The sequence below is a fragment of the Oceanidesulfovibrio marinus genome, from assembly GCF_013085545.1.
GTDB classification, from domain to species: domain Bacteria; phylum Desulfobacterota; class Desulfovibrionia; order Desulfovibrionales; family Desulfovibrionaceae; genus Oceanidesulfovibrio; species Oceanidesulfovibrio marinus.
Genome location: NZ_CP039543.1, coordinates 919,015 through 1,033,512, shown reverse-complemented (window position 1 = coordinate 1,033,512; position 114,498 = coordinate 919,015). Strand labels below are relative to the sequence as shown.

The following is a 114,498-nucleotide window of genomic DNA, read 5'->3' as shown; positions in this document are numbered from 1 at the left end:
GGCGAGACCATCACCAGGTCGCCTTCCACCTTCCGGAGGTACTCCAGAAATACCGGCAGGGCGTAGAGGTTGTCCACGGGCAGGTCGAAGAAGCCCTGGATCTGGCCGGCGTGCAGGTCGATGGTGATGAGCCGGCTCATGCCCGCGACAGTGAGGAAGTCCGCCACAAGCTTGGCGCTGATAGGCGCGCGGGGCACGACCTTGCGGTCCTGCCGGGCGTAGCCGTAGTAGGGCACCACCGCCGTCACGCGGCCTGCGCTGGCGCGCTTGAGCGCGTCAAGGATGAGGCAGAGCTGCATGAGGTGGTAGTTGACCGGCGCGCAGGTGGGCTGAACGATAAACACATCGTCGCCGCGAACGTTGTCGCGGATTTCGATGCGAATCTCACCGTCGGAAAAGGTTTCGGTAACAGTGGGCGTCAACCGGCAGCCCAGGTGGTCGCAGATGGCTTGGGCCAGCATGGGGTTGGCCGAGCCTGTGATTATCTTGAGGTCGCGAGTCATGGCATTTGGACCGCATGTGCGGGTTTGCCGGTTGTTAGCGCTGCGTGTCCGGCGTCAGGGGGAATTCAACTGTGATTACCAAAAAAAAGTGGCTGGGGCGGAAGGACTCGAACCCTCGAATGACGGGACCAAAACCCGTTGCCTTACCGACTTGGCGACGCCCCAGCAGGCTCATGCTTCCAACATGCAGAGGATGTCCAGGCGTTCTATTCCCGGCGGCGGTGTCGCCGAGATGCGCTGGCCGGCCTTCTTCGCCTGTTCCGGACTGCGGAACAAACCAAAAAGACAGGCGCCGCTGCCGCTCAGAAGCGCGACGGACGCGCCCTCTGCCAAAAGCGACTCCTTGAGTCGCCGGAGCGCGGGAAAACCTGAAAAGACAACACGTTCGAAATCGTTGCCCAGGACCGTCCCCGCTGGAAAGAGTGTCTTCTTATGCTCCGCCGCTTTGCTTGTCAAGGGGATACGCTGTGCTGGATTCTCCATCACGTACCCGTCCCACGCGCCGTACGCCCACCCGGTGGACACATGGACGTGCGGATCGAGCAGCAGCAGAGTCATGGAGCCCCAGTCCATCTGCGCCGGGGTGAGCTCGTCGCCCACGCCGCCGGCCCAGGCCGGCTCGCCGAGCAGGAAGAAGGGCACGTCCGCGCCCAGCCCCACGGCAATGCGCGCCAGGTGCGTCTCGCCCAGGGCCTTGTCCCCGGCCGCATACTCCAGCCAGCGGAGCATGGCCGCTGCGTCCGAGCTGCCGCCGCCCAGGCCGGCTCCAGCTGGAATGCGTTTTTCCAGATGCACGGCGATGTCCGGGGCAAAGCCAGAGGCTTTCGCATATTCGGCATAGGCCCGCTCCACCAGGTTGGGGCCGTCACCCGGCAGCAGGGGATCGCATGAAAAAACGCAGCCTCCGCCAGCCGTTCCCGTCCGGATGGTCAGCACGTCGTGCGGCTCGGGCAGCGGGTAGAAGAACGTCTCCAGCTCGTGGTAGCCGTCCTCTCGCTTCGGCCCGATGCGCAGGTGGAGGTTCACCTTGCAGCCCGGGGTGAGAACGGCCAGAGGCTGGTCGGAGGCGGTGTCCATTCGGGTATTTATTTGGTGATGGTTTCGAGAACCACGTTGTTGTTGGTGAAGACGCAGAGCTCCGCCGCGATCTCCATGGACTTGCGCGCGATGGTCTCGGCGTCCAGGTCCGTGTTGCGCACCAGGGCGCGGGCTGCGGCCAGGGCATAGGCGCTGCCAGAGCCGATGGAGGCGATGCCGTCGTCCGGCTCAATGACGTCGCCTGTGCCGGAAAGGAGCAGGATGGAGTCCGCGTCCGCCACCAGAAGCATGGCCTCCAGCCGGCGCAGGTACTTGTCCTTGCGCCAGTCCTTGGCCAGCTCCACGGCGGAGCGCACCAGGTTGCCCCGGAACTCCTCCAGCTTGCCCTCGAACCGCTCGAAGAGGGTGAAGGCGTCGGCAGTGGCGCCGGCGAATCCGGCCAGCACCCTGTCGTTGTATATGCGCCGCACCTTGCGCGCGGAATGCTTCACGGCGATGGACTGGCCCAGGGTCACCTGGCCGTCGCCGGCCATGGCCATGCCCGTCGCTGTCTTGACCGCCAGAATGGTGGTGCCGCGCAGGTTCGTCTGTATCTCGTTGGAATTCATTATTGCTCCGTCTCGTGTGGTTCACCCAGCAGGTCGCGGGCCGCAACGGACCACGCCTGCCAGGACGATTCGCCATGGAGGTAGACATGCACCGCCTCCACGCGCATGGACGCCAGCGATTCCGCCGCCGTCTTCAGGGCCAGGGGCGCAGCCAGCTCCACCGGGTAGCCGTACACGCCGGTGCTGATGGCCGGGAAGGCCACAACGGCCGCGCCGTTGGCCTCGGCCTCCCGCAGACTTTCCAGCCAGGCGGAGCGCAGAGTCTCCGGCTCGCCGGCGTTGCCACCGCGCCAGATAGGCCCCACGGTGTGGATCACGTACTTTGCCGGCATGTTGAATCCGGGGGTGGTCACGGCCTGGCCGGCCGGGAGCCTGCCCTGTTCGGCCACGATCCGCATGCACGCTTCCAGAAGCTGGGGACCGGCCGCGCGGTGGATGGCGCCGTCCACGCCGCCGCCTCCGGCCAGAGAGGAGTTCGCGGCGTTGACCACGGCGTCCACGCGGGCGGCGGTGATGTCGCCCTGCAGAAGGCACAACGCGCCGCCTTCGAGGTTCCAGCAGAATTTCTTCATGGCTGTCTCCGGAGCGGCAGGCACGAGGCCTGGTCCGGCTCAATCAATGGTTGGACTACTGCCAATACTCGCTACGTTCATCAAAGATCTTTTGCATCTCTTCCAGCTCGGCTTTTTCCTCCGGCGTGCGCTGGTAGCCGGACGCCTTCTGCTTGTACATCTCGTACTGGCGGCGTTTTTCCTTATACAGCGCGCTGTATGCCAGGTGCAGGTGGGCTTTGAAGAGGTGCCCGGCGGAGCCCAGCATGCGACCATAGTAGAAGTGGACCTCCGGGTCCTCCGGAATGGCGCGCAGAATACGCTCGTAGAGTCTGGCCGAGGTGTCGGCGTGGCCTTGCTCGCCCTGCAGGCGCGCCAGGAAGAAGAGCGCCATGAGGTCGTCGGGGTCCATGGCGGCGGCGCGGTCCAGAAGGTAGCCGGCCGTCTTGAAATCGCCCTTGGCAAAGTAGAAACGGCCCGCCTCACGGCAGACCAGGCTGTCGTCGCTGCCGCACTGGAGCGCCTCGCGGAACGCCACCTCCGCCTCCTTGAAGCGGTTCATGCGCGAGAGGGCGACGCCCCGGCCCATGGCGTCCAGGCAGGGGAACTCGGACTTCTGCTGGGAGAAGTATTGCAGCGCGCTCTTGGGGTCGGTGTACTCCGCCCGTAGCAGCGCCTGCACGCGCAAGAACTCCGTGTTGTCCTGCTTCTCCGGCGTTTGCCTGTTCATTCGGTGCAGCAGGGAGTCGATGTAGCCGATGCGCACGTCAATGCCCGGGTGGGTGGAAAGGTAGGTGGGGATGGTGTTGCCCCCGCCCAGCCAGGAGAGCTTCTGGATCTTCTTGAAGGAATCGAGCAACCCCTGCGCCGGGTAGCCGGCGCTGATCAGATAGTTCATGCCGATGCGGTCGGCTTCGGTTTCGTCTTCGCGGCTGTACTTGAGCTGCGCGCTGGCCGATGCGGCCTGGGAGCCCATGATCATGCCCTCGCCCACTTCGCCGCCCACGAACATACCGGCCAGGGCGCCCAGCAGCGAGAGGATGGAGAGCGTCTGCGTACGCTCGACCTTGTGGGCGATGTGCCGTTGTGAGACGTGGGCCAGCTCGTGCGCCAGAACGCCGGCCACCTCGGACTCGCTGTCAAAGTTGAGGAGGAGGCCCGTGTGGATGAAGACGTGGCCGGCCGGTGCGGCAAAGGCGTTTACCGCGCTGTGCCGGATGACGTTGACGTCGATGTCGAACGGCTGTGGCGGCATGACAGCCACCAACCGCTTTACCACCTTGCGGCAGTAATTGACGATGTAGGGGTCCTCCACCAGGGGGACGCGCGTTCTGATGAGCACGGCCAGCTTACGGCCAAGCTCCTTCTCGTCCTTGAGGGTGAAGTCAAAATTGAACTGCGCAAAAGCCGCGCCGGCCGTGAGCTGGATGAACATCAACACGGCCAGCGTCAGCGTAAGGATGCGCCGCCAGGATACGAATGGTCTCGGGTACGGCATGTATTTCTCGACCTTTGCGGACGCTGGATCGATCAGAGCATGTCCCAGACCGGTCCCTGCGGGGTGTCGCGAACCTCCACGCCCATCTGGGTGAGGGAGTCGCGAATGGAGTCCGCGGTTTCGAAGTCCTTGGACTTCTTGGCTTCGGTGCGCTGGGCCACGAGCTTTTCCACCTCGGCCACGTCTACGTTGCGGCGCGTCAGCCGCTTGGCCTTGAGGTCTTCCAGGAAGGTGCGGGGGTTCTGGCCGAAGAGGCCGAGCACGCCGCCCATCTCCTGCATGATCTGGCTGAACCGCTCGAACACCGCTTTGGCGTCCTCGGTCTTGCGCAGCTTGGCGTCGTCCAGCAGGCGTCCCACCACCTTGACCGCGCCGAACACGTGGCCGATGGCGCCGGCCGTGTTGCAGTCGTCCTCCATGGACTCGGCAAAGCCGGTCACGGCTTCTTCCAGCTCGCGGGAGAAGTCCTCGGGCAGGGGGGATTTCTTGCGCTTCTCGCGGGTCAGCTCCTCCTCCACGTCGGCCAGCACGGTGTACACGCGGCGCAGGTTCTTCTCGGCCTCGTCCATGGAGTCGAAGGTGAAGTCAATGGGGCTGCGGTAGTGCTTGGTAAGCAGGAAGTAGCGCAGGGTCTCCGGCAGGTAGCTTTCGTAGATGTCGCGGATGGTCTTGAAGTTGCCCAGCGACTTGGACATCTTCTCGGAGTCGATCTGCACGAAGCCGTTGTGGACCCAGAAGTGGACGAAATCCTTGCCCGTGGCCGCCTCGGACTGGGCGATCTCGTTCTCGTGGTGGGGGAAGATGAGGTCCTGTCCGCCGCCGTGGATGTCCAGGGGCAGCTCCAGCAGGTTCTCGCTCATGGCCGAGCACTCGGTGTGCCAGCCGGGCCGGCCCTTGCCCCATGGGCTGTCCCAGGAGGGCTCGCCGGGCTTGGCCGCCTTCCACAGGGCGAAATCCAGGGGATCTTCCTTGCCCTCGTCCGGGGCGATGCGCGCTCCGGCGCGCAGGTCGTCCAGATTGCGGTTGGAGAGCTTGCCGTAGTCGGCGAAGGCGCGCACGCGGTAGTACACGTCGCCGGACAGGGTGGTGTAGGCAAAGCCCTTGTTCATAAGGTTCTGAGTCAGCTCGATCATGTCGCCGATGTGGTCGGTGGCCTTGGGCTCCAGATCGGCGCGCAGCACGCCCAGCGCGTCCATATCCTCGTGGAACGCGGCCATGAACTTCTCGGCGATGTCGTGGCTGGAAGCGCCGACCTCGTTGGCCCGGTTGATGATCTTGTCGTCCACGTCCGTGAAGTTGCGCGCAAAGACCACCTCGTAGCCGCGGGCGCGCAGGTAGCGCACGATGACGTCGAAGACCACGGCCGAGCGGGCGTGGCCGATGTGGCAGTAATCATAGGCCGTGATGCCGCAGACGTACATGTTCACACGGTTTTCGTGAATGGGCTTGAACTCTTCCTTGGTCCGGGTCAGGGAGTTGTAGAATCGCATATAGTGTTCGTTGGTTGAGGACAATGAAGGAGAGCGCGCTCGTGGCGCGCTCGGATCACAATACGGGAAAACGGACGACGTGTCGCCCCATGGGGCGCATATACGTCAGTCGTTCTCTTTGTCCACCGCTTTAAGAATTTCTTCCAGGGCGGTGTTGGCCTCTTCGTTGGGCACCTGGCAGGTTCCCACGGCGCGGTGGCCGCCGCCGCCAAAGCGCAGCATCAGCCGGCCCACGTCCAGGGTGGCGGTTCTGTTAAGGATAGACCGGCCCATGGTGAAGACCGTGTTCATCTTGCGCAGGCCCCAGATGATACGCAGGGAGAGGTTGCACTCGGGATACAGGGCATAGACCATGAAGCGGTTGCCGACAAATATCTCCTCCTGCTCGCGCAGGTCGATGGTCACCAGCGATCCGCGCACCAGGGCGTTGTCGCGCAGCATCTTCTTGTACGGCTCCTGGTGGGCGAAGTAGCGCTCCAGCCGCTCCTTCACGTCCATCAGGCTCAGAATCTCATCGATGTCCATGGTGCGGCAGTGCTCGATGAGCCGCTCCATGAGCTGGTAGTTGGAGATGGTGTAGTCGCGGTAGCGGCCCAGACCGGTGCGGGGGTCCATCACAAAGCTGAGCAGCACCCAGCCGGTGGGGTCCAGGATGTCTTTCTCGTCCAGCTGCCCGGAATCGCACTTGTCCACCGCGGCGAGCATGTCGTTGAAACGCTTGGGAAAGGTCTCCTCCCCGCCGTAGTAGTTCCAGATCACGCGGGCGCAGGAGGGCAGCGGCTCGGCCATGCCTTCGAAGGTGATGTTCTTGTCCAGGCGTTCCTGCTCGCTGGTGTGGTGGTCGAACCACAGACCGCAGCCTGGCACGTACGGCACGTTGGCCAGCACGTCGTTGGGGCCGACCTCGATGACGCCGTCCTGAAGGTCCTTTGGGTGGACGAACTTCCATTCCGTCATAATGCCTGCTTCCTTAAGAAGCACGGCGCAGATCAGGCCGTCGAAGTCTGAGCGGGTCAGCAGTCGCATGGTTTCCCCCATGTGCGAGGCGCCGTTTGCCCCGTTTCGCACTTTTCTTTCCTGCGTTTTTCCTCTAGCAGCGTACACGGAACAGTTACAGACAAGGACCCTATCTCATGTACAGGCCCCCAGCCGCTCCGAACTCGGAACGGAGTTGCATCCTAGGGATTTTTTTGCGGCTTGTGAATACTTTTGGCCCGGAAGGCGACCTCCCGGAATGAAGCGTCGCGCCATTCAAATGCCCATGCAGATACTTCTCGCACTCATCGGACTGTACGCCGCTGTCTGCGTGCTCGTCCATTTCATGCAGCCGCGGCTCGTGTTCCATCCCCATGCCGAGCTCGAAGCCGATCCCACGGACGCTGGCTTACCCTTCGAGGATCTGACCCTGACCGCCGAGGATGGCACGTCCATCCACGCCTGGTTCATTCCCGGAGAAGGCGAGGGCGGCGGCGCCGGCCTTTCCGGGGTGTTCTGCCACGGCAACGCCGGCAACCTCTCCCATCGGTTGGACACCATGAAGATCCTGCGCGGTCTGGGCATCGACATGCTTTACTTCGACTACCGCGGCTACGGCAGAAGCGGCGGCAAGCCCACGGAGGAGGGCACGGCCATGGACGCCCGCGCCGCCTACCGCTGGCTGACGCTGGAGAAGGGCGCGAAGCCGGATCGGGTGGTAGCCTGGGGCCGCTCCCTGGGCGGAGCCGTGGCCGCGCGCCTGGCCGACGAGCAGACCGTGGCCGCCCTCGTGCTGGAGACCGCCTTCACCTCCATCCCGGACATGGGTCAGCGGATGTACCCCTTCCTGCCGGTGCGGCTGCTGGCATCGACCAGGATGGCCACCCTGGAGCACCTGCGCCGGGTGCGCGTGCCCGTGCTCATCGCCCATGGCACGGCCGACGAAACCGTGCCCTATGACATGGGGCGGACCCTGTTCGAGGCGGCCCACGAGCCCAAGACGTTCCTGGAGCTGGCCGGCGGCCACAACGATTTCTTTCTGGTCATGGGCGATGACTACGCCGTGGCAGTGGAGCGGTTTCTGGAAAGCATACCGCGGTAGGGAAAATTCTGGCCGGGCTCGTTGATTTATTGCCTGGTGTGCTTATTTTCAGAGGGACGAGTCCGACTCCGCCAGCGCCTGGCAGCGCAGGCTCCGCAGCTTTTCTCCGCTCTCCGGGCCCTTACCCTGATCTTCCGACGGCAGATGCACCGCAAGCATTCGCGAAAGGTCCTGGCGGACGGCGGTGAACAGCGCGGCGTCCGGCGGAATGTCGCCGTCGGCCGCGGCGGTGACGAGCATCTCCTCCACGAGGCGGTCCCTGTGCAGCGCGTCGAGCATGTCTACGCGGGTTCCGGGCCGCAGGGAGGCGTAGCGGGCCATGGTCATGTGCCTGGCCGAGGCCACGGTTCCGGCCTTGCGCAGCCGGTTGGAGAGGCGCAGACGGTCGGCCAGAGCCGCTGCCGACTCCTCGCCGCGGCCTTCGTGGCCGTAGTGTTTGGGCCAGAGCTCCGGATCGGTGGACGCCTTGCCCAGATCGTGGCAGAGCGACATCCACACCGCGGTGGGGACCTCGGCCTGCGGGAAAAAGGCGCAGAGCGACGCGGCGCGGTCCATGCACTGGGCCGTGTGCTCCAGCACCGACTCGTCATGGAAGGGCAGGGGGCCTGCCGGGATGTCGTCCGTGCCGGCAAGCTCCGGGAACCATGGTTCCAGGCAATGCGCCTTTGCCAGCAGCCGCAGGAAGTTGCCGGGTCTGGGTGCGTTCAGGGTCTTGATGACCTCGGCGCCCACGCGCTCGGCGTCCAGGCCGTCCAGCAGGCCGTCCTCCGCCGCCTGGCGCATGGCCGATACGAGCTCCGGATGGGCCGAGAAGTCCGGATGCTTGGCCAGAAAACGTGGGCCGCGGAACACGCGCAGGGGATCGTCGGTGAAGGAGCGGTCCGAAGCCGGCCGGAGCACTTGGTTCGCGAGGTCCTCGGCGGCGCGGGGATGCAGGTAGAGCCTGCCGTCTTCGTCCATGGCCAGGGCGTTCACGGTAAGGTCGCGGCGCAGAAGATCCTCGTGTATGGTGGCGCCGCGCGGCGGGGCGAACTCCATGCCGCGGTGGATGAAGATGGAAAAGGATTTGCCGGCGCGCTTGGCGTCGGGGAAGCGTTGGAGCAGCTCGGCCTCCTCGCCGAAGTAGACGAAATCGCGGTCGGCTGCCGGTCTGCCCAGGAGCATGTCGCGGACGGCGCCGCCTGCAAGATAGAGTCGCATGCGCTCCCCTAGCATGCGCGCGGCGGTCCCGGAAGGGCCAAATTCCTCCTTTGGGAGGCCAGGACAACATTCAAGGTAAAGCGACGAGACAATGCCCGTATACATTTGGCAGGCAGAAACGCCCGAGGCGGCCGGACCGATCAAGGATATTGCGAAGCCCCTGGACTGGACCGCTCCGCCGGACGGCTGGGGCCACGATCTGGTGGAGCTGGCCATGTGGGACGACGCGCCGTGCCCTCCCGGCGTTCCGGGTAGCTGCATGGTCAGCGAGGTGAACAAGGACGACGGCGGTCCGGCGATTCTTTTCTTTTCCGCCGCCTCCTCCGCCCTGGATATCGGCCGGGAGCTGGGCGCGTCCGGCGGCCTGCAGGAGTGGGACTCCGTCATCGTAGGCAGCCAGTGGGCGGGCCGTGGGCAGCTTCGCCGCGGCTGGCATTCGCCGGAGGGCAACATGTACGTGGGGTGGCGGATTCCCTCGCCTGCAGGGCCGGGGGATGAGCTGGCATCCATCGTCACGGGCGTGGCCCTGGCCGAGGCGTTTTCCGAGCTGGGCATCGAGCTGGAGCTCAAGTGGCCCAATGACCTGGTGCTCATGCAGTGCGAGGGCCGGCCGGTGGGCGAAAGGGGCTGGGGCCTCAAGGTGGGCGGCATCTTACTGGAAGAGCGCGGTGGCGTGCTCATCGCTGGTATCGGCGTGAATCTGAACGAGACACCCCCGGCCGAGACGCTGCGGGACGGCCACGCCGTGCCTGCTGGATGTCTGGTGCAGGACCCGGACCCCACCAAGCGCCGCGCCGGACCGCTGGCGCTGTGGCAGGCCGTGGCTCCGGCGGCGCGCAGGCATTACGAGGAGCTCGCGAAATGGAGCGCTGCCGAGGTGGTGGAGCGCGCCGAGGCGCGTCTGGCCTGGAAAGGGCGGCCAGTTTCCGTATGGCACGAATCATCGCCAAAAGAGCACTTGGATTTTGACAAACGTGCAGGAACAATAGTAGGGCTCACTGTTCACGGGGCTATCCGCATCGCATTTGATGACGGTGAGAAGACTTTCTCATCGGCGCAGCTGACCCCCCTCGAATCCTGACGCACCCCTGTGCAGCGCGCCCCTGACGAGAACCCCAACAGACCGGCTCCACGGGAAGGAGCCGTCGTATGGTGCGCACCGCGCCGCCCGACAGGTGCGCCAATTGAGCGCTATGTCATACCCCGCCAAGGAGACAGAAGACAGTGTCAATCAAGTCTTTCCAGAAAGTCCAGGAAGAGATCAAGGGCAAGCCCATTCTGGTTGCCAACCGGGGCATCCCGGCACGCCGCATCCTGCGCTCTATTTACGAGCGATTCGACGCCATCCCGATTATGACCGCCACCCAGGTGGACAAAACCTCGCCCTCCACTTCCGGCGCTCAGGAGCTTTTGCTGCTGGGCAAAGATCCCCGCGCCTATCTGGATATCGAGCTCATCATTCGCAAAGCCAAGGCGCGCGGCGTGGTGGCCATCCACCCCGGCTGGGGCTTCGCCTCCGAGGATGAGGCCTTTCCAAAGCTCTGCGACGAGGCGGGCATCCGCTTTATCGGTGCATGGGCCGAGCCCATGCGCAAGCTGGGCAACAAAGTCGCCCTGCGGCAGCTTGCCCAGGAGCTCGGCGTTCCTGTGGTGCCCGGCTCCAACGGCGCCGTGGACATTCCCGAGGCGCGCCGCCTTGCCCAGGAGATCGGCTTCCCCATCATGCTCAAGGCGGAAGGCGGCGGCGGAGGCCGCGGCATCTTTGCCGTGCACAGCGAGAAAGAGCTTGAGAGCGCCTTCGAGAAAGCCTCGGTCATGGCCAAGGCCTCCTTTGGCAACCCCCGGCTGTTCGTGGAAAAGATGCTCACGGACATCCGGCATATCGAGATTCAGGTCATTGCCGACAAGTACGGCAATGTCTTCGCCTTTGACGAACGCGACTGCTCCGTGCAGCGCAATCACCAGAAGCTCATCGAGATCACGCCTTCGCCCTGGCCGGGAATGACCCAGGAGCTGCGCGAACGGCTCAAGGAGTACTCCATCCGGCTGGTCAAGGCCGTGGACTACTACTCCCTGGCCACGGTGGAGTTCCTGGTGGACTCCACGGGCGAGCCGTACCTCATCGAGGCCAACACCCGCCTGCAGGTGGAGCACGGTATTACCGAAAGCCGCTACGGCATCGACCTGGTGGAAGAGCAGATCGCCATCGCCTTTGACGGCGAGCTGCGCTTCAACGAGGAGGAGACCAAACCGCTGCTGCACGCTATGCAGGTGCGCATCAACTGCGAGGACCCCAAGCAGAACTTCGCGCCCAACTCCGGGTTGATCACCCGGTATATCTCGGCGGGCGGTCCCGGCGTGCGCCTCGATTCGTGCATCGCCGCCGGCTACGAGTTCCCCTCGCAGTACGACTCGGCAGGATCGCTGCTCATCAGTATGGGCTCCTCGTGGGAGAAGACCCTGGCCGTGATGAACCGCGCCCTGCGCGAGTACACCATCGGCGGCATCAAGACCACGATCCCGTTCCATCGCCAGGTCATCAAGCATCCCGTGTTCCGCGCCGGCGAGTACAACACCGCCTTCATCGCGGAGCATCCGGAGATTTACAACTATCTGGACGTGGAGACCGAATCCACGCGCCTCTCGCGCCTCATCGCCGAGATCACGGCCAAGGGCTACAACCCGCACATCAAGTACGGGGAGTACCGCTCGCGCGATACGCCGCGCATGCCCAAGTACGAGATCGTGCAGCCCAAATTCGACGTGAAGGATCATCCCACGCCGTATCCCCGCGGCGACCGCAAGGCGATCCTCGATTTCGTGCGCGACTCCGGCTACACCCACTTTACGGACACCACGGCGCGCGACATCACGCAGTCCAACAGCGGCAACCGCTTCCGCTTGGCCGAAGACGAGGTCATGGGCCCGTACCTGGACAACTGCCGCTTCTTCTCTCTGGAGAATGGCGGCGGCGCCCACTTCCACGTGGCCATGCTCGCGAATATGACCTACCCCTTCACGGAGGGGAAGAAGTGGAACGAGTTCGCGCCCAAGACGCTGAAGCAGATCCTGATTCGCTCCACCAACGTGCTCGGCTACAAGCCACAGCCCAAGAACATCATGCGGCTGACCGGCGAGATGGTGAACGAGCACTACGACATCATCCGCTGCTTCGACTTCCTCAACCACATCGAGAACATGCGCTCATTCGCCGAGGTCGTGCTGGACTCCAAGGCAAACATCTTCGAGCCGGCGCTCTCCATGTCCTGGTCGCGCGGCTTCGATGTGGACCACTACCTCGGCGTGACCGAGGAGATCCTGCGCATGGTGGGCGACGTGGCCGGCGTGAACACCACCGAGGCGTCCAAGCGCATCATCCTGGGCCTCAAAGACATGGCCGGGATGTGCCCGCCGCGGTTCATCCGCGCCCTGGTGGAGGCTCTGCGCAAGAGGTGGCCCGACCTGGTGCTGCACTACCATCGCCACTACACGGACGGCCTGTTCGTGCCGGCGGTGGGCGCCGCGGCAGAGGCCGGCGCGCATATCGTGGACACGGCCATCGGCTCCACGGTGCGCTGGTACGGCCAGGGTGACGTGCTCTCTACGGCCGCATATATAGAGGATGAGCTCGGCCTGAAGACCAATCTGGACAAGGGCATGATTCGCCAGGCCAACTTCGTGCTCAAGCAGATCATGCCGTACTACGATCGCTACTGCACCCCGTTCTTCCAGGGCATCGACTACGATGTGGTGGAGCACGCCATGCCCGGCGGCGCTACGTCCTCGTCCCAGGAAGGGGCCATGAAGCAGGGCTACATCCACCTGCTGCCGTACATGCTGCGCTTTTTGGCCGGTACGCGGAAGATCGTGCGCTACCACGACGTAACGCCCGGCTCCCAGGTCACCTGGAACACGGCCTTCCTGGCCGTGACATCCGCATACCAGCGCGGCGGCGAGGAAGAGGTGCTGACCCTGCTGGACGTGCTGGACGGCGTGGTGAACAATCCGACCCAGGAGATCGACCCTGACGGCAAGGCGCCTGCGCTGATGATCTACCAGGACGCCAACGACGCCTTCCGCGATCTGCTTCTGGGCAAGTACGGCCGGCTGCCCCTGGGGTTCCCGCCGGATTGGGTCTACCGCAGCGCCTTTGGCCGCGACTACAAGAAGGCCCTGGCCAAGCGTACCGAGGTTTCGCCCCTGGAGTTCCTCAAGGACATGGACCTCACGGAGGAGCGCGAGGCATTGCGCGGCCATCTGCAGCGCGAGCCCAGCGAAGAAGAGTTCGTCATGTACCTGAACCATCCGGGCGATGCGCTGAACACCATTCGTTTCCACAACGAGTTCGGCAACCCGAACTGTCTGCCTCTGGACGTGTGGTTCGAGGGCGCCGAGATCAGCAAGGAAGTGCAGTTCAACGACTCGGCCGGCAAGCCGCACAGCATGACTGTCCTGCGCATCACGCGCCCGGACGATCGCGGCATGAGCATCGTGCGCTACATCCTGGACAGCGAGATCCTGGACTACGAGGTCAAGGTGTGCGAGGTGGAGTCCCACGTCGAGGGCGGCCTGGAGATGGCCGATCCCAACAACCCGTACCACATGGGCTCTCCGGGCACCGGTGATCTCTGGGTGATGTACGTGAGCCCCGGCGACATGGTGAAGAAGGGCGAAGAGATATTCAATATCTCCATCATGAAGCAGGAGAAGGCCGTGTTGGCGCCCGTGGACGGGCACGTGAAACGGGTGCTCAAGACAGCAAAGTACTCGGAGGACAGGCAGATGGTGCCGGTGAAGGGCGGCGAGCTCATCGTGGAGCTGGAAGCCGCACCGGTGACGTGTCCCACCTGCGAGAAGCCGTTGATGGATGTGGCCTGCAGATACTGCCCACATTGTGGCGAGAGACTGGGCGAGGAAGCGGCTCTGTGATACGATTCGATTTCGACGGAGAATTGACGAACCCGAGTCGAAAAAGCTACATGAATATATCATGAACTCAAGCGGCCGGTCCGGACTTTCCGGATCGGCCTTCCGTATCCCGTTCGATCACTTTGCAATGCTCGGCGGCGGGAAAGGGCAGTTTCCCGTTTCCGATGAGCGCGCCCAAGGAGGAGGACGCCCATGGCAAAAAGCAAGGACGACAAGTCCAAAGCTTCTAATAAATCTGAGAGTAAACAGACCGCCGGAAAAGACGAGGCAAAGCTGGAGGCAATCCGGAACCAACTCGTATTGAACGGTGCTGATATCGTAGCCCTTGGGGAAGAGGGCGAGCTTCTTGTCGGTGGCAAGAACTACAACACGGCGATCATCAGCCAGGTCAAGGGCATTCGCGCTCCGCAGTTCCGGGCGATTTCCTCCAAGGCTTTCCATAAGCTCCTGGACGAAACCAAGGTCAACGCCACGCTCATACGCCAGGTGGTGAACAAGGAATACAACCGCATCAACTGGGCGGACCCCGAGATCAACAAGGATCCGGAGTTCCTGCAAAAGTTCGTGCGCCGTCTGGGCGCCGAAGTGAACTCCACCACCAGCTCTTCGGCCGGGGAGTCCACCCAGGTCAAGATGCGCACCTTCATCAACAATGTGGTGGAAGGCTTCGCCACTTCGCCGGAAGGCATAGACCAGCTCCGCAAGCGTAGCGTCCTTGTGCAGGTGGCCATCCTTTCCGTTGATGTGCCGAAGGACGTGGACACGGCCGTGCGCTCCGCCTACGCCTCCATCTGCAAGGAGGCCGGCCTGGAGGACGAGCCCGTGGCCGTGCGTTCCTCCGCCGCAGGCGAAGACAGCCGCAAGAAGGCCTTTGCCGGCTTGCAGGACACCTACCTGAACATCGTGGGCGAGCAGCACTGCGTGGAAGCCTACCACTGGGACTGCGCCTCGGCCTACAACCTGCGCTCCATGACCTACCGCCGCGAGGCCATTCTCGACGCCATCGCCACGGCGGAGTCCACCGGCGAGGAGGACATCGCCGAGAAGGCCAAGCGCGAGTGGGCCATCGAGAACACCTCGCTCTCGGTCTGCATCATGCGCATGATCAACCCGCTGATCTCGGGCACGGCATTCAGCGCCGACACTGCCACGGGATGCCGCGGCACCGCGCGCAAGGAGCTCGTGTCCATGGATGCGAGCTACGGCCTGGGCGAGGCTGTGGTCGGCGGCATGGTTACGCCGGACAAGTTTTACGTGTTCCAGCGCGATGACAGCTCCGAGGTCGTCATCCGCCAGATGGGCCACAAGGACAAGAAGATCGTCTACGACGCCAAGGGCGGCACCAAGGTCGTGGCCGTGGCGGACAACGAGATGTTCCGCTGGTCCCTCTCCCTGGCTCAGGCCGAGGACGTTGCCAAGGGCGTGCGCGCCATCTCCAAGGCCTATGGCGGCATGATCATGGACACCGAGTTCTGCATCGACGCGGCCGACAGGCTGTGGTTCGTGCAGGCCCGGCCCGAGACCCGCTGGAACGAGGAGTTCGAGCTCCATCCGGACACCATCTTCATGCGTCGTCTGGAAGTGGAGGCAAAGGCCACCAAGACGGCCGAGTCGCTGCTGGAAGGCAACGGTGCCTCCCGCGGCGCCGGCCAGGGCCAAGTCAAGTTCCTGCGCTCTGCCCTGGAGCTGAACAAGATCAACAAGGGCGACATCCTTGCCGCGGACCGCACCGATCCGGACATGGTCCCCGGCATGCGCATCGCTTCCGCCATTCTGGCCAACGTGGGCGGCGACACCTCCCACGCAGCCATCACCTCCCGCGAGCTGGGCATCCCCGCCGTCATCGGCATCGGCCGGCTGGAGCTTCTGCGCTCCCTGGACGGCCAGGAGGTCACGGTGGACGGCTCCAGCGGCAAGGTCTATCGCGGCCTGCTGCCCCTGGCCGAGGTCGGCGGCGAGATCAACGTGGCCGAGCTGCCCAAGACCAAGACCAAGGTCGGCCTCATCCTGGCCGACGTGGGCCAGTCCATGTTCCTTTCGCGTCTGCGCGAGGTGCCGGACTTCGAGGTGGGCCTGCTGCGCGCCGAGTTCATGCTCGGCAACATCGCCGTGCACCCGCTGGCCCTGGAAGCCTACGACAACGGCCGCCTGGAAGAGGCCGTGGAGGCGCGGCTGGACGATCTGGAGCAGCAGCTCACAAAGATCATCCGCGAGCAGATGGCCGCCGGCGTGGTGACCCTGGACATGAAGCTGCGCCACTACGTGGGGCTGGTCACGGGTCTGACCCGCGAGCTGGAGGCGCTCACCGAGCGTGAGATTTCCCGCTCCACGGACGAGGTGCTGGCCATCCATCGCGAGCTGCGCGAGCTGGACCGCAAGCTGGACGACTACGTCTCCCTGGCCACGCGGCGCATCGATGAGCTCAAGACCTCCGTGGACCTGGCCGAGCACGTCTCCCTGATCATGGGCTACAAGGATGAGCTGGTCGTTCTGACCGGTAAGGACCCCGACACCCTCAAGCGGCGTCAGGAGATCGAGTCCGCCATTCGCGAGCAGGTGGACAAGATCAAGGACGTGCCCGAGGTCCAGGAGACCATCCAGAAGATTAAGAACCTGCGCCGCGAAGTGGCGCAGAAGGTGGGCCTGCTCAGCGCCATGGACGAGCTGCGCAGCGTGCCGCAGAAGATCCGCGAGATCATCATGACCCGCGGTTACCGCACCGGCCGCGAGCACTACACCCAGACCCTGGCCCAGGGACTGGCGCTCTTCGCCATGGCCTTCTACGGCAAGCCCATCGTCTACCGCACCACGGACTTCAAATCGAACGAGTACCGCAACCTTATCGGCGGCGCGCTCTTCGAGGAGATCGAGGACAACCCGATGCTGGGCTACCGCGGCGTCTCCCGCAACATCCACGACTGGGAGCTCGAAGCGTTCAAGCTCGCTCGCGGCGTGTTCGGCGGCACCAACCTCCAGCTCATGTTCCCCTTCGTGCGTACGCTGGAAGAGGCGCGCTCCATGAAGCGCTACGTGGAGCAGGTGCACAACCTCAAGAGCGGCAAGGACGGGCTCAAGATCATCCTCATGAGCGAGATCCCCTCCAACGCCATCCTGGCCAAGCAGTTCATCGAGGAGTTCGACGGCTTCTCCATCGGCTCCAACGACATGACCCAGATGGTGCTGGCCACGGACCGCGACAACGCGCGTCTCAGCCACATCTACGACGAGGAGGACCCGGGCGTGATCTGGGCCATCCTGGTCACCATCTTCACCGGCCAGAAGTACGGCAAGAAGGTGGGCTTCTGCGGCCAGGGCGTCTCCAACTCCGTCATCCTGCGCGGCCTGGTGGGCATCGCCGGCATCGTCTCCGCATCCGTGGTGCCGGACACCTACGAGCAGACCAAGCACGACATGGCCGAGGTGGAGCAGGAGAACATCGCCGTGTCCGGGTTGGGCAAGTGGCTCGGCGAGCGCTTCCTGGACCGTCTGACCCACGTGCTCAAGGCGCACAACTACGAGCACATCCTCAAGAAGTACAAGACGCCGACCGACTTCATGGAGTGGTACGAGGGCGAGCTGGCGCGGCTCCACGAGCAGCTTCGCGAGCACCTGGACACCAGCAAGGAGTCCTTCTACCGTTCCGAGATGGAAACCTTCCGCAAGCACTTCCACAAGGTCGTGATCTACGCCAACTGGGATTGGGGACGGACCGTGGAGGACGCGCTCCATCAGGCCGGTTTCGCATCCTTCGAGGAGCAGACCGAGGCCCTGGAGGCCCAGCGCAAGAAGAGCTGGTAAGCCTCGCGGTCAGTCAATACGACGCAATGAGCGCCTTCCGGTCATGCCGGGAGGCGCTTTTCTTTTGCGCAAGCCAGCCGCTGTCGCTCGATTCCATGCCGGAATCTATTTCCTTCAAAGCCGTCTTCCCTTTCATTGCCAATTCTGTACAATATGCGCTTGGGGCAATCCGTGCGCCATGCGCATCCGTATGGGCAAAGCAAGAGGTCAGGGGGACAATGGAACAGAAAGAAGACGAGCCCAGGACGCCGCTGTTGACGGGACCAGACTCCGCGCCGCGTGAGCAGCCATCACCGGAAAGACGGCGCACGTTGCGCAACCAGCTCTGGGCCGCCTGGATATTCATGCAGGTGGTGATGAACCTCGGTTGGATCTTTTCCAGGCTCGATCATTTCCGGCATCCGTCATGGGAGCACGTCTTCGGCGACTTCGCCAACCTCTGCGCCTTCAACGGTGTGGTCTTTTTCGTAATCATGCTCCTGCTCGGCTCGCGCAACCCCACAGTGCAGCGCGCCTTCGGTCTGGACAGGATGCTGCTTCTGCACCGCCGCCTGGGCGTGTACACCCTGGGCTGCTTCATCGGCCACGCCATCTTCCGCACCTGGTCCATCTCCCTCCGCCGCGGCGTGAGCTACGACTTTTCCATTCTCTACTCCATGGATCTGGCAGAGTGGGACCTGGTGCTGGGGCGGCTCGCGCTGCTCATCATGATCGGCGGCACGGTGCTGGCGCTGTTGGGGCAAAAGTACCTGGTGCTGCAGTACCATGTGTGGAAGCGGCCGCACTTCTTGCTTTATCCGGCCCTGTTCATGGGGCTGGTGCACGCTTATGCGCACGGCAACGACATGCCGCATACTCCGTTCCGGGAAGCGGGCGTTGTGCTCGGCATTATCGCCGCCGCGGACCTGGCCAGACGGGCGCACTACCGACTCAAACGGGGCAGGGGCCATGTCTGGTTCGTCAGCGAACGCGTGCAGGAAACCAGCGACACGGCCACATTCACGCTGCAGCATCCGGAGGCCTCGGCCGAGTTCGCGCGCCGGCTTCCCGGCCAGTTCGCCGTAATCCGCGCGCCGTATGTGCCCCATCTCAACGAGCCGCATCCGTTCACATTTTCCGGCGAGCCGCTGGGGGACAAACACCATGCGGACGATCGCCTGCGCTTCACGGTCAAGGTGTCCGGAGACTTCACGGCAACCTTCGTCAAAATGCCTCTGGGCGCGCCCATTCTGGTGGAAGGGCCGTACGGCGTGTTCCTCTCCGACATTGGCCGCTGGGACCGAGTGGGGCTCATTGCCGGCGGCGTAGGCATCACGCCGTTCCTCAGCCTTGTCCGGGCTTTTGCGCAGCGGGGCGACTGCCCGCCCACCACGCTGGTCTGGTCCAACAGGACGCTGGCCGACACCTTCGCTCTGGAGGAGCTGGTGGGCTACACCAGGGAGCTGCCGCTCTCGCTGGTGTTCGCCTTCACGCGGGAGCAGCCCGAGGGCCTGCCGGCGGAGTCGCCGTCCACGCGGTTCGTCTACGGCCGGCTGGGGCCGGGGCTGCTGCAGGAGCTGTTCAGCGGCAAGGAGGGCTTCTACCTCTGCGGGCCGGAGCCGTTCCAGCAGGCCGTGGCTTATGCGTTGCGCCACGATCTGAAGGCGCCGGCGGAGAACATCCAGCGCGAGCATTTCTTCTGGTAAGATGCGGCCGCTGCCTGTCCAAGAAGTTGGACAGAAGCAGGGCGGGTGGCAGGAGTGCGATCCACAACCGGCATTGCTGGGAAGTGACTTCCGCTACGCACAACGAAGCGCTTTCGAAAAGAAGAGGGACCCTACGCTGCTCAGGCTTTGGGCAGGTCCATGCTGGCTGAAATATGCTCCAGCATGGACAGCCTCGATTGCGGTCCATCTTCGTTGTAGTGGACAGCAATGCCTATGATGCCGCGGTTCTGCAGGTTCCATTTCCGTATATCCGCCTGCGCCACGGCGTTGCGGATATTCTCGGATTCCCCAACTTCGATAAACGACCAGCCCAGACCGTTCACCGCCGTCAAAACAAGAAAGACGCCAGGAGCGTTTTTGAGCTGGCCCATATCTGTGTAGGGCCCCTCGAATTCATAGCCACTGCAGTTCATCATAGTGTTTCCGGGGTACATGGGTGCATAACATAACTTTATTCATACGATGTTTCCCAGTCCGCACGCAGTGGGAGAAATTGGTTAATAGCTTCTTGGGATGGGTGTAGGAGACGGGGGCGGCCGCATTGGTTGTTCATTTAATTGACGAAAAAAGCCGGCCTCCGCAAAGGGGAGACCGGCTTTTTTTGTCCGTCCAATTATCTGGATAACAAAGCTCAGGAGCCGTTGGCCGTGGCGCTCATGACGTCGGGAATCTTCTCGCTGAGGTTGTCCTGAATCCAGTGAGCGTCCCACCACTCCACAGGCATGACAGGCAGGCCCGACACAAGCACGCCGAAGTGGAGGTGGTCGCCGCCGGCCATGCCGGTGGAACCGGTCTTGCCTAGGGACTGGCCCTTGGTCACTTCATCGCCGGTGGATACGGCTATCTCTGACATGTGCGCATACAGGGTCATCAGGCCCATGCCGTGGTCGATGACCACGCAGTTGCCGTAGATGCCCATGTTGCCGGTGTATGCCACCACGCCGTCGTTGGCGGCCGGAACATCGGCGCGCTGGGTTGAGGCGAGGTCAAAGCCCAGGTGGGTCTGTTCATCCACCTTTTCGCCATTGTAGATGTAGCTGCGGTGGTCGGCGAACTGCGCCATGGTCGCGCCGGGCATGCGCAGGAAGGCGCCGTGCCACAGGGGCGTGGGGCGGCTGTGCTGCCCCATCTCCAGCAGGGCCTGACGGTTGTTTTTGCGCATGATGCTGTTGACCGCGAGGAAGATGTCCAGGTTGTTCTTTTTGTCCGGGAAGGCCTGGGCGAACTCGGGCATTTTCCGGTCCAGGAAGGACTGCGGCAGGTTGATGGTGTCCTCGCGGAACTCGCGGGGCCGGGCGTTGACGCTGAGGTTGACGGCGGCCTCGTTGCCGGCGGCGTCCGTGGCCATGAGCACCGGCTGGTAGTCCTGGACGTCCATGGTGTACGGGAAGGCGAAGAGCGCGCTCCAGTTGCCGTTGGCTTGCTTGTAGGCCGGGAAGAAGTAGTCGCCTGCGCGCACGCCTGTCATGGCCAGCTCCTCGTCGACGGAGTAGCTCACGGCTCCGGCGCCGCCGCGAGTGATGTTGATGACGCCGCTTGTGATGGCGATGCGCGGGGGTTGCGTATCCAGAGTGTGGGTGCGGGAAAGATGGGCCATGTTGCCGCCGCCGAACTTGGCGTAGGAGCCGTCCACGGCAAAGACGTCGATGACGATGTCGCCGTCCTTGAGGGGTAGATCCTTGAGCGAGAAGGCGAGATTGGCGGAGGCGGGCTTGTCCGGGAACTGCGCGCTGGCGATGTCCCACGTCTTGTCGCCGGCTGTCACCTGGACGGCCATGGAGCGGATGCCGGACTTGGCGTCCTCGGCATGCGCGGTGAGCTGCATGTTCTTGGAGACGTAGACAGTCAGAGGGGAGAGCTCCGTAACAGGGGCGGTGCGGTCCCGGAAGAGCATGAACACGCCGCCGCCGATAGCGATGAGAATAATGAGCAACAAGAGCGGGAACGCTCTGATGCGACCGGAAGATGCCATGGAAACGACCTCGGCTATGGGTTTACTCCGGCTGGGTTGCCTGGGGCGCATCGGAGTCCTGCGCCTCCAGGGAGTCCAGGAGCCGGATGGTGAGTTTGAGGAAGTCGGCTTCCGTGATAATGCCCTTGAGGATGCCGTCCTGAACGACGGGCAGGCAGCCGTACTTGTGGTTCAACAACATTTCCGCTGTCTCGCGGATGGAGGTTTCCGGTGTGACGGTGGTCACGTCGCGGCGCATGATCTCGTGGATGGGAATGCCGGAGTCGATTTCGTCCTGTACGGACTTGTCCACCTCGGCGAACCGGGAGATGGTCGCAGCCAGAAGGTCGCGGTGCGTGATCAGACCGAGAAAGTGCCGGTGATCATTGACAATGGGGATATGCCGGATCCGTGCAAGGGACATCATGGAGCGGGCTGCGCGTAGGGAATCCGTGCGTTTCAGCGTAAACACTTCGCGAGTCATGAAATCCTTGACGAGGTACATGGAACTCCCCCTGGCTATTTAGAAATTGTTTAGAAGATAATCGTTCACCAGGGCGCGGCTGTCAAGGATTTCCCGGAACTCCACGGCGGCTTCCGGCATGCTGCATGTTGACTCAGCATGGGAAACATGGTTTGCAACAGCCGCAGCAGACGAGTCGTCCAGGCGGCGTACCAAACGCAATGATGGCGGCGCGTCATGCGCCGCACAAGACCCCGGATTGCAGATATGGCAGGATCAGACCTCAAACGCCTGCGCGAACGCATGGTTCGCGAGCAGATAGAAGCGCGCGGCGTGCAGGACCAACGCGTGCTCGCCGCCATGCGCAAGGTGCCGCGCCACCTCTTCGTACAGGAGGCGATGACCTCCCACGCCTACAGTGACGATGCCTTGCCCATCGGCAGCGGCCAGACCATTTCTCAGCCGTACATCGTCGCGCTCATGTCCGAGCTTCTGGAGGTGGAGCCGGGCATGACGGTCCTGGAGATCGGCACGGGCTCCGGCTACCAGGCGGCGGTGCTCGCCGAGATGGGCTGCGAGGTCTTCACGGTGGAGCGCCAGCGTACGCTGTACTCCAAGGCGCGGGAGCGGCTGCTGGAGATGCGTTACTTCAAGGTCCGCTGCAAGCTGGACGACGGCACCATGGGCTGGCCCGAGGAAGCGCCTTTCGACAGGATCATTGTTACGGCCGGCGGCCCCAGCGTGCCCGAGCCTCTGGTGGATCAGCTCGCCGACTCGGGCATCCTGATCATGCCCGTGGGCAGGTCCAGGCGCAGCCAGGAGCTCGTCATGCTTCGCCAGAAGGACGGCGTCGTCACCGAGGAGCGTTTCGGCGGCGTCGCATTTGTCGATCTCGTGGGCGAGCACGGCTGGTAAGACGCCGGCATCCTCCACCAGTTCTCCCCATCACTTTTCAGACACACCCCGAACCGGACCAATCTTTATGAAATTCATGCAATCGTGGATCGAGAAGATGTGGCGCATTTCCGATACGAAAGGCGCGCACAGGGTTCTGGCCCTGGTGGCCTTCTCGGAGTCCATCTTCTTCCCGATCCCGCCGGACGTGCTGCTCATGCCCATGTGCCTGGGCAACCGCGAAAAATCCTTCCGCTACGCGCTCACCTGTCTCATCTTCTCCCTGCTGGGCGGTGTGGTGGGGTATTTCGTGGGCTACTACTTCATGCAGGTCATCGGCGAGCCCATCGTGCGCTTCTACGGCTTCCAGGACCAAGTGCAGCAGATAGCGATGTGGTACGAAAAGTACAACGCCTGGGCCGTGGCCGTGGCCGGGCTCACGCCCATTCCGTACAAGGTGTGCACGCTTACGGCGGGCATGTTCAAGATCGACTTCACGACCTTCATCATCGCCTCCACCCTGGCGCGCGGCTTCCGCTTCTTCTGCATCGCCACGCTGCTGTATTTCTTTGGCGAGAAGGTCCGCGACTTCATCGAACGCCGTTTCAACATCGTGGTCACGGCGCTCATGGTGCTTGTGGTGCTGGGGTTTGTCGCGATAAAATTCTTCAAGTAACGCGGATCAGAGGGCGGATGTCCGGGCTTGACTGGACCAGCCGGCTCGATATTCTGGTTTCCGCAATGGATAAGTGTCTCCCGGCTCGCGGCGCTGCCTGCGGCGTGGGCCGGATGTGCCGTGCATGACCATACAAACGTATCCGGGGGAAAGTGCGATGAGTACCTCGTGCAGCAGTTGCGGCGGCCAGGAGCAAGGCTCCCAGGACGCCACCGTTTCCATGCAGGACGAGCTTATCAGGAGCACGCTGGCGAAAATTCGCTACAAGCTCTTCGTGATGAGCGGCAAAGGCGGCGTGGGCAAGAGCTCCGTGGCCGTGAACCTGGCTGCGGCCCTGGCCGCTTCCGGCAAGAAGGTGGGCCTCATGGACGTGGACATCCACGGCCCCAGCGTGGCCAATCTGCTGAGTCTGGAGGGCGGTCTGGACGTCCACAAGGGCGAGCTCTTCCTGCCCAAGAAGTTCAACGACAACCTCTCGGCCGTGTCCATGGACACGCTCCTGAAGGACCGCGACCAGGCTGTGCTCTGGCGCGGCCCCATGAAGCACTCGGCTATCCGCCAGTTCATCGCCGACGTCATGTGGGGCGAGCTCGACTACCTGGTCATCGATTCCCCTCCCGGAACCGGCGACGAGCACATGACCGTGCTCAAGACCATCCCGGAAGCGCTGTGCGTCATCGTGACCACCCCGCAGGAGGTCTCCCTGGCCGACGTACGCAAGGCCATCAACTTCCTGCAGTACGCCCAGGCCAACGTGCTCGGCGTGGTGGAGAACATGAGCGGCCTTATCTGTCCCCACTGCAAGGAAGAGATCTCCCTGTTCAAGAAGGGCGGCGGTAAGGATCTGGCCCGGAAGTACGGCCTGAACTTCCTGGGCGCCGTGCCGCTGGACCCGGCCACAGTGGTGGCCGGCGACCTGGGCAAGCCCGTGGTGCTGATGGATGAGGACTTCCCGGCCAAGGAAGCGTTTCTGGAGATTGCGCGCAAGACGGCGCAGGCCGCCGAGAGCAGCCTGGAGATCGCCTCCACCATCCACACCTAGACGCATGGTCCCAAGCCGCTTGCGGCGGCTCAATGCTTGCAGAGGGGCAGGGCAGGCACGTGCGGATGGTCATTCCATCCCGTGCCGGGCGTTGCCCCTTTCGTGCGTCTGGGGCTCAAACCTCCGGAAAAAGCTGCGCCGGGAGCGTGTTAGGATATGTTATCAAAGGCTGGAACGGTCAGCAGGGGCGGCGCGTCACCAAACCGGCGCAACGGCAGGGCGGCATGCTTCCGCGCAGACCGCCAGGCTTTCTTTTTGGGAAAAATTTCTGTATGATAGATATGCAATTGCGCGTGCTGAATCGGCATCATCCTCTCGGTCAACACCACAATACGCAATTCTGACGGAAGACCCCATGCAAACTCCTGCTGCCTGCTCCCGCACTCTCCTGCCCGCCGCGGTCGTTTCCGTGCTCCTTGCCTGCTTTGTGTTTATCGGTGGGACGCCTCCAGCGGCCGCCTCGTCGGATGAGGTCATCTACTCCAAGACCGACGACGAAGGCGTGCTCTGCCTGACGGACCGCAAGACCGTCGGATTCCGAGTGTACCTGGTATTCAGGGACATCATGCGGCGTTTCCCCAACGTGAAGAAGGCCCAGGTGGAGGCCATTGCCCGGCGCTACTCCAAGATATACGGGCTGGACCCCAAGCTCGTCACCGCGGTCATCGAGGTGGAGTCCGGCTTCTGCAACGAGGTGACCTCCAACAAGGGCGCCGAAGGGCTCATGCAGATCATGCCCGAGACCCAGCGCGAGCTCGGCGTCACCAAGCCGTACGATCCAGAGGACAACATCGCCGGCGGCGTGCGCTATCTGCGCATGATGCTCGACCGGTACAACCGCGTGGACCTTGCCCTGGCCGCATACAACGCCGGCCCCGGCAACGTGGACAAGTACGGCGGCATCCCGCCGTTCAAGGAAACCCGCAACTACGTGCGCAAGGTCCTTTCGCTCTACAAGCGCTCCTGAGTACCCCATGCTCAATCTCGCAAACCGCATCACTCTGACTCGCCTCGCCGCCGTGCCGGTGTGCGTCATCCTGCTCAACTTCCCCAACAAGCTGAGCTGCATGCTGGCCATGTGCTTTTTCCTGGCCGGCGCGCTCACGGACTTCCTGGATGGCTACATCGCCCGCTCGCGGAACATGATCACCTCGCTGGGCAAGTTCCTGGACCCGCTGGCGGACAAGCTGCTGGTCATCTCGCTTTTGGTCATGCTGGTTCAGTTGCAGACCATCAACGGCGCGTCCTGGGCTCCGGCCTGGATCGTGATCATCATCATCGCCCGGGAGATGGCCGTGACAGGCCTGCGCGCCGTGGCCATGGAACAGGGCGTGGTGATGGCGGCGGATCGCTGGGGCAAGTTCAAGACGGTCTCGCAGATCATCGCCATCAGCCTGCTCACGCTGCACTACCCGTGGTTCGGGCTGGACCCGCAACCGCTGGGCAAGTTTTTCCTTTACATAGCTCTGGTGCTGACGATAATTTCCGGTGCGAACTATTTTCGTAGCTTTTTCAAGGCGCAACGCAACTCCGATGGGTCTCCCTCCCAATGATGTCCGGAGGTGTGCGGCGACGGTTGTCGACTCGTTCCATGAGGAGGCATCGACGTTGTCTTGCGCAGTGTGCGTGCGCCACTGCAGAATGGATAGACGGACGTGACTGAACAGAACGACACGACGCTGCATGAACGGCTGAAGAACTGCATTCAGACCATTCTCGAGCTGGAGCCGGATGTGGAGCGCCTCGAACTGGGGCATATCCTTCGCGACGAGTACTCCACCTTGCGTGATTTTCTGGAGCGGGTGGATTCGGTGCATCTCGAAGAAGGCGAGGTGCGGCGCATCGAGGAAGCCACATCGAGCTTTCTCGAAGAGCTGGAGAGCCCTCTTGGCAACGCACGCGACCCCCGTCCCCGGGGCCGCATCATGCAGTGACACAGGATCACATGCTCTATAACCGCATCCTGCTTGTCGTCCTTTTGCTCCTGAACAGCTTCCTCGTGTATCGCCTCCTGGTCAGCGACCAGGGGGTTTTCGCCTACCTGGAGCTCAAGGGGCGCTACGAGTCGCTCGAAGAGCGAATCACCGAGCTCGATCAACGCAACCTGGAGCTCAGCCAGGAGATCCGGCTGCTCAAGTCGGACCGCTTCAGCGTGGAAAATATCCTCCGGCAGCAAATGAATTTTGTCAAAGACGATGAAATCCTGTATGTTTTCCCGGAAGAATCAACGCCCGAAGCCCCGGCTGACGCAGCCGAACAGCCACCAGGAGCCGGCAATGCCAGCCAAAATTGAGTCCCTGCGCGAAATCCTCGAGCTGGACCCGACCTCCAAGATATTCTTCCCGCTCGCCAAGCTGCTGCATCGGGCGGGCAGGGATACGGAAGCCCGCACTGTGCTGGAGCAGGGCATCCTGCACCATCCCGAGCATTTCGAGGCGCGGCTTTTTCTCATCGAGGTGCTGGACGAGCTGGGCGAAGACGAGACTGCCATGGAGTACGCCGAGGCTATCGCCCGGGTGCTCTCGGACGCCTCGGCCTTCTGGCGCTGCTGGTCGCGCCGGCTGGAGGACGATCCGGAGCAGATGGAGCTCTCCTTTGCCGTGCAGTTCGTCGCTTCCCGCCTGGCCGAGGAGCCTGTGAGCTGGGTCGAGGTGCTGTCCCGCGGTCTGAAGGCGCTCAGGGCCGAGGCCGAAACCGCTCCGGCCGCTGGGGCCAAAAAGCGTCAGCCCATGCCGCAGCGTCGCCCGCGCCGCGGCGTCCAGGCCCCGGAGCCGGCCCGCTGCCCATCTCCGGAACCGGCGGAGGAGCAGGAGTACGACTATATCGAGGAGAGCGAGCGCTCCGAGGTCTTCTCCCTGCGCACGCGGACCATGGCGGACCTCCTGTCCCGGCAGGGCGACTTTGACGGCGCCATCGAAATTTACAGGGAGCTTCTGTCCTCCACGCCGTCTGGCCCCATGCGCGACGAGCTGGAAGGACTTATTGAATCCACCCAGCGTAAAAAAGGCGAAAAGAGCGCGAAGCCGCAGGCTCCGGAGAAGAGCAAGGAAGCGGCTGTGGCCAAGAAGAGCCGCACCAAGCTGCTCAGCACTCTGGAAAGCCTTGCCGAGCGGCTGGAAGCGCGTGCTGTGGAATAAACCGGTTCGGTGACGCCATAGGCAATTACCCTGGCGGCATCGGAAAAAATGGTGTAGGTCGGGATGTCGTTCCCGCGGATGTTTCGCCGTACAGGTTTTTCCGGCTCGGGCGGCTACGCCCGGTCATTGCAGGCGCGCGTCCCTCTGCATGGTCCCATGGGCCGGGAAGGGCGCTTGCGTTTGCCAGAAATCGAATTTCATGGAGTGTGACTTGAATAGCTTCTCTCGCATAATCTGGACCTTTTTCCTGGGAGCCGCCGTTCTGCTCACCGGCTGCTCTGAAGGAACCTTCGGCTCCACCAGCCTGGACGCCACCCTCGACTCGACCGGCAAGGCGATCAAGGGTCTGTATAAGGAGTATATGGAGCCGCAGCCCCAGGTGGTTCTCGACCCCAAGGAGTTCGGCGAAACCGAGGAGCGCAAGCTCGCCTACCTGCTCATGCCCGTGGACGAGAAGGTCTGGGAGATCATCAAGTTCGTGGACGGCGAGGACAAGCTGCCGACCGAGGACTGGTTCCGCCGACTCTTCGAACGCTTCTCGTGGATCAGCGGCGTGATGGTCGTTGACGAAGATGGCAACACGCGCTTCCAGCATCCCCTGGACTACAACAAGTCGGTGGATGTGGACGCCCTGCTGGCGCTCGGCGATCCCATTGTAACGGATGACGCGGACAATGCGAAGGACGAGAAAAAAGAAGACGTAGTGGCGGAAGACCAGCAGGAAGGGGTGATCGAGGAAGTCGTTCCCCCGGTGGAAGAGAAGTTCGAAGTGGACGACTGGAAAAGCAAGCGCTGGGCCGACCACTCCCTGCGCGGCTATGCCGGCAACTCCACCCTCGGACCGGAGATTTACCTGGTGCAGCCGTACTACGAGGACAACAACTTCCGCGGCATCACCACAATCTACTTTGATCCTCGGAATCTGCTGGAGTACTGCCCGGAGCCGGATCAGCTCATGATCCTTACGGCCCAGGGCGTGATCTGGTCCGCCGGATACGGCCAGGCCGCCCAGGACCTTGCCTCGCTGCCCTGGAACGACATCCTCAAGGACCGGGTGTACGGCGTGGCCACGGCCGCAGGACAGGAGTTCTACTGGCTGGGACGGAACATGGGTGAGTTCTACATGCTCTACGCCACGGCCGTGCCTACCGAGGAAATGGACGATGTCTTGACCACGTCGGAAAAGCCGGAGGCGTTGAACGCAACGGAGCCGGAAGCGCCCAGAAGTGAATAACGACAAGAACGGAGCAGCACGCAACAATAGCGCACCAAGCGGATGGCGCAGAGACGTCCGCCTTGAATATACTCGATGAGGAGGCGCACATGCCTACGACTGGCCAGGTAACGGTCACAGAACATTTACTGTATCATCAAAAACAATCTCCCGAAGCCACGGGCAGATTCACCTCGCTGCTCAACGATCTGATTCTGGCCGCCAAGATCGTCTCCCGCGAAGTGAACAAGGCCGGGCTTGTCGATATCCTGGGGTTCACCGGCGACATCAATGTCCAGGGCGAGGCCGTCAAAAAGCTTGACGAGTACGCCAACGACATCATCATCCATCGCATGGAGCGCTCCGGCGCGATCTGCGCCATGGTCTCGGAAGAAAACGCCGATGTGGTCATTGTTTCCGACAAGTTCCAGCGCGGCGACTACATTCTGATTTTCGATCCCCTTGACGGTTCCTCGAACATCGACGCCAACGTCAACGTGGGCACCATTTTTTCGATTCACAAACGCATCTCCCCGCCCATCGCAGAGCCCACCGAATCCGATGTGCTCCAGCCCGGCTACAAACAGATCGCGGCCGGCTACTTCCTTTACGGCACGTCCACCATGCTGGTGTACACCTCGGGCCGTGGCGTCCACGGCTTTACGCTCGACCCCAGCGTGGGCGAGTTCCTGCTCTCCCATCCTGACATACGCATTCCGGAGCAGGGCAAGATCTACTCCGTGAACGAGAGCTACTACGCTTACTGGGACGCCCCTACGCGCGACGTGATCGGGTACTTCAAGTCTTTCGACAACCCCCGCGGCAAACCGCACAGCCTGCGCTACATCGGTTCCCTTGTGGCGGACTTCCACCGCACCCTGCTGTACGGCGGCATCTTCATGTACCCCATGGATTACCGCGACCCCAAGGCGCCCAGGGGCAAGCTGCGGCTGATGTGCGAGGCCAGCCCGCTGGCTTTCGTGGCGGAGCAGGCCGGCGGCCTGGCAACGGACGGCCGCAACCGCATTCTGGACATCGAGCCCACGGCGATCCACCAGCGCGTGCCGCTGTTCATGGGCTCGGAGTACGACGTGCGCAAGGTGACCGAGCTCTATCTTCAGCACGACGGCGCCTAACCGTTTTTTCGCAGTCGTAGGCGTTCCATGCTCTGTCTGGGTATAGAGACCTCTTGTGACGATACCGGCGTGGCGCTTGTGGACGGCCGGCGGCTGCTGGCCAACCGCGCCGCCTCGCAGGCCGACCTGCACGCCGTGTTCGGCGGCGTTGTGCCGGAAATCGCCTCGCGGGAGCATTACCGACTTCTCGCGCCGTTGTACCAGGCGTGCCTGACCGACGCCGGCGTTTCCCCATCCGATGTGGACGTGGTGGCTGTGGCCCGCGGTCCGGGCCTTTTGGGCAGCCTGCTCACCGGCGTCTCCTTTGCCAAGGGCCTGGCCTTGGGCACGGGCGCGCGCCTGGTCGGGGTGGATCATCTGCACGCCCATGTCCTGGCCGCCGCGCTGGAGACGGAGATTTCGTATCCGGCCGTAGCCGTGCTCATTTCCGGCGGCCATACCAACCTCTACATTATGCGCTCCGAGCTGGAGCTGGAGCTGGTGGGCAGAACGCTGGACGACGCTGCAGGCGAGGCTTTTGACAAGGCCGCCAAGGCGCTGAATCTGCCGTATCCGGGAGGCGCGGTCATGGACCGCCTCGCCGCCTACGGGCAGGTGGATACGGCGATGTTCCCCCGCCCGTATCTGGACAACCAGAACCTCGACTTCAGCTTCAGCGGATTGAAGACCGCCTTTGCCCTGCACATAGCCGCGCGCGAAGGGCTGGCCACGGAACGGCTGGTGGAGGCGACCGAGCTGCAGAGCGAGGAGGGCGCCCGTCGCGTTCTGGGCGAGAGCTTTCAGGAGATTGCGGACATCTGCGCCTCCTACGGCTGGAGCATAGCCGACACGCTGCGGATCAAGACGTCGCGCGCTCTGGAGCGTATGGGCGAGAGGCCGCAGGCCATCATTCTCGCAGGCGGCGTGGCCTCCAACACCACGGTGCGCCGGCTGCTCAAGGAAGAGGCGAATGCGCGAGGTCTTGCTTTCATCGCGCCGTCGCCTATGTTATGTACGGACAATGCTGCGATGGTGGCGTATGCTGGAAGCCGTCTTGCGGAAGCCGGCCTGTGCCACGATCTGACGTTGGAGGCCGTGCCTCGTGGACGCAAGGTTCCCCGTGATTATGTCGCATGCGCGTGATGCGTTGCGACTGCCTCCCGGCGGATAATCCTTGACACGGTTTGCGGGCCTCAATAAGTGTAATAGTTGTCGTACGTGCGGTATTCACCTAGAATTTCACCCTGATTTGCATTGGTGTTTTTCGGGTGATTCCGATACGACGTTTCAACGCCTAATCACAAAACAAGGAGATCCCGAATGGCTCTTCAAGTAACCGATGGTACTTTTGACGAAGAAGTCCTGAAAAGTGACGTTCCAGTCCTCGTGGATTTCTGGGCCCCCTGGTGCGGTCCCTGCCGCGCAATGGGTCCGGTTATCGACGAAATGGCGAGCGAGTATGAGGGCAAGGTAAAGATCTCCAAGATGAATGTGGACGAGAATCCCTCTACGCCCAGCAAGTACGGCATCCGCGCCATCCCCACGCTGATCCTCTTCAAGGACGGCGAGGTGGTGGAGCAGATCACCGGAGCGGTGTCCAAGTCCTCGATCAAGGAAATGATCACCTCCAAAGCTCTGTAAGCCATGAAGCGTTATGATTGCGTTATCATAGGGGGCGGCCCGGCGGGAATGACGGCCGCCCTCTATCTTTTACGCGCAGGCGCACGGATTGCGTGGGTGGAAAAGCTGTCTCCCGGCGGACAGACTCTGCTCACGGAAACCATTGACAACTACCCGGGCCACCCCAAGGGCATCCAAGGGTACGAGCTTGCCGACCTCTTCGCCTCCCACCTGGAAGGCTACGAGTTCGACAGGTACATGGACGAGGTCAGGGTTTTCGAACCCGAACCCGGCAAGCATCGCGTCAGGGTGGGCGAGGACTGGCTGGAAGCCACTACGGTCATCGTCGCCACCGGCTCCGAGTACCGCCATCTCGGCCTGCCGCGTGAAGAGGAACTGACCGGACGGGGCGTGTCCTACTGCGCGCTGTGCGACGGCAACTTCTACCGCGACAAGGTCGTGGCCGTTGTAGGCGGTGGCAACTCCGCCCTGGAAGAGTCCTTGTACCTGGCGAAGATTGTCAAGAAGCTCTACCTCATTCATCGGCGCAAGGAGTTCCGGGGCATGATGTGCTACCAGGACAAGTGCTTCGCCGCTCCCAAGATATCCATGATGCTCGAATCGACTGTGGATGAGATCCTGGGTGAGAACGAGGTCACCGGCTTGCGCGTGCGCAACGTGCGTACCAACGAATCGCAGGACATCGCGGTGGACGGCCTGTTCGTCTTTGTCGGGTTCAAGCCGCAGGCGACCTTCCTGCCTGATGCACTGCGCACGGACGAGGCCGGCTACATCATCACCGACACGGAGATGCACACCAACATCGAGGGCGTGTATGCAGCGGGCGACGCTCGCTCCAAGCTGTGCCGGCAGGTGGTTACGGCTGTTGGAGACGGCGCCACCGCGGCTCATGCAGCATCCGTCTATCTGGACAAGTTATGAACCACGTTAGAGCGCGACTCTGTATTCTTTTGCTTCTCGTCACGATGCTCGGCGGATGCGGCATCATCGACTACCTGTACCTGCCCGTTCCGGAAGACACCGCCCAGGAGCTGTGGGAAGCCGGCGTGGACAACATGAACGCCACCAACTACTACAAGGCGGCGCGCTACTTCACCCAGCTCAGGGACCGGTACCCCTTCAGCCCTTACACGGCGCAGGCCGAGCTCGCCCTTGGCGACGCCCTGTACCTCAACGGGGACTACGAGCAGGCAATGGACGCCTACCTCGAGTTCGAGATGCTCCATCCACGGCACGAGGAAATGCCGTACGTTCTCTACCAGATCGGCGTCTCGGGGTATAAATCGTTCACAACCATCGACAGGCCGCAGCCCCTGGTGGCCCAGGGCATCGAGTATCTGCGCCGCCTGCAGGAAACCTATCCCCAGTCCGTGTACGCGCAGCAGGCCGGCGAGTACATCAAACTCTCGCGTGAGATTCTTGCCAAGCGCGAGCTCTTCGTGGCCGACTTCTACTGGAAGCGGGAACGATACAGCGGCGCCTGGAATCGCTATACGTACGTTGCGGAGAATTTCGGGGATCTCCCTGAGTATCAGGAGTATGCAAAACGCCAGGCAGAGCTCTCCTATCTGCGATTCCAGCAGCAGGCCTCAGAGATGGCCATGCGGCAGATGGAAGGCTCCTGGCGCGACTACTTCTACTGGCTCTAACCGTGAACGCGATTTCGCCGGACCGCCTTGTATCGAGCGGTCCGGCGTTCTTTCTTCACGGCGGGCCTATTTTCAGAACACAATGAGCAGCGCCCCTTCAGATCCTGAAGACCGCTCCAAAGGCGGGTGCGACGCGAACCAGAGCGCTCTTCCGTCGTGGTTTCTGGACGCCGCGCTTTCGGACACGCCCTTTGCCGAAGCCTTCGACGCCGTGGGCGACAGCCGCCGGGCGCTCCTGAAAACCGCCATCGCCAGACTCACCACCGTGTACGGGACGAGCGCCATCGCCTTCAGCAGCGAGAGCCAGGGCTACAGCAACGGCTTCACGCTGAGCCGGCATGTTCGCCCGGCCCACTGCGCGTTCATCGTTATCGATGAGCATTTCGCATCGCCGTCCGCCTTGCTCGCCGCGCTCATGCCGGCCTTGCTCGCCGGAGTTCCGGACGTTGCGGTGGTGCGCATCGCGGGCAAGAAGGCCAAACAGTGGCCGGACTCCCTGTTGTGCGCCATGGAGCTGGCCGGGCAGGAACTGGCCGTGGATGTGACCATGGAGAGCTTCCACACATTGCTCGCAGACATGAGCGGCTCCGGCGTTACCTGCCGGCTGGTGCTGCTCGGACGGCGGTCGCAGAAGCTCATTGCGGCCCTGGCTGCGCAATGCAACCACGACATGGAGTTCCGCTTCCTGTCCGAGCCGTCCTCCCTGGCCGCCTGGTTCGACCACTCCTTTGACTACGAGGCCGCGGCCTGGGCGCATCCCAACGCGGTGCGGACGTGTTGGGTCACGGACGACGACGTGGAGGCTCCCGGCTGGGACTGCGTGCACGGCTCCTGGGACGAGTTCGTGGTGCAGCGCAACGACGCCTGGCTGGTGCCGGTCGATCACCTGGCCGGTCTGCACGGCGCGGTGGACGTCATCCTGGGACCCGGAGAGGAGGGCAGCTGGCTTTACCCGGAGCTGAACCTCAGCTATTTTCTCCATCACGTTGTGGCCCTGGGGCCCGAGGGCGTGGGCGGCTGCTGATCCGCGTACGTCCGACCACCGGGAGGTCAGGCAGAACACTGGGCCGGACGTGGCGCCGGATGTTGCGGACCATCTTTCTCATACGCCGACTGGACACCTGCTCGGAAAGGAAACCGTTCCATGGCAACGACCGTCTCCAAACGCCGTCTCGACAAGCTTCGCAATATCGGCATCATCGCGCACATCGATGCCGGCAAGACCACCCTTACGGAACGATTTCTCTTCTACTCCCACAAGATACATCGCATGGGCGAAGTGCATGAAGGCACCGCGACCATGGACTTCATGCCCGAGGAGCAGGAGCGGGGCATCACCATCAGCTCCGCCTGCACCACGAGCTTCTGGAACGACCACACCCTGAACCTCATCGACACGCCCGGCCACGTGGATTTCACCATCGAGGTGGAGCGATCCCTGCGCGTGCTGGACGGCGCCGTGGGCGTGTTCTGCGGCGTGGGCGGGGTGGAGCCCCAGTCGGAAACCGTGTGGCGCCAGTCGGAGCGGTTCCACGTGCCCAAGCTCGCCTTTGTGAACAAGATGGACCGGTTGGGCGCTGATTTCGAGGCCGTGCTCGACGCCATCCACACCAAGCTCGGCGCGACCGTCCTGCCCATCACCATCCCCATCGGCTCCGGCCAGGACTTCGAAGGCGTCATCGACGTGATGACCATGGAGCGCCTGGCGTTCGACACGGAGTCCATGGGCGAGCAGGTGGGGCGCTATCCCCTGACCGACGAAGAGCGCGAGCTGGCCGAGCCGTGGCGGGAGCGCTTCTTTGAGACGCTCTCCGACGTGGACGAGGCCGTCATGGAGGCGTACCTCTCCGGGGACCCCGTCCCCTTGGAGACCCTCAAGCACGCCGTGCGGCGGGCGACCCTCGGCCTCAAGCTGGTGCCCGTGTATAGTGGCTCGGCCCTCAAGAACATCGGCGTGCAGCCCGTGTTCGACGGGGTGTGCGACTTTCTGCCGAGCCCGATGGAGGCTGTGCCGCCGGTGGGCCGCGATCCCAACACCGGCAGGGAGTGGGTCATCGAGCCAAACTTCGACGATCCCATGGTGGCCCTCGTGTTCAAGGTCTCCATGGTGGGCGGCCGGCGCCAGACCTTTTTGCGCATCTACGCCGGCACTCTGTCCGTGGGCGAGATCGTGCGCAACGTGACCCAGGGTCAGGACGAGCGCGTGGCGCGATTGTTCCGCGTGCACGCCGACCACCGCGAGAAGATCGAGAAAGCCGCGGCAGGAGACATCGTGGTGCTGGCCGGCATGAAACTGGCGCGCACCGGCGATACGCTCACCGCCGCGGGCAGGCAGATCGTGCTCGAATCCATCGAGGCGTATCAGCCGGTCATCTCCGTGGCTATCGAGCCGCGCAACTCTTCGGAGGCGGACAAGCTGGACGAGGTCCTGCAGAAATCCCTGGCCGAGGACCCGACTCTTACCCTGGTGCAGGACGAGGACACGGGCCAGCGCATCCTCTCCGGCATGGGCGAGCTTCACTTGGAGGTGGTGCTGGACCGGTTGCGCCGCGAGTACGGCGTGGAGCCGCGGGTGGGCAAGCCGCAGGTCGTGCATCAGGAGACCGTAACCCGGACGGCCGAAGCCTGGGGCGAGTTCCACCGTGAGCTCGGCGAGATCATGCACTTCGGACGCGTGCAGGTGCGTGTGGAACCGCTGGAGCGCGGGGCCGGCCGCCAGGTGCGCCTGGGCGTGAGTAGCGAGGACTGGCCGGAACAATGGCTTGCCGCGGCCGAGGACGGCGTCTCCGACGCCCTGCAGAGTGGTGTGATCAAAGGGTACGCCGTGCACGACGTGCGTGTGACCATCATCGGCATGGAGCGCAAGGAAGGGGAGTCCACCCCGGCCGGTTACCACATGGCCGCAGCGCAAGCCGTGCGAGAAGGGCTGACCAGCGCCGGCCCCACCTTGCTTGAGCCCATCATGCGCGTGGAGATATCCGTGCCGGAAGAGTACGTGGGCGAGGCCGTGGGCCTGTTGGGCAGCCTGAACGCCCGGGTAGAGGACATAGACGACGCCGGCAAAGGCATGAAGGTCGTGCGCGGCCTGGCAGCCATGCGCGCGCTTTTCGGTTTCTCCACCACGCTGCGTTCCGCAACCCAGGGGCGCGCCGGATTGTCCATCTCCTTCGCACGCTTCGACACGCTTGCTACGTGAGGACAGGGGCTATGATCAATCTGTCCCGCCTGTCTACGATTCTGGACATCAGCATGGATTTCTTACATGCCCGAACCCGGCTGCGACCATGCCTTGCGCCGTTGCTCTCCACGCTGCCTGGAAGAGACTGCAACGGTGTTTCTGTCGTCCAATAAATGAGACATGACAGTCGCTTTGCCATGAAATTGTTCAAAAAACGCCCGGACTTCCTGAAAGCGCTGGTCCAACAGGACTGGACGCCGCGCGGTCTGTGGACCAGCTTCTCCCGCCTGCTTCGGCTCAACTACCTGCGCATTCTGCGACTCAAGGCCTCGGCCCATTCCATCGCCTTGGGGGCGGCGCTTGGCATCTTCGTAGGCTTTCTGCCAATCATCCCCTTTCAGAGTGTCACGGTCATCGCCCTGGCGCTGCTCTTTCGCGCCAATAAGATCGCGGCCTTCAGTTGCACCTGGATTTCGAACGCATTCAATGTCATACCATTTTACTATATGCTTTATGTGGTGGGCAGCCACGTGCTGCCGTTCCAGGTGGAGTTTGATCCGCATCATTTGGAGCTCAAGGAGTTGATCGCCGAGGGCTGGCGACTGACGGTGCTGATGTCCACGGGGGGGCTTGTGATGGGCATTCCCAGCGCCGTCGCCATGTACTTCCTGACGCTACGGGCGGTGCTTACGTATCGCCGCCGTCGGGCCATGCGCCTGCTCAAGAAACGGCAGCATCATCTTCTTTAGGAAGCAACCTACAGCAGGGGGGATGCAATGGGGGGGACAGGCGTATTCGTTCCCGTTCGGGTCCGGCCCGACAGGTTGGGCGCGGGACCTGTCAAACGATCGCTCCTGGACAAAGTCCTGGGCCGCACGCCGACGAGCGGACTCACGAAGGTCAGGAACGGCTCCGAAATCGTCTACGAGTTGCACGGTATCGACGCCGAACCGGTCGAGCAGGCGTTCATCCATGCGCTTGAGAAAAGGTTTCCCGAACCCTGGGCCGCCACCCGCGCTCTGATCAGCTATCTGGACAGTGGCGTCATGGACGTGAAGCTGCGCGGATATGAGCGAGACGGGAACCCCGAGCCAACCTGGCGCGCCGAGGTTCTTTTCTCCAGCCGCGGCGGCCAGACCAGGGTCGCGGCCATGGCCGCAGCGCACTGGTTTTCCATGTGGTGCCGCCGGGGCAGGGACGGCGCGATCTTTTGCGAGAGCGCCATCACCTTTGATGCGCACGGGCCCATGAACGTATACGACGAGTTCTTCGTGCCTCTGGGGCGGTTCGGATACGGCCGTTTGATGACGGCCGAGTGCGCGGCCATTGAAGACGAAAATGAGGACACCCCCTGGTCCTGGTGCCAGTCCGTGGAGATCGATCCGTCCATGGAAGAGGCCATGACCATAGCCCACCTGGACCACCATGCCGTGCGGGACGCCATCGAATCGCTGCCGTACGGCGTCTGCCTGTGCCAGTGGTGCTCGCCGAAGTTCGATACTTCTTCGGTGGAGTGGCTGTTCGGAAAATGACGCGCAACCGTCATACGGCCGCTTTTGAGCTGGAGTCCTTTGCCAAGGCGGCGTCAATCAGGTAGTGTTTTGAGATATTCAGCACACCGTTACGTCCGGCGCAGCCGGCCGTGTGCGATTGCAAACGCTTTGGAAGTGAGGGATTTTCATGGATTTGACTCGTCTCGTCGTCGTCTCCAACCGGCTGCCGGCCGCCCTGAAAAAGGATGAGCAGGGCGACTGGAAGGTCGTGCCGGGCGCAGGCGGCCTGGTTACGGCCATGGCGCCGGTGCTTCGGGACCGCGGCGGCACCTGGATAGGCTGGTCTGGCACGGCCGGCGGCGCGGAGGTCATGGATCTGCTGGCCTCCTTTTCCAAGGAGGCCGGTTACGAGCTGAAGCCGGTGGGCCTGACCGCGGAGGAGGTCAACGACTTCTACTTCGGCTTTTCTAACGAGGTGGTCTGGCCGCTGTTTCACGATTTCCAGTCGCGCTGCAACTTCAAACCCCGCTACTGGCACCGCTATGTGGACGTGAATCGCAAGTTCGCCGAAGCCGTGGCCAAGTGGAGCGGCGAGAACGACTATGTCTGGATTCACGACTACCACCTCATGCACGTGGGCTGGTGGCTCAAGGAGATGGGCGTTACGCGGCGCACCGGCTTCTATCTGCACATCCCTTTCCCGCCCGTGGACATCTTCCTCAAGATGCCGTGGCGCACCAAGATTCTCCAGGCGCTCATGGAGTACGACCTCGTGGGGTTCCAGACCTACCGCGACCGCCGGAACTTCATCCAGTGCCTCAAGCTCTTTTTCCCGGACGTGAAGGCCAAGGGCCGCGGCCCCGTCGTGCGGATCACCCACGACGGCGGCACCTTCAACGCCGGCTACTTCTCCATCGGCATCGACTACAAGCAGTTCAACGACATGGCCCGGCGGCCGTCCGTAAAGAAGCTGGCCCAGACCATCAAGGAGGCGGACGACGACCGGATGATCATTCTCGGTGTGGACCGCCTGGACTACACCAAAGGCGTGCCTCAACGGCTGGAGGCGGTACGCACGGCGATCGAGAACTATCCGGAGCTGCACGGCAAGATCATCTTCACCCAGGTGCTGGTTCCCAGCCGCGAGAAGGTGCCGGAGTACGTGGCGCTCAAGGAGGAGATCGAGCGCCTTGTGGGCGAGATCAACGGCAAGTTCTCCCAGCCCGGCTACACACCCGTCCAGTACATGTACCGCAGCCTCTCCCGGGAGGAGCTTGTGGCCTACTACCGCGCCGCGGACATGGCCCTGGTCACGCCGCTGCGCGACGGCATGAACCTAGTGGCCAAGGAGTACTGCGCCTGCAACATCAACAGGAAGGGCGTGCTTTTTCTCTCGGAGTTCGCCGGGGCAGCGGCGCAGCTGCAGAATGGCGCGCTGCTTGTGAACCCGTACGACGTGGAGGGCGTGGCCAAGGCCATCCACCACGCCTACTACATGGACGACAAGGACAAGCGCCTCCGCATGCGCAAAATGCAGGATATCATCCGCAAGTACGATATCTTCTGGTGGCTGGACTCCTTCCTCCAGGCCGGATTCTCGCGCGGGTTGGGCGATTTCCCGCCGCAGGAGAGCGTGGATTACGCCGCGTTCTTCGAGATGGGCGAGGTCGAGGAGTCCGAAGACGACTCGTCCAGGATGTGACGGATGAGCGCATCGAGCGTCGCAAATGGGCCCGGACCGGCAAAGCGCAGCCTGGGCCAGAACTTTCTTGTGGATCCAAACACCTCGCGCCGTATTGTGCAGGCCCTGGATATCGGGCCGGATGACCATGTGGTGGAGATCGGCCCGGGCCGCGGCGCGTTGACGGATATTCTGACGGCGTCGGATGCGGCGGCCGTCTACGCCGTGGAAAAGGACCGGGAGCTGGCGCCCGTGCTCAAGGCGCGGCATCCCGGCCTGCGCGTGGCGCTCATCGACGCCATGGACGTGGCCTGGGAGCGGCTGGCCCCGGCGCTGTCGTGGAAGATCATCGGCAACCTGCCGTACAACGTGGCCTCGCCGATCATGTGGGAAATCGCACACAGGGCGCTTGCCGCCTCGCGTTGCGTTTTCATGGTGCAAAAGGAGGTGGCGCAGCGTCTGGCCGCACCTCCCGGTTCCAAAACCTATGGGGCACTGGGCGTTTTCGTACAGTCGTACATGGACGTGAAGCTCGCATTCACCGTAGGCCCGCAAGTTTTTCGACCCCGCCCGAAAATTGATTCGGCAGTGGTCGTGTTCAGCAGGAAGAACGCTCCCGGCGTGGATGCTCGGGCCCTGGGAAGTGTGCTGGCCACATGCTTTCAGAAGAGGCGCAAGCAGTTAGGATCAATATTGAAACAGTACTGGAGCGAGGAATTGGACAGGCTTTTCGAGGAGCGTGGACTGAGCCCCACCATGCGGCCCGAGAATCTGCGCCCCGAGGACTTCCAAGCCCTTGCCAATGCACTGATCATCTGTTTTCGGCCTTGACTTCGGCCGGAAAATTCTGTTCATGGAGTCATTGCTTCCGGGTTGAGAACCAGACAACTCCCCGGACTATAGGAAATAGGACCTTCCGGCGAACAGTGCGTTCGTACGGAAGACAATTCGATGTATGAAGAACGAAGAGGAGGAGACGGCGGATGACCAAGGCTGACCTCGTAGTGAAGGTGGCGGAGAAAGCGAACTTGACCAAGGCCGACGCAGAGCGCGCCCTGAACGCTTTTCTCGAGGCTGTGGAGTCCACCCTGGTGAAGGAAGGTAAACTGACCCTGACCGGTTTCGGGACGTTTGTTGTCGAGACTCGTCAGGAGCGCAAGGGCCGCAACCCGCGCACCGGTCAAGAAATCACGATCCCCGCTTCCAAGGTCGTCAAGTTCCGGCCCGGCAAGCTCCTCAAGGACGCCGTCAAGTAAACCCAAAGGATCATAACCATGTTTCAAATGGTTCAGCACGGAGAATCGATCCATAGCGCGCTTCCCTGGGATATCCCGTGGTGGATGCCCGATCATTTCGTGTTCTTCGGCGTCCTGTACCTCGCACTGTTCTTTATCGGAACCGGCGTGGGCATCGTGGTGCTGAAGTCCGTTTGGGAAACGTACTGCAAGAAGGGCGGCGCACACCATTAGAGTGAGCGCGATTCCGGTTCTGCCGGATCGAAATTTTAGGGTCCGTACCCGCACATGGCTGCAGCGGGTACGGACAAAGTTAGAAGCGGCAAAAAACCCCTTGCCAGTCATGGCGAGTTCGGGTATTTTTGTCGCTTTCTATGATTGCGACATTTCGCGACTGAGGAGGTGATTTCCTTGCCCGGAGTCTTTCTGGACGATTCCGACCATTTTGATGTAGCTCTGCGCCGCTTCAAGAAGCAGGTAGAGAAGGCCGGCGTGCTTTCCGAGCTCAAGAAGCGTCAGCATTACGAGAAGCCCAGCGTCATGCGGAAGAAGAAAAAGGCCGCTGCGCGCAAACGGCTGCTCAAGAAGATGCGGAAGATGAACCTCCTCTAGCATCCGACTGTACCTATGGGCGTTCCGCCGGGGCGCATTTCGGCTCTCCGGCGGGGCGCATTGCCCTGCCTCGCACACCTTTCCACCAGTTCCACAGCGGGGTGGATCATGAGTCTTCTTTCTCGTATCGAGCAGGACTTTCTGACGGCCTACAAGGCCAAGGAAGAAGTCCGTGTTCGGGTTTTGCGCGCCCTCAAAACGGCCGCAAAGAACAAGCACGTCGAGCTCGGCCGTGAGCCGAACGACGACGAGGTCATCGCTATCCTGGGCAAGGAAGCCAAGCAGCGCCACGAATCGGTGGATCAGTTCACCAAGGGCGACCGCGAGGATCTTGCCGACAAGGAGCGCGAGGAGCTCGAAATCCTGAGCGAGTACCTTCCGCAACAGCTTTCCCCGGAAGAGACCGAAGCCGCCGTGGATGAAGCCATCCAGAAGACCGGCGCCTCTTCCATGAAGGATATGGGCGGCGTGATGCAGGAAGTGATGGCCTCCCACAAGGGTCGCATCGACGGCAAGGTCGTCAGCGAAATCGTTCGCCGCCGTCTGGCCGGCTGAATATCTCCAGGCGCTCAAAATCCCGGGAGTAGCGCCCCGGTTGATCGTTCATGAACGAACGCACCCTGAAGCTGCTCGAATTCCCCAGCGTCCTGAGCCTGCTTGCAAAGCACGCCATGTCCGAACCGGGTCGCGAAGCGTGTCTTGCCCTGGGGCCATACCCCGATGTGCAGACCGTCTCGCGCGAGAACCGTGTGTTGGCCGAGGCCTTTGCCTGGTTCGGCGAGAGCGAGCACAAGCCCACCGACTTTCCGCCGCTGGAGGGCCTCTTCGATGTTATCGAGGAAGGCCGCTCGCACCTTGATCTGGACGACCTCAGCGGGCTCAAGGCTACGCTGGCCGAGGCGCGCAGGAGCCTGGACGTGTTCGGCACGCCCGAGGCCGCCGCACAGACCGGCCGCGATCTCCGCTGGCCGTTGCTCGCCGGCGAGGCCTGGGCCGTGCGCTTCCCCGAGAAAACCTGGTCCGGCCTCAGACGCTGCCTGAGCGAGCAGGGCCATCTCAAGGACGAGAGCTCCCCGGAGCTGATGGCCGCCCGCGCCGGTATCCGCGAGGTGCACAAGCAGTGCATCAAGAGGGTCAAGGCGTACGTCCTGGACAACAACCTGACCAACTATCTCCAGGACGACTACGTGACGATCTCCTCGGACCGTTACGTGCTGCCGCTCAAGGCGAGCTACAAGACCAAACTGCCCGGCATCATCCACGACTACTCGCAGACCGGCGAAACGTGCTACTTCGAGCCGCTGTTCCTGGTGGAGATCAACAACCAGGCCCAGGAAATTCGCCAAGAGGAGCGCGCCGCCGAGCGTGAGGTCCTGCGGCTGCTTACGTCCTTTGCCCGCGACGAGTACGACCAGCTCAAGGCCTGCTACGAGCTGCTCATCCGGCTGGACGTGCTCCATTCCAAGGTGGGACTGGGCGCGCAGCTTGACGCGTTGCCTCTGGAGGTTGCGCCCGGCGCGCCCATCGTGCTCAACGAGGTGCGCCATCCGCTGCTCGCAGCAGATCCCAGGGCCAAGGCCACGTCCCTCGACATCGTGATGGAGCAGCAGCACCACGGCCTTGTGGTCTCCGGCGGCAACGCCGGCGGCAAGACCGTGTGCCTCAAGACGCTGGGCCTCTCCGCGCTCATGGCCATGAGCGGCCTGCCTGTACCGGCGGCCGAGGGCTCCACGCTGCCCCTGTGGGAGCGGCTCTATGTCTTCATGGGCGATGAGCAGAGCCTGGCCGACCACGTTTCCACATTTACTGCGCAGATCGAGCGCCTTTCCGGATTGCTGCCGTCGGTCACGGAGACGACCCTGGTGCTGCTGGACGAGTTTGGCGCCGGCACCGACCCGGCCCAGGGCGCCGCTCTGGCCCAGGCGGTCATCGAAGACCTGTTGGAGCGCGGCGCTACAGTTGCCGCGGCCACACACTTTCCGGCGCTCAAGGTCTTTGCGCTCACGGACGATCGTGTGCGCGCCGCTTCGGTGCTGTTCGATCCCGCCACCAAAAAGCCGCTGTACAAGCTGGCATTCGATCAGGTGGGGCAGTCCCAGGCGCTGGAGGCCGCACGCGAGCACGGCCTGCCCGAGAGCGTACTGGCTCGGGCCGAGTCCATTCTCAACCCCAACCTGCCCGAAGGCGTGGACCCCTCGCGCATCATGGACCGGCTCAACGCCCTGGCCGTGAACCGTGAGGCCGAGGTTTCCGGACTCAGGCAGGAGCGCAAGAAGCTCAAGGACCGCGAGGCCCGGCTGCGGGAGCGCTTCGAGAAGGACAAGGACAAGCTTTTCGAGGAGGTCCGCGCGGCCTCCCGCCGCATTTTGCGCGAGTGGCAGGAGCGCAAGGTGAGCCACAAGCAGGCCATGCGCGAGCTTGCCGAGGCGCGGGACAAGGTCCGCACCACGAGCAAGGAAGGCGCGGCCGAGCAGGCCGGTCCCGAGAGAGCAGTGGCCTTCGAGGATTTCGAAAAAGGCCAGGCCATCCGCTACCTCCCCTGGGCCAAGAAGGCCGTGGTGGAAGAGCTGGACTCCAAGCGCAAGCTGCTCAAGGTGGACATCAGCGGCGTCTCCCTGTGGGCCAAGCCCGAGGACGCCGTGCCCATGGAGCAGGGCGGCCAACCCGCGCCCCAACCGATTCAGCAATCCGCAAAGCAATCTGCGAAACAGCAGGGCAAGGCGGCGTCCGGAGCCGGCTCCATGCGCCTGGACCTTCGCGGCAAGCGCGGCGATGAAGCCGTGGCTGAGCTGGGCAAGGTGATGGACAACGCCCTGATGCGCAACGTGGCCCAGATCGAGGTGGTGCACGGCAAGGGCACCGGCGCATTGCGGCGTGAGGTGCACAGCTTTCTGGAACACTCGCCGGCCGTGGCATCCTTTGACCTGGCCGATGAGGAGCACGGCGGCGATGGTATGACGCTGGTGGAGCTCAAATAGCATGAGCAAGGACGACGTTGCCGAAGTCAAGGCGCGGACAAGCCTGCTCGAACTGGTCAAACGGTTTACCAACGTGCGCCGCGTGGGCAACCGCTGGATGGCGCCGTGCCCGTTTCATCAGGAGACCAAACCGTCCTTCTCCATCAACGAGGAGGAGGGCTTCTACTACTGCTTCGGCTGCCAGGCCGCCGGCGACGTGATCGACTTCTACTGCCGGGTGCACGGGCTGGAGTTCCGGGAAGGGCTGGAGCAGCTCGCCCTGGAAGCCGGCGTGGAGCTCTCGCGCGGACCCCAGACTGCCGATCCCAAGGCCAAGGAGAAACGGCAGTTCCGCCGCCGGGCGCTGGACGTCTACGAGCTGGCCGCCGGGTTCTACCGCCAGACGCTGTTCGGCCCCAACGGTGAGGAAGGCCGGGAGTACCTCAAGGGTCGGGGCCTGACCAAGGAGACGGTGACTGCCTACGGCCTGGGCTACGCCCCGGAGGGATGGCAGCATCTGCACGACTTTCTGCGGTCCAGAAAAGTGGACATCAACGACGCCGTAGAGTGCGGCCTGCTTGTAAAGAACGACCGCGGCCGGGTGTACGACCGCTTCCGCGGCCGGCTGATGTTCCCGATTCAAGATTTATCAGGAAAAGTCATTGCCTTTGGCGGCAGAATACTTATCTCTTCTGATCGTGAGCCGAAGTACATCAATTCAAGCGATTCGGCCATCTACAAGAAGGGCGAGCACCTCTTTGGCCTCAGCGTCGCGCGGCGGGCGATTTCAGTCTCGCGCACGGCGCTGCTTACGGAAGGGTACATGGATGTGCTGACCCTGCACCAGTATGGCTACGAGAATGCGTGCGGCGTGCTGGGTACGGCGCTCACGGCGGATCAGGTCCGCCGGCTCACCGGTTTTTGCTCCGAGGTGGAGTGTATTTTCGACGGCGATCGCGCCGGCCAGCAGGCCGCGTTGCGTAGCGCCGAAATGCTGCTTTCGGCAGGGCTGAAGTGCCGCGTGCTTATCCTTCCGGTGAAAGAGGACGTGGACAGCCTGCTGCAAACGCAGGGTACAGAGGCCTTCGAGGCGGTGCGTCAAGGCGCCCCTGACGGCCTTGAATTTTGTATGGAGACCATTCAGCGCGATCGATCCCCTAAGGAAATCGTGCAATGGGCGATACAGTTTGTGAATAATCTGAGCGATCCTGAGCTCGCGGCGTTTTATGCGCCCCGGATCATGAACGGCCTCGGACTCTCCGAGGAGGCACTGCGGCCTGCCCTCGCCTCGCACAGCGAGAAGCGGGGAGGCAAGAAAAATCGCCTCACGAAAGGAGAACCCGCCGCCATATCCGGTCAGGCCATGCGTGAACGGCACCTGCTCCGTTTCGCGCTCTGCTTTCCCCAGCACGTGCCATTGCTGTGCGAACGGGGAGCGGACCGCGCCTTTGCCACCAGCAGAGGGCGCGCCCTTTGGGAAAAGGTGATCGACTATGGTCCCGAGGGCGCCACTGCGTACATGGACGAAGGGGAGAAGCGCTTTTTCACGGAATGCCGCATGGCTCGGGAACACCTGGCGGAGAGGGAAGAGGCACTCCTTGAGGATGTGCTTGAAAGCCTCAAAGAGATGGCCGAGCAGGCCAAACGCCAGGAAATCCAAAAGCGGCTGCGCGGGCAGGCCGCACACGGCGCGTACGATCCCATGGACGATTTGCGCGCCCTGCAACAGACGTTAGGTACAGGGAGGAATGATGGCCAATAATCTGAGGGAGATCCAACAGATCAAAACCTTGATCACCAAGGGTAAGGAGCACGGCTTCCTCACCTTTGATGAGGTGAGCAAGGCTTTGCCTTCGGAGATCAACACCCCTGAGCAGATCGAAGAGATCATGGGGATTTTCGAGCAGATGGACATCGCCATCGTGGACTCGGAAAAGGACGGCAAGAAGCTGGGGCTCACGCGCGACAGCGACGATGACGGCGGCTCCAACGAGCTGGACCTGACCGAGGACGATGATGCCGTAGACTACTCGTCGCGCTCGACCGATCCGGTGCGGATGTATCTGCGTGAGATGGGCGCGGTGCCGCTGCTGGATCGCGAGGGCGAGGTCCACATTGCCAAGAAGATCGAGAATGGCGAGCTGGAGGTTCTGTACGCCCTGGTGGAGGTTCCGGTCGCCATCGAAGAACTCATCGCTGTGGGCGAGGACCTCAAGAACAACCGAATCAAGCTTAAAGACGTGGTCAAGACCATCGAGGAGGACGACCCCAGCGAGGACGAGATGAACCAGCGTTCCCGCGTCATCTTCCTGCTTGACGAGATCAAGACCTTCTACAAGAAAAAGAAGAAGATATACCTCAAGCTGGATGACTGCGCCCGGCTGGACCGCCGCGTGTACGGCGTGCAGAAGGAAGTCCTCACCTTCAAGGAAGAGGTGGTTACCCGGCTGCGCGACATCAAGTTGGAAAAGACGCTCATCGACCGCATCATCGAGACGGTGGATGACTACGTGCGCCAGATGCACAACTGCCAGCGCGACCTGTCCGCGTATATCCTCTCCGTGGGCAAGACCCAGGCCGAGATCCGCGAGCTGTTCAAGGCCCTGGACGAGCGCGAGATAAACCCCGTGGCCGCGGCCGACGAGATGGGCATGACCGTGGAAGAGATCTTCTCCTTCAAGGAAATGATCTCCGGCAAGATGGAGATTCTGACGCGTCTGCAGGACAAGTGCTGCCATAACGTGCACGACCTGGAAGAGGTGCTGTGGCGCATCCGCCGCGGCTCCCTGGCGGCGTCCCGCGCCAAGCAGGAGCTCATCCGCTCCAACCTCCGGCTCGTGGTCTCCATTGCCAAGAAGTACACGAACCGTGGCCTGCAGTTTCTGGATCTGATCCAGGAGGGCAATATCGGCCTGATGAAGGCCGTGGACAAGTTCGAGTATCAGCGCGGCTACAAGTTCTCCACCTACGCCACGTGGTGGATTCGCCAGGCCATCACCCGCGCTATCGCCGACCAGGCGCGCACCATCCGCATTCCGGTGCACATGATAGAGACCATCAACAAGCTCATCCGCACCTCGCGCTATCTGGTGCAGGAGCTGGGCCGCGATCCAACGCCGGAGGAGATCGCCGAGCGCATGGACTACCCGCTGGAGAAGGTCAAGAAGGTCCTCAAGATCGCTAAGGAGCCGATCTCCCTGGAAACGCCCATCGGCGACGAGGAAGACTCCAGCCTGGGCGATTTTATCGAGGACAAGAAGGCCGTGGCTCCGGCCGAGGAAGTGGTCAACACCAAGCTGGGCGAGCAGATTGCCAGCGTGCTGGCCGACCTGACCCCCCGCGAGGAGCAGGTGCTGCGCAAGCGCTTCGGCATCGGCGAAAAGAGCGACCACACCCTGGAAGAGGTGGGCAAGCTCTTCAACGTCACCCGCGAGCGTATTCGGCAGATCGAGGCCAAGGCGCTTCGCAAGCTGCGCCATCCGGTCCGTAGCCAGACCTTGCGTTCCTATTACGAAAGCTGATCCTCCACGTAGTGGAGTCTGTTGCCGACGCGGCGCCTGCGTATAGTACAGGCGCCGCGTTTTTTATTTAGTTGACTACAATATAGTAATACATGTATTGTATAGGCCGATGCGACAATCCTCGGCCGTGCTTCCCCCCATGGCGCAGATCGTCGAACGCATGAACCCCGGAACGGGACATCATGAGACATGATACGCCTCCCAGCCGTACCCATTGCGACTTCTCCTGCAATGGCGAGAAAATCTGTGAGACGATGGACAAGGCCGGTGTGCCTGCACGCGGGAGATGGCGCACGCTTGTGCTCTATATGCGTGGCATGCAGGAGTACGAGCAGCTTGCCGAAGATCAGAAAGCCAGAATTCAAAATCTGCTGATCAATACGCTTCGGAGTAAGGATTACTCCGATGAAAGCTATGAAAGCCTGATACAGCAGAAGAATGACATTCTGAACCAATCGAACCGGATGTATCTCCAGGCGGCATTGCAGAAAACAGAGCGCCTCGTGCAGGAGTTCGGCGACCTGATGATTCAACGCAGAAAGGACGTCAAACGCTTGGGGGATGAGACCGTCACGCTTATCGAGACGGAAGGGGGAGACTCCGCCTCTATCATCGAAAAGATCAGGGACTCGTTCAGCGAAGTGGTCGAGGCCATGGACCAGGATGCGCGGCTGCTGCAGGAGATGACGCGCACCGACCCGCTGACCAACATCGCCAACCGCCGTGCCTTCGACGAGGTGCTTGCCGAGGCCGCCCGCGCCTGGACCGAGCAGGGCACGCCGTTCTCGCTGATCATGCTCGACATCGACCACTTCAAGCGCTTCAACGATACATACGGCCACCGCATCGGCGACCAGGCCCTGATCACCGTGGCTGCGCTGCTCAGGGAGGCCGGCAAGAGCTTCGCCAAGGAGAACGATTGCACCTTCATCCCGGCGCGCTACGGCGGCGAGGAGTTTGCGGTCATCCTGCCCGGCGTGGTGCAGAACGACGCCATGGACGCCGCTGAGGATGTTCTGGCAAAGGTCCGGGCCTACAACTTCGTTATCCGAGACGCCGACGGCGGGGTCATCGAGCGCGGCATCCGGTTGACGCTCAGCGCCGGCGTGGCCGAAGTGCTGCCGGAGTGGAACGGCAACTTCACGGATCGCATTGTCGACGCAGCGGACAAGGCCATGTATAGCGCCAAGCGGCAGGGACGCAACCGCGTCCGGCTCTACGTCGAAGGCGGCTTCTGATTCCACATTCGCCGTCCCCCATGAAGAGCTCAAACGCCGCATCCCTGGCTATCCTGTCAGGCATGCGGCGTTTTGCATGAAAAAACGCCCGGGGCGGCCGGCTACAGCTCGATGACCGCGCCCACGTGCAGCAGTTCGACAGGGCCGGGGAAGCGCTCTGCCAGGACCCGTCCCGCAAGGGAGCCCGTGCAGTGGCCGGGCCGCAGGGAGCGCACGCCGTAGCGTTTCAGCGCGTCCAGCGCCTGAAGGATGGCCGGGTCGTCCGCATCCGTGACGCCCATGAGGTGCAGGCCGCCCAACACGCACTCGAAGCCCGGTGTGGCCGTGCTGTCCGCGTTATCAGCGGATGCTTCAGCCGGACCGCCAGCAGAGCCCGGATGTGTTGCATAGGCGGTTGCCGCGTCTACGGCCGCCAGGGTGTTGGCCAGCCCGCTGTGGCAGCAGCCCAGCACGAGCACGCGGCCCCTGGGCGTGTGCAGCACCAGGCAGGCATCGTCTAGCACGCAGTCCGGCCGCTCGCCTATCGAGTCGTGGAAGAAATTGTCCACATGCTCGGCATTGCCCGGCAGCCTGGGGATGTCCGTGACCATGGTGAGCACGGGGTTGCCCTGTCCGTCGGTGGCAAGAACCGTGGTTCCTTCAACAGGGCGAATCCTCCCGCGGACCGGTTCCGGCTTCTCCCAGCCAATGGGGCGGGTCGCGCTTCCCGGTTTGACGGCCCAGCGCGGCGTCGTGCTGCCCTGATGTGCGAAGATCGGGCCGTCGAAGCCGGCCTCCAGAAAGGCGGCAATGCCGCCGGTGTGGTCGTAGTGCCCGTGGCTCAGAGCCAGGCCCACTGCCTGCGCAAGATCCACATGGAGGGCGGCGGCGTTTTGCGCGGCCAGGCCGCTGGCGCCGGCATCCCACAACCACATGGAGCCGTCATCCAGGTAGACGGCGAGGGACAGGCCGTGCTCGCCGGCAAGGCCCTCAGGCGACGGCGTATTTTCAGAAAGGATAACCAGTCTCATATTGCTGCCTCCTAAATTAATTTTCCGGAGGATCAATCGCTTTGTCTCGCGCCCCCTTTATGATAGGGGACCAGGAACAAATCGCGGTCGAGACACCAGTAACACAGGGGCGAATCAGACGAGTCTTTTCGCACCATGGCTGAAGAACCACAAGAAAGCCAGACCGAAGAGGGCGTGGGCGTGCAGCGCACCGTAGGCACGGAATCACATGACACGGCGAGCGCCGCGGAGAGCGAAGCCGTACCTCCCGACGCATCGCCGGACGTGCCCGGTTTCCCTGTCGTAGGGTTGGGCGCATCGGCTGGCGGCTTCGAGGCGTTGGAGCTGTTCTTCAGGAACGTGCCCAAAGACAGCGGCATGGCCTATGTCGTTGTCCAGCATCTTTCGAGCGACAATCGCAGCCTGATGGCGGAGCTGCTATCCAAAAAATCAGCCATCCCCGTGGTCCAGGCAGAGGACGGCCTCCAGGTCCAGCAGGACACGGCCTATCTGATTCCGCCGCGTAAGCTGTTAACCATATTCAATGGCCGGCTTTCGTTGAGCGACAAGGACCCGGGACGTCCCCCCAGCTACCCCATAGACATCTTCTTCCACTCCCTGGCCCAGAGCGTGGGACACAAGGCCGTTGCCGTCGTGCTTTCCGGCACGGGCAGCGATGGTGTCCGCGGCATTCGCACCATCAAGGAGCATGGCGGCCTGGTCATGGTCCAGGCTGTCCAAAGCGCCGACTTCGAGGCCATGCCGGCCAACGCCCTGGGCACCGGCCTTGCGGACTACGTGCTGCCGCCGGAGGAAATGCCTGCTCAGCTCGCCAGGTACGCCGCCCATCCCCACTCGCTGAAACAGTCTGAGTCCGCCGCGCCGCGCGAGGCTGACCGCAACCTGCTCGACAAGATTTTTCAGCTGCTCCTGACGCGAAGCGGCGTGGACTTCTCGCAGTACAAGCCGAACACCATAATGCGGCGCATCGAACGGCGTCTCGCCGTGATGCAGATCGAGAAGCTTGCGGATTACGTGGACTACGTCAGCCAGAACACGGGGGAGCAGGACCAGCTCAGCAAGGATTTCCTCATCGGCGTCACCCGTTTTTTCCGTGATCCCGAGGCGTATGAGATCATCCGGAAGCGTGTCATTCCCGAGATTTTCGACGCCAAGGGACCGGAGGAGCCGGTGCGCGTGTGGGTTGCCGGCTGCGCCACGGGCGAGGAGGCGTACTCCCTGGCCATGCTTTTCCAGGAGTACAAGACCACGCACAGCAGGCATAACGAGGTGAAGATATTCGCCACCGATGTGGATGCCGACTCCCTGGATTTCGCCGGCGCGGCTCTGTACCCGGAAAGCGTGCTGGAGGACGTCGCCCGCGACCAGCTCCAAGGCTACTTCATCCGCAAGGGCGACCGCTGCCAGGTGGTCAACGACCTCCGAGAGATGGTCATCTTTGCGCAGCACAACGTGTTCCGCGATCCGCCCTTCAACAGGATCGACCTCATCACGTGCCGCAACCTGCTCATCTACCTGCAGGAGCCCTTGCAGAAGCGGGTGTTCCAGCACTTCAACTTCGGCCTGAACGCAAACGGTTTTCTCTTTCTCGGCGCCAGCGAGTCCATTGGCTCGTTCACCAATCTTTTCAATACGTACGATTCGCGCTGGAAGATCTTCCGCTCGCGAGGCAAGCAGGTGTCGTTGCCATCCGAGACCTTTGCCGCGTCCACGATGCGGCGCAAGGTTCCAAAACCGGTGTCCGCGTGCGAGGCTTTTGTGGCCGATGCGCCGGAGAGCCAGCGGGAAAGCCTGGCCAGCATCCACAGCTATCTCTTTGAGCAGTATGTTCCGGCAAGCTGTGTGGTGGATGCGAACCTGGAGGTGGTGCACCTTTCGGGCGATGTGAGTGACTATCTTCAGCTCAAGGCGGGCGACATCAACCTGAAGCTGACGACGCTGGTGCGCCAGGAGCTGGCTGTTCCGCTGGAGACCGGGCTCAACAAGGCGCTGCGTGAGCGCAGGATGGTGCGTTACGACCGAATCCCCCTGGGCGAAGGGGAGGAGCAATTCCGGGTCACTGTGAGTATGAAGCCGTTTGCGGACGAGAGGACCGGCACCTTGTTGTTCCTGGTCGTTTTCCAGCGCCTTGAATCCAAGGGCGGAAGCGTACAGGCGACCGACGATGAGGAGGATTGCTCGTCGAGCCGGATGCAGGACCTTGAGCACGAGCTGAACTTCACCAAGGAGAACCTGCAGGCCGTGATCGAGGAGCTGGAGACGACCAACGAGGAGCTCCAGGCCACCAACGAGGAGCTTCTGTCCTCCAACGAGGAGCTGCAGAGCTCCAACGAGGAGCTGCAATCGGTCAACGAGGAGCTCGTCACCGTCAACTCCGAGTACCAGTCCAAGATCCACGAGCTCACCGTGCTCAACAACGACATGGACAACCTGCTCGCCTCCACGGACATCGGCACCGTGTTTCTCGACGGGGATCTCACCATCCGCAGGTTCACTCCGGCCGCCAGCGGCGTCATGAATCTGCTCGAAAGCGATCTGGGCCGTCCGTTGTCCCATCTGGCGCACAACTTTTCCTACGACGTCCTCATGGACGACTGCCGACGCGTGCTCTCCACCAGCCAGCCCATGGACAAGGAGCTGCAGCTCAAGGACGGGACCTGGCACCTCTTGCGCATCCAGCTGTATCGCGACGAGACCGAGGCTGTTTCCGGCGTTGTCCTGAGCTTTGTGGACATCACGGCGCTCAAGCAGAACTCCATGGAGCTGACCAAGCTTTCCAAGGCTGTGGAACTCAGCCCGTCTATCATCTCCATTACCGACGGCAAGGGCGTCATCGAGTACGTGAACCGCCGCTTCCAGGAGGTCACGGGCTACCCGGCCGACGAGGTGATCGGCAGGACGCATACGCTGCTCCGGTCCGGCGAGATGGACGACGAGGACTACGCCGGCCTGTGGCAAACGCTGGCAGCCGGGAGGAAGTGGGAGGGCCTGTTCCTCAACGTGCGCAAGGACGGCCGCCGCTACTACGAGCACGCCACGATCATCCCGGTGCAGGATGATGACGGCAACGAGGTCCACTACCTCAAGATTGCCGAGGATGTGACCGAGCGCAAGAAGTCCCACGACATGCTGGAGTACTCCAGGCGGCGTCTGCTCGAAATCCTGGAGAACACCACGGACAGCTTTTTCGAGGTGGACCGGCTGTGGCGCTTCACCTTTGTCAACGAAAAGGCCGTGCAGAAGCTGGGCAAGAGCCGGCGCGATCTTCTGGGCAGGGAGCTTTGGAGCGTGTTCCCGGAGCTTCTGGGCACCGAGGCGCGGACCAGGATGGAGCATGTGCTGGAATCCCGGGGCGAGGACAGCTTCGAGGTCTTCATACCGGAGTGGAACCGCTGGCTGGAGCTCCACGTGTTTTTCCACTCCCACTCGTATCTCCAGAATGCGGGCGACGACGGCGCCTTGTCCAAAGGGCTGTCCGTCTTTTTCCGCGACATCACCGGCTCCAAGGACTCCCGGCAGGTTCTGGAACTCAGCGAGAAACGATATCGCGATACGGTCCGCCATGCGCCGGTCGGCATCGTCCAGATTGATTCCGGCGGCCGCTTCCTCCTGGTCAACGAAAGCTTCTGCGAGTTGACCGGGTTTACACGCGAAGAGCTGGGCAGGGCCACGTTCCATGATCTCACCGTGCCCGAGGACATCGGCCAGAACATACGCCTCTTCCGCGAGTTGGTGGCAGGCAAGCTGGAGCGGTACTCCATGCAAAAACATTATGAGCGAAAGGACGGCGATGTGATTGTTGTTCAGATTTCCGTATCTGCGGTTCGAGACGATGAAGGCGTATTCCAGTACGCTGTCGGTGTTGTGGATCGGTGTGGGGACGTGGTCGCGGGGAGGGACGGGGCATGAAGCAGGATCGCTGCAGGCAGAAGGAAACCGGCGACAAGGAACGCCGTTTCGAGAAGCTGCGCCGGAAGGCCGAAGCCCTGGTGGACGAAAAGAGTACCGAGGAGTTGTCCGCCTCCCTGGACGACGTCAAGGAGCTCATCCACCAGCTCACCGTGTTCCAGATCGAGCTGGAGCTGCAGAACGATGAGCTCGTCTCGGCCCAGTCGCGCCTGGAAGCCTCGCGCAACAAGTACATCCGGCTCTATGACTTCGCGCCCATCGCCTACTTCACCTTTGACGAAGACGGTCTCATCAGCGAATCGAACCTTGCCGGCGCCGGGCTGCTGGCCATGGACCGTTGCAGCCTGACGAACAAGCCGTTCATCACCTATCTGCACAGCGACTCGCAGAAGACGTTTTATTCGCACCGCCAGAGCGTGTTCCGCGACGGCGTCCAGCAGACCTGCCTACTCACGCTCAGGCTGCGCAACGGCGAGGAGCGCATCGTTCGCATGAACTCCGTGCTGGTGGACGATCCCTACTGCGCGGAGCGTCTGGATTCGGTCACGGGACCATCGCAGGCGCGGCTCGCGAGCAGCTCCTGCCGCTTCATGCTTTCCGCGGTGGAGGACATCACCGACCTCAAGCGCACCGAAGAGCTGCTGAACCAGGCCAAGCTCGCCTCGGAAAAAGCCAACGAGGCCAAGAGCGAGTTCATGGCGCGCATGAGCCACGAGCTGCGTACCCCCCTCAACGGAATCCTGGGCCTCACCCAGGTGGTCATCGACTCCGAGCTGGAATCGGAGCAGGAGACCAACCTGCGTATGGTCAAGGACTCTGCCGTGGAACTCCTGAGCATCGTCAATGACATCCTGGACGTTTCCAAGGTGGAGATGGGCGTGCTGACGCTGAAAAAGCAGGAGTTCTCTCTGCGCGCACTCGTGGAGGACAGCTTCTTCACATTCGAGAATGCGACGCAGGCCAAAGGGTTGGATTACAACCTGAGCATTGCACCGGATATGGACGACGAGTTCGTGGGCGATCCGTTACGCATCAAGCAGGTGCTGACCAACCTCATTTCCAATGCCGTCAAGTTCACGCCGCAAGGAAGCGTCTCCATATCCGTCAGCCGTGATGAGCGGCTCAACAAGTGCGCGCGCGAGCTCGTGCATTTTACGGTCAGTGACACCGGCATCGGCATTCCGGATGACCTTGTCGCCAATATTTTCGAACGCTTCTATCAGGTGGACGGCTCGTTCACCCGCTCCTTCGAGGGAACCGGCCTCGGCCTGGCCATCGCCAAGAGCCTTGTGGAGATGATGGACGGCGTCATCGAAGTGCGCAGCACCCAGGACGAGGGCAGCGTCTTTACGGTCACGCTGCCGCTGTCCACCGCCGCGGACGCGGCGGCGAAGAAGGCGCTCGCTGCCGAGCGCGAGAAGCCTGCCCCGGAAAATGAGGAGCCGGCCGCCGAGGAAGCGGAGGCGAAGGAGGAGCCCACGGCTCCGTCGCTGCCGCCGTTGACGGTGCTGCTGGCCGAGGACAATGCCGTGAACCAGGCCTTTGCCCAGCTCATTCTGAGGCGGGAAGGGCACGAGGTCGTCACGGTGGGCAACGGCAAGGACGCCCTGGAGGTCCTGTCGCGCCAGACCTTCGACGTAGTGCTCATGGACGTGCGCATGCCGGGCATGGACGGCGTGGAGGCCACAAAGCGCATCCGCTCCGGCGAGGCATGCGTGCTGGACTCGGAGATACCTATTGTGGCCATGACGGCGCACACCAGCATCGAGGACCGGGAGCTCTTTCTCAGCGTGGGGATGGACTGCTACGTCTCCAAGCCCATGAACTGGGAGCAGATTCTGGAGGCTATGGCAGAAGCGATGCAGGTCCGAGGGCGATGCCCCCGGACCTGATGTTCGGATATGTCGATGCGGCCGGGGCTAGTCCTCGGCCGACTGCTTGTCCAGCTCGAAGGCGTCGTGCAGTGTGCGCACGGCCAGCTCCAGGTACTTCTCCTCGATCACGCACGAAATCTTGATCTCGGAGGTGGAGATCATCATGATGTTGATGTTCTCCGCCGTGAGCGCGCGGAACGCCGTGCCGGCCACGCCGGAGTGGTTGCGCATGCCCACGCCGATGACCGATACCTTGCACACGCCCAGATCGTGGATCAGGTCGTTGGCCTCGATCTCCTTGGCTACGGACTGGAGAATCTCCAGCGCCCGCTCCAGGTCGCTGCGGCTCACCGTGAAGGTCATGTCCGTCCTGCCTTCGCGGCTCACGTTCTGGATGATCATGTCCACGAGAATGCCCGCATCGGCCAGAGGTCCGAAAATCGCGGCGGCAACGCCGGGACGGTCCGGCACCTCGCGCAGGGTCACCCGCGCCTGATCCTTGTCGTAAGCGATACCGGAAACCTTGACCTCTTCCATGGACGGATCCTCCTTGGTCACGAGAGTTCCCGAGGCGTCCGAGAACGTGGACCGCACCAGAACGGGAACGTTGTATTTCTTGGCGAATTCGACGGAACGGATCTGCAGCACCTTTGCGCCCATGCTCGCCATCTCCAGCATCTCATCATAGGCGACGCGGTCCAGCTTGCGCGCGCGGGAACAGAGGTTGGGGTCCGTGGTGTACACGCCTTCCACATCCGTATAAATTTCGCAGCGCTCCGCCTCCAGTGCGGCGGCCAGAGCCACGGCGGAGGTGTCGGAGCCGCCGCGTCCCAGCGTGGTGATGCGCTGGCATTCGTCGCAGCCCTGGAAACCTGCCGCCACGAGCACCTCGTGCTCATCCAGCATCTGTTTCAGCCGATCGGAATCGATATTCATGATGCGCGCTTTGCCGTAATCGTTGTCCGTATGCATGGGCATCTGAAAGCCCAGGACGGAGCGCGCTTTCCAGCCGGCGTCCCTGAGCAGCATGGTAAAAAGCGCCACGGAAACTTGTTCGCCTGTGGCGATGAGCACGTCCTGCTCGCTCGGGTCCGGCCGCGAGGACCATTCCCGGGCAAGCGTAAGCAGGCGGTTGGTCTCGCCAGCCATGGCGGAGAGCACGCACACGACCTTGTAGCCGTCTGCAAGGGCCTTCTCCACCTTTGCCTGCACTTGCCGCATGCACGTGAGATCGGCGACGGACGTGCCGCCGAACTTCTGCACGAGGATTCGCATTGCTGCGCCTTCCTTCATTATTCTTCGCGCGGATTACTGTTGCATGTCCGCGCCATGTGAGAACGCCGATACGGCCTCTTTGCATGCCTCGCAGAGCGGCGCGCATGCCGGCGTCGATGCGGTGATACGGGCGACGCGTCCCGTATCGCCGGACCCGTCCACACGTTCAAGCGACACGAGCAGGCGATGCTCGGGCAGCTCGGACTCGGGAACGAGCTCGCTCCATTCCACAACAACTATACCGGGGTGTTCGTCCAGAAGGTCGAGTATCTCCCAGTCTGCGGCGGTTCCCGCCAGCCGGTAGAGATCCGCATGGGCTACCTCCGGCGTGGTTGGGTAGTGGTTCGCCAGGGTGAAGCTCGGGCTGGAGACTTCCGCCTCGTCGCCGCCCGGCAACGCCTGGATGAGTCCCCTGACCAGAGTGGTCTTGCCTGCTCCCAGGGGGCCGGTCAAGAGGAGGGTGCGGCATTTCGGCGCGCCGCGCTCCCACAGCTTGACCCAGGCCCGCCCCAGAGCAAGGCCGAGCGCCATCGTGGCCTCGCTGTCAACAAGGCGCAACGATGACGCGGGGGATGATGGTTCGGAGTCCATGAATATCCGGTGGATTGGCGCGTCCTAGGACGCCGGATCGATACGGTCCATGAGCGTGCGCAGCACGTCTTCCTTGCCGATTACGCCAACCAGTTTGCCGGCGTCCACCACCGGGATAGTGTGCAGCTTCTTGTCCACCATGAGGTTGGCGACCTGGTCGAGAGGCGTGTCCGGCGTCACTGTGACCACCTTCCTGGTCATCACGCCGTCCACCGTACTCGACGCCACCTTCTGCAGCTCGCGCTCCAGGGAGGAGGGGTCGGAGAGGGGGATCATGGAATCGAGGATCGTAAAAAACGAAGGCAGGCGGACCTGCTTCTGCTTGGCCACGAGGTCGCTTTGGCAGATGATGCCTTCGAGGCGGCCCTCTGAATCAATCACGGGCAGGCCGTTGTAATGGTTGTCGAGCATGAGCCGGACCGCCTCGGCGGTATCGGACGACGGCTCAACCGAGACCACGTCCGTGGTCATGATGTCCTTGGCTGTGAGCATGTATCAACTCCTTGAGTGCCTGGGGCAGGGCGTGTGCGATTTCACGGGCCATGGCTCCGCGTCCGGGAACCGACCGGCCCAGTATGCGACCGGTCGAAGCGTGCCAATACACCCCGAGGCATGCCGCAGGCAAGGGGGGCGAGTTCCGGTCGTTGCGGCCCAAAAGCGCGGCGATCAGACCGGCCAGCACGTCGCCGGAGCCGCCGATGGCGAGCTCCGGACAGGCGATGGGGCACAAAAAGCTCGTGGGGTCGTCGTTTCCCGCCAGTTTCTGGGCCACGACCGTGCCCGCGCCCTTGAGCACGAGGCACGGCGCGAAGCGCTCGGCAAAGCCTTCGGCCAGTGCGATGCGGTTCTCGGTGTAGCGTTCCATGGCCGACGATTCGTCCATGGTGTCCACGGCCGCGACGAGCCGGGCCATCTCCACGGGATGGGGCGTCAGCACGTCGCGGTCGGTCAGCATGCCCAGCAGGGAAGGGCGCTGGGAAAGATGAAAGAGGCCGTCGGCGTCCACTACGGCCGGGGGCCTGTTCTCCTGGGCCAGCACGCGCTTGAGCAGCCGGGCACTTTCCGGGTCGCGGCCCATGCCCGGGCCCAGCAGCAGGGCGTCGAAGCCGGGAATTCGCTCTTCCAGCTCGCTGTACATCTCCGGGACGAGCACGGTGCCCTCGCCCAGGGGTAGGGTCATGCACTCGGGCTGGCCGTTCTTCACCTCCGAGGCGATGCCGCCGGGGCAGGCGATGGTCACGAGCCCGGCGCCGGCGCGCAGGGCCGCGATGGCCGAGAGCACGGGCGCGCCTGTGAGCCCGTGGGAGCCGCCGATGATGCAGACACGGCCGGCCGTGCCCTTGTGCATGGCCGGGTCCGGCGTATCCACAAGGGAAGCCACGGCGTCCGTGAGCAGGGCGCGCTGTACGGGCTGTGCAAAACGAACGGCGCGGGGAATGGCGATGCGGCGTACTTCCAGCCGGCCCACCCAAGGCTCGGCCTCGGGCAGGGCGATGCCGGTCTTGGCCGCCTCCATGGTCACGGTGGCGTGGGCGCGCACGGCCACGGGGCTTGGCTTGCCAGTGGTGCCGTCCAGGCCGGAGGGCACGTCGATGGCCAGGACAAAGGCGCGGTCGCGTATTTTATTGATGGCCTGCACCCACGTCTTGTAGTCGTCGCGCAGCTCGCCGGAAAAGCCGGTGCCCAGCAGGCCGTCTACTATAATGTCGCAGAAGCCCTCGCGGTCGGCGGCGCCGTACTCCTCGGGAAGCTGATCCATGGGCCGCAGCCAGTCCGCTATCTGGATGAAACCGAAGGGGACCCCGGCCTTCTGCGCGTACTCCAGATGCTTTTGGGCTGTGCCCTTGTACGCCTCGGGCGATTTGGTTGTGAGCACCAGAACCACGGCACCGTTGTCCAGCAGGTGCCGGGCCAGGGCCACGGCGTCGCCGCCATTGTTGCCCGGACCGGCCAGCAGCAGCACGCGCTTGCCTTCCAGGCAGTCCGGAGCGCCGGGCGCGCCCACGCGGGGAAAACGCTCGCGCAGCACATCCAGGGCCACGCGGCTGGCGTTCTCCATGAGTAACTCTTCGGGCAGGCCGAACTCATCGATGGTCCAGCGGTCCCAGGCGGCCATCTGCTGCGGCGTGAGCAGCGGATTATCGAGGCGTAGCTGTTCCAGCGTGCGCATCAGGTCGAGCTTCGTGTCCATCACGTTTCCCTTGTCTGCTTGGCGTTCCGGATATCCGGCGCCTATCCTTCCAGCACCACCACGGCGGCCGCCACATCGCGGCCGTGGGTAAGGCTGACATACGCCTTTTTTACGCCCATGGCGTTGGCGAGATCAAGGGCGGGGCCAAGAAAGGCGAGCTCCGGCTTGCCGGAAGGCATGGGCTGCACCTCGATGGTGCGCAGGGAAACGCCGCGGCGGAAGCCTGTGCCCAGCGCCTTGGAGCCGGCTTCTTTGGCGGCGAACCGCGCAGAAAGGTAGAGGATCTGCGGATTTAACTTCTCAGGCAGATGCTCCAGCTCGTACGGGGTGAGCATCTTTTCCGCAAAGCGCCGGCCGTGGCGCGAGATCGCACGCTCGATGCGGTCCAGCTCCACGACGTCGATGCCTAGTCCAAGAATCACGCGTTGTCCGGACGGTTATGCGGAGAAATCCGCCACGAGCGCAGCCATGCGGGCCACTGCCGGCTTCAGGCCGGTGAATACCGCCTCGGCGATGATGCTGAAGCCGATGGAGTACTCGTTGATCGCGGGAATCTTGGAGAAGCTCAGGATGTTGTCGTAATCCAGACCGTGGCCCACGTTGACCTTGAGCCCCAGATCCTGGGCGTAGCCGATGCCCACGAATATCTTCTCCAGCTCGCGTTTGCGGCTTTCGTAGTCCTCGGCGTCGGCGTAATGGCCGGTATGGATCTCCACATACTCCACGCCGATCTCGGCCGCGGCGTCGATCTGCTCGCTGGATGCCTCTATGAACAGGCTGATCTTGATGCCGTCGTCCTGCAGGGGGCCGACGTAGTCCTTGAAATGCTTGACGCGGCCGGCCACGGCCAGGCCGCCTTCGGTGGTCAGCTCCTTGCGCTTTTCGGGCACCAGGCATACGGAGTAGGGCTTCACCCGGCGGGCGATCTTGCGCATCTCGTCGGTAGCGGCCATCTCCAGGTGAAACAGAGTGCTGGTTTCCTTGGCGATTCTCTCCACATCATTGTCGTTGATGTGGCGACGGTCTTCACGCAGATGGGCGATGATGCCGTGGGCGCCGGCTTCCTCGGCGACGAGGGCGGCCTTCAAGGGATCGGGGAAAGTTGCCAGCCTTGCTTGGCGAATTGTGGCGACATGGTCTATGTTGACTGCGAGGGTAGGCATGTCAGAGATGCTCCTTGGTTATGCAATGTATCCGTTTTTTTAGTGTCTTCGCCGCGGCTGCAGAGAATGTCAAGGTCCGTTCCATTCCTCCGGACCGCATGCTTGCCCTGCGCAAATTTTCAGGGCATAGACTCGGAGTTTAGGTTGGGATGCATACTCCTCAGCGTATCCCCAAAGCAATAAGTGAGACTGGAGAAAGAGCTCATGAATGTTTGTATTGTAGGTACCGGATACGTCGGCCTGGTAAGCGCGGCCTGTTTTGCCGAAATGGGCAATAACGTAAGCTGCGTCGACGTTAATCCTGATGTTATCGAGACCTTGAAGCAGGGCAAGGTCCATATCTACGAGCCCGGACTCGAGGATCTGGTGAAGCGCAACTACGCCGAAGGCCGGTTGACCTTCACCACCGATCTTGCCGAGGGGCTCAAGGATTCCCTGTTCGTCTTCATCACCGTGGGCACGCCGTCCCGACCGGACGGCTCCTGCGATCTGAGCTACGTGCACCAGGTGGCCCGCGAAGTGGGCCAGTACATGCAGGAGTTCAAGGTTGTGGTGGACAAGTCCACCGTGCCGGTGGGCACTGCGGACCAGGTCCGCGCCATTGTTGCCGAAGAGCTGAAAAAGCGCGGCGTGGAGATCGAGTTCGACGTGGTCTCCAACCCCGAGTTCCTCAAGGAAGGCGACGCGGTGAACGACCTGATGAAGCCGGACCGCGTGGTGGTGGGCACGGACAACGTGCGCACGGCCGAGCTGCTCAAGGTGCTTTATGCGCCTTTTGCCCGCAGCCGCGAGAAGCTCATCGTCATGGGTGTGCGCAGCGCCGAGATGACCAAGTACGCCGCCAACTGCATGCTCGCCACCAAGATCTCGTTCATCAACGAAGTGGCCAACATCTGCGAGCGCGTGGGCGCTGACGTGCGCGACGTGCGCATGGGCATCGGCTCCGACCACCGCATCGGCTACAACTTCATCTACCCCGGCGTGGGCTACGGCGGCTCCTGCTTCCCCAAGGACGTCAAGGCGCTGATCAACACCGCGCGGGAGTATGAGTATATGCCCCAGCTCCTCACTGCCGTGGACGAGGTGAACGACCGCCAGAAGCAGGTGCTTGCGCAGAAGATCATCGACTACTTCGAGCCTCAGGGCGGCGTACAGGGCAAGACCCTGGCCCTGTGGGGGCTGGCCTTCAAGGCCAACACCGACGACATCCGCGAGGCTGCCTCCCTGAAGATCATCGAGACCTTGCTGGAGCAGGGCATGCGCATCCGCGCTTTCGACCCCGTGGCCGGCGAGAACGTTCAGAAGGTTTTCGAGGGCGACGACCGCGTGACCATCGTGGACGAGCAGTATTCCGCCCTGGAAGGCGCTGACGCCCTAGCCGTGGTCACGGAGTGGAACCAGTTCCGCAACCCGGACTTCAGCCGCATCAAGAAGATGCTCAAGGCGCCGCTGCTCTTCGACGGCCGCAACCTGTACTCCCCCATGATCATGGGCGAGCTCGGGTTCGCCTACTTCTGCATCGGCCGTCGCGACGGCAAGTAACGTGCACGGCGCAGCCAACCACGTTGCTCTCAGACAAATGAGAAAGCCCCCGTCGCCGGGGGCTTTTTTGCGTCCGGCGTAAAGGGCCGGAAAAAGGAAACAGGAACTACTTTCCCGAAGGGGGGGACGAGTTGAGCGTGCGCATGCACATGCGTACATGCAGCTCAAGGAGGATGATGCGCTCGTAGTCCACAGAGTTGACGGACTCCGGGCTCAGCTCCTCGTCGAGAAAACGCTCCAGGTACTGTGTCTCCTCCCAGAAATCGAGAAGCTCGTCGTCGGACAGGGACTTTATCTGATCTGCTATGGATAAGTCCTCGGAATCGAGGTGGAATGTGCCCATGCTGCTGTTACTCCTTTGCGTGGGTATTGGATCAGGGTACCCGATGGCCGCGCGCATGACAACAGAAGAGCCGAGCATTTTTACGGCGTATGTGTGACCATTTGAATTTGTGAATGAATCCCGACTACGAGATTGCCAGTGCCGAAGAGAAAGGCTATGTTGAGCGCGATCGGACCGGATGTCGCGCAAGGGACATCCCCGTTGGGTTTGGAGCGATCACTCGAAACCGCCCTTATGGAGGCGATTGTTTCGTTGTGACCGTGGCGCTCCTGAATACGAAGAACATGGCTCCAAGGGGGTGCATGCATGGCGGAAGAAACACAGAAGCGGCAAGACGCGGAGCTGATGCAGCTCGTCACCTTTTCCATCGGCGAAGAGGAGTTTGGCGTCGATATTCTCAAGGTCCAGGAGATCATCCGGACCATGGAGATCACCAAGGTTCCGCGCGCGCCCCACTTCGTGGAGGGTGTCATCAACCTGCGCGGCAAGGTCATCCCGATTATCGACCTGCGCAAGCGCTTCGGCCTCTCCTCGCGCGATCACGACAAGCATACGCGCATCATCGTTATCGAGATCAACAACATGATCGTCGGATTCGTGGTCGATTCCGTTTCCGAGGTCCTGCGTATTCCCTCCAGCACCGTGGAGCCGCCGCCGCCTGTCGTTGCCGGGCTCGAGTCCGAGTACATCAGCGGCGTGGGCAAGCTCGAAGACCGCCTGCTGATTCTGCTCGACCTCGATCGGCTTCTCTCCGGCGAGGAGCGCGATATGCTCGTCTCCATGTAGACGGGCGCAGTACTTTCAGAGCCGTTCCATTTGTCTCGTAAGGTTACCGGGCCGCCGCCGTCAGTTGCGACGGTTGGCGGCCCGTGTTCGTGGCAGTACTCTCAGCATTGACCCCCATGCTACCAGCAGAACTCAAGGAATTCGCCCGCACCAGGCGCGGCGTGATCCGCGTAATGAAAAGCGGCGCGGCCGGTCGTGCGTTCGTGGCCCAGCACCTGCTGGAGTCCGGCGCCAGCCCTGTTGTTGTGGTGCGCGGCACCGAGCAGCTCGCCCAGGTGCGCGCCGTGCTCTCCCTGGCAGGGCAGAGCGGCGGCCGGCAGGATGCGTGGATCGAGCTGCCCGGATACGCGGCCATTTCGCCCTTTGCCGACGACAGCCGCGGCGGACGCGAGCGCGCCCTGTGGGCTCGGCGCATGGCCGCGCTCTACGCCATGGCGCAGTCGGACAAGCCGCGCGGCATTCTGCTTACCGTGGACAACCTGCTGCCCAAGTGGCCGCCGCGGTCCGTGCTGGAGGCCAACACCCTGGATCTGATCAAGGGCGAGGACCTTTCCACCGATATCATGCTGGAGCAGGCCATTGCCTGGGGCTACGAGCGCGTGGGCATGGTCACCCGGCCGGGCGAGCTCTCCCGCCGCGGCGACATCCTCGACGTCTTCTGTCCGTCCTACGCCTTTCCCCTGCGGCTGGAGTTCTTCGGCGACACCCTGGAGGACATGCGGCTCTTCGATCCCGCCACCCAGCGCGCCAAAGAGAGTCTGCACGAGGCCACGCTTATCCCGGTGACGCCCTCCGTGGCCGACCCGGAGATGGTCCGCGCCGCCAGAAAGCGCGTGGAACGGCTGGAAAAGGACGGGGTCCTGGATGCAGCAACGGCAAAGGCCGCTGCCATCGCCCTGGAGGATGACCCCGGCGCCGTCCACCCCGGACTGTTCTACGAGGACGCCTGCTTTCTGGAGGAGTGGCTGCCCAGGGACCGCGTCTTCCTGCTCGGAGCCACCGAGGTGCTGGACACCGTGCTGGAGGAGGCGCTCTGGAGCTGGGAGCTCACCATCCGCGAGCGCCTGGGCGGAGCCGACGCCTTTGCCGAAGAAGAGGACGAGGAAGGCGAGACCGTGTCCGCCGGTGGATTGCGGCCTGTGGTTGCACGCAGCCGCAACGAGGCGCGCGCCGTGCTGGAGGCTGCCGGCAGCGTGGTCTTTGAAGAGCTCGTCATGGGCATCGACCGCAAAGGTGTGGATCTGCCCGAGCGGCGCGTGGAGAACTTCAACGAGCTCATGGCCGTGCTCGCCGGGGAGGAAGCGCGCGACAACGCCGAGCGCGATCGGCCCTGGCAGGCGCTTCTGGCGCTCATCAATCAGCTTCGCGCCAGCCATGCCCAGACTATCCTGACGTTTTCCAGGGAGCAGGCCCGCAAAAAGTTTCTCTCCCTGGCCGAGGCGGACGGGCTGCGGCCGCGCACCGCGTACTCCCAGGACGAGCGCGGGCTCTACGCCCTGGTCTCGGACTTCCGCGGCGGCGCCGACCTGCCGTGGCGTCAGACCGTTATCCTTGGCGAAGACGTCATCCAGCCGCGGGCCGTGGGCCGGCCGGCTCCCTCGCGGCGAGACTTCGTAGGTCTCAAGAGCTTCGACGATCTCAAGGCCGGCGACCTCCTGGTGCATCGCGAGTACGGCCTGGCGCGGTTCCAGGGGCTCATCCGGCTCGACCTGGGTGATGTGGGCAACGATTACCTGTTGCTCCACTACCAGGGCGACGACAAACTCTACCTGCCGGTGGATCGGCTCAACCTGGTGCAGCGCTACAAAGGGCCGGAAGGCATCGACCCCTCGCTGGACCGCCTGGGCGGCATCGGCTGGGTGCGCACGCGTGAGAAAGCGCGCAAGGCCGTGGAGAAGATCGCCCAGGATCTGGTGGAGATGTACGCCTACCGCAAGATCGCCAAGGGCTACAGCTACGATCCGCCCAACGAGATGTACCGGGAGTTCGAGGCATCCTTCGGTTTCGAGGAGACGCCGGACCAGGAGCGCGCCATCAACGACGTGCTCGCGGACATGGAGAAGCCCGAGCCCATGGACCGGCTGGTCTGCGGCGATGTGGGCTTCGGCAAGACCGAGGTGGCCATGCGCGCAGCCTTCCGCGCCGCCCTGGACGGCCGCCAGGTGGCCGTGCTCTGCCCCACAACGGTGCTGGCCGAGCAGCATTACCAGAATTTCCGCTCCCGCATGAAGGAGTTCCCGGTCAACGTGGCCATGCTCAGCCGCTTTGTCACCAAGGAGTCCCAGCGCACCATCGTGGAGGCAGCCAAGCGTGGACAGGTGGACATCCTCATCGGCACGCACAGGATGCTCTCCAAGGACGTGCAGATTCCCGGCCTGGGCCTGCTGGTCCTGGACGAGGAGCAGCGCTTCGGCGTGAAGCACAAGGAGCGGCTCAAGTCGCTCAAGAAGCAGGTGGACGTGCTGACCCTGACAGCCACTCCCATTCCGCGCACGCTGCAGCTTTCCCTTTCCGGCGTACGCTCGCTCTCGGTTATCGAGACGCCGCCGCGCGATCGCAAACCGGTGGAGACGGCGATTCTCAACCGCGACCCCATGATGCTCAAGGCCATCCTCAAGACCGAGCTGGAGCGCAAGGGGCAGGTGTTCTGGGTGCACAACCGCGTGCAGGGGCTGGAGCAGGTGCGCGACTTCGTGGTCAAGCTCGTGCCGGACGCGCGTGTGGGCATGGCCCACGGCCAGATGGCCGAGCGCACTTTGGAGGAGACCATGCACGCCTTCTGGCACGGCGAGCTGGATGTGCTGGTCTGCACCTCCATCATCGAGTCCGGCCTGGATTTCCCCCGCGCCAACACCCTGGTGGTGGACCAGGCGCACATGTTCGGCCTGGGGCAGCTCTACCAGCTCCGGGGACGGGTGGGCCGCTCGGACCGGCAGGCCTACGCCTACTTCGTCACGCCGGATCAGGACCGGCTCTCGGACACAGTGCGCAAGCGGCTGCGGGTGATCATGGACCTGGACTACCTGGGCGCGGGCTTCCAGGTGGCCATGGAGGATCTACGCCTGCGCGGCGCTGGCAACATCCTGGGCGAGTCGCAGTCCGGCCACATCGCCAAGATCGGCCTGGACCTCTTCCTGGAGATGCTGGAGATGGAGGTGGCCCGGCTCAAGGGCGGCCCCATCCAACAGGAAGTGGAGACAGAGCTCGTTATCGGGTTCGAGGCCAATATTCCCGAAGAATACATTGCCGACGCCGGCGAGCGGCTGACATATTACAAGAGTCTGTCCTCGGCGCGGGACCCGGAGGTGCGGCGCGATTTGCAGGCCGAGATCCGCGACCGCTACGGGCCGCTGCCCACGCCGCTCATCAACTTCCTTTCCGTGCTGGAGATCAAGGCGCTGTGCGGCTCCCTGGGCGTGGAAAAGGCCGAGCTGTTCGAGTCCATGGTGCGGCTTACGTTTCTTACAGAAGGTTCACCTGTGGCTCCGGAGGAGCTTGTGGCCTGGACTGTGCGGCACGAAGGCCGCGCCAAGCTTTCGCCCCCGGCCACCTTGGAGTTGCGCCTGGAAGAAAAGGGAGATATCAAGGCCCGGTTAGAGGAAGCCGGCACGCAGCTGGCCGCTCTCCAACCGGGTGAAGCAGCCGCCCGAACCTCCTGATCGGCGCGTCGTCCGTTCTTCGGTCAAACCGCGCCAAGCGACACGCTATTCGGACTCCATATTCCATGAAACATACATTGCTCCGCATTGTCCTCGTCTTCGTCCTTCTAGCCGCGTTCGGTTGCGACTTCGAAGAACCGCGCGAAGAGGGCGTTGTGGCGCGCGTGAACGGCGCCCCCATCTACCTGCACGAGTTGGAAGACGCCTATGACATCCAGCATCTTGGCTGGACCGCCGACAGCGACCTCACCGTGGGCCGGCTCAAGGGCCAGTACGCCAAGGTGCTCACCACCCTTGTGGTCCAGAAGCTCGTGGAGCAGGCTCTGGCCGCCCGCGACATCACTGTGCCCGAGGACCGCGTCAACGAGGCCGAGGCCAAGGTGCGCGTGGACTACCCCAAGGGCGAGTTCGAGAAGATCCTGGTGGAGGAGTACATCGACCTTGCGGCATGGCGGGAGCATCTGCGCGCCAACATAGCCCGGCAGGTCTTCATGGAGCAGGTGCTGCGCCCTCGCATCTCGCTGGACTATGAAGAAATCGAAGCGTATTACAAGGCCCACATGAAGGACTTTGACAAGCCGGCCCGCATCCGCTTTGCCCTTGTCTCCGGACCGGGCAGACGTATGGTGCGGGACGCCGCCTCGCTCTTTTTGAAGGGAAGCGACGAACGGCAGCTCGAAGAGGCGTTTCCCCGGGTCACGCTGCAGGAGATGACCGTACGCGAGGACCGGCTTCCGGCCAACTGGCGGGAGGCACTGGACGAACTGCAACCTTCCGAGGCGAGCCCTGTGTCGGCCAGCGCTACCGGCTTTGAGACCGTGATCCTGGAGGAGCGCATCCCAGCAAAATCCCTGGATGCCGCCCAGGCTTTTCCCATTGTGGAGCGCATGCTGCTGGAGAAAAAAGAGCAGACCGCCTTTGAGGAATGGCTGCAGGAGTCGCTGGGCAACGCCACTGTGCTTGTCAGCCGGCTGCTGCTGCCAGGCGAGTCGGACGAGGAGGGGCTGGCCAAGCTCGATCTCAACGCCACGGTGGAAGCTCCGTACTGGGAAGAGAACGCAACATCCCTCGAAACTGAGGACGGGCAGGCCGTTCCCGAAGAGGAGCTGGTTCCCGACGAGCTCGACGTCAACGCCACTCCCGACGGGATTGACGCCAACATGACAGACAACCAGACCGAGGCTGCCGGGCAGGAGTAAATCTCCCGGAACCAACGGCCCGTGGAACGGAATTCGGAGGAGTCAGGTGAGAGAGATTCTCATTTCCGCTATCGTTACGGCGCTTGTGTTTATTGCGGCGGCGCCGGATCACGTCCAGGCCGCCCAGATTGTTGACGGTATCGCCGCCGTCGTTAATGGCGAGGTCATCACCATAGGCGATCTGGACGCTCAGATAGATGAGCGTTTGAAACAAACAGGAATACCCGAAGGCTACACGGAGGAGCAGGTCCACGAGCAGGGACGTCGGCTCATGCTGGAGTCTATGATCAACGACATCCTCATCCAGCAGGAGGCGGAACGGCTGGGCCTGGAGGTTTCCCAGGCGGACCTGGAAAACGCCATCCGCAAGATCCGCGAGGGAAACGGCCTTACGGTGGAGCAGTTCCGCAGCCAGATTGCTCTTAAGAACATGACTCGCGAGGAGTACGCGGAAAGCGTTCGCAAGCAGCTCCTCAAGCAGCGTTTGATCGGCTACATGGTGCAGCACCGCGTGGTGGTGACGGACAAGGAGCTGGCCGAGTACGCCAGTATGATGAAGCAGCACTCCATGCCCATGGGCATGGGGCCGATGGATATGATGATGGAGGCGCCGGCCCCGGATGCGTCGGCTGCCAGCGAGCCGTCCTCCATGGTCGAGCTTTCCATCATTATCGTGGGCACGCAGGACGAGGCCGAAGATCTGCACAACGCGGTAAGCTCCGGCAAGCTGAGCTTTGCCGATGCGGCCAAGCAGCACTCCCAGGGGCCGGGCGCTTCCGAGGGCGGCTCCCTCGGCACAATCGCTCTTTCGGAGCTCGGCGCTCCCATCCAGCAGGCCGTGTCCAAGACATCGCCTGGAAAGGTGTCCGATGTGTTCGGGCTGGCCGACCAGTACGCCTTCATTCAACTGAAGAGCAAGCAGGGCCCGGCGCAGGCCGCACCCCAGAAGGAGCCCGAGCCTGAGCCCGAGGACAATGAGACCGCCACGGCGAGTGCGGGGCCGTCGCCCGAGTCCGTTCTTTCCTCGCTTTCCCAGGACGAGATCGACCAGCTTCGCAACCGCCTGATGCAGCAAAAGCTTGAGGAGCGCTTCAGCGATTACATGAAGCAGCTCCGCGACAAGGCCGTCATCCGCGTCAACCTTTAATCGCGTTGCGATAACGACGGAACTTTGATGTCTCTAAAGGAAATTGGGAACAAGCTGCGTGAAGAACGCCAACGGCAGGGCCTCTCGCTGGAGGCCATGCAGCAGCGTAGCAAGATAGCGCCGAACATTCTCGAATCCATCGAGGAAGGTCGTCTGGAAACCTTGCCTCATCCTGTATACGTCAAAGGCTTTCTCAAGACGTACGCCAAGGTGCTCGGCTTGAATCCCGAGGACCCGGAGCTGGGCCTGGAGAGCGCCATGGAAGGGGTGGAGCCGCCGCGAAGCAAGGTCCGACGGCACAAGCCGCTGACCGAGGTGACTCCATACCCCATGCAGCGCGAGCAACGCCGCAGCAACAAGGCCATTATCCTGCTCGTGCTGCTCCTGCTGGCAGCAGGCGGCGGGTACTTCATCTGGCGGTCGCTGGAAAGCGCTGTGCCGCCCGAGGCGGATAACGCCACCAGTGCATCCAACGCGACGGAGGCCCCGGCCGCTGAGCAGGCCGCTCCTGCCGCCGGCGCGGCTCTGCCCGCCCCGAAGACGGCGCAGCAGGCGCCGCAGCTTCCGGCAGGCATCAACGCCACGTCTGGAACAACCACCGACGAGGCCGCAATCGACGAGAGTGTTGACGCCATCGTAAACGCAACGCAGCCCGGTGAAGAGGTGGCGAGCGAGGTTGCGGACATCGCGCGGAATATCGAGTCCTCCCAGGAGGACGAAGCCGACAACGCCACGGCCGCGGCAGAAGACGAAAGCGCCGACACGGCTGCATCCCAGGAAGCCAACGCCACGGCCGGATCAGCCGATGCGAAGAAGAACGCCATGTACCAGCAGGCACTCAGGTCGGAGCCTGTGGTGGTACACGCGCCTGCCGACGGCGGCGGCCAGTCCGTGCAAATCATGGCCATGGAGCCGTGCTGGATCGGCTTCACCATCGATCAGGACGCGCCCAAGGACTTTTACCTGTACGCCGGCCAGCGCGCCTCGTTGCGTTTTGACAAGACGCTGCTCCTGCGTCTGGGCAACGCCGGCGGCGTCCGGTTCCTCTACAATGACGAACCGTTTCCAACGTCGTACCGCTCGGGCGAGGTGAAAGAGCTGCGATTCCCCCCGACCCCCGAGTAGAGGGAGCGGAATGGAGTTCACGGAAAAGGCTCTCGTGCTCAAGGTCGGCGCGTTTCGGGAGGCCGATCTGTGGGTGCGCTTTCTTTCCCCCAGCCGTGGCATGCTCACGGCCTTTGCATTTGGGGGCTCCAAGTCCAAACGACGTTTCTGCGGCTGCCTGGACGCGCTCTGCGAAGTCCATTTCCGGGTCCGCTCCACCGGCAGGGGCGAGTATCTCTGCCTGGAGGAAGGCTCACTGCTGAACGCGCCGCGACGGTTGCGTTCCGACTGGCAGCGTCTTGGCCTGGCCATGCGCTGCATCAAGTTTCTGGAGGCCGTCTGTCCGGGATCGCAAGGCGCTCCCGAGGCGTACTCCCTGGCGTGCGACCTGTTGCGTGCGCTGGAGGAAGAGCCGGAGCCGGATACGCTGTTCGCCCACCTGTTCCGCGCCAGGGCGTCGCGGGAGCAGGGCTTTGGGGCGGATTTCGAACGCTGCGCCGCATGCGGCGCGCCGCTTGTCCAGGATATGGACCAGGGCGGCACGACGCATTTTTTATTTGTAGAGGAGGGCAGGGTGCTGTGCCGCGCCTGCGCCGGGCGTAAATTCGCTGCCGGCAGGCCCTTGCCACTATCCCCTGAGAGCGCGTATGTCCTGGGTCCGGTCGTGGACGCCGGACCGAGCGCCTGGCTCCAGCTGGAGATCTCCCCGCGTGCACGTCGCGAATGCGCTGCGGCCGTGGACGCCCTGGTGCGCTACCATCTGGGCCTATCCTGGGAAAATACACGATACAAGCACGTCTAGCGAACACTCATATTGAAAAAAAACGAGCAACGAACATGCACTTTCAAGACGTCATTCTGACGCTCCAGAACTTCTGGGCGAAGAAGGGCTGCATCATCCAGCAGCCCGTGGACGTGGAAGTTGGCGCGGGCACGTTCAACCCGGCCACCTTCCTGCGCGTCATCGGCCCGGAACCCTGGAGTGTGGCATATGTGGAACCCTCGCGGCGGCCGACCGACGGCCGCTACGGCGAGAACCCCAACCGGCTGCAGCATTACTACCAGTTCCAGGTCATCCTGAAACCATCGCCCGTGGATGTGCAGGAGCTGTATCTGGAAAGCCTGCAGGCGCTGGGCGTGAACCCGGCCGAGCACGACATCCGCTTTGTGGAGGACGACTGGGAATCCCCCACCCTGGGTGCCTGGGGCCTGGGCTGGGAGGTCTGGCTCAACGGCATGGAGGTCACGCAGTTCACATACTTCCAGCAGGTGGGCGGCATCGACCTGCATCCGGTGAGCGTGGAGCTGACCTACGGCCTGGAGCGTCTCTGCATGTATCTGCAGGGCAAGGAATCGGTGTACGACCTTTCCTGGAACGATCGCCTGACCTACGGCCAGGTGCACCAGCGCGGCGAGATCGAGCACTCCACGTACAACTTCGAGATCTCGGACAAGGACATGCTGCTCAGCCTGTTCGACATGTACGAGAAAGAGGCCAACCGCTGCATCGAGGCTGGAATGGCCCTGCCTGCGTATGACTACACCATGAAGTCGTCCCACGCCTTCAACCTTCTCCAGGCGCGCGGCGCCATCTCCATTACGGAGCGCATGGGCTACATCCTGCGTGTGCGCGAGCTCGCTTCCGCCGTGGCGCGGCTGTGGGCTCAACAGCGCGAGGACCTGGGCTACCCCATGCTCGAGCAGAAGGAGGTGGCCTGATGTCTCGTCTGGTATTTGAAATCGGTTTCGAGGAGATGCCCGCGCGGTTCCTCTCGTCCCTCGTGCACGAGGGCAAGGAGATCATGAAGGCCAAGCTGACCGAGATCGGTCTGGGCTTTGGAACCGTGCATGCCGACGCAACGCCGCGGCGTCTTGCCATCCGCGTGGAGGATCTGGACGCGGTGCAGGAGGAGCGCGAGGAGCTGGTGACCGGTCCGCCTGCGGCCGTTGCCTTCAAGGACGGCGAGCCCACCAAGGCGGCCATTGGCTTTGCCAGGGGGCAGGGCATGTCGGTCGAGGATCTGACCACCGTGACCACGGACAAGGGCGAGTACCTGGCCCTGACCAAGCGCACCGGAGGTGTGGCTGCCATGGAGCTTTTGCCCCCGGTGCTGGAGGCGTGCATCACGGGCCTCACCTTCCCCAAGAAGATGCACTGGGGCTCCGGCGAGTTTACTTTCGGCCGGCCTCTGCGCTGGCTGCTGGCGCTGCTCGACGAGGACGTGGTGCCGCTGAGCATCGCCGGGCTCGAGTCCGGCCGCAAGACCTGGGGCCACCGTGTGCACGGTCCCGGACCGTTTGAGCTCAAGGGCGCCTTTGACTACGAGAAGCTGATCCACGAGAAGTGCCGGGTCACGCTGTCCGCCTCCATGCGGCGCGAGCTGATCATGGAGCACGGCGAGGCCGCGGCCCTGGCCGTGGGCGGTCAGGTGGTCTGGAACCACAGCCTGCTCGAAGAGGTGGGCGGTCTTGCTGAGATGCCCGTACCCATTGTCGGCGATTTTGATCCTTCCTTCCTGGAGCTGCCCAAGGAGGTTCTGCTGACCTCCATGGAGAGCCACCAGAAGAGCTTCGGCGTCCAGAACAGCGACGGCGAGCTGCTGCCCCATTTCCTGGCCACGCTCAATCTGAACCCCACCAACGAAGAGCTGGTGAAAAAGGGTTGGGAGCGCGTGCTCAAGGCCCGGCTGGAGGACGCCCGCTTCTTCTGGAAGACCGACCTCGCCGCCGAGCAGTCGGACTGGCTGGACAAGCTGGAGCACGTTGTGTTCCTTGGCCCGCTGGGCTCCATGGGCGACAAGAGCCGGCGCATCGAGGCGCTGTGCGGCTGGCTGGCCGAGCATCTGGAACCGTCCCAGGAAAATGACGCCCGCCGCGCCGGGCGCATCTGCAAGACGGACCTTGTCTCCGAGATGGTGGGCGAGTTCGCGGAGCTGCAGGGCGTGATGGGCGCGATCTACGCGGACAAGCAGGGTGAGAATGCCATTGTCTCCACGGCCGTGGGCGAGCAGTACCTGCCGGCCGGCCCGGACTCCCCGCTGCCCGAAGCCACCTGCGGCGCTATCCTCTCCATGGCCGACAAGGCCGATACGTTAATGGGCTGCTTCGGCCTGGGCAGGATTCCCACCGGCGCCAACGATCCCTTTGCGCTGCGCCGCGGCGTCCTGGGCATCTGCCGCATCCTGGTGGACCGCGACTGGCGCGTGGACCTGCGCGACTTCCTGACGCAGGCTCTGGACGGTTACGGCGATATCACGTGGAAGCTGCCGCGCGAGGAAGCGCTGGACAAGGCGCTGGAGTTCTTCCGCGAGCGCGAGAAGAACTGGTTCGCCTCGCAGGACTTCCCCACGCTCATGGTTGAGGCCGCGCTGCAGGCCGGCTACACCGATGTGCCCGGGGCCCGTGCGCGTCTGGCTGCGCTCAAGGAGTTCAGCAGCGAGCCCGGCTTCGAGAACGCGGTGCTCACCTTCAAGCGCGCGGCGAACATCATCCGCAAGCAGGCCGAGAGCATGGAGCTGAGCGGGAAGTTTGACCCGGACAAGCTGGAGGAAGAGGCCGAGAAGAACCTGGCCATGACCCTGGGCCGGATGTCTCCCAAATTCGATGTGATGTGGGAAAAGGAAGACTATCAGGGGCTTATGGCGCTGATGCTGGAGATCCGCCCGGCCGTGGACGCCTTTTTCGACAACGTCATGGTTATGTGCGAGGATGAAGCCTTGAAGCGGAACCGTCTGGAGTTGCTCCAGGCGCTGGTGAGCCGGCTGGGCCGGATCGCCGACTTCAATGCCTTGCAGATGTGATTATTTTGAACAAATGTCTTGACAGAACAGTGGGTCAGGACATATGTGTCCTTTTTTGCCGGCCGGGATTGATTTCGGCCGCTGATGCACGTGAAGATTTCGACAAGCCGACAGGCAATTTATAAGGAGCGAAAGACACATGGCCAACCACAAGTCCGCTTTGAAGCGTCACCGTCAGAGCCTCAAGCGCCGCGACCGCAACCGCGCCGTGAAGACCCGTGTGCGCAATCTTATCAAGCGCGTACGCACCGCCGTGGAGCAGAACGATCGCGAAGCCGCCCAGCAGGCCCTCGTGGATGCCACTTCCGCCCTGGACAAGGCAGCCACCAAGAAGGTCTACCACTGGCGTGGCGCGGCCCGCCGCATCTCCCGGCTGCACCAGGCCGTGAACAAGATCGGCGAGGCTTCCTAGCCTCATCTGTTCGTATTTCCATTCGGATACCACCCGCCGTGTTCCTCCCGCATAGGAACACGGCGGGTTTTTTGTCGCATAAACGCCCACTTGCCGCAGGGGTGGATTCCTGCCGCCCTTTCGATTAGAGAGGCAAACCATGCGATCATTCTGGCGACGCGAGCCTTCCAAGGCAACCCAAAGCACCATTGTCATCGCCGGCGCAGGCGAGGTCGGTTTCCACATTGCCAAACGCCTGGCCAGCGAGAACAAGCAGGTCGTGGTGGTGGACCAGAACCCGGCAGCGCTCCGGCGTCTGGCTGATACCCTCGATGTCCAGACCATCGAAGGCTCCGCCTCCTCGCCCAAGATACTGGACGTGGCGGGTGTGGAAGACGCCGACATCTTCCTGGCCGTGACGGACAGCGACGAGATCAACATCATCGCCTGCTTCTTTGCCAACATCCTCAATCCGGATGCGGTGAAGCTGGCGCGAATCCGCAACGACGAGTACTCGCTCTACCGCGATGCCCTGACCGGCGAGACGCTCAACATCTCCATGCTCATCAACCCGGAGGTTGAGATCATCAAGACCATCGAGCGCATGGTCACCGTGCCGGGAGCCCTGGAGTACAGCGAGTTCGTGGGCGGCAAGGTCAAGCTCATCGGTCTGCGGCTCAAGGAGCCGCGCTATGCCGGCCTCTCGCTCATAAAGCTGCGCGAGGAGATGGGCGACGTCAGCCTGATCATCGGCGCGATTCTCCGTAACGAACGACTCATCATCCCCACCGGCCGCGATACTGTCGAGCAGGGCGATCTGCTGTATGTGGTCACCGAGGACCGCGATATCCCCGAAATATGCCGGGCCTTCGGCTGCGAGCACCTGGCCATCCGCGACGTGCTGATCATCGGCGGTGGCAACATCGGCTTGAAGCTGGCCACGCTCTTCGAGCGCAAGGGCTACCACGTCAAGCTGGTGGACAAGGATGAGGACCGCTGCCAGTGGCTGGCCGGCGTGCTGAACAAGACCATCGTGCTCAAGGGCGACGGTACGGACCAGGATTTTCTGCTCGAAGAGAACGTGGCCGCCATGGACCTGGTGGTCTCGCTCACCGGTGACGAGGAGACCAATATCCTCTCTTCGCTGCTGTCCAAGAACATGGGCGCCAAGAAGACCATCACCCGCGTGAACAAGACAGCCTACCTGCCGCTTGTGCGCGCCATCGGCATCGAGCACAGCGTGAGCCCGCGCCTCTCCGCGGTGAACTCCATCCTTCATTACGTGCGCAAGGGCTCGGTGCTCTCCACGGTGTCCATCAAGGGGGAGGAGGCCGAGGCGCTGGAGGCCATCGCCCTGGAGAAGTCCGGCGTAGTCAACAAGCCGCTCAAGGAGATCGACTTCCCCAAGGGCGCCATCGTGCTGTGCCTGGTGCGCGGCGACCGCGTGATTGTCCCCACGGGCGATACGGTTATCCTTCCCGAAGACCGCATCATCATCCTGGCATTGCGTCACGCTGTGTCCAAAGTGGAAGACGCGCTGGCCGTGAAGCTGGAGTACGTGTAGGACCTTTCAGCCCGTCTTCCCAGGCAGAATTCCAGAGCACGATCGATGCGGATTCCCTACATTCTCAGCGTCATAGGCGCACTTGTATGCTGTCTTGGGCTGGCCATGCTCTTCCCCCTGGGCTTCGCCATCTACTATGGCGATTCCTCGGTGGTGCCGCTTATCATCTCCATCGGCATCACTCTGGGCCTGGGCGCGTTCGCCATGCTGGCCCTGCGCAACGACTCCGCGCCGGTGCTGAGCCATCGCGAGGGCATCGCCATTGTGGCGCTGGGCTGGCTCGCCGCCGGGCTGTTCGGTGCGCTGCCGTTTATCGTGGCCGGGGAGATGACGCCCACCGACGCGGTGTTCGAGTCCATCTCCGGCTTCACCACCACGGGCGCATCCACCCTGACGGACATCGAGAGCGTGCCCAAGGGTCTGCTGATGTGGCGCAGCCTGACGCACTGGCTGGGCGGCATGGGCATCATCGTGCTCTCCCTGGCCATCTTGCCGTTCCTGGGCGTGGGGGGCATGCAGCTCTACAAGGCCGAAGTGCCCGGCCCCACGCCGGACAAGCTCAAACCGCGCATCAAGGACACGGCCGTGATGCTGTGGCGGGTCTACGTGATGCTCAGCGTGGCCCAGGCCGTGTTGCTGATGTTCGGCGGCATGAACCTCTTCGACTCCATCTGCCACACCTTCGGCACCCTGGCCACGGGCGGCTTCTCCACGCGTAACACTTCCATCGCGGCGTACGACTCCGCCTACATCGACTGGGTCATCATTCTCTTCATGTTCCTGGCGGGCATGAACTTCTCGCTGCACTTCCGGCTGTTGCGCGGCGATGTCATGTCCCTTTTGCGCGACTCCGAGTTCCGCTTCTACGCCGTCGTCATCCTGCTGTTCACCGTCATCATTACTTTCTGCGTCTGGGACAACAACTACGAGTCCGTCTGGACATCGCTACGCATGGCCGCCTTCCAGGTGGTCTCCATCTGCACCACAACGGGCTATGCCACGGCGGATTACGAGGTCTGGCTGCCCCTGGCCCAGGTGCTCCTGTTCTTCCTCATGTTCCTGGGCGGGTCGGCAGGTTCCACAGGCGGCGGCATGAAGTGCATGCGCGTGCTGGTGCTGCTCAAGCAGGGCTATCACGAGCTGCTGCAGTTGGTGCATCCGCGGGCCGTGAAACGCGTCAAGCTGGGCGGCAGGCTCGTGCCGCCGGATGTGCTCTCCGGCGTGGTGGGATTCTTCATCCTCTACCTGCTCCTGTATGTGCTCTCGGCCTTTGTGATGGCCGCCCTGGGCATGGACGTGCTCACGTCCTTCGCCTCGGTGGCGGCGTGTATCGGCAACATCGGTCCGGGCCTGGGCACGGTGGGGCCGGCCGAGAACTACGCGCACATCCCCATGATGGGCAAGTGGGTGCTCGCCTTCGACATGCTGCTGGGCCGGCTGGAAATCTACACGGTCATCATCCTCTTTGTGCCTGAGTTCTGGCGCAAGTAACACGCTGCTCAATCGTTGATGTCGTAGCACGGTGTTGTGCAGGGCAGGGTGCTCCTACGCGCTGTGTCCCGCCCTTGGCCACTTTGTCCTCCGTCTCATCGTCCGCTTTTTCTCGCTGATTTGTTAGAGATTATTTTTTGAGATCCTGGTGGCGCCCAACGCTTCCGGTGCATCCAGCCGTGGTCGCGCACGAGCCGATTTTGTTACATTATTGCTTGACGTGGCGTTTTTTCTTCTGCATATGGTAACACGAAATAAACATTCGTTACACAAATAGGAGAAAATACATGTTCGCACGCACGTCTTGCATTCTTGCTTTTATCCTGCTCACACTCCTGTTCGCTGTGCCGGCTTCCGCCCACGAGTTCATTCTCGTGCCCCAGCAGTGGCATGCCTACAAGGCCGAGCAGAAGCTGCCGTTCCGCATTGTTTCCTCCCATGTCTTCATGAAGAGCGCCGAGCTGGAGAACCCGGACCTCGTGGCGGCCAGCTATCTTGGCAAGGACGTGCCGCTTACCGGTAACGACGTGTTCGGAACATTTGACGGCGCCGTGACTCTGGAAGGCGGCGCTGCGGCCGTTCTGCGCGGCCATCGCAAGGGCGAGGTCTGGTCGCTGACTACCAAGGGCATGAAGCGCGGCGGCCGCGGCGAGCTGGACAACGTGGTGGAGGCGCGGATGTACGAGAAGTTCAGCAAGACGCTGCTGCCCGTGGAGGGCAAGACTGACGGCTGGGACAAGCCCGTGGGCGACGCGTTGGAGATCATGCCTCTGGACAATCCACTGACCCTCAAGCCCGGCGATTCCTTCCGCGTGCAGATTCTGTTTGACGGCAAGCCGGTTTCGCCGGACGCCGTGACCGCCACCTACGACGGCTTTTCCGATGCCGAGAACTCCTACGCCTACTACACGGAGCCGTATGGTGAGGGCGAGGCTGTGATCAAGGTCAGCGCGCCCGGCTTCTGGATGGTGCGTGTGCAGTACGCCGTCGCGGTGGAGGGCAAGGATTACGAGAAACACATCATGCGCTCCACGCTCGCCTTCCCGGTGGCGGATCGCTAGATGGCCCGGATGGGTGTCGCACAGACCGGACGCCGGGAGCGTGATTCGAGCAGCGCTCCCGGCCTGGTCCTTGCCGTGGCGCTGCTTGTCCTCTGCACGACAGGCAGAGCCCAGGCCCACGGCGTGACCATGACGACCCGGCTGATGGGCGACGATATCGTGGTGGCGTTCGCCAAGTACTCCACCGGCGAGCCCATGGCCTATGCCGAGGTCGCCGTCTATGCGCCGGGGAAGGACGACGTCGCATTCCAGGACGGCTATGCGGACAACCAGGGCCGGTTCGCCTTTCTGCCGGATAGTCACGGAGCATGGCGTATCGTGGTGAACGACGGCATGGGACACCGCGCCGAAACCACGGTGGACGTGGAGGAGGGCGGAAGCCCGGCTGGGACTGAAGCGGTTCAGGGCGCGGAAAAGGGGGCAGGTACGGGCGCGGAGATGGCGACCGCCTCCACCACACAGACGGCGGTGGCCGCAGCGCCGCGCTGGATGGGCGTGACCCTGGGAGTATCCATCATCCTCAACATATTTTTGGTGTTGTCTTATGTCAGGAGGCGCCGCGCCTGACGCGTACAATGGATTGTAAAATCAGGATTCGTCCGCTGTTCCGGAAGCCGTGTGGGCTTTCAGACTCGGGGGAATCATGAAGAAGTCGCATCTGCTGCCGCACGTCCGCGATGCGCACATCCCTGCCAGGGGGAAAAGGAAAAGGCCCGATACGGTGAACCGTGTCGGGCCTTTTCAAAGTAGCGCGATGGGACAATCGCACGGCGCCGCGATGCAGGCTCCACGCCCGCGGTGCGGCTGCTACTGAACTTTGGAAAGCAGGGTTTCCTTGATTTCGTCGATGGTGCGCTCGCCATCCAGCTCAACGTACTTGGTCTCGCCTTTGGCGGCCAGATCCTTGTAGAAGTACGCGGCGGCCAGGGTGCCGTCCTCGGTGTTGTAGTAGATATCGTGGCGCTTGTTGATGGCTTCTTCGTCCTGATCGTCGGCGCGGGTCTTCAGAGCGCCGCCGCACACGCGGCAATTGTCGCCGTCGGGCTTGATGGCGTCGATGAAGATGTTGTTCGGGTGGTTCGGATTGTTCTCGCAGAGGCGGCGACCCATGATGCGGTTCTTGGCGACTTCGCGGGGCAGCAGGATCTCGATGACGTAATCGAGCTTCATGCCCTTTTCCTGCAGCGCATCCCACAGCTTCTGAGCCTGCACCATGTTGCGGGGGAAGCCGTCCAGCAGCCAGCCGTCCTTGCCGGTGGTCTCCAGGGTCTCAAGGACCATGGGGATGGTGATATCGTCAGGAACGAGCTCGCCCTTATCGATGAAAGCCTTGGCCTTCTTGCCGAGCTCGGTGCCGCCGCCGATGTGCTCGCGGAAGATACCGCCGGACTCGATGTGAGCGAGATTGAACTTGTCCTTCACCAGGTTGCCCTGGGTGCCCTTACCGCTGCCGTTGGGTCCGAAAATCAGGATATTCACGAAGCACGCTCCTTCATGTTGAAATTTTCACAAGCTGGATACAACCCAGCCACACGCCTGTCAACGACTCATTTTCGAACGAGCTATGCGGACCGCGTTTCTTCCCACACGCGCTGCTTTGGAACCTGGCAGTTGAATCACGGCGCCGGTGCGTTTTTCCATCACGGCGCGGTCGAGGTTCAGGAGGGATTCGAGCAGGGGCTGGCCGACGCCTGCGGTTTCCACCGCGCTTTTGAGCACCCGCAGCCGGAGCGCCATGGGGGCAGCGCGCAGAGGCGCCGTTTCTACGGAAACGCCCTCGGAATTCCGATGTATAGGGATGGAAGCCGCGCGCTCTTTCCAGTAGGACGCATCCAGCCGGGCCAGCTTCCAGAGCCCGGCGGCCGTCTCGGTAAAGTTCGGGTTCTCGGCGGCGATTCGCGGCAGGATGTCCAGGCGCACGCGGTTGCGCATGTAGGCGGGGTCCTTGTTGGAGGCGTCCTCGCGCCAGGTGATCCCAACAGAGCGGACCAGCTCCTGGAGCTCGCTTTTGGATGTGAGCAGCAGGGGACGCAGCAGAGCGCGTTGCGGGTCCCACGCCTCCATGCCGGCCAGGGCAGGCCAGCCCGTGCCGCGGATGAGTCGCATGAGCATGTCCTCGGCCAGTTCGTCCAGCTGGTGGCCCTGCAGAACAATGTCGATAGGGTGCGCCGCGCGTACGCGCTCCATGAGATCGGCGCGGGCCTCGCGGCCGGCTTCCTCCAGCCCGATACCGCGCTCGGCGGCCAGGGCGGCAACATCGCGCCGCTCACTGGTCAGGGGGATGTCCAGCTTGTTGCACAGCTCCACCACGTGGGCGGCGTCCTCGGCGGAGTCCTCACGCAGGCCGTGATCCAGGTGGGCGGCGTAGAGCGCCACCTCCAACCGCGGCGCAAGGCAGGTGAAGATCACGGCCAGGGCCGTGGAGTCCACACCGCCGGACAGGGCCAGAAGCAGGGTGCCCTCCTGCAGCGGGGGCAGGGGCAGCGGCGAGCCAAAGGGCTCGCGCGCAAACTCCTCCACAGCGAGGCAGAGCTTGGCCATGCGCGGTTCGAGGTCCTGGAGTCGGAGCGGCGTGGCCATATCGGGTGGGGCGCTAGACCGAGATGTCCAGCGACTTGAGGAGGTCGTCGAGCCAGTCGATGGCAAAGGCGCGTTGTTCGGGCGTGGCGTAGGCAATGCAGGAGCAGCGCATGACCCGGCGGCAGCGCACCAGGAGCTCCATCTTCAGATGGTCGTCGTCCATCTCGATGGCCACGCAGTGGGGGCCGCAGCTCTCGGCGTGCTCCTTCTGCTCGTCGGTCAGGTGCTCATCGGCAATGGGCAGCCACCAGATGCCCTCGATGGCGCCGGTCAGCCTCAGGTCATCAAGTTTCTTGCCGATGCGTTCGATGCTCTCGGGGCTCAGTTCCTCTATCATGTAGCTGCGCATTCGTTATTCCCCGTTGTTCATCTCGTCGATATCATTGTCGGTTCCGTTAAAATCACTGCCGTTGTCGTCCTGCCTGACCAGACCGCGGCGATCGGCGTGGGCGTCCGGAGGGATCTCGTCGGCGTCGAGATTGAACATCCGGCGCATGGTGTCGATGTAGCGCTTGGCGGACTCCTCCTCGGCCGAGCGGCGCTTGAGGAAGACAATGGGCTCGTGGAGCATCTTCTTGACCACGGAATCCACCAGCGTTTCCAGAGCGTCGTGCATCTGCGGGTCCACATCGTGCCCAAGAATCTGGACAAGGCGCTTCTCGGTCTTTGCCAGCTCCTTGCGTGCAATGGCGTGGTTCTGGTCCAGCAGGTCCACGATAGTAGGCTGCAGCTCCAAGGACTTGAGCCACTGGGCAAAGGCTTCGGCCTCATCATAGACGATTGCCGTGGCCTTGGCAGCCTCTTCCTTACGCTGGGCCAGATTTTCCTCCACGACCTCCTTGAGGTCGTCGATGTCGTAGAGGAAGACCGAGTCCAGCGTGTTCACGTCCGGGTCGATGTCCCGCGGCACGGCGATGTCGATGAAGAACATGGGCCGGTTGCGCCGCTTTTTGAGCACGGCCTTGACGTCCTTGGCGCGGATGACGGCCGTGGGCGAGCCCGTGGAGCTGATGACGATGTCCACCTCGTGCAGGCGGTCGAAGAGCGTCTCAAAGGGGATGGGGCGCCCCTCGAACTGCTTGGCCAGCTCACGCGCGCGCTCGAAGGTGCGGTTGGCAACGAAGATTTCCTGGATGCCGGACGTGACCAGGTGCTGTGCGGCCAGCTCGGCCATTTCGCCAGCGCCGATGAGCATGGCCTTCTGCCGGGACATGTCGCCGAAAATGCGCTTGGCCAGCTCCACTGCCGCATAGCTGATGGAGACCGCGGCGGAGCCCACGGCCGTCTCGGTGCGCACCCGTTTGGCCACGGAAAACGCCTTGTGGTACAGGCGGTTGAGAATGACCTTGGTGGTGCCGGCCTTGATCGCGGTGCGGTAGGCGTCCTTGAGCTGGCCCAGGATCTGCGGTTCGCCCAGCACCATGGAGTCCAGGGCGCAGGCCACGCGGAAGAGATGGCGCACGGCTTCCAGGTCCTCGTGGATGTACACGTAGGGCTCCAGATCCTTGACGCAGGCGTTGCGCGCCGCGGCCCAGCGGGAGAGCACCTCCTGGCGCAGGCTTTTCTTGTCGCCCACGGCCACGATCTCCACGCGATTGCAGGTGGAGAGGATGGCGAGCTCCTCGACCGCGCCGCCCAGGGGGATGATCTGCTGCGATTCCTCGGGGCGGGTCGTCGATTCCGTATCAAGGAGCCGCCCGGGCAGGCAGTCTGCCAGACCGAACGCTTCGCGGACCTCGACACCGGCCGTGGTGTGGTTGAGGCCAATGAGACACAGAGATTTGTTCATCGTCATGGATTCGTTGGAGCGGTCAGTGCGGGTTTTTCCACCGAAGGAATGGGCCGGAAGCTATGGTGCGAGGGCACGAAAAAGTTGATCACGATCATGGAGCCGATGGCCAGGGTGAAGATGCCGATGGCCCAGACCGCCGGGCGGCGGCCCCACCAGCCGCGGGCCAGCCTGTTGTGGAAGAGCACGGCGAACAGCAGCCAGACCACGATGGAGACGATCTCCTTGGGGTCGCCCGTGAGCACCTGGCCCCAGGAGAGCTTGGCAAAGACAAAGCCGGCGAGCATGCCGATGGTGTAGAGCGGAAAGCCCACGACCACGGCCCAGTAGTTGACCCGGTCGAATGTGGAGAGCGCCGGCATCTCGCGGTCCATCTCCGACAGCCGGGCCTTGCCTTTGATCTTCTTCTCCAGCCTGAGAAAGATGATGCCCGCGGCAAAGGCCATGGCCAGCAGCGCCATGCTGCCGAAAAGCGTGCCGATGTGCAGGCCGAAGAACGGACCGGCCAAGTGGGGCGGCATTTTGGCCGCCGTCTTGTGCGTAAAGGAGAAGATGAACAACAGAATGGCGATGGGCGAAGCGATGAGCGCCAGGAACTCCAGCTTGAAGCGCCACCAGAGGATGAAGAAGATGGCCACCAGGCACCACGAGAAGAGCTTGATGAAGTAGCCCACCGAGAGGCTGCTGATGCTCGTGGCCGCCAGGAAGTGGATGAGAATGAGCGTGTGCAGCAACAGGCCGGCTCCGGCGATGAACCCGGCGAGCCGCTTGAGCTGCACCCTGTGGCTGAACGCGCCGGCCATGTAGAACAGCGTGCCCAGCACGTAGAGCGCAAGGATGGTGAAGTAGACGAGATCAAACAAGGTCATGGAGAAGATCCTCCAGCACCGGGTGCAGGGCATCCGGCAGATGTGCGCGCAATATGCCGCACGCCTTCTCGTGGTCTGCGGCGGCCAGAGCGTCCTTGAGATTGGACTCCACAAGCCCCCGGAATATCGCAGTGTTCACCGGTGTTTCCATGCCCAGCGCCAGCACGCGCGGCCGCAGGCGGCCCAGCAGCGTGGAGAGCGCGCCGTACCCTGCAAGATAAGACTCCAGATCGCGACGCAGACGCCGCGCCAGGGCCGGGCTCTGTCCGCCGGTGGAGAGCGCCACGGTCAATCCTTCGAGCTCCACATGCGACGGCACGATGAACGAGCCGGCGTCGGGATCGTCGGCCACATTGCAGAGCACGCCGCGATCACGGCAGAGACGGGCGATGCGGCCGTTTTCCTCAAGTGACGGCGTAGCCGCCGTGCAGAGGAACACGTCGTCCAGATCACGCTCCTCGAACGACCGGCTTGCATACACCACTTGAGGGGCGTCCAGCAAGCGCTGCGCGTCCTCGGGATGGGTTGCACGGCCGGAGGGATCGAGCACAAGCACCGAGGCAGGCGAGGCCTCCAGGAGGGTAGCCAGCTTGCGCCGGCCCACGCCGCCGTATCCCACCACCAGGCAACGTGCGTGTGTGAGATCGAGAAAAGCGGGATAGTAACGCATGGGCGTTGATACCATATGAAACGCCGGGGGCAAATGGCCGGAATGGCGACCTGAATTTTCGGGTAGGGGATATTGCAGACGCCGGACCATATGCATGCCGTGACGTGAAACAATTCCGCGCATTATCCTGCCGATTCTTCACTATATTAGGTAGTAATAGTATAACCTGCATCATGTTTTTGCTTGCCCGGTTCCGGGGCTGCTGCTATTCCCAACAAAATACGATCAGATTTCGGGGAGACAGCGGGGCGTCGTCCCTCCAGACGTTGCAGAGGGCGGTGCCCAAAGCTGCGGGTATCCCGCTTCCGTCGGCGGTCATGCCGGCCGGAGCAGGGCTGCTCGCATTGGCCGTGGAAGAAGGGCTGTGGGATAGCCTGGACACCACTGTGGGGGCGTTCTGTGCTGCACGGCTTCTGTCGCTCCTTGAAGCAGACGCGGCGCACCACACACACCTGACAACGCGGGGGGGACAATGATCCGCAGGTGTCTGGTTGTTACTGTTCTGGTGTTTGCAATCGCGGCGGCGTGTGCATCGTGCAAAAACATCCAAGGCACTGTCTATCGAGACATGGCCAACAGCGCCTACTATGGGGACGAGGACCTGCAACGGGCCCTCCCCATGTATGAAAAAGCTGCAGGCTATGGCGATCCCGAGGCGCAGTACATCCTGGGCACTCTCTATCTGGATGGCACGGGTGTGCCGCAAAACACCCAACAAGCCGTCTCATGGCTGGAAGCCTCAGCTCGGCAGGGCTACGCCCCTGCGGAACGAACCCTCGGCATCATGTACATGGGCGGAGCCACGGGCGTTCCCGTGGATACCAACAAAGCCGTTTCCTATCTGACCAGCGCGGCGCGCAAGAACGACCTGGCCGCCACCCTGGCTCTCGGGCGGCTGTATGCCGCCTTCCCGCAGGTGCAGGACTTCGAAGCCTCGGCGCGGTGGTACGCCACGGCCAGGCGCATCAATCCCGGCATAGACCAGCGCCTTTCCGATCCGGAGTACATCAAGACCATCGTCGTGGTCGTTCACCCCAAACAGGAGCTCGAAGGCAGGGCCCTTGTGGCCGAGGTCCAGAAGAAGCTCGCCCAGCTCGGCTATGATCCCGGTCCTGCCGACGGGATAGCCGGCAAGCGGACGGTCGGCGCCGTCAAAAAGTTTCAGAAGGACTCCGGTCTGGATCGCAACGGCAAGATCGACATGGATATCCTGTTCGCTTTGGAAAAAGCCGAACGCGAAAAGTAGGGGGGAGCCATGAAAACATATCTGCACATGCATATGACTGGAATGCGGAGCTTGGTGCTTTTCTTGTTGCTACTATTCCTTGCGGCAGGTTTTTTTTCGTCTTGCGCCGTCACGGTCGATGAAAGAAAGGCCATGGATGCGAGGTGCCGCGCCAATCCCATTCCATGCCTTGACAGCAAAATCGACAGGCTCAAGAGAGACCTCGTCCTCGATGAGAAGCTCATAGAGGACGAAGAGGATATGGTGGAGGCTCTGGCGTTGCCGGACTGCGACATCCCGGATTGCGAGGAGAAGTTGCTCAAGCATACGAAACGGCTGCAAAACTACCGCGAAGTCGTCGAGCAAAGAAAGCGGGACCTCAAGGACATGGAGAAGAAGCTCGAAGCCATGAAGCACAGCCAGGACGGTTCCAACAGCGGTGGTTCGGGGGGCTCCAGCGGTGGTGGGCATAGCTGGTAAGCGGACCAAACGGGCGGTGAAGATGTTCTCCAGAAAGAGACAGGGCTGAAGCTGACCGGGAGAACAGACCGAAATCTACTCGGAAAGCCCGAGCTGGCTGGGCGCAAGAGATAGGAGGCAAGAGAAAGTGCATTACTTGTATACCAATGGATTATGGTCTCGTTGCCGCATTGCGCTCGTCATTGTCCTTATATGTTCCCCAATTGTTGGGTGCGGCTTTGTTGGAGATGTACAATATGCCGTCATGAAGGGGAATGAGAAACAGGCATGGTGTCAATCCCAACCTGCCGCATGTCTCAAGGAGGATATACAGGAACTCAAAGCAGATATCGCGAACAACCAGGAGATGGTCGAGCTCTTCGAGAAGGACGCGTTGGAAAACTCTCGTCCCGATTGTACGAGCAAGGAATGTGAAGAAGCCGCGATTGACGCCATGCAAGAAGTGGAAAAGTTGAAGGAAAAGATCAATCAGCAGAAAAAGAAGCTGCGGGACATGGAGCGTGATCTGGACGAAATGCAGCGAAGCCCGGACGGCGGCAGTGGAGGTTCAAGTGGCGTGGGCGGCAGCTCCGGCGGTAGCTGGTAATCTCTTCTACTCCGGATTATCCAAAGAGGCGGTTCGGGTTGCCCGGGCCGCCTCTTCTTATGGCATGGCTCTGAAACAGCCGGTATGGCCTTTCTCCCTCGCGCCGGCGTGTTGACTTCTGCGAGCCCCTCGGCCCATAAACACGGAGCATGGCGGCCGGATAGCCGTAAGGATGCGTGGCAATATCCGAATCCGTCGCCAAAACCAGAGCCCAGTAGCCATGCCATTCACCAGCCTCGTCATCCAGCTTGCCCGGTTCGGCGACCTTGTGCAGACCGCGCGTCTCATGCGCAGCCTGTCCGGTCCTGGCGCGAGCGTGCACCTTGCGTGCGACGCCTCCCTGGCCGGTCTTGCCGGGATTCTCTATCCCGAAGCGACCATCCATCCCGTGCGCGCCCACGGTGGACGGCAGTCCCCCGGCGAGCTCCTTGCGGCCAACGCCGCGGCCTTCGAGGCCATTCGCGCGGCAGAGCCGGATGCGGTCTACAATCTCAACTTCTCGGGCCTGAACTTCGCCCTGGCGTCCATGTTCGACGAGGACGTGGTGCACGGCTACTTCACCCACGCGGGCCAGCGGCTCAAGGACCCGTGGCCGGAGGTGGGCTTTCGTCTTTCCAGCCGCAGGCCGCAGGCCCCGTGCAACCTCGTGGATCTTTGGGCTCACTTTGCCGAGAACCCCATCGCGCCCGAGGCGGTATTTCCCGGAGCAGTGCTCGAATCACCTGAAACACGTGAACCGGGCAATTCGGGCGGATTGGGCGTGGTGCTGGCCGGCCGGCACTCCAGGAGGTCCCTGCCGGCAGAGGTGCTGGCCCCCATAGCCGCTGCCGCGCTGGAAGGCGCTACCTCCCGCAGCGGGCAGGACGGCGCCAAAGCGTATCTCCTGGGCACGAACGCCGAAAAGCCACTGGCCAAGGCGTTTCTGCGCGCGGCATCGCCACGGCTGGCCCAGCGCGTGGAGGACCGCACCGGCTCCATGGACCTTGCCGGCCTTGCGAGCTTCCTGCGCGGGCTGGACTTGGTGCTCACCCCGGACACGGGCACCATGCATCTTGCCGCGGCCCTGGGCACGCCGGTCATGGCCTGCTTTTTGTCCTCGGCCTGGGCTTGGGAGACCGGCCCGTACGGCACCGGCCACCTCGTCTGGCAGAGCGCGCCGCCGTGCGCGCCATGTCTGGAGGCGCAGGAGTGTCCCAACGAGCTGACCTGTCTGGAGCCCTTTACCGCACCGAAGTTTCTGAAGAATGTGGCCGCTGCGGCGGCGGGCAGGGAGGTGCGCGGCGATGAGCTGCCCGAATCGCTGCTTCTGCTGCGCGGCTCGCAGGACGGGTTCGGCCAGACTTACGACGTACTTGCCGGCCAGGACCCGTACGCGGCGGAGCGCGCCGCCCTGCACCGGGAAATCGCCATGCTGCGCGGCGTGGTTCTGAAATCGGACGCGCCGCCCCTGAACGATCAGCTCACGCGGCTCATGTTCCGCGAACAGGACTGGATGCTGCCGCCGTGGCGCGACAGAGCGTAGGCGGCTGCTGAATCATCCGCAGGTTGCTTTTCTTCAATAATACAGCACGTAACCCAACGTTGTTTCAAACAACCTTTCGGATGGGCCCCAACAGGCAATGAAGGAGAACAATGAGCGTTTCAGCAACACCACTTCGAATCCTCGTCGTCCAGCCGCTGTACGGCGGCTCGCTCACCGTGGGCCGCTACGCCGTGGCTGCCCTGCGCGAGCTGGGCCATGTGGTGGAGGTCTTCGAGGGCCCATCCTTCAACGGATCCTTTAACGCGCTCAAGTCGCTGCGCATCGGCTCCGACCGTTTGGGCGCGCTGGAGAGCTCGTTTCTGCAGATCGTCTCCCAGGCCGTGCTGGCCCAGGCGGAGGCCTTTGAGCCGGACCTAGTGCTCGCCCCGGCCCAGGCGCCGCTCTCGCGCCAGGCACTGACACGGCTTCGCCGCGACGGCGTGCTTACGGCCATGTGGTTTGTGGAGGACTTCGAGCTCTTCACCTACTGGAAAGGGTTCGCCCCGCTGTACGATGTCTTTGCCGTGATCCAGAAGGAGCCCTTCCTTTCCCAGCTTTCCGCGATCGGCGTGCAGAACGCGCTCTACCTGCCCCTGGCCGGGCTGGCGTCCTTCCATCGGCCGCTGGCGCTGGACAGCGTGGAGCGGCGCAAGTTCGGCGCGGACATCTCCTTTCTCGGGGCCGGCTACCCCAACCGCCGCGTCGCTTTCCGCCAGCTCCTGCGCTACGACTTCAAGATCTGGGGCAGCGACTGGGAGGGTGACCCGCTCCTGGCCACGCGGCTGCAACGCGCCGGCGAGCGCATCGAGCCGGAAGAAGCCATCAAGGTTTTCGCGGCGAGCAAGATCAACCTGAACCTGCACTCCAGCGTGCGCGTGGACCCGCCCGTGGGGCAGGGGGACTTTGTCAATCCGCGGACCTTCGAGCTCGCCTGCTGTGGCGCATTCCAGCTCGTGGACCGCCGCTCCCTGCTGGACGAATGCTTTGCCGAGGATGAGCTCGCCACCTTCACGGACATGGAGTCGCTTCTCGCGGCCATCGACCACTACCTGACCCACCCCGAGGAGCGCATCGCCATGGCCGACAAGGCGCGCCGCCGCGCCATGGCCGAGCACACCTACACGGCGCGGATGCAGACGCTGCTCGCCTTCATCGACGAGCGTTTTCCAGGTCGCCTTGCCGGATCACGCGACGCCCAGCTCGAAGCGTGGTCGCAGGCCCTGCCGGAGTCCATGCGCGGCGACGTGCTCGCGCTGCTGGAACGCCTCCAGCTCTCCAAGGACGCTTCCTTCAAGGACCTGGTCTGGCGGCTGCGGCAGCAGCAGGGCGCGCTTTCCAGCGTGGAAACAGCCATCCTCTTTTTGGACGAGTGGCAGAAGCAATACGGAATGTCTGAGCAAGCGAAGTCATAACGTGCTGCAACTATAGCAACTTCAGACAAGGAGCGGGCCGTGGCCATCACACGTGAGGAAAGCTGTTGGAGCGATGTGGAATGTCTGCCGGCCGAACGCCGCGACGCGGCCAAGTGGGAGCGCTGCCGCGAGGTCATTGGCCTTGCCTGGGCCGACTCGGCCGAGTCCCGCGGGCGCATGGAGGCGGCTGGCCTGACGCCGGACGACATCCGCACGCCTGAGGATTTCGCGAAACTGCCCATCCTGTCCAAGAAGCAGCTCATCTCCCTGCAACAGGAAAAGGGGCTGGCGCACCTGCTGGCCGTGGAGCCCGGCGCGCTCTCGCGCATCTACATGTCGCCCGGGCCCATCTTCGACCCCGAGGGCCGGGAGCAGGACTACTGGGGCTGGGCCGCGGCGTTCCATGCCGCCGGTTTCCGCGCCCGCGACCTGGTGCAGATGACCTTCGGCTACCATCTGACTCCGGCCGGCCTGATGCTGGAGGAGCCTCTGCGCGAGCTGGGCTGCGCCGTGGTGCCTGCCGGACCGGGCAACACTGACGTGCAGATAGACCTGATGACCCGGCTGCCGGTGACCGGGTTCGTGGGCATGGCCAGCTATCTCAAGGTGATCAAGGACAAGGCCGTGTCCAAGGGGCTGGACCCGCGCAAGGACTTTCGGCTCGACGTTGCCTTTGTGGCGGCGGAGCGGTTGCCCGAGAGCCTGCGCCAGGAGCTGGAGGACGCTTTCGGCATGCGCGTGCGTCAAGGCTACGGCACGGCCGATCTGGGCTGCGCCGCCTATGAGTGCCGCGAGCTGACCGGCATGCACGTCTCCCCGCGCTGCTGGGTGGAGATCTGCGACTCGGCCACTGGCAGGCCCGTACCTCCCGGAGAGATAGGCGAGGTTGTGGTCACGCCGTTCACACGGGCGTATCCGCTGCTCCGTCTGGCCACCGGCGATCTGTCCAGAATCGTGGACGACGTCTGCCCCTGCGGCCGCACCTCGCCGCGGCTGGCTGGCATCCTGGGCCGCGCCGACGACACCACCAAGGTCAAAGGCCAGTTCCTCTATCCGCACCAAATACAGGAGGTCGTGGCGCGGTTCGAGGGCGTTACCCGCTGGCAGCTCATGCTGGGCAACGCCGGCGGCCGCGAGACTGTGGTGATGCGGCTCTTTCACCCCGAGGGCACTGTGGACCCGGAGGCGTTCCAGGTCCGGTTCCAGGCGCTGTGCAAGCTGCGGCCGGACGTGGAGATCGTGCGCGACCCCGATGAACTCCCCTCGGACGCGCCGCGTGTCCGCGATGAGCGGACGTATTGATTTTGAAAATATGAGTGCTTCCGGCGGCTGGGGGACGCTGTCCCCCACGCCCCCTTGCCAGGGGAATTCAATTCCCCTGATTCGCCCCGTGCTGGGGCTCACCTCTGGTCGGTTCGCGTTGCTACCGGCCCGACTCTCCTGCCCTGGAGAATCGTGGACCCCAGAACGGGGTTAAGAGGCAAGTGGCCCCTTGCGAGGTGCCAAGGGACAGCGCCCCTTGAAACCAGGATTGATAGCAAAATGGACAAGCGAGAGATACACATCACCCAGGCTGAGAGCGATGCGGACATGGACGTTGTGCGCGGGTTGTTCCGCACGTATGCGGCCGGGTTGGGGTTCGACCTGTGCTTTCAGAACTTCGAGGACGAGCTGGCCTCGATGCCGGGCAAGTACGCGCCGCCGGAGGGGCGGCTGTTTCTGGCGCGGGACGAGGAGACCGGCGAGGCCATCGGCTGCGTGGGCGTGCGGCCCTGCGATCTGGGCTGCTGCGAGATGAAGCGGTTGTACATCGCGCCAGAGGCGCGGGGCTGCGGCCTGGGCAGGCGACTGGCCGAGTGCGCCATCGAGGCGGCGCGGGACATCGGGTACCGGTATATGCGGCTGGACACCATACCGAAGGTCATGGGCGCGGCCACCAGGCTGTACATGAACCTGGGGTTTGTGGAGATATCATCCTATTATGACAACCCCATCGAAGGCGTGGCGTATCTGCAGCTTGACCTAGCCGCCGCAAAGCGCGGGGCATGATCCCTGTTGCGAGAGCGGCGCCGGAGGTTCTACCTGGAACCGGCGGCGCATCGGCGATTCAAAGTAAAAATCCCCCGGCCCAGGCAGGGTCGGGGGATTTGCGTACATGAGTCGTATGTCCAGGGCTAGCCGCCGCAGCCGCCAGAGCCGCAGCTGGTGCTGCAGGAACCGCCGCCGAGCTGCAGGGCGGAGTCCACTGTGAAGCCCATGTAGGAGAGATCGATGCTGATGGGTTTTGCTTTTTCGAGCAGGTCTTTTTCGACCACGAACTTGAAGCCGTTTAACTCGATGACCTCGTCGTTATCGTTTGGCTCATCCAGAGCCAATGCCAGCCGGGGGCCGGATCAGCCGCCGGGAGAGAGGTATACGCGGATGGGGCTCTTCTCCTTGTCGGCGAAGTAAGCCTCCAACTCCTTCATGGCGTTGTCGGAAACGTTGACCATTGAATCCTCCGTGCAAATGTTTACCTGGTCGGAGAGGTAGACCTAAGGACCGGATAGATGGATGTCAATTGAATTGTCCAAAATTGGTAACGATCTTCAGGTCTGCAATTCCACACCAAAAAGATATTGTACACGAATTCGGCAGGTTCGTGAACATCAGGAAGAAATTATTTTATTCACTCCAAAAAGTCGAAGCTATTTCATTTATTGGTTTAATCTATACTGGCTATTGCCCTCTGCCATACGATGAAGACCGGGGGAGAATGGGCGGCGCTGCTTCTTGCGGCATGATGCGCGATGCATGAAACGAAAAAGCCCCCGGCCGGAGAGGCCGAGGGCTTTGGGTCTATGCCAGATTGCCGGTAGTTAGCAGCAGCAACCACCGGAGCTGTCGGTGCCGCAACCGCCGGAGCCGCAGCTGGAGCCACAGGAACCACCGCCCAGGGGCAGGGCGGAGTCCACGGTGAAGCCCATGTAGCTGATGTCGATGCTGATGGGCTTGGCCTGCTCGTAGAGCTCTTTCTCAACCACGAAAGTGAAGCCGTCGTGCTCGACAACCTCGTCGTTCTCGTTGGCTTGGTCCAGGGCGAGGGCCATTCTGGGGCCGGAGCAACCGCCGGGCGCGAGATACACGCGGATGGGGCTTTTATCCTTATCTTCAAAGTACGCTTTTAACTCGTTGATGGCGTTCTCGGAAATATTGACCATGAAAACCTCCGTGCTGTGATTTTGAAGTATTGGAGAACGTAATGGTCGACAAAGAGGCTGTCAATGGCAGGCTCCAAAAACGAACGACTTTCCACAAGGATGCGGGCAGAGTGCCTTGTTGAATCTATTGCAATATCAATGTATTAAAACCTTCTGGAGAATGGATTTACTTGAGCGGCGCAATCCACTATATGAATATTTTGCCGATTTCTCACGGATACGGAGCGAATCAAGGACGGGTATGCCATGCAGGACTGCAAGGATATTCTCAGCGCTGCCGACATGGAGACGGTGCTGACCAGGCTTGCCGACGAGGTCGTCGCGGCGCATAAGGGCTGCGAGAATCTGGTGCTCATGGGCATCCAGCGCCGGGGCGTGGACATCGCGCGGCGGCTCAAGGCCATTGTGGACGCCAAGGCCGGATGCGACCTCAATCTGGGCCGCCTCGACATCAACCTCTACCGCGACGACTGGACCAGTCTGGCCGTGCAACCGACCATCAGCCAGACCGACATCCCGTTCTCCATCGAGGACCGCGAGATTCTGCTGGTGGATGACGTGCTGTTTACCGGCCGGACCATCCGCGCCGCGCTAGAGGCGATTCTGGACTACGGCCGGCCGCGCAAGGTGGAGCTTCTGGTCCTTGTGGACCGCGGCAACCGCGAGCTGCCCATCGAGGCCAACTACGTGGGCGAGCACGTGCCCACCCAGCGCGGCGAGCATGTGAACGTCTACGTGAACGAGCGCGACGGCGAGGACCGGGTCTGTCTCGTGGCGTAATCTCCCATCCCTTTCCCCTGATCGACATGGGCCCGGCAATGCCGGGCCTTTTTCGTTTTTACCTCACCGGGCATGGTCCAGACTGTGACTCGTAGATTTGCTCCGGACTGAATACGTCCGGAACGCCCCACGCCAGGGTCAGGACGGCTTGAAGTACAGCCAGAGCAGGAGCCCGATAAAGGCGAAGACGCCTGCATTGAGCAGGGTGTCGAGCACTCCGTTCATGATTCCTCCCCGTGGTGGTTCATGTCGCGCCGCAGCGCCCGCAGCAGGCACACAAAAAGCGTCAGTACGATGAAGATGAAGGGATTGGCGGACAGGGCGATAATGGCCCGCACGGCGTCCACGCTGCCGGTAACGATCATCACCAGGCCCAGGGCCGCCAGGATAACGCCCCAGGTCAGCTTCATGGAAGTGGGCGGGTCCGCGTCGCCACGGCTGGAGAACATGGCCAGCACATAGGCGGCGCTCACCACGCTGGTGACGATGAAGAGGAAAGCTGCGGCGATGGTGGCCGCAGAGGTGAGCCAGGCCAGGGGAAAGCTCTCCAGAAGGGCGAAGGTGGCGGCGTTGACGTCGCGCACCACGATTTGCGGATCGAAACGCTCGAAATATGCCTCGTAAAAGCCAGCGCTGCCCAACACGCCGAACCAGACCAGGGAAAAGCCTGTGGGAGCGAGCAGCACGCCGGTAAGGAACTCGCGGATGGTACGGCCTCGCGAGATGCGCGCGATAAAGACTCCCACAAAGGGAGCCCAGGCCAGCCACCAGACCATGTAGTTCAGGGTCCAGTCCGAGAAGTACTTGAGCACGTTCTCTTCCCAGAAGACGTAGGTCTGCAAGCCGTGTGGCAGCACCTGGCTGGCGTAATTTCCCAGCATTTCAGTAACGCTGCTCATGATAAAGCCCGTGGGCCCGGCCAACAGCAGGTAGAGCATGAGTCCTACGGTGAGGAGTATGGCCAGAGAAGAAAGCTTGGCCATGCCCGATCCCAGATCGCGCACCAGGGGCAGGAACGAGGCCAGGCAAAGCACAACGAAGACTCCAAGGGCCAAGCCCAGGCCGGTCTCTCCCAGTCCCAGCATCCGGGCCACACCGCTTTGCACCTGAAAAACACCCATGGCCATGGAGCCTGCCAGGCCGATGGCCGTGGCGTAGACCGCCAGGGCGTCGAAAATGAACCCGATACCGCGCGTCCATACATTCTCGCCGTACACGTGGCGCAGTGGGGAGCTGAGGAGTTGGGGGGCGTTTTTGCGGAAGCCGAAATAGGCTATGACGAGGCCGCAGGAGCCGTATATGGCCCAGGCGTGCAGCCCCCAATGGAACACGGTGAGGGACAGGGCCGACGAGGCGGCCTCTGGAGCGTTCTGGTAGTTGCGGAAGAACAGGAAATGGCCCACCGGCTCCGCCACGCCGTAGAACAGCAGCCCCACCCCCATGCCGGCGGCGAACATCATCACCAGCCAGGAAAAGGTGGAGAACTCGGGGCGTTCATCTTCGGCCCCAAGGCGGATGCGGCCCGCGCGTCCGGCAGCCAGGATAATCGCTCCCAGCAGCAGGAACGTGGTGGTCAGCATCACGAACCAGCCCCGGCTGCGGAACAGCAGATCCACGGTGGAGCTGGCCCACGCCGCAAGCCCCAGAGTGTCCACCATTCCCCAGGCCACTACCGCCAGGGTCAGGCTCATGGCGCAGATGAATGTCGGATTCCGCCACATAAACGCCCTCCAGCATGCATCAGACGTTTCAGCAGAAAGCTACAAGGCCAGGACTGCAGCGCAGCAGAGTCGGGTGCTCATGCCTGGCGAAAATCATCAGCCAGAGCTCGCCGGGATGCTCGCGAGGATTGCCCCTTACGGCTCCCGCGTCTGGCCAGTTAGCGGAGTGGCCGCGGACGGCGCCGTGTGAGACCCAGTATCGTTGCGCCGGTGGACAGCAATCGTGCTATGATCGACAACCCGACTTTCACCTGATGCACCTCATGCACGGCTTCTGCGCGGAGCAGGGCGCCTTCGGCCAGCAGCAGCGCTTTCTTGCGGGCCAGCGGTGTCATTTTTCCACTCACAGGCAGTCCTCGTCCTTGCGCAGCTCGGCCACGGTCTGGGAAAATGGGGGCTTGGCGTTGCGCACTTTCATGCGGGTCACAAGCACCAGAATGACGCCGATGATGGCGAAGAGCGCCGTGGCGCAGACCAGGGCCGTGAGCCTATGCTCCGGCCCCACGGCGTAGATGACGGTGAATGTGCCGACCACAACGGCCAGCGCCAGAAAGAGGAAGGCTGCGGCCGCCAGGATGAGCAGCCGCAGCAAAAGCAGCGATTCCTCCCGCGCCTCCACGCCGACGAGCTCCAGACGGTTTCTGCCCAGGGCGAGGATGATCCGCACGGCGCGTCTGGCGTGCTCCGGCGCTTCCAGGATGGAGGACAGGGCGGATTCGAAAGGTCCTGGCATTCTCGAACCCTACTTGCGGGAGAAGAGCCAGCCCACGAGCAGGCCTACGCCGAGAGCCGCGCCCATGGCCTGGTAGGGCTTGTCCTTGACGAAATGGTCCACCTGCTCGGCGCGGCCGACAATGGCGTCCTCCACGTAGGAGTATCGCTCCCGGTACTCGCTCAGCCGTTCGGCGAGCTTGTCGCGCGCTTCCTTGGTAATCTTGTCCGTGTCGTCTGCCGTGGCCTTCAGCAGGGCATGGGCATCGTCCACAAGCAGCTTGAAATCCTTGTTGATCCGTTCCTTGGCCTTATTGGTTTCTTCCATATGGGGCATGGGAACTCTCCTTCGTGTATTGGGGACACGCTTGTCACGCGTCCTGTTGGCGTCGGCTACAAACTCCACACACACCAACATACACCAGGAATCAGGTTTCCCGCAACGCCGGCCGAGAAAAAGTCATGACATTAGGGTTTTTCGGGATTCTGAGGGACGCCGTCCTCAGGCTCCCAGCAAGGGGCCAATGGCCCCTTGACCCCGGAGGCGAATCTCGGGGCTTACCCTTTACGGACGATCTCCGTACCAATGCCTTTTTGGGTGAACAGCTCCAGCAGCACAGAGTTCTCGGTGCGGCCGTCGATGATCTGGGCTTTCTCCACGCCGGCGTCCAGGGCTTCCAGGCAGCATTTCACCTTGGGGATCATGCCGCCCTGCACGGTACCGTCGCCGATGGCCATGGCTGCGGCGGCCATGGACATGGAGGAGATGAGCGCGCCGGTTTTGTCCAGGATGCCGGCCACATCCGTAAGCAGGATGAGGCGCTTGGCGCCCAGGGCGGCGGCCACGGCTCCGGCCACGGAGTCGGCATTGATGTTGTAGGTACGACCGTTGGTATCCACGCCGATAGGCGCGATGACCGGGATGAAGCCTTCGCGCTCCAGGGAGTAGATGAGGCTGGTTTCGATGTGCGTCACCTCGCCCACGCGGCCCAGGTCGATGATCTCCGGCGGGGCGTTGTCGCGGGACACGGCCATCTCCAGCTGGCGGCAGCGCACGCACCAGCCGTCCGTGCCGGAGAGGCCCACGGCCTTGCCACCGTGCAGGTTGAGGAGATTGACGATCTCCTTGTTGACCTTGCCGCCGAGGACCATCTCCACAACGTCCATGGTGGCCTCGTCGGTCACGCGCATGCCCTCGCGGAACGAGCACTGGATATTGAGCTGCTCCAGGAGCTTGCCAATCTGGGGGCCGCCGCCGTGCACGATGACGGGGTTCACGCCGATGTACTTGAGCATCACGATGGACTTGGCGAACGCTTCCTTGAGCACCTCGTCCTTCATGGCGTGGCCGCCGTACTTGATGACTACGGACTGTCCGTGGAAATTGCGGATGAACGGGAGGCTTTCCATGAGGAGCTTGGCAACGCGCGTGCCTTTGTCATGAGCCACCATTTCGGCCTCCGGATGCTTGTCTTTCAATGCCGTCTCTTTCTTCAATAGTTACAGGATATAACGGGAGAGGTCACGATCCTCGATGACGTCTGCCAGGTGCTCGCGGACATAGGCGGCGTCAACTGTGACGGCCTGGCCTTGCATCTCCGGAGCATCGAAGGAGAGGTCGGTGAGGACCTTCTCGATAATGGTGTACAGGCGGCGCGCGCCGATGTTGTCGGTCTCCTCGTTGGTGCGGGCGGCAAAGGAGGCGATCTCGCGGATGGCGTCGTCGGCGAACTGCACGTTGATCTCTTCAGTGTTCAGCAGGGCGACGTACTGCGTGGTCAGCGCGTTCCTGGGCTCGGTGAGGATGCGGTAGAAGTCCTCCTCATCCAGGGGCGAGAGCTCCACCCGGAGGGGGAAGCGGCCTTGCAGCTCCGGCACCAAGTCCGAGGGTTTGGCCACGTGGAATGCGCCGGCCGCGATGAACAGGATGTGGTCGGTACGGACCATGCCATACTTGGTGTTCACGGTGGAGCCTTCCACAATGGGCAACAGGTCGCGTTGCACTCCCTCGCGGGAGACCTCGCCGGACTTCTGGTTGTCGGAACCGGACACGATCTTGTCGATCTCGTCGATGAAGATGATGCCGTCCTGCTCCACGCGCTCCTTGGCCTGCTCGGTGACCTTGTCCATGTCCACCAGACGCTGGGCCTCTTCCTGCACCAGAATCTCGTAGGCGTCCTTCACGCGCATGGTGCGGCGCTTCTTTTTCTGGGGGAAGACGTTCTTCATCATGTCCTTGAACTGGAAGCCGAGCTCCTCCATGCCGGGCATGGCCATGATCTCCATCTGCGGCCCCTGGGTCGAGACTTCCATTTCCACCCGGCGGTCGTCCAGATAGCCGTCGCGCCAGAGCTTGCGCAGCTTCTCACGCGTGGAGGAGGGCTTTTTCTCTTCTTCCTGGGCGAACCCGGGCACGTTGGAGGCGTCGTCCGGAGCCGGACCGGCCGGGATGGGCTCGCCAGCCTTCCACGCCTGCAGAGACGGTTCCTCGGGCTCCTCTTCCTTGGCCAGGCGGCCGGATTTGGGCAGCAAGAGGTCCAGCAGGCGCTCCTCAGCGTTCTGCTCGGCCTTGCCCTTCACCCGCTCTTCCTCCTCGGCCGTGACCAGGGACACGCTGATCTCCATGAGGTCGCGGATCATGGACTCCACGTCGCGGCCCACGTAGCCCACCTCGGTGAACTTGGTGGCCTCGACCTTGTAGAAGGGCGACTGCGCCAGCTTGGCCAGCCGGCGGGCGATTTCGGTCTTGCCCACGCCGGTGGGGCCGATCATGATGATGTTCTTGGGCGCGATCTCCTCGCGCAGCTCCGGGTCCAGCTGACGGCGGCGCCAGCGGTTGCGCATGGCGATGGCCACCATGCGTTTGGCCTCTGCCTGTCCGACTATGTATTTATCGAGCTCCGCGACTATCTCGCGGGGCGTCATGGCATCCATGTGCATTCGTCCTTGTCGAAGCGTGTGTGCGTTTTTGGGACGTCTGGTCTTTACTCCACAACCATGGAGCGGAAGAGGTTGCGTCCCTGCCGGTTGAGCAGGAGCAGGACCACGCCTTTGTCCTTGCCCTCGCTATCCAGAATTGCGTTGAACTTGTCCACGGTGGAGATCGGCTTCTGGTTGACCTCCAGAATCACGTCGCCGGGCTGGATCTCGGCGTTCATGGCCGGTGTGGCGTCCTGTACGTCGGTCACCAGCAGGCCCAGATTCTTGGCGATGCCGAGCTGGCTGGCCATCTGGTCCGGCACAGGCTGCAGGGTCAGGCCGTAAGCTTCGGCCTCGGCCGGCGCAGTTTGGTCCCCTGGCTGGTTGTTGTCCAGTCCGCCGGCGATGCGCTCGGCGTCGCGCTGGCCCAGGGTGACGGTGAGGTTCAGCGTGTCGCCCTTGCGCCACACCGTGAGCTCGGCCTTTTCGCCCGGTTTGAGCGCGGCAATGGCCTTGAGCAGCTCGGACGCGTCTGCGACCTCCTTGCCGTTCACGGCCTTGATCACGTCGCCGGTCTTCATGCCGGCATTGGCCGCCGGCTCGCCTTCCATTACGGAAGAGATCAGGGCGCCGGAGGCCTCATCCATGTCCAGGGCCTTGGCCGTGTTCTCGTCCACATCCTGGATGGTGACGCCGATCCAGCCGCGCTGCATGGGCTTGCCGGTCCGGATCTGCGCAATGACGCGGCGGGCCATGTTGGAGGGGATGGCGAAGCCGATGCCCTGGCCCGAGGCCACGATAGCCGAGTTGATGCCGATGACCTCGCCCTGCATGTTGAGCAGGGGGCCGCCAGAGTTGCCGGGGTTGATGGAGGCGTCGGTCTGGATGAAGTCGTCAAAGGGGCCGGAGCCGATGACGCGGCCCTTGGCCGAGATGATGCCGGCCGTGACGGAGTGGTCCAGGCCAAAGGGGTTGCCGATGGCCACCACCCACTGGCCGATCTTCATGATGTCCGAGTCGCCCCACTGCAGGGTGGGCAGCTCGTGCTCGGTGTCGATCTTGAGCACGGCCAGGTCGGTCTCCTGGTCGCGTCCCACCACGGTGGCGTCGTAGGATTCTTCCTTGCCCTTGAACTGCAGGTTCACCTTCACCTCGTCGGCGCCTTCGACCACGTGGTTGTTGGTGGCGATGAAGCCGTCCGGGGAAATGATGAAGCCGGAGCCCAGGGAGCGCTCCTGACGCTCGCCACCGCGGAACCGGTCACCGAAAAAGCGCTCGAACTGGTCGAAAAAGTCGTCGAAGCGGCCATCGCGGTCGTGGAACTGGAAGAAGTCCTTGAGCTGCTCCGATGTATTGACCGTCTTCACGGTGGCGATGTTGACCACGGCCGGGCCGGTGCTCTCTGCAAGCGTGGTGAACTCGGGAAGCTCGGCGCGGGCAGGCGCGGCAAGCAAGATGAGTGCGAACAGGGCGCACACGGTGTGGGCTACGGCGGCGCGTATCATGAAACAAACTCCTTGGTGGGGTATTCGCGCATGGGAATCGAAGCACATCAGAGTAGCTGAATCGCTCTTGGGAAGCAACGATTCGCAGGCAATCTCTTGACCCGCCGGCCCAGGCTGATATACGAAAGGCGACTTTCCCGGCACGCAATGCCGGGAAGGGCGGATGGAGCAGGGCGCAAACCTGTTCAGGACCAGCGGCGGCAGCCGCAAGACAGCGCCGCCTGTCCGCCACCATCCAATCGCGTGGCCCCGTAGCTCAGTAGGATAGAGCACAGGATTCCTAATCCTGGTGCCGCAGGTTCGAATCCTGCCGGGGTCACCATATCTTGCAAGCAGTTCAGGGGGCTAGCCAAACATTTGGCTGGTCCCCTGTTTTTTTAGGATGCCAAGCGACGCCAGCCATGCGATGTTTTCGGTGACGCTCTTTTACGAGGGCGTTGAAGAATCGGAGCATCAAAGGTATTCGAAGTTCTCCTGGGCTGTTGCCCATCTTTTCTTCAGAACGTGAAAGCTGACTCCTTTGTGGGTGATCTGTCTATGGCACGGAAGTTGGATGTGCTGTGGAGTCGGTAAGGCGTTCCTGCCAGATCGGAACTGCGCCGCATAGTTTGTGCTGCCATAACGCCGTCATTGAACGGCTATGTATACAGGGTTAAGTGGTCCAGGATGATGGTCTTCGAATTGTTGAATGTGCGTACGATGTTGATGTTCGGCGCCGTGAGCAGTCTGATTCTCGCTGGTGTCATGACATATTTTTCCATTGCACGACGTACATACCCGGGATTCCATTACTGGACAGGCGGCGTTGTGAGCGCCGGGCTTGGTGGTGTTGTGATCTCCCTGCGCGGGATCGTTCCTGATTTCATCTCTATAATTCTCGGTAACTTCCTGCTCCTCTTGTTGCCGCTCATGTTTACAAAAGGGCTGATCGCTTTTGTAGACGTGCCAAACAGAGTTCGGGTTGTTAACTCTGTCGTCCTCTTCTTTTTTACATTGGTGCTCCTGTGGGCCACATATATTGAACCCAGCTTGCGAGTCAGGATTGTTTGCTTCTGCCTGATCATGGCGTTTTTCTTCTTTGAAGCGCTCGTCATCGCAATAAAATATATTCCTCCAGTGCTGGGAGAGCAGGATTGGCTCATTGTGGCGTCAATAATCTTTTCAATTTTTGGGCTGTTGTTCCGCGTTGTAGTTGTCTCATTGCATGACCATGTATCTTTGTTTAATAACACAGAAATATTCCAGGGTATTGCTATTTCCATGTCAATTCTGGCAGCAATAGCAAGCGGATATTCTTTTTTGATTTTGAATACACATCGTATGGAAAATGACCTGAGCGCTGCAAATAAGCGGATAGAAGCGCTGGCCAATGTTGACGGTGTCACAAGCATATTCAACAGAAGATACTTTGATACCAAGCTAGAGCTTGAGATAAAGCGCTTGCAGCGAAGCTCGTTACCGATTTCATTGGTTATGGCGGATGTTGATTGCTTCAAGCAATACAACGATACGTATGGCCATCAGGCCGGTGATGATTGTCTCAGGGAAGTCGCTGCAGTATTCAAGAAATCGTGCAGGCGTGTTTCGGATATTGCGGCGCGCTACGGCGGCGAAGAGTTTATCATGCTGCTGCCCAATACGGATCTGCACGGCGCTGAGACGGTGGCGGGCGGTATTCAGAAGGCTATCGACTCGCTGGCTATCCCGCATAAGGCATCCACAGTATCTGACGCGATCACCCTGAGCATAGGTGTCGCTTCAGTCAATTCGAGCAGGTCCGTGTCTTCGGGCGAGCTTGTGAGCTATGTTGACCAGGCTCTGTACCGCAGCAAGAAGAATGGGAAAAATCAGATCCAGATCTATGAGGAGCAGTCGTAACCTGTGTACCCATCCTGATTTCGAGTACGTGCGATGAAGAGCAGCCTGGATTTCCGGCTGCTTTTTGGTTTGTATTTTCAGATTAATACCAGAACATTCAAAATGATGTTGCGCGACTGCGGATGCTTTTCTGCTCGCGCACGGATTATTCCTTTTTACGACTCTCCTCCCTCTTGACCAAATTGGTACTTTTGGTATTTTGGCCCTACCAATTTGAGTGAGAGGGCTTTTCATGACGTCATTAACCATTCCCCCCGTGTCCGCCACGCACTCGGTATCTGCCGAGGTAGCGAGGCGCATCCGCGTTATGCTCGCCTCGGGCGAGCTGGCTCCCGGCGACAGGCTGCCGGCAGAGCGGCGTCTTGCCGAGGCCTTTGGCGTGTCGCGAAACTCTGTGCGCGAGGCCATCCGCGTGCTCACCAACCAGGGCCTGATCATCAGCAAGGTAGGCAGCGGCACCTACGTGGCCGACGTGCAGGGCGAGGAGTTCGCCGCGGCCCTGGCCGGCGTGGTGGCTCTGGAGCGCAAACGGCTTTCGGATATCTTCCAGGTGCGGCTGTTTCTGGAACCCCAGATCGCTGCTCTGGCGGCGCAAAACCGAACCGAGGACGAGCTTGCCGAGCTCGAAACTCTTTTGGAGTCCCAGCGACAGGCCATCGCCGCCACCGGCGACGGCCACGCCGAGGACCAGGCGTTCCATGCGCGGCTGGCGGCCATGACCGACAATGCGGTTGTCGAGCGGTTGGCGGCCACTATCTCGGATATAGTCGGTGAATCACGCGCCGAGGGACTGCAGCCACGCGAGAGGCAACGCGCTTCGGTGCTTGCCCACGAGCATATTCTTAAAGCGTTGCATGAAGGCGACGCCGAGGCCGCCGAAAAGGCGATGCGCGACCATCTGGAATCCATCCGGGGCATGCTCTTCCCGGAGGAGTGACCATACATCTACAACCATTGCGAGGAATTGCCATGAAAGAAGTTCGCAACACCGCACGTGAGAGGATGAAGGGCTACTGCCGTGTCTGCCCCGTGTGCGACGGCCGCGCCTGCGTGGGCGAGGTTCCGGGCATGGGCGGTCTGGGTACTGCCGCTTCCTTCAAGAACAACATCGAAGCCCTGCGCAAGGTGCGTCTGAACATGCGCCTGCTGCACGACGTGAAGGAGCCGGACACCACGGTCTCCGTGCTGGGCCTCGACCTGGACATGCCGCTTCTAGCCGCGCCCATCGGCGGGGTGGAGTTCAACATGGGCGGCAAGATCACCGAGGAAGAGTACGTGGACGCCGTGCTGGGCGGCTGCGTGGACAAGGGCCTGATCGGCTGCGGCGGCGACGGCGTGCCCCCGTTCATCCACGAGTCCGTGAACGAGGCCATCGCCTCCCTCGGCGGCAAGGGCATCCCCTTCATCAAGCCATGGGAAGGCGAGGAGATGTGGGAGAAGCTGGAAAAGGCCAAGAACACGGGTTGCTCCATCGTGGGCATGGACGTTGACGCGGCCGGCTTGGTGACCCTGCGCAAGATGGGCCGGCCCGTTTCGCCCAAGACCCCGGACGAGCTGCGCGAGATCGTGGCCAAGATGCACGAGTGGGGCCTCAAGTTCGTCCTCAAGGGCATCATGACCCCGGACGAGGCCAGCCTGGCCAGCGAGATCGGTGTGGACGGCATCGTGGTCTCCAACCACGGCGGCCGCGTGCTGGACCACACGCCGGGCACGGCCGAGGTACTGCCCGCCATTGCCGACGCGGTGGCCGGCAAGATGTCTATTCTGGCGGATGGCGGCGTGCGCGACGGCGTGGACGTCTTCAAGATGGTGGCCCTGGGCGCCGACGCCGTGATGATCGGCCGGCCTTTCTCCGTAGCCGCCGTGGGTGGACTGCGCGAGGGCGTTGCCGCTTACATCGACCAGATCAAGGGCCAGCTCGTGCAGGCCATGGTGCTCACCGGCAGCGGAACCATCAAGGCCATCGGCCGCGACCGCTTGTACAATATCGGCGCATAACTCCTCAACAAAGAACAGGTTCCAATGATCGGTCTCTTCATCCTCTACTTGGCGCTGGGAGCATTCGCCGGCATCCTGGCCGGGCTCCTGGGCATTGGCGGCGGGCTCGTCATTGTGCCCATGCTGACATTTGCGTTTACCTGGCAGGGCATACCGCACGAGCACATTCTGCACATGGCCCTCGGCACCTCCATGATGTCCATCATCTTCACGTCCATCTCCAGCTTCCGCGCGCACAACAAACGCGGGGCCGTGCGCTGGGACGTGTTCTGGCGCATCACGCCCGGCATCATCGTGGGCTCGTTCGTGGGCGCTTGGGTGGCGAGCATGCTGCCCACGAACACGCTCAAGGTCATCTTCGGCGTGTTCCTGTACTACGTCTCTTTCCAGATGATCACCGGCAAGAAGCCGAACCCCTCGCGCCAGGTGCCCGGCAAGCCCGGCATGTTCGGCGTGGGCGGCGTCATCGGCATCTTCTCGGCCCTGGTCGGCATCGGTGGCGGCACGCTTTCGGTGCCGTTCCTGACGTGGTGCAACGTGGTCATCCAGACGGCCATCGGCACGGCCGCGGCCATTGGCCTGCCCATCGCCCTGGCCGGGTCTCTGGGCTACCTGATCAACGGCATCGGTGTGGCCGGCCGTCCGGCCTGGACCATCGGCTACATCTACCTGCCGGCCCTGATCGGCATCGTGTGCATGTCCGTGCTCACGGCGCCTTTTGGCGCAAAGCTGGCGCACACGCTGCCGGTGGCTACGCTGAAGAAGGTCTTTGCCGTGCTGCTGTTCCTGGTGGGCTCGCGCATGCTGTGGAGCGCGATCGCGGGGTAGCGCACGAAACATTCCGTAACTCATGGCACAGCTGACCGAAGGGCAAATGATTGCGCGCTGATTTTTCATGCCGTTTCTGGGTACATACGGTCAGAACTGTTCTGGCGTAAGGTATCTATTTTTAAACATATTGAAATAAAAGCCAGCCGTTGCATTGAGGCTTTTCAGTGTCTACACTGGTTGGGATTGTGAACCCATTGACTGTTCATACATGAACCGAAACCGAATCGGAGGAACATCATGGAATACAAACGCTTTGGCGCAAAAATTGTGATTCGTCTCGACCCTGGCGACGAGGTCATCGAGTCCATCAAGACTGTATGCCGCGAGGAAAAGGTCACCATGGGCGTGCTGAACGGCATCGGCGCCGTGGACCGCGCTGTGGTCGGCCTCTTTGATCCCAAGGAAAAGAAGTACCATTCCAACGAGCTGAAGAAGTACATGGAGATCACTGCCCTGGCGGGCAACGTGAGCACCATGAACGGCGAGGTCTACATCCACGCCCACGCCACCCTGGCGGACATCGAGGCCAACGCCCAGGGCGGCCACCTGAACGAGGCGGACGTGAGCTGTACCGCGGAGATCATCATCGACACCTTTGACGGCCAGATCGACCGCGAGCACAGCGAGAAGATCGGTCTGAACCTGATCAAGTATTAAGCATCGTACGCTTGAAACGGCTTGGCTGCTCGTATGCATTGATCTGGAACAACAGGAGATTGCTTCACTGTAAGTCTTGTTTTTCGATGACAATGCGCTGAAGCGCCGTTTCCAGACTGCAGCAGGGGAGATGCGCGGGCCGGGGATCATCCCGCCCGATTACGCTCCTCGTATAAAAAAACCAAAGGCCGGCCCATACTTGGGTCGGCCTTTTTTCATATCCAGAAGTCCTTACCTCGCAGCGTTTCATACCCCGCCTGTTTTGTGACCCCTTTTTCACCGCATCGTCAAAAACGATCACGCAAGAGTCATCGTTCCGCCATGGCCACACGATACTCATTGTCCAAACAATCACTTGTATTGGAGGGAGCTTGGATGAAGAAGCAAGGGATAGACAGACGGGATTTTATCAAGGCTGGCGCATTGCTGGGCGCCGGGTTCATGGCTGTAGGCGCGCTGCCTTCCATTGGCCGCGCTTCGAGCTACACACCTGTGAAGTACTCCGACGTCATGGACATGGGGCCGGAGGACATGGCCAAGGCGTCCGGGCCGGTAACGGCGTCCATGCGCTACATCGAGAAGACCGTGGCCTCCATCCGCAACCCGGTCATCCGCAGCGGCGTGCAGTCCATTCTGGACAACCCGGCCCCCACGATTATGGAGGGGCTCGGCACCAAGGAAAAGAAAGAAGTGTACGAGGAGCTTTCCGCTTCCGGCATGGTGAAGGACGTGGCGCTTGAAGATTTCCTGCCTCAGGCCAAGGATGCGGCCAAGAGCCCCCAGCCCTTCCTTTCCGCACCGGGCAGCGGCTACGGCAGCCACCATGCCTATCCCGGCGGCGTGGTTACGCACACGGCGCTGAACCTCCGCGCCTCCCTGGCGCTGTATGAAGGCTACCGCGACATCTACGACTACCTGCTGGACCGCGACGTGGTCATCGCCTCCCAGGCGCTGCACGACCTGCACAAGCCGTGGGTCTTTCAGTGGCAGGACAACGGCGAGAGCCGCACCGAGCTGAGCCTGGCCGGCACCGGCGAGCACCACACTTTGAGCGTGGCCGAGAGCTTCTACCGCGGCCTGCCCGCCTCGGTGTGCATCGCCCAGGCCTGCGCGCACAACCACCCCGGCTTTGAGAACGACGAGAAGGGCCCGGTCAACTGGATCAGCACGGCGGCCAAGCTCATCGGCAAGGACGCCGCGGCCGAGGGCTGGCTCGCTCCGGATGGCTCGACCCTGCCGCAGCCGCGCGGCATGGAGAACTTTGTCTGCCACCTGGGAGACCACGACTGGATTCTCACCGTGCCTGCCGCGCACTGGATGATTCCGCAGATGAAGGAGATTGCTGTCCAGAAGTATGGGCTCACCGAGGCCGACCTTGACGGCAAGAAGTTCAACCAGCTCCGCAACTACGTCTTCTCCCAGGCCACCATCATGGGCCTGTACCACCTCTACGCCAGCCAGGGTAAAGACGCCCTGACCGACACCGTTCTCTCCATCGTTACGCCTGCCTAGCCTCACGCCTGTCCGGGTTTCGGGCACGAGCCTGCGTGGTTCTGCCCGGGACCCGGACAATTTTCCCGCATTCGTTCCGCACGTTTTATGTCCATTGTCTGTTCGGCTGCACGTAATGAGTGCGCCATATTTTTGGAAATCGCTTGTATGTGCGCTGAAAATCGGCAATGATGCATACTATTGATTCCTGTATTCTGATATCGGCTTTGTAGACAGCAGCGAGCGATTCCAGACAGCCGATAATCCGGAGCGAACACGCCTGAGATTGAGGATCGCCGCGAGCCAGAGGTGCCTACTGATGAAGGTTTCCGTTGTTATTCCAGCGTATAATGCTGAGAAATTCGTCAACCAGGCCGTTGAAACGGTTCTGGCGCAAGAGACTGATTTTCCCTTTGAAGTGATCGTTGTCGACGATGGGAGCACAGATAACACAGCCGAGGTGGTTCGCCAGAAGTTCGGCGACAAGGTGCGCGTCATCTCCCAGGACAACAGGGGGGTAAGCGGAGCCCGGAACACCGGGATCGAGGCTGCGAAGGGCGAGCTCATCGCCATGCTGGACAGCGACGATTACTGGCTGCCGGGCAAGCTCCAGGCGCAGGTGGACTTCTTCGACTCCCATCCGGACTCGAACATCGGCCTGATGGATACGTTTACGGAGATCGTGAACAACCAGGGCAAGATCATCGAGGTGCTCGACCGCGTCAAGCACGGCGACTCGTTCAAGGAGCTCCTGGGCCACAACATAATGAACCAGCCGTCGTCCATGATGTTTCCCAAGAAGGTGTTCGAAGCCGTGGGGGGGTTCGACCGGGAGCTCGAAGGGGTGGAGGACTACGAGTTCAGCCTCCGCGTGGCCCGCAAGTATGAGATCCATACCATAGAGGCGGTCTACTGCGGCTGGGTGCACCACAGCGAGAACGTCACCCTGAACTTCGAGCGCCAGCACGCCCAGAGCCTCAAGCTACGGAAGAAGCTGTACGAACGCTACCCCGAGGTGGACGAAAAGGAGTACAAGCGCCTGCTCGCAAAGTCCTTGATGTACTTTATTCCCTGGTACTTCCGCGGTGGTCGCTATGGCGACGTCATCGTCATGGCAGTGAAAATGGTGCGTTACGATCCCAGCAAGATCAAGAGCAAGGCCATGCTCTTCGCCATGTTGGCCTGCCTGGGCCCCGTAGGCAGGAAGCTGCACAGAAAGGTCGCGCGGGACAAGCGGTAAAGGCCGAGGCCTGACACTCCGGCGGGGCTCCCCGGTTTGCCCGGCAGGCGACCAGTTGGATGCAAAAAACGAAACCGGCGACGCCGTTGCAAGGCGTCGCCGGTTTTTTTGTTGGTCCAGGACTGTTGCGCGGAATCAGTCGCCGTACTGGTTGCGCCGCTCCTGCTCGTGGCCGATAAGGCCGCCGGCAATGGCGCCAGCGGCGCCGCCGATCAGCGCGCCCACACCAGCGTTGCCGCCGGAGAGGGCGGAGATGCCTGCGCCCGCGCCCGCGCCGAGCAGACCGCCGCTGGTCACGCCCTGCTGGGTCGGCGTCATGTTGGTGCACGCCCCCACGGCAATAGCCAGGGCGAGAACAAGTGGGATAAAGTATGCTTTAATCATTGCTTGGCCTCCTTGTACGCTTGCTTCAAGGCGATATCATCCCAGAGGACCTCCACCACTGGCCTGTCCATCTGGTCGGGATGATCAACGAAATACTGGTCCAGCATGGTCCGCAGCTCCCTGATGGTGTACGGGCTCAGCCCTTTGACCCACGTGTCGATAAGGGTGTGATCCGCGAACGGCGGATCGATTCCCTGCACCTGCTTCTCTAACTCAATGACGGTGGCCATGCCAAGAAGGAAAGCGCCACGTTCACGATCCGTGGAAGCGACCCAGTCCGCACCGGTAACTATAGGCAACTCATGTGCATTGGCTGCGGTTGCGCCTATCATGCTGAGCACCAGGGCAAGCATGCACAAAGGGGCGACCAAGCGTTTCAGAACCATCTTTTTGTCCTCCTCCAGGTAGGTTCATTGGATTAATGATGTGATACTTTACCCGGAAATTGGTGAGTACGGAACTGGAAAAATAAAAAAAGACGGGTTCTATACCCATCAGATGCCTGTATGCGCATTTGCCCAAGAATATTTACGCTATGTCCTGAAAAGCGCCCTAACCGCTGTCCGAATTCAAGGAGCCCAGCCATGTCCAGATTTATCCTTGCCGTGCTCGCCGTGCTGCTCGCCGCCTCTGCTGCCTGGGCCGAACCCACCGAGATCGTTGTCCATGTCCGGGGCCAGGGCTCCAAGTTCATTGGCACCAGCATGGCCGGCGCACGCGTGATCCTGGAGAACGCCGACACCGGCGCCATCCTTGCCCAAGGCGTCACCAAAGGCTCCACAGGCGACACAGATCGCATCATGACCGACAAGCGTGACGCCAGCGCAGTTATTGTCACGCCGGAGACTGCGCGATTCGCCGCCACGCTGGACCTGGACGAGCCCACGCGCATCCGCGTCCGCACGGCCGGTCCCCTGGCCCAACCGCAGACCGGCAACGAGGCCACGACCACGCGATGGGTCGTGCCCGGAAAGCACGTGCGCAACGGCAACGCCTGGCTCATCGAGCTGCCCGGCCTGACCGTGGACGTGCTGGAACCCCGCGCCGCGAGTCGTGCTCCGGCAGGTCCGGTCTCCATTTCAGCCAATGTGGTGATGAACTGCGGCTGCCCGGTCACTCCCGGCGGCCTGTGGGATGCGGATGTGTTCGAGGTGGCCGCGCGAATCGCCAAGGACGGCGCATACTGGAAGACCGTGCCCCTGGCCTACGGCGGCGAGCCCAGCCTGTTCACCGGCGAGTTTCGGCCCGGGGAGCCCGGCGTCTACAGCATCACCGTGTACGCCTATGATCCGCGCGACGGGAACACGGGAATCGACCGCACGACCGTCACGGTGAAGTAATGGCGGTGTGAATCGCCGCGTCCAAAATCATGCATCTCTAGACGCGAGCAGGGCCTTGTCTTGCGGTCTCCGGTCCCTTAGCGGAACTCGCATGTATAGGCGCAGACCTGGGCGCAGATGGCGCCTTCCTCGCACGGCGAGCCGCACTCGTTGAAGTACCCGCCGCGCAGGGTGCAGTCTTTGCGCAGAGCTTCCACATCCACATCGCGCTCTGTGGTGTAGACGAGCTTTCCCGGAAACTCCGCGGTGATGTGGTCCGGGCTGAGCAGGCCGTTCGCATGGTTGTGATGCTGCTGGTCGTGACGGCCGTAGCCATCCGCACTGTGCCTGCCACCATGCGTGCAGCCTGCGGCAAGGAGAAAGAGGATGCAGGCCACAGCCATTGTTGCGCCATAACGCCAACATGAATGTCTCATGGGTAGTCCTTATTAAAAGTACGGGCTGAAAACATATCCAAATAACAAGCATACCACGGGATGGCAGCGCAATCTCGGGGATTGTTCGTGGACCATATCGTGACGATCTGATCCCGAACAACCATGGCAGGAGGGTGACGATCGGTTTACGGCTTTCCGCCACTTGGCCGCACCTTGGATGAGGATTCGTGTAATATCCGTGCTTTACCTTGCCAAGGGAATTGGGTATCGGGTTGTATATCGAATCATCGGATTCAAAGGAGGCGGCGGCCATGTCACTGGGGGGCATCCTGACTGGCATCGGGCTCATTGTCGTATTTTTCATTGTCCTGTTCTTCGTGCGAAAGCAACGAGGCCGGGCGCAGGCGAAGTCCGCCGGTAAGTTGTCAGCGTCTTCGGCCATTTCGAAGCCCGCACGCCGAGCTTCTGGTTCTGCTCCAAAAGAGGAGCCGGATCTGGAGTATGAACAGGAGCACGAGCAGGACTCGGCATTTCTCGCCAAGGCGCTGGACGTGCTGACCGACTCGCCGCCCGTGGAGGGCAGTCGGCCCATGGAAGGCATGGAGGCGAACCAGCGCATGCTGCATCGCGCCTTGCTCACGCTCAAGGGCATGGACCGCGTGGGCGAGACTTTCTCCAAGTTCCAGGAGTTCAACGACCCGTTCGCCAGCCTTGAGCAGGTGGCCAACGCCGTGTCCAAGGACGTGGTCCTTTCGTCCAAAGTGCTGCGCGCCGCCAACTCCGCCTACTTCGGCTACACGGAAGAGGTTACCTCCGTGCAGCACGCTGCGCGCATCCTGGGCTTCAACAACCTGAGATCACTCTACTTCCGCGAGCATTTCCGCATGCTCGAACCCTCCGAAGGCAATGCGGCATCGCGCCGCGGCCTGTGGAAGCACGCCATGCTCACGGCCGTGGCCGCCAACCATGTGTCCACCGCGTTCAGCAAGGCCGTTCCGGAAACCGCCTTCACCCTCGGCTTGCTGCACGACATCGGCAAGTTCATCATCTGCCAGATGCCCATGCTTGAGGAAGGGCACAAGAAGATCCACCAGGTCATGGAGTGGGAAAAGGTGGTGAAGGCCAGCGACGATTACCAGACCTCCGTGGATGTGGAGCGGGGCGAGCTGGGCATCGACCATTGCCTGCTGGGCAAGATGGCCATGGAGGACTGGCAGCTTCCGGACCTGATGGCCGATGTGGTGTACAACCACCATGCAGGCAGCTACGCGGCCAGCGAGCTCGATGAAGAACCCCTGACCTACGTGGCCATACTCCAGACGGCGGATTTCATTGCCCGCGCCTTTGCGCACCGCCACGTGTTCGGCATGCCTCCGGGCGGCGGCCTGGAGCCCGGGTTCCTTGCGCTCACCGGCAAGAACCGGCTAGCGAAAGCGGCCCTCGACGGCAGCCTGCTACAGGATCTCCTCAACACCGAGGCCGTGGCCAACATGAACGGGTGATCCTCTGGTTTCCGCCTTGTCTTCCCAGCGCCGCTCTTGCAGAGGCGTGTAAAAATTTGCGCCCGACCCTTTACAGAACCCTGCTCTTGGGACCACAACGACCCGGACAGGCCAGCGCTGCGCGCATGGCTACGGCCGTGCAGCGCATGGGACGTATGCCTGAGAAACTGGGAAGGGCAGGAAGGCTGGGAACAGGCGAGGCGTTCGAGACATCTACATGGCGGGAACGAGCCGCGGCAGGATGTCGCCGGAGGCGCCAAGGAGCATGATATCCACGTGCGGAGAGAGCGGCGTGGGCTCCAGGTTGACCTCGATGAGCGTTGCGCCGCTGGCTGCAGCGGCGTCGGCCAGGGAAGCCGCCGGCTGAACCAGGCCCGAGGTGCCCACGATGATGAAAACTTCGGCGCTGACAGCTGCCTCGAAGGCCTTGCTCCAGGCGTCCGGGTCCAGATGTTCGCCGAACCAGACCACACCGGGACGGAGCGGACCGCCACATGCGCACTGTGGCGGCGCGATGTTCGGATCGGCGCCGAGCTCCGGGTCGCGGTTCTCGAAGGTCGTGCCGCACGACTCGCATCGCACCTGCCAGATGGAACCGTGGATCTCGACCACGTTCCTGCTGCCGGCCAGGGCGTGCAGACCGTCCACGTTCTGCGTCATGACGGTGGTTCCGGGGCGGACCTTTTCGAGAAGGGCGAGGGCGTGGTGCGCCGGGTTGGGCCGCGCCTTGGCGATGAGCTGCCTGCGCCAGGCGTAGAACTCCCAGACGCTCGCGGGATCGTTTTCAAAGGCTCGGGGCGTGGCGAGCTTTACGGGGTCCATGCCCTTCCATAAACCGCTCGCCCCGCGAAATGTGGGAATGCCGCTTTCGGCGGAGATTCCTGCACCGGCAAGAACTCCGATTCGCTGTGCGGAGCTGATGGCTGCGGCGGCATCACGTAAGTCACGATCCATGGCGATCCAGTAACAAATCTATATGCTCAAGTGAATTGGAAAAACCGCCGGTTTGCCGGCAGTCAACGGATGTCCAGGAATAGGTGAACGACGAATGATCGACAGGAACGGCGGAACCTCTATGCAGCCGGAAGCCCTGGAAGCGCGGTTGTTTGCGCTCCCCGGACCCATTGCCGTGAGCGCCTGTCTGGCTGGCATGCCCACTCGGTACGACGGCACGGACAGGGCGCATCCTTTAGTGGCCAGACTCATTGCCGCGGGCAAGGCGCTGCCCCTGTGTCCGGAGCAGATAGGGGGCCTGCCCACGCCGCGCAAACCGTACGAAATCCGCAACGGCGTGGTGATAGCCCAGGACGGGGACGACGTGACCGAGGCGTTCCAGAGGGGCGCGCGTTCGGCCGTGAAGCTCTGCCTGCAGGCCAAGGTGCGCGCCGCCGTGCTCCAGCCGCGCTCGCCAAGCTGCGGATGCGACATGGTTTATGACGGCAGCTTCGGCGGCGTGCTCGTGCCCGGCCACGGCGTGTTCGCAGGCATGCTGCTGGACGCGGGAATACAGGTGCTCAACGCCGCCGTGTTCGATACGGAGGCGTCGCGCGGCTAGTCGTCCGCCTCTTCTTCGGGCATCAGCGTCACCTCGATCTCCTCTTCGTCCTCGTTGTCGACGATGTCGTACCGGCCGGCGC

Annotated in this window: 106 protein-coding genes and 2 tRNA genes (2 of these 108 cut by a window edge); 68 read left to right on the top strand and 40 right to left on the bottom strand. The window is 62.4% G+C overall.

Translation table 11 applies throughout. From position 1 onward, the window contains the following. From E8L03_RS04600 to E8L03_RS04565, 8 genes are all read right to left on the bottom strand, one after another. On the bottom strand, positions 1–503 hold the 5' portion of the coding sequence (locus E8L03_RS04600; protein WP_144234695.1) for a ribose-phosphate diphosphokinase. 436 nt of this gene lie to the left of the window's left edge; the window shows 503 of its 939 coding nt (coding positions 1–503); the start codon lies at positions 501–503; its stop codon lies beyond the left edge, outside the window. Between the two features lie 89 nt (positions 504–592). Beyond that, positions 593–668 (bottom strand) — tRNA-Gln (locus tag E8L03_RS04595). Positions 669–674: 6 nt separating this feature from the next. After that, on the bottom strand, positions 675–1,580 hold the full coding sequence (gene ispE / locus E8L03_RS04590) for a 4-(cytidine 5'-diphospho)-2-C-methyl-D-erythritol kinase (RefSeq protein ID WP_171266694.1): 906 nt from the start codon (positions 1,578–1,580) through the stop codon (positions 675–677). Positions 1,581–1,588: 8 nt separating this feature from the next. Continuing rightward, positions 1,589–2,149: an ATP-dependent protease subunit HslV gene (hslV, locus tag E8L03_RS04585; RefSeq protein WP_171266693.1), complete on the bottom strand. Its 561-nt coding sequence runs from the start codon at positions 2,147–2,149 to the stop codon at positions 1,589–1,591. Then, entirely contained in the window at positions 2,149–2,721 is a 573-nt protein-coding gene (locus E8L03_RS04580) for an O-acetyl-ADP-ribose deacetylase (protein WP_144234692.1), read from the bottom strand. The genes hslV and E8L03_RS04580 overlap by 1 nt, the downstream gene beginning before the upstream one ends. Positions 2,722–2,776: 55 nt before the next feature. After that, positions 2,777–4,198, bottom strand: a complete 1,422-nt coding sequence (locus E8L03_RS04575; RefSeq protein WP_171266692.1) for a beta-barrel assembly-enhancing protease — start codon at positions 4,196–4,198, stop codon at positions 2,777–2,779. A gap of 32 nt (positions 4,199–4,230) precedes the next feature. Further along, the gene (cysS, locus tag E8L03_RS04570) at positions 4,231–5,688 is read right to left on the bottom strand and encodes a cysteine--tRNA ligase (RefSeq protein ID WP_171266691.1); all 1,458 of its coding nucleotides are present in this window, start codon (positions 5,686–5,688) and stop codon (positions 4,231–4,233) included. Between the two features lie 105 nt (positions 5,689–5,793). After that, positions 5,794–6,714 (bottom strand): DHH family phosphoesterase, encoded by a 921-nt coding sequence (locus tag E8L03_RS04565; RefSeq protein ID WP_144234689.1) that lies wholly within the window; start codon positions 6,712–6,714, stop codon positions 5,794–5,796. A gap of 208 nt (positions 6,715–6,922) precedes the next feature. Here E8L03_RS04565 and E8L03_RS04560 point away from each other — a divergent pair, with 208 nt between their 5' ends. Beyond that, on the top strand, positions 6,923–7,765 hold the full coding sequence (locus tag E8L03_RS04560; protein ID WP_171266690.1) for an alpha/beta hydrolase: 843 nt from the start codon (positions 6,923–6,925) through the stop codon (positions 7,763–7,765). Positions 7,766–7,813: 48 nt separating this feature from the next. Here E8L03_RS04560 and E8L03_RS04555 read toward each other — a convergent pair whose 3' ends face one another. Then, on the bottom strand, positions 7,814–8,965 hold the full coding sequence (locus E8L03_RS04555) for a tRNA nucleotidyltransferase/poly(A) polymerase-related protein (RefSeq protein WP_171266689.1): 1,152 nt from the start codon (positions 8,963–8,965) through the stop codon (positions 7,814–7,816). A 91-nt stretch (positions 8,966–9,056) separates the two neighbouring features. On the opposite strand from E8L03_RS04555, the gene E8L03_RS04550 reads away from it, so the two are divergent. From E8L03_RS04550 to E8L03_RS04535, 4 genes are all read left to right on the top strand, one after another. After that, entirely contained in the window at positions 9,057–10,046 is a 990-nt protein-coding gene (locus E8L03_RS04550) for a biotin--[acetyl-CoA-carboxylase] ligase (RefSeq protein WP_171266688.1), read from the top strand. A gap of 143 nt (positions 10,047–10,189) precedes the next feature. Then, positions 10,190–13,894 carry a pyruvate carboxylase gene (locus E8L03_RS04545; protein ID WP_171266687.1) on the top strand — a complete coding sequence of 1,235 codons (3,705 nt, stop codon included), beginning with the start codon at positions 10,190–10,192 and terminating at the stop codon, positions 13,892–13,894. A 192-nt stretch (positions 13,895–14,086) separates the two neighbouring features. Next, on the top strand, positions 14,087–17,692 hold the full coding sequence (locus E8L03_RS04540) for a PEP/pyruvate-binding domain-containing protein (RefSeq protein WP_144234684.1): 3,606 nt from the start codon (positions 14,087–14,089) through the stop codon (positions 17,690–17,692). 218 nt (positions 17,693–17,910) lie between these two features. Continuing rightward, complete coding sequence (locus tag E8L03_RS04535) at positions 17,911–19,377, top strand: ferric reductase-like transmembrane domain-containing protein (RefSeq protein WP_171266686.1); 1,467 nt, start codon at positions 17,911–17,913, stop codon at positions 19,375–19,377. 140 nt (positions 19,378–19,517) lie between these two features. On the opposite strand, the gene E8L03_RS04530 is transcribed toward E8L03_RS04535, so the two are convergent. From E8L03_RS04530 to E8L03_RS04520, 3 genes are all read right to left on the bottom strand, one after another. Beyond that, the gene (locus E8L03_RS04530) at positions 19,518–19,814 is read right to left on the bottom strand and encodes a hypothetical protein (RefSeq protein WP_171266685.1); all 297 of its coding nucleotides are present in this window, start codon (positions 19,812–19,814) and stop codon (positions 19,518–19,520) included. Between the two features lie 215 nt (positions 19,815–20,029). After that, a complete protein-coding gene (locus E8L03_RS04525; protein WP_171266684.1) occupies positions 20,030–21,370 on the bottom strand; it encodes a M23 family metallopeptidase in 1,341 nt (446 codons plus the stop codon). 22 nt (positions 21,371–21,392) lie between these two features. Next, complete coding sequence (locus E8L03_RS04520) at positions 21,393–21,854, bottom strand: CBS domain-containing protein (RefSeq protein WP_144234680.1); 462 nt, start codon at positions 21,852–21,854, stop codon at positions 21,393–21,395. Positions 21,855–22,079: 225 nt separating this feature from the next. Between E8L03_RS04520 and E8L03_RS04515 the strand changes: the two genes are divergently transcribed. The 28 genes from E8L03_RS04515 (at position 22,080) to E8L03_RS04380 (ending at position 49,094) form a co-directional block, all read left to right on the top strand. Next, complete coding sequence (locus E8L03_RS04515; protein ID WP_171266683.1) at positions 22,080–22,727, top strand: protein-L-isoaspartate(D-aspartate) O-methyltransferase; 648 nt, start codon at positions 22,080–22,082, stop codon at positions 22,725–22,727. Positions 22,728–22,794: 67 nt separating this feature from the next. Next, positions 22,795–23,382 carry a YqaA family protein gene (locus E8L03_RS04510; protein WP_144234678.1) on the top strand — a complete coding sequence of 196 codons (588 nt, stop codon included), beginning with the start codon at positions 22,795–22,797 and terminating at the stop codon, positions 23,380–23,382. 157 nt (positions 23,383–23,539) lie between these two features. After that, entirely contained in the window at positions 23,540–24,424 is an 885-nt protein-coding gene (locus E8L03_RS04505) for an Mrp/NBP35 family ATP-binding protein (protein ID WP_144234677.1), read from the top strand. Between the two features lie 355 nt (positions 24,425–24,779). Continuing rightward, entirely contained in the window at positions 24,780–25,391 is a 612-nt protein-coding gene (locus tag E8L03_RS04500; protein WP_171266682.1) for a lytic transglycosylase domain-containing protein, read from the top strand. Positions 25,392–25,398: 7 nt separating this feature from the next. Further along, on the top strand, positions 25,399–25,977 hold the full coding sequence (pgsA, locus tag E8L03_RS04495; protein WP_144234675.1) for a CDP-diacylglycerol--glycerol-3-phosphate 3-phosphatidyltransferase: 579 nt from the start codon (positions 25,399–25,401) through the stop codon (positions 25,975–25,977). A gap of 102 nt (positions 25,978–26,079) precedes the next feature. After that, a complete protein-coding gene (locus tag E8L03_RS04490) occupies positions 26,080–26,358 on the top strand; it encodes a hypothetical protein (protein WP_144234674.1) in 279 nt (92 codons plus the stop codon). A gap of 11 nt (positions 26,359–26,369) precedes the next feature. After that, on the top strand, positions 26,370–26,717 hold the full coding sequence (locus E8L03_RS04485) for an FtsB family cell division protein (RefSeq protein WP_144234673.1): 348 nt from the start codon (positions 26,370–26,372) through the stop codon (positions 26,715–26,717). Further along, positions 26,701–27,561 (top strand): tetratricopeptide repeat protein, encoded by an 861-nt coding sequence (locus E8L03_RS04480; protein WP_171266681.1) that lies wholly within the window; start codon positions 26,701–26,703, stop codon positions 27,559–27,561. Before E8L03_RS04485 ends, E8L03_RS04480 begins: the two co-directional genes overlap by 17 nt. Positions 27,562–27,772: 211 nt before the next feature. Next, positions 27,773–28,795 carry a hypothetical protein gene (locus E8L03_RS04475; protein ID WP_144234671.1) on the top strand — a complete coding sequence of 341 codons (1,023 nt, stop codon included), beginning with the start codon at positions 27,773–27,775 and terminating at the stop codon, positions 28,793–28,795. Between the two features lie 89 nt (positions 28,796–28,884). Further along, positions 28,885–29,910, top strand: a complete 1,026-nt coding sequence (gene fbp / locus E8L03_RS04470; protein WP_144234670.1) for a class 1 fructose-bisphosphatase — start codon at positions 28,885–28,887, stop codon at positions 29,908–29,910. A 27-nt stretch (positions 29,911–29,937) separates the two neighbouring features. Next, on the top strand, positions 29,938–31,032 hold the full coding sequence (gene tsaD, locus E8L03_RS04465; protein WP_171266680.1) for a tRNA (adenosine(37)-N6)-threonylcarbamoyltransferase complex transferase subunit TsaD: 1,095 nt from the start codon (positions 29,938–29,940) through the stop codon (positions 31,030–31,032). A gap of 177 nt (positions 31,033–31,209) precedes the next feature. Further along, complete coding sequence (gene trxA / locus E8L03_RS04460) at positions 31,210–31,530, top strand: thioredoxin (RefSeq protein ID WP_144234668.1); 321 nt, start codon at positions 31,210–31,212, stop codon at positions 31,528–31,530. 3 nt (positions 31,531–31,533) lie between these two features. Next, complete coding sequence (gene trxB / locus E8L03_RS04455) at positions 31,534–32,451, top strand: thioredoxin-disulfide reductase (RefSeq protein ID WP_144234667.1); 918 nt, start codon at positions 31,534–31,536, stop codon at positions 32,449–32,451. Further along, a complete protein-coding gene (locus E8L03_RS04450; protein ID WP_144234666.1) occupies positions 32,448–33,179 on the top strand; it encodes an outer membrane protein assembly factor BamD in 732 nt (243 codons plus the stop codon). The genes trxB and E8L03_RS04450 overlap by 4 nt, the downstream gene beginning before the upstream one ends. A gap of 82 nt (positions 33,180–33,261) precedes the next feature. Next, the gene (locus E8L03_RS04445) at positions 33,262–34,203 is read left to right on the top strand and encodes a histidinol dehydrogenase (protein ID WP_171266679.1); all 942 of its coding nucleotides are present in this window, start codon (positions 33,262–33,264) and stop codon (positions 34,201–34,203) included. Positions 34,204–34,323: 120 nt separating this feature from the next. Continuing rightward, the gene (gene fusA, locus E8L03_RS04440; RefSeq protein WP_144234664.1) at positions 34,324–36,375 is read left to right on the top strand and encodes an elongation factor G; all 2,052 of its coding nucleotides are present in this window, start codon (positions 34,324–34,326) and stop codon (positions 36,373–36,375) included. A 179-nt stretch (positions 36,376–36,554) separates the two neighbouring features. Continuing rightward, positions 36,555–37,106 (top strand): DUF2062 domain-containing protein, encoded by a 552-nt coding sequence (locus E8L03_RS04435; RefSeq protein ID WP_144234663.1) that lies wholly within the window; start codon positions 36,555–36,557, stop codon positions 37,104–37,106. Positions 37,107–37,181: 75 nt separating this feature from the next. Then, positions 37,182–37,889 (top strand): hypothetical protein, encoded by a 708-nt coding sequence (locus E8L03_RS04430; protein WP_144234662.1) that lies wholly within the window; start codon positions 37,182–37,184, stop codon positions 37,887–37,889. 148 nt (positions 37,890–38,037) lie between these two features. Then, positions 38,038–39,552 carry an alpha,alpha-trehalose-phosphate synthase (UDP-forming) gene (locus E8L03_RS04425; protein WP_144234661.1) on the top strand — a complete coding sequence of 505 codons (1,515 nt, stop codon included), beginning with the start codon at positions 38,038–38,040 and terminating at the stop codon, positions 39,550–39,552. A gap of 3 nt (positions 39,553–39,555) precedes the next feature. Next, the gene (gene rsmA, locus E8L03_RS04420) at positions 39,556–40,362 is read left to right on the top strand and encodes a 16S rRNA (adenine(1518)-N(6)/adenine(1519)-N(6))-dimethyltransferase RsmA (RefSeq protein ID WP_171266678.1); all 807 of its coding nucleotides are present in this window, start codon (positions 39,556–39,558) and stop codon (positions 40,360–40,362) included. Positions 40,363–40,514: 152 nt separating this feature from the next. Continuing rightward, entirely contained in the window at positions 40,515–40,787 is a 273-nt protein-coding gene (locus tag E8L03_RS04415; RefSeq protein WP_144234659.1) for an HU family DNA-binding protein, read from the top strand. A 27-nt stretch (positions 40,788–40,814) separates the two neighbouring features. After that, a complete protein-coding gene (locus tag E8L03_RS04410) occupies positions 40,815–41,000 on the top strand; it encodes a hypothetical protein (protein WP_144234827.1) in 186 nt (61 codons plus the stop codon). 177 nt (positions 41,001–41,177) lie between these two features. Further along, a complete protein-coding gene (gene rpsU, locus E8L03_RS04405; protein WP_144234658.1) occupies positions 41,178–41,378 on the top strand; it encodes a 30S ribosomal protein S21 in 201 nt (66 codons plus the stop codon). Between the two features lie 108 nt (positions 41,379–41,486). Beyond that, positions 41,487–41,933: a GatB/YqeY domain-containing protein gene (locus tag E8L03_RS04400; RefSeq protein ID WP_171266677.1), complete on the top strand. Its 447-nt coding sequence runs from the start codon at positions 41,487–41,489 to the stop codon at positions 41,931–41,933. A gap of 50 nt (positions 41,934–41,983) precedes the next feature. Further along, a complete protein-coding gene (locus E8L03_RS04395; protein ID WP_144234656.1) occupies positions 41,984–44,356 on the top strand; it encodes an endonuclease MutS2 in 2,373 nt (790 codons plus the stop codon). Position 44,357: 1 nt separating this feature from the next. After that, a complete protein-coding gene (gene dnaG, locus E8L03_RS04390; RefSeq protein WP_144234655.1) occupies positions 44,358–46,097 on the top strand; it encodes a DNA primase in 1,740 nt (579 codons plus the stop codon). Next, positions 46,087–47,856, top strand: a complete 1,770-nt coding sequence (rpoD, locus tag E8L03_RS04385; protein WP_144234654.1) for an RNA polymerase sigma factor RpoD — start codon at positions 46,087–46,089, stop codon at positions 47,854–47,856. The genes dnaG and rpoD overlap by 11 nt, the downstream gene beginning before the upstream one ends. Positions 47,857–48,164: 308 nt before the next feature. Continuing rightward, positions 48,165–49,094, top strand: coding sequence for a GGDEF domain-containing protein (locus E8L03_RS04380; protein ID WP_244963720.1), 930 nt, complete (start codon positions 48,165–48,167; stop codon positions 49,092–49,094). Between the two features lie 101 nt (positions 49,095–49,195). Here E8L03_RS04380 and E8L03_RS04375 read toward each other — a convergent pair whose 3' ends face one another. Continuing rightward, on the bottom strand, positions 49,196–50,104 hold the full coding sequence (locus E8L03_RS04375) for an MBL fold metallo-hydrolase (protein WP_171266675.1): 909 nt from the start codon (positions 50,102–50,104) through the stop codon (positions 49,196–49,198). Positions 50,105–50,239: 135 nt separating this feature from the next. Here E8L03_RS04375 and E8L03_RS04370 point away from each other — a divergent pair, with 135 nt between their 5' ends. Both E8L03_RS04370 and E8L03_RS04365 read left to right on the top strand, forming a co-directional pair. After that, positions 50,240–54,013, top strand: a complete 3,774-nt coding sequence (locus tag E8L03_RS04370) for a PAS domain S-box protein (protein ID WP_171266674.1) — start codon at positions 50,240–50,242, stop codon at positions 54,011–54,013. Beyond that, the gene (locus E8L03_RS04365; protein WP_171266673.1) at positions 54,010–55,905 is read left to right on the top strand and encodes a PAS domain-containing hybrid sensor histidine kinase/response regulator; all 1,896 of its coding nucleotides are present in this window, start codon (positions 54,010–54,012) and stop codon (positions 55,903–55,905) included. Before E8L03_RS04370 ends, E8L03_RS04365 begins: the two co-directional genes overlap by 4 nt. 27 nt (positions 55,906–55,932) lie before the next feature. Here the strand turns inward: E8L03_RS04365 and E8L03_RS04360 are convergent, their stop codons facing one another. From E8L03_RS04360 to E8L03_RS04335, 6 genes are all read right to left on the bottom strand, one after another. After that, entirely contained in the window at positions 55,933–57,162 is a 1,230-nt protein-coding gene (locus E8L03_RS04360) for an aspartate kinase (RefSeq protein ID WP_171266672.1), read from the bottom strand. A gap of 33 nt (positions 57,163–57,195) precedes the next feature. Beyond that, entirely contained in the window at positions 57,196–57,693 is a 498-nt protein-coding gene (tsaE, locus tag E8L03_RS04355) for a tRNA (adenosine(37)-N6)-threonylcarbamoyltransferase complex ATPase subunit type 1 TsaE (RefSeq protein ID WP_244963665.1), read from the bottom strand. Positions 57,694–57,777: 84 nt separating this feature from the next. After that, on the bottom strand, positions 57,778–58,245 hold the full coding sequence (locus E8L03_RS04350) for a CBS domain-containing protein (protein WP_144234647.1): 468 nt from the start codon (positions 58,243–58,245) through the stop codon (positions 57,778–57,780). Next, on the bottom strand, positions 58,199–59,944 hold the full coding sequence (locus E8L03_RS04345) for an NAD(P)H-hydrate dehydratase (protein WP_244963663.1): 1,746 nt from the start codon (positions 59,942–59,944) through the stop codon (positions 58,199–58,201). Before E8L03_RS04345 ends, E8L03_RS04350 begins: the two co-directional genes overlap by 47 nt. 41 nt (positions 59,945–59,985) lie before the next feature. After that, a complete protein-coding gene (locus E8L03_RS04340) occupies positions 59,986–60,366 on the bottom strand; it encodes a holo-[acyl-carrier-protein] synthase (protein ID WP_144234646.1) in 381 nt (126 codons plus the stop codon). A gap of 15 nt (positions 60,367–60,381) precedes the next feature. Further along, the gene (locus tag E8L03_RS04335; RefSeq protein WP_144234645.1) at positions 60,382–61,107 is read right to left on the bottom strand and encodes a pyridoxine 5'-phosphate synthase; all 726 of its coding nucleotides are present in this window, start codon (positions 61,105–61,107) and stop codon (positions 60,382–60,384) included. A 204-nt stretch (positions 61,108–61,311) separates the two neighbouring features. On the opposite strand from E8L03_RS04335, the gene E8L03_RS04330 reads away from it, so the two are divergent. Next, the gene (locus E8L03_RS04330; protein ID WP_144234644.1) at positions 61,312–62,649 is read left to right on the top strand and encodes a UDP-glucose dehydrogenase family protein; all 1,338 of its coding nucleotides are present in this window, start codon (positions 61,312–61,314) and stop codon (positions 62,647–62,649) included. A gap of 106 nt (positions 62,650–62,755) precedes the next feature. On the opposite strand, the gene E8L03_RS04325 is transcribed toward E8L03_RS04330, so the two are convergent. Beyond that, on the bottom strand, positions 62,756–62,992 hold the full coding sequence (locus E8L03_RS04325) for a hypothetical protein (protein WP_144234643.1): 237 nt from the start codon (positions 62,990–62,992) through the stop codon (positions 62,756–62,758). 306 nt (positions 62,993–63,298) lie between these two features. On the opposite strand from E8L03_RS04325, the gene E8L03_RS04320 reads away from it, so the two are divergent. The 13 genes from E8L03_RS04320 to E8L03_RS04260 all read left to right on the top strand — a co-directional run bounded on the left by E8L03_RS04320 (position 63,299) and on the right by E8L03_RS04260 (position 79,761). Further along, the gene (locus tag E8L03_RS04320; RefSeq protein WP_144234642.1) at positions 63,299–63,778 is read left to right on the top strand and encodes a chemotaxis protein CheW; all 480 of its coding nucleotides are present in this window, start codon (positions 63,299–63,301) and stop codon (positions 63,776–63,778) included. Positions 63,779–63,894: 116 nt separating this feature from the next. Beyond that, positions 63,895–67,437, top strand: a complete 3,543-nt coding sequence (mfd, locus tag E8L03_RS04315; protein WP_171266670.1) for a transcription-repair coupling factor — start codon at positions 63,895–63,897, stop codon at positions 67,435–67,437. A 65-nt stretch (positions 67,438–67,502) separates the two neighbouring features. Further along, positions 67,503–68,636: a peptidylprolyl isomerase gene (locus E8L03_RS04310; protein WP_144234640.1), complete on the top strand. Its 1,134-nt coding sequence runs from the start codon at positions 67,503–67,505 to the stop codon at positions 68,634–68,636. Between the two features lie 46 nt (positions 68,637–68,682). Beyond that, on the top strand, positions 68,683–69,783 hold the full coding sequence (locus E8L03_RS04305; RefSeq protein ID WP_144234639.1) for a SurA N-terminal domain-containing protein: 1,101 nt from the start codon (positions 68,683–68,685) through the stop codon (positions 69,781–69,783). 27 nt (positions 69,784–69,810) lie between these two features. Further along, positions 69,811–70,908, top strand: a complete 1,098-nt coding sequence (locus E8L03_RS04300; RefSeq protein ID WP_171266669.1) for a helix-turn-helix domain-containing protein — start codon at positions 69,811–69,813, stop codon at positions 70,906–70,908. 10 nt (positions 70,909–70,918) lie between these two features. After that, positions 70,919–71,689, top strand: a complete 771-nt coding sequence (recO, locus tag E8L03_RS04295; protein WP_171266668.1) for a DNA repair protein RecO — start codon at positions 70,919–70,921, stop codon at positions 71,687–71,689. A gap of 35 nt (positions 71,690–71,724) precedes the next feature. After that, positions 71,725–72,606 carry a glycine--tRNA ligase subunit alpha gene (gene glyQ / locus E8L03_RS04290; protein ID WP_171266667.1) on the top strand — a complete coding sequence of 294 codons (882 nt, stop codon included), beginning with the start codon at positions 71,725–71,727 and terminating at the stop codon, positions 72,604–72,606. Beyond that, positions 72,606–74,687, top strand: a complete 2,082-nt coding sequence (glyS, locus tag E8L03_RS04285; protein ID WP_144234635.1) for a glycine--tRNA ligase subunit beta — start codon at positions 72,606–72,608, stop codon at positions 74,685–74,687. Before glyQ ends, glyS begins: the two co-directional genes overlap by 1 nt. A 139-nt stretch (positions 74,688–74,826) precedes the next feature. Next, on the top strand, positions 74,827–75,099 hold the full coding sequence (rpsT, locus tag E8L03_RS04280) for a 30S ribosomal protein S20 (protein ID WP_144234634.1): 273 nt from the start codon (positions 74,827–74,829) through the stop codon (positions 75,097–75,099). Between the two features lie 139 nt (positions 75,100–75,238). After that, positions 75,239–76,642: a Trk system potassium transporter TrkA gene (gene trkA / locus E8L03_RS04275; RefSeq protein WP_144234633.1), complete on the top strand. Its 1,404-nt coding sequence runs from the start codon at positions 75,239–75,241 to the stop codon at positions 76,640–76,642. A 45-nt stretch (positions 76,643–76,687) separates the two neighbouring features. Further along, complete coding sequence (locus E8L03_RS04270) at positions 76,688–78,133, top strand: TrkH family potassium uptake protein (RefSeq protein WP_171266666.1); 1,446 nt, start codon at positions 76,688–76,690, stop codon at positions 78,131–78,133. Positions 78,134–78,420: 287 nt separating this feature from the next. Continuing rightward, positions 78,421–79,194: a DUF4198 domain-containing protein gene (locus tag E8L03_RS04265; protein ID WP_171266665.1), complete on the top strand. Its 774-nt coding sequence runs from the start codon at positions 78,421–78,423 to the stop codon at positions 79,192–79,194. Further along, positions 79,195–79,761, top strand: a complete 567-nt coding sequence (locus E8L03_RS04260) for a hypothetical protein (RefSeq protein WP_171266664.1) — start codon at positions 79,195–79,197, stop codon at positions 79,759–79,761. A 240-nt stretch (positions 79,762–80,001) separates the two neighbouring features. On the opposite strand, the gene E8L03_RS04255 is transcribed toward E8L03_RS04260, so the two are convergent. From E8L03_RS04255 to E8L03_RS04230, 6 genes are read right to left on the bottom strand one after another with little or no spacing between them, the layout of a single operon-like run. Continuing rightward, positions 80,002–80,673: an adenylate kinase gene (locus E8L03_RS04255; RefSeq protein WP_144234629.1), complete on the bottom strand. Its 672-nt coding sequence runs from the start codon at positions 80,671–80,673 to the stop codon at positions 80,002–80,004. A gap of 60 nt (positions 80,674–80,733) precedes the next feature. Beyond that, positions 80,734–81,774: a tRNA lysidine(34) synthetase TilS gene (tilS, locus tag E8L03_RS04250; RefSeq protein WP_171266663.1), complete on the bottom strand. Its 1,041-nt coding sequence runs from the start codon at positions 81,772–81,774 to the stop codon at positions 80,734–80,736. 13 nt (positions 81,775–81,787) lie between these two features. Next, positions 81,788–82,111 (bottom strand): hypothetical protein, encoded by a 324-nt coding sequence (locus tag E8L03_RS04245; RefSeq protein ID WP_244963661.1) that lies wholly within the window; start codon positions 82,109–82,111, stop codon positions 81,788–81,790. Positions 82,112–82,126: 15 nt separating this feature from the next. Beyond that, the gene (hemA, locus tag E8L03_RS04240; protein WP_144234626.1) at positions 82,127–83,563 is read right to left on the bottom strand and encodes a glutamyl-tRNA reductase; all 1,437 of its coding nucleotides are present in this window, start codon (positions 83,561–83,563) and stop codon (positions 82,127–82,129) included. 2 nt (positions 83,564–83,565) lie between these two features. Next, the gene (locus tag E8L03_RS04235; RefSeq protein WP_144234625.1) at positions 83,566–84,432 is read right to left on the bottom strand and encodes a cytochrome C assembly family protein; all 867 of its coding nucleotides are present in this window, start codon (positions 84,430–84,432) and stop codon (positions 83,566–83,568) included. Next, a complete protein-coding gene (locus E8L03_RS04230; RefSeq protein WP_171266662.1) occupies positions 84,419–85,102 on the bottom strand; it encodes a precorrin-2 dehydrogenase/sirohydrochlorin ferrochelatase family protein in 684 nt (227 codons plus the stop codon). Before E8L03_RS04230 ends, E8L03_RS04235 begins: the two co-directional genes overlap by 14 nt. A gap of 568 nt (positions 85,103–85,670) precedes the next feature. On the opposite strand from E8L03_RS04230, the gene E8L03_RS04225 reads away from it, so the two are divergent. From E8L03_RS04225 to E8L03_RS04195, 7 genes are all read left to right on the top strand, one after another. Further along, positions 85,671–86,348 carry an SEL1-like repeat protein gene (locus tag E8L03_RS04225; RefSeq protein WP_171266661.1) on the top strand — a complete coding sequence of 226 codons (678 nt, stop codon included), beginning with the start codon at positions 85,671–85,673 and terminating at the stop codon, positions 86,346–86,348. A gap of 9 nt (positions 86,349–86,357) precedes the next feature. Beyond that, positions 86,358–86,807 (top strand): hypothetical protein, encoded by a 450-nt coding sequence (locus E8L03_RS04220; RefSeq protein ID WP_144234622.1) that lies wholly within the window; start codon positions 86,358–86,360, stop codon positions 86,805–86,807. Positions 86,808–86,934: 127 nt separating this feature from the next. Then, on the top strand, positions 86,935–87,393 hold the full coding sequence (locus tag E8L03_RS04215) for a hypothetical protein (RefSeq protein ID WP_171266660.1): 459 nt from the start codon (positions 86,935–86,937) through the stop codon (positions 87,391–87,393). A 220-nt stretch (positions 87,394–87,613) separates the two neighbouring features. Further along, positions 87,614–88,915: a glycosyltransferase family 9 protein gene (locus E8L03_RS04210; protein WP_171266659.1), complete on the top strand. Its 1,302-nt coding sequence runs from the start codon at positions 87,614–87,616 to the stop codon at positions 88,913–88,915. A 110-nt stretch (positions 88,916–89,025) separates the two neighbouring features. Further along, the gene (locus E8L03_RS04205) at positions 89,026–90,327 is read left to right on the top strand and encodes a CgeB family protein (protein ID WP_144234619.1); all 1,302 of its coding nucleotides are present in this window, start codon (positions 89,026–89,028) and stop codon (positions 90,325–90,327) included. Between the two features lie 39 nt (positions 90,328–90,366). Further along, a complete protein-coding gene (locus tag E8L03_RS04200) occupies positions 90,367–91,629 on the top strand; it encodes a phenylacetate--CoA ligase family protein (protein WP_171266658.1) in 1,263 nt (420 codons plus the stop codon). Between the two features lie 240 nt (positions 91,630–91,869). Next, entirely contained in the window at positions 91,870–92,376 is a 507-nt protein-coding gene (locus tag E8L03_RS04195; protein WP_171266657.1) for a GNAT family N-acetyltransferase, read from the top strand. A 125-nt stretch (positions 92,377–92,501) separates the two neighbouring features. Here E8L03_RS04195 and E8L03_RS04190 read toward each other — a convergent pair whose 3' ends face one another. Together E8L03_RS04190 and E8L03_RS04185 are read right to left on the bottom strand one after the other, a co-directional pair. Further along, entirely contained in the window at positions 92,502–92,819 is a 318-nt protein-coding gene (locus E8L03_RS04190) for an IscA/HesB family protein (RefSeq protein WP_144234617.1), read from the bottom strand. 366 nt (positions 92,820–93,185) lie between these two features. Further along, complete coding sequence (locus E8L03_RS04185; protein WP_144234616.1) at positions 93,186–93,527, bottom strand: IscA/HesB family protein; 342 nt, start codon at positions 93,525–93,527, stop codon at positions 93,186–93,188. A gap of 246 nt (positions 93,528–93,773) precedes the next feature. Here E8L03_RS04185 and pyrR point away from each other — a divergent pair, with 246 nt between their 5' ends. Next, positions 93,774–94,307 carry a bifunctional pyr operon transcriptional regulator/uracil phosphoribosyltransferase PyrR gene (gene pyrR / locus E8L03_RS04180; protein WP_144234615.1) on the top strand — a complete coding sequence of 178 codons (534 nt, stop codon included), beginning with the start codon at positions 93,774–93,776 and terminating at the stop codon, positions 94,305–94,307. 221 nt (positions 94,308–94,528) lie between these two features. Here the strand turns inward: pyrR and E8L03_RS04175 are convergent, their stop codons facing one another. From E8L03_RS04175 to E8L03_RS04145, 7 genes are all read right to left on the bottom strand, one after another. Further along, positions 94,529–96,028 (bottom strand): BCCT family transporter, encoded by a 1,500-nt coding sequence (locus E8L03_RS04175; protein ID WP_144234614.1) that lies wholly within the window; start codon positions 96,026–96,028, stop codon positions 94,529–94,531. Positions 96,029–96,186: 158 nt separating this feature from the next. Further along, positions 96,187–96,363 (bottom strand): hypothetical protein, encoded by a 177-nt coding sequence (locus E8L03_RS04170; RefSeq protein WP_171266656.1) that lies wholly within the window; start codon positions 96,361–96,363, stop codon positions 96,187–96,189. Positions 96,364–96,371: 8 nt separating this feature from the next. Then, positions 96,372–96,761, bottom strand: a complete 390-nt coding sequence (locus tag E8L03_RS04165) for a phage holin family protein (RefSeq protein ID WP_144234612.1) — start codon at positions 96,759–96,761, stop codon at positions 96,372–96,374. A 9-nt stretch (positions 96,762–96,770) separates the two neighbouring features. Next, positions 96,771–97,076, bottom strand: coding sequence for an ElaB/YgaM/YqjD family protein (locus E8L03_RS04160; protein ID WP_171266655.1), 306 nt, complete (start codon positions 97,074–97,076; stop codon positions 96,771–96,773). Between the two features lie 221 nt (positions 97,077–97,297). After that, positions 97,298–98,191 carry an acetylglutamate kinase gene (gene argB, locus E8L03_RS04155; RefSeq protein ID WP_144234610.1) on the bottom strand — a complete coding sequence of 298 codons (894 nt, stop codon included), beginning with the start codon at positions 98,189–98,191 and terminating at the stop codon, positions 97,298–97,300. A 48-nt stretch (positions 98,192–98,239) separates the two neighbouring features. Continuing rightward, positions 98,240–99,679, bottom strand: coding sequence for an ATP-dependent protease ATPase subunit HslU (gene hslU, locus E8L03_RS04150; RefSeq protein ID WP_171266654.1), 1,440 nt, complete (start codon positions 99,677–99,679; stop codon positions 98,240–98,242). A gap of 44 nt (positions 99,680–99,723) precedes the next feature. Continuing rightward, positions 99,724–101,163, bottom strand: coding sequence for a DegQ family serine endoprotease (locus tag E8L03_RS04145; protein ID WP_167512373.1), 1,440 nt, complete (start codon positions 101,161–101,163; stop codon positions 99,724–99,726). Positions 101,164–101,408: 245 nt separating this feature from the next. On the opposite strand from E8L03_RS04145, the gene E8L03_RS04140 reads away from it, so the two are divergent. The 8 genes from E8L03_RS04140 (at position 101,409) to E8L03_RS04105 (ending at position 109,258) form a co-directional block, all read left to right on the top strand. Then, positions 101,409–101,485 (top strand) — tRNA-Arg (locus E8L03_RS04140). 344 nt (positions 101,486–101,829) lie between these two features. Next, on the top strand, positions 101,830–103,041 hold the full coding sequence (locus E8L03_RS04135; RefSeq protein WP_171266653.1) for a GGDEF domain-containing protein: 1,212 nt from the start codon (positions 101,830–101,832) through the stop codon (positions 103,039–103,041). A gap of 232 nt (positions 103,042–103,273) precedes the next feature. Then, positions 103,274–103,978 carry a FadR/GntR family transcriptional regulator gene (locus E8L03_RS04130; RefSeq protein ID WP_171266652.1) on the top strand — a complete coding sequence of 235 codons (705 nt, stop codon included), beginning with the start codon at positions 103,274–103,276 and terminating at the stop codon, positions 103,976–103,978. A 32-nt stretch (positions 103,979–104,010) separates the two neighbouring features. Further along, positions 104,011–105,039 (top strand): alpha-hydroxy-acid oxidizing protein, encoded by a 1,029-nt coding sequence (locus E8L03_RS04125; RefSeq protein ID WP_144234605.1) that lies wholly within the window; start codon positions 104,011–104,013, stop codon positions 105,037–105,039. A gap of 24 nt (positions 105,040–105,063) precedes the next feature. Then, the gene (locus E8L03_RS04120) at positions 105,064–105,867 is read left to right on the top strand and encodes a sulfite exporter TauE/SafE family protein (protein ID WP_171266651.1); all 804 of its coding nucleotides are present in this window, start codon (positions 105,064–105,066) and stop codon (positions 105,865–105,867) included. Positions 105,868–106,107: 240 nt separating this feature from the next. Next, entirely contained in the window at positions 106,108–106,527 is a 420-nt protein-coding gene (locus E8L03_RS04115; RefSeq protein ID WP_144234603.1) for a PPC domain-containing DNA-binding protein, read from the top strand. A 375-nt stretch (positions 106,528–106,902) separates the two neighbouring features. Next, entirely contained in the window at positions 106,903–108,039 is a 1,137-nt protein-coding gene (locus tag E8L03_RS04110; RefSeq protein ID WP_144234602.1) for a metal-dependent phosphohydrolase, read from the top strand. 298 nt (positions 108,040–108,337) lie between these two features. Continuing rightward, positions 108,338–109,258, top strand: coding sequence for a glycosyltransferase family 2 protein (locus tag E8L03_RS04105; RefSeq protein ID WP_144234601.1), 921 nt, complete (start codon positions 108,338–108,340; stop codon positions 109,256–109,258). Positions 109,259–109,393: 135 nt separating this feature from the next. Here the strand turns inward: E8L03_RS04105 and E8L03_RS04100 are convergent, their stop codons facing one another. Then, a complete protein-coding gene (locus tag E8L03_RS04100) occupies positions 109,394–109,642 on the bottom strand; it encodes a glycine zipper domain-containing protein (protein ID WP_144234600.1) in 249 nt (82 codons plus the stop codon). After that, complete coding sequence (locus tag E8L03_RS04095; protein ID WP_144234599.1) at positions 109,639–110,028, bottom strand: hypothetical protein; 390 nt, start codon at positions 110,026–110,028, stop codon at positions 109,639–109,641. Before E8L03_RS04095 ends, E8L03_RS04100 begins: the two co-directional genes overlap by 4 nt. A 198-nt stretch (positions 110,029–110,226) precedes the next feature. Between E8L03_RS04095 and E8L03_RS04090 the strand changes: the two genes are divergently transcribed. Next, entirely contained in the window at positions 110,227–110,982 is a 756-nt protein-coding gene (locus tag E8L03_RS04090) for a hypothetical protein (protein ID WP_171266650.1), read from the top strand. Between the two features lie 77 nt (positions 110,983–111,059). Here E8L03_RS04090 and E8L03_RS04085 read toward each other — a convergent pair whose 3' ends face one another. After that, the gene (locus E8L03_RS04085; protein WP_171266649.1) at positions 111,060–111,398 is read right to left on the bottom strand and encodes a hypothetical protein; all 339 of its coding nucleotides are present in this window, start codon (positions 111,396–111,398) and stop codon (positions 111,060–111,062) included. A gap of 272 nt (positions 111,399–111,670) precedes the next feature. On the opposite strand from E8L03_RS04085, the gene E8L03_RS04080 reads away from it, so the two are divergent. Further along, complete coding sequence (locus E8L03_RS04080) at positions 111,671–112,861, top strand: HDOD domain-containing protein (RefSeq protein WP_171266648.1); 1,191 nt, start codon at positions 111,671–111,673, stop codon at positions 112,859–112,861. A gap of 213 nt (positions 112,862–113,074) precedes the next feature. Here E8L03_RS04080 and E8L03_RS04075 read toward each other — a convergent pair whose 3' ends face one another. After that, positions 113,075–113,815, bottom strand: coding sequence for an SIR2 family NAD-dependent protein deacylase (locus tag E8L03_RS04075; protein ID WP_171266647.1), 741 nt, complete (start codon positions 113,813–113,815; stop codon positions 113,075–113,077). Between the two features lie 121 nt (positions 113,816–113,936). Between E8L03_RS04075 and E8L03_RS04070 the strand changes: the two genes are divergently transcribed. Further along, positions 113,937–114,416 carry a 2-thiouracil desulfurase family protein gene (locus tag E8L03_RS04070; protein WP_171268432.1) on the top strand — a complete coding sequence of 160 codons (480 nt, stop codon included), beginning with the start codon at positions 113,937–113,939 and terminating at the stop codon, positions 114,414–114,416. Here E8L03_RS04070 and E8L03_RS04065 read toward each other — a convergent pair. Next, a protein-coding gene (locus E8L03_RS04065) for a hypothetical protein (RefSeq protein WP_144234594.1) crosses the window boundary here: on the bottom strand, positions 114,413–114,498 show its 3' portion. Its footprint extends 202 nt past the window's final position; only the last 86 of its 288 coding nucleotides appear in the window; the start codon falls outside the window, past its right edge; it ends in the stop codon at positions 114,413–114,415. The genes E8L03_RS04070 and E8L03_RS04065 overlap by 4 nt on opposite strands.

Bases quoted from the DNA above. Each gene is read 5' to 3' on its own strand.
- E8L03_RS04345 (WP_244963663.1), bottom strand. From the start codon at position 59,944: ATGGACACGAAGCTCGACCTGATGCGCACGCTGGAACAGCTACGCCTC.
- E8L03_RS04580 (WP_144234692.1), bottom strand. From the start codon at position 2,721: ATGAAGAAATTCTGCTGGAACCTCGAAGGCGGCGCGTTGTGCCTTCTG.
- E8L03_RS04575 (WP_171266692.1), bottom strand. From the start codon at position 4,198: ATGCCGTACCCGAGACCATTCGTATCCTGGCGGCGCATCCTTACGCTG.
- E8L03_RS04535 (WP_171266686.1), top strand. From the start codon at position 17,911: ATGGAACAGAAAGAAGACGAGCCCAGGACGCCGCTGTTGACGGGACCA.
- E8L03_RS04330 (WP_144234644.1), top strand. From the start codon at position 61,312: ATGAATGTTTGTATTGTAGGTACCGGATACGTCGGCCTGGTAAGCGCG.
- E8L03_RS04510 (WP_144234678.1), top strand. From the start codon at position 22,795: ATGAAATTCATGCAATCGTGGATCGAGAAGATGTGGCGCATTTCCGAT.
- ispE (WP_171266694.1), bottom strand. From the start codon at position 1,580: ATGGACACCGCCTCCGACCAGCCTCTGGCCGTTCTCACCCCGGGCTGC.
- E8L03_RS04320 (WP_144234642.1), top strand. From the start codon at position 63,299: ATGGCGGAAGAAACACAGAAGCGGCAAGACGCGGAGCTGATGCAGCTC.
- E8L03_RS04130 (WP_171266652.1), top strand. From the start codon at position 103,274: ATGACGTCATTAACCATTCCCCCCGTGTCCGCCACGCACTCGGTATCT.
- E8L03_RS04160 (WP_171266655.1), bottom strand. From the start codon at position 97,076: ATGCCCCATATGGAAGAAACCAATAAGGCCAAGGAACGGATCAACAAG.
- E8L03_RS04260 (WP_171266664.1), top strand. From the start codon at position 79,195: ATGGCCCGGATGGGTGTCGCACAGACCGGACGCCGGGAGCGTGATTCG.
- E8L03_RS04185 (WP_144234616.1), bottom strand. From the start codon at position 93,527: ATGGTCAATATTTCCGAGAACGCCATCAACGAGTTAAAAGCGTACTTT.
- E8L03_RS04530 (WP_171266685.1), bottom strand. From the start codon at position 19,814: ATGATGAACTGCAGTGGCTATGAATTCGAGGGGCCCTACACAGATATG.
- E8L03_RS04080 (WP_171266648.1), top strand. From the start codon at position 111,671: ATGTCACTGGGGGGCATCCTGACTGGCATCGGGCTCATTGTCGTATTT.
- E8L03_RS04095 (WP_144234599.1), bottom strand. From the start codon at position 110,028: ATGGTTCTGAAACGCTTGGTCGCCCCTTTGTGCATGCTTGCCCTGGTG.
- rpsT (WP_144234634.1), top strand. From the start codon at position 74,827: ATGGCCAACCACAAGTCCGCTTTGAAGCGTCACCGTCAGAGCCTCAAG.
- E8L03_RS04105 (WP_144234601.1), top strand. From the start codon at position 108,338: ATGAAGGTTTCCGTTGTTATTCCAGCGTATAATGCTGAGAAATTCGTC.
- E8L03_RS04480 (WP_171266681.1), top strand. From the start codon at position 26,701: ATGCCAGCCAAAATTGAGTCCCTGCGCGAAATCCTCGAGCTGGACCCG.
- E8L03_RS04325 (WP_144234643.1), bottom strand. From the start codon at position 62,992: ATGGGCACATTCCACCTCGATTCCGAGGACTTATCCATAGCAGATCAG.
- E8L03_RS04265 (WP_171266665.1), top strand. From the start codon at position 78,421: ATGTTCGCACGCACGTCTTGCATTCTTGCTTTTATCCTGCTCACACTC.
- E8L03_RS04525 (WP_171266684.1), bottom strand. From the start codon at position 21,370: ATGGCATCTTCCGGTCGCATCAGAGCGTTCCCGCTCTTGTTGCTCATT.
- mfd (WP_171266670.1), top strand. From the start codon at position 63,895: ATGCTACCAGCAGAACTCAAGGAATTCGCCCGCACCAGGCGCGGCGTG.
- rsmA (WP_171266678.1), top strand. From the start codon at position 39,556: ATGAGCGCATCGAGCGTCGCAAATGGGCCCGGACCGGCAAAGCGCAGC.
- trxB (WP_144234667.1), top strand. From the start codon at position 31,534: ATGAAGCGTTATGATTGCGTTATCATAGGGGGCGGCCCGGCGGGAATG.
- E8L03_RS04165 (WP_144234612.1), bottom strand. From the start codon at position 96,761: ATGCCAGGACCTTTCGAATCCGCCCTGTCCTCCATCCTGGAAGCGCCG.
- E8L03_RS04075 (WP_171266647.1), bottom strand. From the start codon at position 113,815: ATGGATCGTGACTTACGTGATGCCGCCGCAGCCATCAGCTCCGCACAG.
- argB (WP_144234610.1), bottom strand. From the start codon at position 98,191: ATGGTGGCTCATGACAAAGGCACGCGCGTTGCCAAGCTCCTCATGGAA.
- E8L03_RS04270 (WP_171266666.1), top strand. From the start codon at position 76,688: ATGCGGATTCCCTACATTCTCAGCGTCATAGGCGCACTTGTATGCTGT.
- fusA (WP_144234664.1), top strand. From the start codon at position 34,324: ATGGCAACGACCGTCTCCAAACGCCGTCTCGACAAGCTTCGCAATATC.
- E8L03_RS04450 (WP_144234666.1), top strand. From the start codon at position 32,448: ATGAACCACGTTAGAGCGCGACTCTGTATTCTTTTGCTTCTCGTCACG.
- E8L03_RS04120 (WP_171266651.1), top strand. From the start codon at position 105,064: ATGATCGGTCTCTTCATCCTCTACTTGGCGCTGGGAGCATTCGCCGGC.
- E8L03_RS04565 (WP_144234689.1), bottom strand. From the start codon at position 6,714: ATGCGACTGCTGACCCGCTCAGACTTCGACGGCCTGATCTGCGCCGTG.
- fbp (WP_144234670.1), top strand. From the start codon at position 28,885: ATGCCTACGACTGGCCAGGTAACGGTCACAGAACATTTACTGTATCAT.
- E8L03_RS04085 (WP_171266649.1), bottom strand. From the start codon at position 111,398: ATGAGACATTCATGTTGGCGTTATGGCGCAACAATGGCTGTGGCCTGC.
- E8L03_RS04370 (WP_171266674.1), top strand. From the start codon at position 50,240: ATGGCTGAAGAACCACAAGAAAGCCAGACCGAAGAGGGCGTGGGCGTG.
- E8L03_RS04135 (WP_171266653.1), top strand. From the start codon at position 101,830: ATGATGGTCTTCGAATTGTTGAATGTGCGTACGATGTTGATGTTCGGC.
- pyrR (WP_144234615.1), top strand. From the start codon at position 93,774: ATGCAGGACTGCAAGGATATTCTCAGCGCTGCCGACATGGAGACGGTG.
- E8L03_RS04445 (WP_171266679.1), top strand. From the start codon at position 33,262: ATGAGCAGCGCCCCTTCAGATCCTGAAGACCGCTCCAAAGGCGGGTGC.
- E8L03_RS04205 (WP_144234619.1), top strand. From the start codon at position 89,026: ATGAGCGTTTCAGCAACACCACTTCGAATCCTCGTCGTCCAGCCGCTG.
- E8L03_RS04110 (WP_144234602.1), top strand. From the start codon at position 106,903: ATGAAGAAGCAAGGGATAGACAGACGGGATTTTATCAAGGCTGGCGCA.
- E8L03_RS04090 (WP_171266650.1), top strand. From the start codon at position 110,227: ATGTCCAGATTTATCCTTGCCGTGCTCGCCGTGCTGCTCGCCGCCTCT.
- E8L03_RS04235 (WP_144234625.1), bottom strand. From the start codon at position 84,432: ATGACCTTGTTTGATCTCGTCTACTTCACCATCCTTGCGCTCTACGTG.
- pgsA (WP_144234675.1), top strand. From the start codon at position 25,399: ATGCTCAATCTCGCAAACCGCATCACTCTGACTCGCCTCGCCGCCGTG.
- E8L03_RS04540 (WP_144234684.1), top strand. From the start codon at position 14,087: ATGGCAAAAAGCAAGGACGACAAGTCCAAAGCTTCTAATAAATCTGAG.
- E8L03_RS04335 (WP_144234645.1), bottom strand. From the start codon at position 61,107: ATGCCTACCCTCGCAGTCAACATAGACCATGTCGCCACAATTCGCCAA.
- E8L03_RS04195 (WP_171266657.1), top strand. From the start codon at position 91,870: ATGGACAAGCGAGAGATACACATCACCCAGGCTGAGAGCGATGCGGAC.
- E8L03_RS04380 (WP_244963720.1), top strand. From the start codon at position 48,165: ATGCGTGGCATGCAGGAGTACGAGCAGCTTGCCGAAGATCAGAAAGCC.
- E8L03_RS04555 (WP_171266689.1), bottom strand. From the start codon at position 8,965: ATGCGACTCTATCTTGCAGGCGGCGCCGTCCGCGACATGCTCCTGGGC.
- trkA (WP_144234633.1), top strand. From the start codon at position 75,239: ATGCGATCATTCTGGCGACGCGAGCCTTCCAAGGCAACCCAAAGCACC.
- E8L03_RS04365 (WP_171266673.1), top strand. From the start codon at position 54,010: ATGAAGCAGGATCGCTGCAGGCAGAAGGAAACCGGCGACAAGGAACGC.
- E8L03_RS04125 (WP_144234605.1), top strand. From the start codon at position 104,011: ATGAAAGAAGTTCGCAACACCGCACGTGAGAGGATGAAGGGCTACTGC.
- tsaE (WP_244963665.1), bottom strand. From the start codon at position 57,693: ATGGCGCTCGGCCTTGCTCTGGGGCGGGCCTGGGTCAAGCTGTGGGAG.
- E8L03_RS04560 (WP_171266690.1), top strand. From the start codon at position 6,923: ATGAAGCGTCGCGCCATTCAAATGCCCATGCAGATACTTCTCGCACTC.
- E8L03_RS04350 (WP_144234647.1), bottom strand. From the start codon at position 58,245: ATGCTCACAGCCAAGGACATCATGACCACGGACGTGGTCTCGGTTGAG.
- E8L03_RS04225 (WP_171266661.1), top strand. From the start codon at position 85,671: ATGGCCAACAGCGCCTACTATGGGGACGAGGACCTGCAACGGGCCCTC.
- hemA (WP_144234626.1), bottom strand. From the start codon at position 83,563: ATGAACAAATCTCTGTGTCTCATTGGCCTCAACCACACCACGGCCGGT.
- E8L03_RS04070 (WP_171268432.1), top strand. From the start codon at position 113,937: ATGCAGCCGGAAGCCCTGGAAGCGCGGTTGTTTGCGCTCCCCGGACCC.
- E8L03_RS04210 (WP_171266659.1), top strand. From the start codon at position 87,614: ATGCCATTCACCAGCCTCGTCATCCAGCTTGCCCGGTTCGGCGACCTT.
- E8L03_RS04170 (WP_171266656.1), bottom strand. From the start codon at position 96,363: ATGACACCGCTGGCCCGCAAGAAAGCGCTGCTGCTGGCCGAAGGCGCC.
- E8L03_RS04415 (WP_144234659.1), top strand. From the start codon at position 40,515: ATGACCAAGGCTGACCTCGTAGTGAAGGTGGCGGAGAAAGCGAACTTG.
- recO (WP_171266668.1), top strand. From the start codon at position 70,919: ATGGAGTTCACGGAAAAGGCTCTCGTGCTCAAGGTCGGCGCGTTTCGG.
- E8L03_RS04375 (WP_171266675.1), bottom strand. From the start codon at position 50,104: ATGAGACTGGTTATCCTTTCTGAAAATACGCCGTCGCCTGAGGGCCTT.
- hslV (WP_171266693.1), bottom strand. From the start codon at position 2,149: ATGAATTCCAACGAGATACAGACGAACCTGCGCGGCACCACCATTCTG.
- cysS (WP_171266691.1), bottom strand. From the start codon at position 5,688: ATGCGATTCTACAACTCCCTGACCCGGACCAAGGAAGAGTTCAAGCCC.
- E8L03_RS04115 (WP_144234603.1), top strand. From the start codon at position 106,108: ATGGAATACAAACGCTTTGGCGCAAAAATTGTGATTCGTCTCGACCCT.
- glyS (WP_144234635.1), top strand. From the start codon at position 72,606: ATGTCTCGTCTGGTATTTGAAATCGGTTTCGAGGAGATGCCCGCGCGG.
- rpoD (WP_144234654.1), top strand. From the start codon at position 46,087: ATGGCCAATAATCTGAGGGAGATCCAACAGATCAAAACCTTGATCACC.
- E8L03_RS04310 (WP_144234640.1), top strand. From the start codon at position 67,503: ATGAAACATACATTGCTCCGCATTGTCCTCGTCTTCGTCCTTCTAGCC.
- E8L03_RS04360 (WP_171266672.1), bottom strand. From the start codon at position 57,162: ATGCGAATCCTCGTGCAGAAGTTCGGCGGCACGTCCGTCGCCGATCTC.
- E8L03_RS04220 (WP_144234622.1), top strand. From the start codon at position 86,358: ATGAAAACATATCTGCACATGCATATGACTGGAATGCGGAGCTTGGTG.
- E8L03_RS04300 (WP_171266669.1), top strand. From the start codon at position 69,811: ATGTCTCTAAAGGAAATTGGGAACAAGCTGCGTGAAGAACGCCAACGG.
- E8L03_RS04100 (WP_144234600.1), bottom strand. From the start codon at position 109,642: ATGATTAAAGCATACTTTATCCCACTTGTTCTCGCCCTGGCTATTGCC.
- E8L03_RS04145 (WP_167512373.1), bottom strand. From the start codon at position 101,163: ATGATACGCGCCGCCGTAGCCCACACCGTGTGCGCCCTGTTCGCACTC.
- E8L03_RS04230 (WP_171266662.1), bottom strand. From the start codon at position 85,102: ATGCGTTACTATCCCGCTTTTCTCGATCTCACACACGCACGTTGCCTG.
- hslU (WP_171266654.1), bottom strand. From the start codon at position 99,679: ATGCACATGGATGCCATGACGCCCCGCGAGATAGTCGCGGAGCTCGAT.
- trxA (WP_144234668.1), top strand. From the start codon at position 31,210: ATGGCTCTTCAAGTAACCGATGGTACTTTTGACGAAGAAGTCCTGAAA.
- E8L03_RS04245 (WP_244963661.1), bottom strand. From the start codon at position 82,111: ATGATAGAGGAACTGAGCCCCGAGAGCATCGAACGCATCGGCAAGAAA.
- E8L03_RS04485 (WP_144234673.1), top strand. From the start codon at position 26,370: ATGCTCTATAACCGCATCCTGCTTGTCGTCCTTTTGCTCCTGAACAGC.
- tsaD (WP_171266680.1), top strand. From the start codon at position 29,938: ATGCTCTGTCTGGGTATAGAGACCTCTTGTGACGATACCGGCGTGGCG.
- tilS (WP_171266663.1), bottom strand. From the start codon at position 81,774: ATGGCCACGCCGCTCCGACTCCAGGACCTCGAACCGCGCATGGCCAAG.
- E8L03_RS04515 (WP_171266683.1), top strand. From the start codon at position 22,080: ATGGCAGGATCAGACCTCAAACGCCTGCGCGAACGCATGGTTCGCGAG.
- E8L03_RS04175 (WP_144234614.1), bottom strand. From the start codon at position 96,028: ATGTGGCGGAATCCGACATTCATCTGCGCCATGAGCCTGACCCTGGCG.
- E8L03_RS04410 (WP_144234827.1), top strand. From the start codon at position 40,815: ATGGTTCAGCACGGAGAATCGATCCATAGCGCGCTTCCCTGGGATATC.
- glyQ (WP_171266667.1), top strand. From the start codon at position 71,725: ATGCACTTTCAAGACGTCATTCTGACGCTCCAGAACTTCTGGGCGAAG.
- E8L03_RS04395 (WP_144234656.1), top strand. From the start codon at position 41,984: ATGAACGAACGCACCCTGAAGCTGCTCGAATTCCCCAGCGTCCTGAGC.
- dnaG (WP_144234655.1), top strand. From the start codon at position 44,358: ATGAGCAAGGACGACGTTGCCGAAGTCAAGGCGCGGACAAGCCTGCTC.
- E8L03_RS04550 (WP_171266688.1), top strand. From the start codon at position 9,057: ATGCCCGTATACATTTGGCAGGCAGAAACGCCCGAGGCGGCCGGACCG.
- E8L03_RS04520 (WP_144234680.1), bottom strand. From the start codon at position 21,854: ATGTACCTCGTCAAGGATTTCATGACTCGCGAAGTGTTTACGCTGAAA.
- E8L03_RS04500 (WP_171266682.1), top strand. From the start codon at position 24,780: ATGCAAACTCCTGCTGCCTGCTCCCGCACTCTCCTGCCCGCCGCGGTC.
- E8L03_RS04400 (WP_171266677.1), top strand. From the start codon at position 41,487: ATGAGTCTTCTTTCTCGTATCGAGCAGGACTTTCTGACGGCCTACAAG.
- E8L03_RS04425 (WP_144234661.1), top strand. From the start codon at position 38,038: ATGGATTTGACTCGTCTCGTCGTCGTCTCCAACCGGCTGCCGGCCGCC.
- E8L03_RS04435 (WP_144234663.1), top strand. From the start codon at position 36,555: ATGAAATTGTTCAAAAAACGCCCGGACTTCCTGAAAGCGCTGGTCCAA.
- E8L03_RS04505 (WP_144234677.1), top strand. From the start codon at position 23,540: ATGAGTACCTCGTGCAGCAGTTGCGGCGGCCAGGAGCAAGGCTCCCAG.